This is a genomic window from Armatimonadota bacterium (assembly GCA_031460175.1).
Lineage (GTDB): Bacteria > Sysuimicrobiota > Sysuimicrobiia > Sysuimicrobiales > Sysuimicrobiaceae > Sysuimicrobium > Sysuimicrobium tengchongense.
Genome location: JAVKGW010000001.1, coordinates 170487 through 282846, shown reverse-complemented (window position 1 = coordinate 282846; position 112360 = coordinate 170487). Strand labels below are relative to the sequence as shown.

The following is a 112360-nucleotide window of genomic DNA, read 5'->3' as shown; positions in this document are numbered from 1 at the left end:
CAGCCGCCCCTCCGGCCATCCCCACCCTGCCACCGCCTCCAGGTAGGTCCCGGAGGGATCCACCACCAGGAGGGCGAGGCGATCGGGTTCGAGCCGCTCCCGCAGCGTCTCGAACACCACCCGGGCGGCCTCCTCGAGGGTACTCGCGTCCACGAGGGCCTGGGCCAGGCGGGAGACCTGCTCTTCCTCATGCTCCCGCATCCCCTTCACGCGGGCGAAGAGCCGAGCCCGGTCCACGGCCACCCCGAGCTGCTCCCCGATCACCCGCAGGAGGTCCAGCTCGGTCCGATCCAGGGGCTCCGGGTCCGCCTTCGCCAAGTTGAGGATGCCGAGGGTCCGGTCCCCGGTCCGGAGAGGCACCGAGACGTGCAGGCGCAGCCCCTCTGCTCCCTCGGAGAGGCGAGAGAGCCGCTCGCACTCCAAGAGGTTTATGGGCTCCGGGAGCTTTCCCTCGAGGAGCCTCTGCTGGCACGAGCACGTGGCCCAGCGCAGGGCAGCCCGGTCCTCCGCCTCCAGCCCCGGAGGGAGGCCGGAGGCGGCCGCGAGCCAAAACCCCTCGTCTTCCCACAGGAAGATCCACCCAGCGGGCAATCCCACGAGCTGCAGGATCAGGGGGAGGGTGGAGTCCAGCATGGGTTGGAGCTCCGTGTGCCGGTTCAGGTGCTCCGCCACCGCAAGGAGGATTTCGAGACGGTTCTGGGGGTTGGACCCGCGATCCACCCTTGCCTCCGACGCCGTTTGGGCCTCGGGATTGCAAGATCCCTGCCACGGGCTCCCGCGTCTGCGTAGACTCTAGGCTCTCCGGCACCGATCTTGCAAGGCTCGGGGGCGGCTATGGGGTTGGATCCCACGGGACGGTACCTGCTGGCCTCCCTGCGGGCCTTGGGCCGCCGGTACGCGGTCCTTGCCGGTAACCTGGCCAACGCCCACACCCCGGGGTATGTGCGGGCGGACGTGGACTTCGGGGCGACCCTCCGGGCCCTGTGGGAGGAGGCGCCCGCGGACGGGGTGCCCTCGGAGGGCGTGGCCTTCGTTCGGTGGGACGGCACGGAGGTGGATCCGGAGCTGGAGAGCGTGGAGATCGCGCGCACGGGCCTCCAGATGATGGCCCTCACCACCCTCCTCTCGGCGAAGCTGGAGATGCTGCGGTCGGCCATCCTGGAGGGCCGGCGCTAGATGCGGAGGTGTACCGTGTCCCTCTTCCGCGCCATGGAAGCGAGTGCGAGCGCCCTCACCGCGGAGCGGGTGCGCCTGGAGGTGATTGCCAGCAACCTCGCCAACGCGAACACCACCCGTGGCTCCGGGGGCCCGTACCGGCGGAAGGTGGTGCTCTTCGCGCCCCTCGTGAGCCGGTTCCTGGCTTCCGCGGGTCCCGCGGCCGTGGGGGAAGCTCAGGGCGTGGTGGTGGCGGGGATCGTGGAGGATCCCACCCCGCCGCGCCGGGTGTACGATCCCGGGCATCCCGACGCGGACGCGGAGGGATTCGTAACCCTGCCCAACGTGAACCCCGCGGTGGAGATGGCCGACCTCATCGCCTCCGCCCGGGCCTACGAGGCCAACGTGATGGTGCTCAACACCACCAAGCAGGCCATCCTGAGGGCCCTGGAGATCGGCAGGAGGTAGGGATGGAGATCCGCGGGATTGGTCCCCTCGGCCCCGTTTCCGCCTCTCCGATCCGGGAAACCCTCTCCGCGTTCGCGGAGGCCCTGGAGCGGGCGGTGCGCAGCGCGGACGAGCTGCAGCGGCGCGCGGATGCCGCGGCCGCAGCCCTCGCGGACGGCCGGACGGACGACGTGCACGCGGTGATGGTGGCCGTGGAGGAGGCGAACCTGGCACTTCAGCTTGCCATCCAGGTGCGCAATCGCCTGCTGGAGGCCTACCAGGAGCTGATCCGGATGCAGGTGTAGGGGAGGCGCGCGCCGGATGGAGGCGTTGCGGCGGCTTTGGTCCACGGAGCTGCGGAACCGCCGGGTGACCCTGGTGGCGGTGGGTCTCGGCGTGGTGGCCCTGGTGGCCGCCTGGAGTTTTCTGCGCCGGCCGGAGTACGTGCCCCTGTACGGCCGGCTTGAGGTGGAGGAGGCTGCCCGGGTGGTGGAGGCCCTGCAGAAGCTGGGGATCCCCTACCGGCTGTCGGGTGCGGGCACCACGGTGGAGGTCCCCCGGGATCGCCTGTACGCCGCGCGGTTGCAGCTCGCGGCCCAAGGTCTGCCCCGGAGCGGGGGCGCGGGGTGGGAGCTGTTTGACCGGAGTTCCTTCGCGGCCACGGAGCTCGTGCAGCGGGTGAACCTGCAGCGGGCCCTCGCCGGGGAACTGGCGCGCAGCATCGAGACCCTGGAGGCCGTGGAGTCCGCCCGGGTGCACCTCACCCTGCCCGAGGACCGGCTGTTCCAGGAGGAGAACGTCCAGCCCAGCGCCTCCGTGGTTCTGCGGCTGCGCCCCGCCGCGCAGCTCGGGGGAGCCCAGGTGCGGGCCATCCGGCACCTGGTGGCCAGCGCGGTGGAGGGGCTTTCCCCCGAACGGGTGACGGTGGTGGATACGGAGGGCCGGCTGCTCTCCCCGGGGCAGGAGGATCCCGCGGCCGCCATCGCCACCCAGCTGGACGAGCGGGCCCAGGTGGAAGCCGCCCTGCAGGGGCGACTGCAGACCATGCTGGACCAGCTCCTCGGTCCTGGCCGCGCCATCGCCCGGGTGAGCGCGGAAGTGGACCTGAGCCGCCGGCAGGTGGAGCAGGAGAGCTTCAGCCCGGAGCAGCGGGCTCCGACCTCCGAGGTCTCCGTGGAGGAGTCCTACACGGGCCGGGGCGGCCCTCCGCCCGGCGGCCCTGCCACGAACTCGGTCCCCTCGTACGCCACGAACCCCGCCTCCCAGGGCGGGGCCGAGTACCGGAGGCGGGAGTCCCGCGCCACCTACCAGGTGACCCGCCGGGTGGAGCGGGCGGTGAGCGCGGGCGGGATCCGCCGGCTCTCGGTCGCGGTGCTGGTGGATCAACGGGTTCCCCTGGAGGCCGTGCGGGCCCTGGAGCCCTCCATCGCGGCTGCGGTTGGGCTGGACCGACGCCGGGGAGACGTGCTCGTGGTGCAGGCGGTGGAGTTCCCCACCGCCCGGGCCCCGGAGGAACCCCGGGCTCCCGCGGCCCAGGCCGCGGTGCGCCGGAAGCTCTCCCTGGCCCTCCTGCTGGCCGCCGCGGGCGGGGCCCTCCTCCTGCTCCTGATGCTGGCCCTGTTGCTCCTGCGGCGCAGGCGGTGGTCCGTCAGCGTGGAGCCGGTGCAGGCCATCCCGCCGGCCCTGCCCGAGCCCCCGGAGGACGAGGAGGAGCGGGTGCTCCAGGTGCTGCGGGAGCGGCAGGACGGGGAGAGCGTCGCGCGACGGGAGCTGCAGCGGCTGGCGCAGGAGCGTCCTGCGGAGGTGGCCGCGGTGATCAAGAGCTGGCTCGCGGAGAAGTAGGTCATGCCCGCCCGAAACGCCCTGTCCGGACGTCAGAAGGCGGCCATGCTCCTGGTCTCCCTGGGGCCGGAGGCGGCCGCGAACGTGCTGCGGCACCTGGGCGACGAGGAGATCGAGGCTCTCACCTTCGAGATCGCCAGCCTCCACCACGTCACCCCGGAGGAGCGGGAGGAAGTGATTCAGGAGTGCTATCAACTGACCCTCGCCCGGGAGTACGTCTCCTTGGGCGGGCTGCAGTACGCGCGGGATCTCTTGGAGCGCTCCCTGGGACCGCAGCGGGCCGCGGAGATCCTGGAGCGCCTCACCTCCTCCCTGCAGATCACGCCCTTCGACGCCTTCCGCCGCATGGATCCCGCGCAGCTCTCCAGCCTCCTCCAACAGGAGCACCCGCAGACCATCGCCCTCGTGGTGGCCTACCTCAAGCCCGCCCAGGCGGCCGCGGTCCTCGCCTCCCTCCCCCGGGAGCTGCAGGTGGAGGTGGCGCAGCGGGTGGCGGTGATGGACCGCACCACCCCGGAGACCATCCGGGAGGTGGAGATGGCCCTGGAGAGCAAGCTGGTGAACCTGCCCACCCAGGAGTTCACCGCGGTGGGCGGGGTGCAGGCCCTGGTCTCCATCATCAACCAGTCTGACCGGGCCACGGAGCGGGCCATATTGGAGGCCCTGGAGGAGCGGGATCCGGAGCTGGCGGCCCAGGTGAAGAAGCTCATGTTCGTCTTCGAGGACCTCCTGAACCTGGACGACCGCTCCATCCAGATCGTCCTGCGCAGCGTGGACAGCAAGGACCTGGCCCTCGCCCTCAAGGGCGCCAGCGAGGAGCTGCGGGAGAAGATCTTCCGCAACATGAGCCAGCGGGCCGCGGAGGCGCTCCGGGAAGACCTCCAGCTCATGGGCCCCGTCCGCCGGCGGGACGTGGAGGAAGCCCAGGGCCGCATCGTTACCGTGGTGCGGCAGTTGGAGGAGAGCGGGCAGATCGTGCTGGTGCGGGGCGGATCGGAGGAGGTCCTGGTCTAGGAGGGATGTGGTGCGGGAGCCGGTGCGCGCGGTGATCAAGCAGGCACCCCGGGAGGAGGTCCTGGTGCGCATCACCACCTCCGTCGGCCGCCCGGAGTCCACGGTGGAGGGCTCGGACGCCCGGGCCGTGGAGGTCCTACGGAGCGCCTACGAGGCCGCCCGCCGCATCCGGGAGGAGGCCCGGGTGGAGATCGCCCGGGCCGTGGTGCAGGCCCGGGAGGAAGCCCGCGCGGAAGGGGAGGCCGCCTGGCAGGAGCGGCTCAGACGGCTGGATCGGGTGGTGGACGAACTGGCCGCCCAGGGGCCCGCGGCCCTGGCCTCCTTTGCCGCGCCCGCGGTAGTGCGGTTGAGCCTGGAGGTGGCCCGGCGGGTGGTGCGCCGGGCGGTGGAGATGGATCCGGATCTCCTCCTGCAGTGGGTCCAGGAGGCCGCTGGGCGCCTCCACGGGTTCGTGGAGCTCGTGGTGCGGGTGAACCCCCGGGATCTGGAACTGCTGGGCGACCGCTCTAGAGGCCTGGAGCGACCCGGGCTACGGGTGGTGTGGGTACCGGACCCGCAGGTGGAAGGAGGGTGCGTGGTGGAGTCCGAGGCGGGGAAGGTGGACGCGAGCCTCCAGACCCAGCTCGGGAGCCTGCGGGAGCGGCTGGAGGAGGTGCTCGGTGCCTAGCCGCATCCCCGAGCTCCCCCTGGAGGCGTGGATCCGCGCGGTGCGGGAGACGGACCCCGTGCGGGTCATCGGCCGGGTGGTGCAGGTGGTGGGCCTGGTGGCCGAGGCGAGAGGACCTCGGGTGCACGTGGGCGAGTGGTGCACGGTGCAGACCCCCCAGGGAGAACTGCCCGCGGAGGTGGTGGGGTTCCGGGACGACCGGTTCCTCATGATGGTCCTGGGACCCCTGAGCGGTCTCAGCCCCGGCAGCCCGGTGGTCCCTTCCGGCCGGGCCATGCGGGTGCCCGTGGGACGGTCGCTGCTGGGCCGGGTGACGGACGGGCTGGGAAGGCCCTTGGATGGCCGGCCCCTTGTCCCGGAGGGCTGGCGGCCGCTGCACGCGGACCCTCCCAATCCCCTCCACCGTCCCCGCATCACCGCCCCGCTCCCCACGGGCGTGCGGGCCATCGACGGGCTATTGACGCTGGGCCGGGGTCAGCGGATCGGGATCTTCGCGGGAAGCGGGGTGGGGAAGAGCACGCTGCTCGGCATGATCGCCCGGCACAGCAGCGCGGACGTGAACGTCATCGCCCTGGTGGGTGAACGGGGCCGAGAGGTCCTGGACTTCATCGAGAACGACCTGGGGGAGGGACTCGAGCGCTCCGTGGTGGTGGTGGCCACCTCGGATCAACCTCCCCTCGTGCGGGCAAGGGCGCCGTTCGTGGCCACCGCCATGGCGGAAACCTTCCGGGATCAGGGGATGGACGTGATGCTCATGATGGACTCCGTCACCCGGTTCTGCATGGCCCAGCGGGAGATCGGGCTCGCGGTCGGAGAACCCCCCACCAGCCGTGGATACACGCCCAGCGTCTTCGCCCTCCTCCCCCAGCTCATGGAGCGGGCGGGGACCTCCGAGCGGGGCTCCATCACCGCCCTCTACACGGTGCTGGTGGAAGGCGACGACCTCATGGACCCCGTGGCGGACCACGCCCGCAGCATCCTCGACGGCCACATCGTGCTCTCCCGCTCCCTCGCGGCCCAGGGCCACTACCCGCCCATCGACGTCCTGGAGTCCACGAGCCGCGTGATGCCCTCCGTCGTGAGCCCCGAGCACCTGCGGTGGGCCCAGGCGGTGCGCGCCCACCTCGCCACCTACCGGGAGGTGGAGGACCTGGTGAACCTGGGCGCCTATACCCGGGGTGCGAATCCGAGGGTGGACGCGGCCCTGGACCGCATCGAGGCCATCCGGGCCTTTCTGCGCCAGCTCCCCCACGAGCGCACACCCTTCGAGGAAACCCTCCGGCAACTGGCGGAGCTCGGGGAGTAGGGATGCGGCGGTTCCGGTTCCGGCTGGAGGGCCTGCGTCGGCTGCGCGCCGTCCGGGAGCGGCAGGCCCGCCGGGAGCTTGCACGCCTCCTCCGGTTCCTGCGGGAGGCGGAGGTCCGGCTGGAGCAGGCCCGGGGCGAGGTGCGGGAGGAGGAGGTCCGCTTGCGGGAGGCCCGGGACGCTAGGGCGCTGCGATCGGCCGCTGCCTTTCTCGAGCAGGCCCGGCTGGAGGCCGTGGCGGCAGAGCGGAGGGTGGGGGAGTTGAAGGCCCGGGTGGAGGCGGCTTGGGCACAGTTTTTGCAGGCCAGGACGGAACGGCAGGTGGTGGAGCGGCTGCGGGAGCGGCGGCTCCAGGAGCACCGCCGGGAGGAGGAACGACGCGAGCAGGCGCAGGCGGACGAGGCCGCCCTGTTGCGGTCGGCGCGTAGACCATGAGCCCGAACCTCTTGCTCGTCCTGAGCCGCGTCCGCGCCATCGAACGGTGGGTGGGCGGGCCCCAGGCGGCCCCTGGAGGCTCCCCCCTGCTCCGTCCGGAAAGGCAGAAGGATCTCAGTCCTTTCCGGGACCTCGTGGAGGAGGCGGCCCGCCGGTACGGGCTGCCGCCCGCCCTGGTGCACGCGGTGATCCAAGCGGAGTCGGGTTACAACCCCTACGCCACCTCTCCCGCGGGAGCCCAGGGGCTCATGCAGCTCATGCCCGCTACCGCCCGGGCCCTGGGGGTCCGGGATCCCTATGACCCCGCCCAGAACGTGGAGGCGGGGGCGCGGTACCTTCGGGGGCTCCTGGAGCGGTTCGGGGACGTGCGGCTTGCCCTTGCCGCGTACAACGCGGGTCCAGGAGCCGTGCAGCGGTACGGCGGGGTTCCGCCGTACGCGGAGACCCGGGCCTACGTGGAGCGGGTGCTCGCCACCTGGCAGCGGCTGCGCGTCATGGAGTCCGGAGGGAACCCGTGAGGTTGCTGCCCAAAGACGCCCCCCAGGAGCCGGGTTTTCCGGAACTCTTCCTGGGGATCTACGCCCCGGCCTTTGCCTCGGTGCTTGCCCAGGTGTTCCCCCAGGGGGAGATGTGGACGCATCCTGATCACGAACCTCCCCCGACCATCCCCCTCACGCGGGAGGAGCCGCCCGCCCAGGCGATTCCTGATCCGTGCAGGGAGAATCGGCCGGAAGCGCTCCCGATAGCCCAGGATGCCGGGAAAGCCCTGGTGCCGCTGAGCTCAGGCCCAAACCCGGGAAGCGGGAGGGTGTACCCCGTGCAGGATCCGGACAGACCCGGACTCCGGCAGGCGCAACCCGGGATCCCTTCCAGGGAGCCGTCGGGTGTAAAGCCCGGTGCTCAGGGATCCGAGCCGCTTCCAGAGGGCTCCGCAGGTCCGGGTACCACACCGAGCAGGGCCCACCTTCCCTCCCCGGAGGCCGTGGTGCCGGTGGAGGAAAGCGGAAAGATGTTGCCTCCCCAAAAGGTCCAGGAGTCTGACAGGCACCCTCGGCATCCCATCTCACCGGGGGCGGAGAAGGATCCGGACGGGTTCACCGATAAGCCCCAGGTTCACCCCCGGATCCCCGTCTCGGCATCCCCTCCTCTCTCCCTCCGGGGATTCGAGGCGGACGATCTCCGCCGGCTTCGGGCGGACCCGTTGCCATCCGGAGATCAGAATCCGGCCGTCTCCGTGGTGCCGGTCTCCGAAGCGGATGAGCTGGCCGTCCCGATCCTCCCAGCCTGGGAGCCCCCGGCGGCTCGGAGAGAGGGAAGCGGGGATCCTCCGATCCCCGCATCTCCCCCTGCGGAAGTGTCCGGGGGTGAAGAAGCCATGCTCCGGCAGACGACCTCGCCCCCGCGGGTGGAAGGGACCGCTCCCCCCGGGAAGATCGACCTCCGACCGGCTGGGGAGGCGCCGGCTTCCCCGGAAGGGCAGGGACGGGGAGGCGAAGAGGGTTTCGCGGGCATAGGCGGTACCCGTGATGGATCGCGGTCCGAACTCCCTCGGGACGAAACCGGGCCCCGGAAGGGCGAGCCGCGAGAGCCCCAAAGAACCCCTCCGGCCGTCGGCCCCAACGGGCAGGTCGGGAGAGGCGAGCAGGTGGATTCCCATGGCCGGCCGGAAGGGGTCCGGCTTCCCCAGGAACGGTCGGAGTACGCGCCGCTTCCGAACCGCCTCCGCCTGGAGCTCTCGGACCGGTGGGGGGAGCCGGTGCGCATGGAGGTACGGGGGCGGTCGGAAGCGGTGTGGGCAAGGGTGGAAGGAGGCCCGGAGGTCGCCCGGGTGGTGCGGTCGCATGAGCCCGCCCTCCACCACGCCTTGAGCGAGCGGGGCGTGGCCCTCCTGGGCCTAGAGGTGGGCGTGCTGGCCCAGGGAGACGGCCGGGCACCGGGTACGCCGGAACCCCCACAGGCCCTTTGGATCCGCCCGGCCCGAGCTCGGAGCCCAACCGACGGGGCGCGGAGGAAGGTGGGAACCGTGGACTACGTGGTGTAGGAGGTGCGGGAATGGAGGTCCGGGCCGTGCAGCAGGAGTCCGGGGTGCGGATCGGGGGGAGCGTCCTCGGGAAGGACGACTTTTTGCGGCTGCTGGTCACGCAGCTGCGCAACCAGAACCCCCTGAAGCCCATGGACGACCGGGAGTTCATCGCGCAGCTCGCCCAGTTCAGCGCCCTGGAGCAGATGCACAACGTGAGCCAGGCGGTGCAGGAGCTCCGGTGGCGGCAGGAGGCCGCCACCGCGGTGCAGCTGGTGGGCCGACGGGTGACGGTGCAGAAACCGGACGGTACCGCGGAGGAGGGGGTGGTGGCGGGGGTCCGCCGCCGGGAGGACCGGTTCGTGCTGCTGGTGGGAGGGGAGGAGTACACCCTGGACCAGCTCGTGGAGGTCGCCGGGTAAGGGAGAACCGAAAGGAGGGAGAGCGCATGCTGCGGAGTTTGTTTGCGGGTGTGTCGGGGTTGCGGAGCCATCAGGTCCGCATGGACGTGATCGGCAACAACATCGCGAACGTGAACACCGTGGGGTTTAAGGCCAGCCGGGTGAACTTCGCGGAGATGCTGAGCCAGACCATCCGGGGTGCCCAGGCGCCCTCGGAGGCCCGAGGCGGCATGAATCCCTTGCAGGTGGGGCTGGGGGTTCAGGTGGGCAGTGTGGACACCCTCTTCACCCAAGGAAACCTCCAGTACACGGGGGTGCTCACGGACCTCGCCATCCAGGGCGACGGGTTCCTCGTGGTGGGAGACGGCCTGCGGCGGTTCTACACCCGGGACGGGGCCCTCGTGCTCGACAGCCGCGGTGGGCTCGTACATGCCAGCACCGGCCTGCGGCTGATGGGCTGGCAGGCGGACGAGGCGGGGGAGGTGGACACGAGCGGGGAGCTGGTGCCCATCAGGATCCCCGTGGGGGCCGAGATTCCGCCCAAGGCCACGGAGAACGTGGTCTTCGGCGGGAACCTGGATGCCGCCACAGAGGTGGACGGTACCTGGACCACCACCATCACCGTGTACGACTCCCTGGGAAACCCCATCGAACTCCGGCTGGTGTTCACCAAGACGGATGCGAACCAGTGGGACTGGCAGCTCTTTTACGGGGACGAGGAGGTGGCGAGCGGCAGCCTGGAGTTCGACGAGACCGGGAAGCTTACCTCGCCCACGGACCCCGAGGAGGTCACCGTGGACCTCCCAGACGAGCTGGGCTCCGCGGACCTGGAGTTAAAGCTGGACTTCTCCCAGCTCACCCAGTACGCCGCCCCGTCTACTGCCACCCTCCGCAACCAGGACGGGTACCCCAGCGGCAGCCTGGAGTCCTTTGCCATCGACGGCAACGGGGTGATCACGGGCCTGTACTCCAACGGTCGCACCCAGGTCATCGGGCAGGTGGCCCTGGCCCTCTTCACCAACCCCGGGGGACTGATGAAGGCGGGCAACAACCTGTACGCGGAGTCCGCGAACTCCGGACCCCCGTCCATCGGAGCCGCGGGCACGGGCGGCCGAGGGACCCTCGTGGCGGGAGCCCTGGAGATGTCCAACGTGGACCTGGCCCAGGAGTTCACGAACATGATCACGGCCCAGCGGGGCTTCCAGGCCAACGCCCGGGTGATCACCACCTCGGACGAGCTCCTTCAAGAGTTGATCTCCCTGCGCCGATAACCGGGGTGAGGAACGCGGGACCCGCCCTCGGGCGGGTCCCGCGTGGCGGAGGCCATGATCAAGGTCACACGGCTTAACGGAACGGAGACCGTCATCAACGCGGAACTCATCGAGTCCGTGGAGGGGACCCCGGACACCGTCATCTCCCTCACCACGGGCCACCGGTATGTGGTCCAGGAGTCCGTGGACGAGGTGGTGGCCCGGGTCCTGGCGTACCGGAAGGCGTGCTGTCGCTCCCTCGATCCGGCGCAACGGGCGCCGGAAGCGGATCCCATGGGGTGAACGGCCGTGGATCTCGCGACGCTGCTGGGCCTGGTGGTGGGGTGGGCCAGCGTGGGCGCTGGAGCCATCCTGAAGGGGGGCAAACCCGAGTACTACATCAGCATCCCCGCCTTCATCCTCGTGTTCGGCGGTACCCTGGGCGCCACCATGGTCTCCTACTCCCTCAAGCAGATCCTGGACCTGCCGAGAGTCACCCTGCGGGCCTTCTTTCACCGGCCTCCGGATGTGCTCGGAACCATGAACCGCCTCATCCGCTTCGCGGACCGGGCCCGCCGGGAAGGGTTGCTGAGCTTGGAGGGCGAGCTGCGGGAGGGGGATGACCCGTTTCTCGCCAAGGGGGTGCGGCTGGTGGTGGACGGGACGGATTCCGCGGTGGTGCGGGAGATCCTCCAGACGGAGATCGAGCTCATGGAGGAGCGGCACCGGGTGGGGGAAGGGATCTACAGCACCATGGCGGGGTTCTCCCCGACCCTGGGCATCATCGGCACCGTCATCAGCCTCATCAACATGATGCAGCAGCTGGATGACCCCTCGAAGTTGGGCCACATGCTGGCCGCCGCCTTCATCGCCACCCTGTACGGCGTGGCCCTCGCGAACCTCGTCTTCCTCCCCCTCTCCAACAAGCTGCGGGCCCGCTCCCAAGAGGAGGCGCTGCTGCGGCAGATCGTCACGGAAGGGGTCCTCGCCATCCAGGCCGGGGAGAACCCGCGCCTCGTGGAGGAGAAGCTGCGGGCCTTCCTGCCGCCCGCCCTGCGGGCCAAGGTGGGTCGGGAGGCGGCGGTCCAGGAGGGGGCGGCCCGGGCTCCGGGCACAGCCACGGTGGGCGCGCGGTGAGGCGCAGGCGGAACGGCGCGCAAACAGGAGGCGGCCACGGCGGCGGGGGCCTCGAGCGATGGCTGGTGACCTACGCGGACCTCATCACCCTGCTGATGGCCTACTTCATCATGGTGTACTCCCTCTCCCAGCTGGACTTGGCAAAGTTCAGAAAGGTGCTCGCGGGGTTCCGGGCGTCCACCGCCTCCCTGGGACTGCTGGAAGGAGGTCAGGGGGTGCTCCCGGGCGGGAGCGGGGTGCTGGAGCTGGAGGCCCCCAGCCCCACGCCCGCCGCGGACCCGCTCTCCGAGAGTTTCCAGTCCCTCGCACGCGGGATCCTGCAGGAGGTCGCCGCCGCAGGGCTGGGCGCTCAGGTGGAGGTGCGGGTGACCCCGGAGGGGGTGCGGGTCTCCATGGCGGGGCCGCTGTTGTTTGACACCGCGAGCGCGGACCTGCGGCCGGAATCGGAGCCCGTGCTCCGGGCGGTGGCCCAGGCCATCCGCGGGAGGTCCGAGCTCCTGGTGCGGGTGGAGGGGCACGCGGACGCCCGTCCCATCCGCACCTTCCGCTATCCCTCGAATTGGGAGCTCAGCAGCGCCCGGGCCGCGGCGGTGGTGCGGCGCCTGATGCAGCTTTCGGGGGCGGACGGGACCCGGTTCACCATCGTGGGCTACGGGGACAGCCGCCCGGTCCGGCACGGTACCGCACCGGAAGACCTGGCCCGCAACCGGCGGGTGGAGATCCTCCTGCTCCGACCCTGATCCGGCACGGAAGTTGCATGGCCTCGGGCCGGAGGCAGGGGATGCGGTCCGAGCGCGGTGCGGCGAAACTGGGTCTCGTGATGGGCGTGGTGGTGCTCCTGGCGGGTGCCCTGGCCGCGGGGGCCCTGCTTGCGCGCCCTCGCGGGGAGACCAAGCCTCGACTGAACCACGCCACGGTCCCCCTGGGGGGATTCGTGGTGAACCTGGATCCCGGGGACGGCTTCCGTTACCTCAAGGTGACCCTCGCCCTCGAGGTGGAGACCCCGCTCGGCGGGGAAGCCCTCAAGGAGGCTGCGGCGGAGGCGCGGTACCGGTGGTCGGACGTGGTGGTCCGGACCCTCACTGGGCAGCGGTACTCCTCCCTCCGCACCCCGGAGGGCCGGGAGCGGATCGGGCGGGAACTCGTGCGCCGGCTCAACGAGGAGGCCAAGGACAGTCGGTTCCACGTGAAGGCCGTGTACTTCTCGGAGTTCGTGGCCCAATGACGGATGAGCTCCTCTCGCAGGCGGAGATCGACCAGCTCATCTCGGCCCTTCGATCGGGCCAGGTGACCCCGGAATCCACGCCTCCCCCTGAGGAGCGCCGGGTCCGGCCGTACGACTTCCGCCGTCCGGATCGGTTCTCCAAGGACCAGCTGCGCACGGTCTCCATCCTCCACGGCGCCTTCGCGCGGATGGCGGGCATGGCCCTCTCCGTGCACCTCCGGAGCCCCATCGCGGTCAGCGTGCGATCCGTGGAGCAGCTCAGCTACGAGGAGTTCGTCCGCTCCATCCCCTCTCCCACGGTCATCGTGCTGTTCCGGCTGGAACCCTTGGAAGGGCGGGCCCTCCTGGAGTTCAGCAACAGCCTGGCCCTGGCCATGGTGGATCGGTTGCTGGGTGGACCCGGTCGAGCGGATCAACCTCTGCGTCCCCTTACGGAGCTGGAGCGGGGCCTGGTGGAGCGTCTGATGCAGCGGCTGCTCCCGCTGTTGCACGACGCCTGGCAGTCCGTGGCGGATGTGCGGCCGGTCCTGGTGGGGATGGAGACAAACCCTCAGTTCGCCCACATCGCGGGACCCACGGACGTGGTGCTGCTCGTGTACTTCCAGGTGGACACCCCGCAACACTCCTACCGGATGAACCTCTGTCTCCCGTACCTGTTGCTGCAGCCGATCCTGAGCCTACTGAGCGCCACCACCCTGTTCCGGGCGCCTTCCCGCACCGTGCAGACCGAGCTGCTCCAGCGGGCGGTGGAGGACACCCACGTCCCCGTGCAGGTGGAGCTGGGCCGGGCCTGGGTCCCCCTGGGAGACCTCATGAGCCTGGGGCCCAACGACGTGATCCGTCTGGATCGCCGGGCCCACGAGGCCCTCCAGGTGCTGGTGGAGGGAGTCCCGGTGTTCTCCGGTCGGCCGGGCCGGGTGGGGCGCCGGCTCGCGGTGCAGATCCTGGGTCAGGAGGCGAACGCCCGCCATGGCTGAGCCGTACCCGGTGGACCCCCTGGATTTGCTTGCGGAGCTCTCCAACATCGGCATGGGCTCCGCGGCCACCACCCTCTCGCAACTGGTGCGGCGGCGGGTGCACATCACCGCACCGAAGGCGGAGCTCCTCCGGTGGTCCGAGGTGGACCGGAGTTCTCTCGTGGGGCACGTGGGGGTCGGCGTGCACACGTCCGGAGCCGTCACGAGTCACAGCTACCTCCTCCTGCGGGACGAGGACGTCCGGGTGCTCGTGGACCTCATGATGGGCGGGGACGGTTCCGCAGCCCGGCCCCTGGATCGGGAGCTCCTGCTCAGCGGAATCGGGGAGGCCATGAACCAGATGATGGGCTCCGCGAGCACCGCCCTCGCGGAGTTCCTGGGTTCTCCCGTCACCATCTCACCTCCCAAGGTGGCGGTGCTGGAGACCGAGGAGGCGGTGGAGCGGCTTCTCCAACCGAGCGATGAGGTGGTCCGGGTGACCTTCCACCTCAAGGTGGAAGGGCTGCCGGAGACCACCTTCTACCAGATCTACGAGGCCTCCGTGCTCCCGCAGCTGGTGGAGCGGAGCACCCAGGCGGCTCGACGGGTGGCAGGTTCTCCGCCCCCTCCCCCTCAACCCTCCCTCGCATCGCCCGCGCCCACGGTGCGGCCCGTGGAGTTCGAGCCCCTGGAACCACGACGTGCCAGCAGCCCCGACCGAAACCTGGACCTGCTGCTGGATGTGCCCCTGCAGGTCACCGTGGAGCTGGGCCGCACCCGGATGCGGATCCGGGACGTGCTCTCCCTGGGGATCGGGGCCGTGATCGAGCTCGAGCGGGCCGCGGGAGAGCCCGTGGACCTGTACGTGAACGACCGGCTGTTCGCCCGGGGCGAGGTGGTGGTCATCGAGGAGAACTTCGGGGTCCGGGTCACGGAGATCCTGAGCCCCGAGCAGCGCCTGCGCACCCTGGGCCGCGGCGCGGAGGACCGCACGTGAGCCCCCTGCTGTTTGCGGCTGCCCCGCCCCCTGCCCCGGAGGTCCACCCGGCTTCCCTGCTCCTCCGGGCCCTGGCCGGTCTCGTGCTGGTGGTGGGGCTCGTCCTCCTCACCCGCTCCCTCCTGCTGCGGATGGGGCCCGGTGGGAGTTCCTCCACGGTGCGGCTGCGGGAGGTGGCCCGGCTGGGTCCTCAGCACGCGCTGTACGTGGTGGAGGTGGAGGGGAAAAGGCTGCTGCTCGGAAGCCAGCTCTCCGTGCTCGCGGAGCTGGGCCCCGCACCTGTGGAAGAGGAGGAGACCTTCGGGGAGAAGATCCGGGCCGCGGCCCGGCGCCTGAGACGGCCGGGGGAGGAGCGACGGTGAGGCGGTGGGCTCTCGCGTTCCTTGGGGTGCTGGTGCTCGCGGCACCCGCCTTCGCCGCGCCGCTCCCCGTGGTGGAGCTGCGGGTGGGGACCTCGGACTCTCCCCAGCAGCTCTCCAGTACCCTGCAGGTCCTCCTGCTGCTGACCGTGCTGGCCACGGCCCCGGCCCTGCTGATCCTCATGACCTCCTTTACCCGCATCGTGATCGTGCTCTCCCTGGTCCGCAGCGCCATCGGGGTGCCCACCATCCCTCCCAACCAGGTGGTGGTGGGACTGGCGCTGTTTTTGACCCTCTTCACCATGGCGCCCACCCTGGACCGTGCGAACCGGGAGGGCCTGCAGCCCTATCTCCGGGGGGAGCTGGGACAGCAGGCGGCCCTGGACCGAACCCTCCGGCCCTTCCGGGAGTTCATGCTGCGGCAGACCCGGGAGGCGGACTTGGCCCTCTTCCTCTCCATGGGACGTTTCCCGCGTCCCCGCCGGCCGGACGACGTGCCCACCTACGTGCTCATCCCCGCCTTCGTGGTGAGCGAGCTCCGTACCGCCTTCCTCCTGGGCTCGTTGCTGTTCATCCCTTTCCTCGTGGTGGACATGGTCGTCAGTAGCGTCCTGCTCTCCCTGGGCATGCTGATGCTGCCGCCCGTCCTGATCTCCCTGCCCTTCAAGCTGCTGCTGTTCGTCTTCGTGGACGGGTGGCACCTGGTGGCCCGGGCCCTCCTGGCAGGCTTCCGATGAACCTGGACGCCCTGATTGCCCTCGCCCAGCAGGCCGCCACCGTGGCGGCCCTGGTGGCCCTGCCCGTGCTCACCACCGCCCTCCTCGTGGGCGTGGTGGTGAGCCTGCTGCAGGTACTCACTCAGGTGCAGGAGGCCACCCTATCCTTCGTCCCCAAGATGGTGGCAGTCGGCGTGGTGGCGGCCCTCCTGGGGCCATGGATGGCCCAGCGACTCCTGGGGTTCACCGCCGCGCTCCTGCGGGCGCTTCCGGACCTGGTGCGGTGATGCCGGAGTGGGGGTTCCTGTTGCCGTTCCTGCTGGGTGCCGCCCGGGTATCCGGCTTCCTCCTGGTCCTCCCGGCCCTGGGTGGTCCCCGGGTTCCTGTCCCCGCCCGGGTAGGGCTGGGCCTGTGCCTGGCCGCCACCGTCCCCGCGGCGCGGATGCCGGTCCCAGAGAGCGCGTCGGTGTTCGGGGCCCTGCTGGTGAAGGAGCTGAGCGTGGGCCTCTTCCTGGGATGGGGAGTGGCCCTCGCGTTCGCCACGGTGCAGGTGGCGGCCCAGATGGCCGAGGTGAGCCTGGGACTCGGCACGGGACACCTCGTGGATCCGGTGCACGGCACGGAGTCTACGATCCTCGCGCAGCTTTGGACCATCCTCGCCACCGTCCTGTACCTCGCCACGGACGCCCACCACCACGCTCTGCGCCTGGTAGGAGCGAGCTTTTCCCGGTTGCCCCTGACCGCCTTCCCGCCCGCGGGCCCCGTGAGCGGGTGGGCGGTGGAGTTGGCCGCCGCGAGCTTTCTGAGCGGGGTGCAGCTCGCAGCCCCCTTCCTCGTGGCATCCCTCGCGGTGGAGGTAGGAATTGCCCTGGCGGCGAGGGCCGCGCCGCAGGTGAACGTCTTCCTCGTGAGCCTCCCCCTCAAGGTGGGGGTGGGACTGGTGCTGGTGGGGCTGTTTATGCCGTACCTGCTCGGGGGCGTGGAGGCGGAGTTTGCCCGGGCCCTGCGGGCCGTGGCGCAGCTCCTGCGGAGGGGGCCGTGAGCCGCATCCCGGACCGGATCCTGATGGCCTTCGAGACGCTGAAGCCGTTTCCCGCCCACGTGGTGGAGGCCATGCAGCTCCTCGATGACCTCAACACCTCCGCGGAGGAGGTGGCCTCGGCGCTCGGAAGGGATCCGGTGCTGGCGGCCCGGGTCCTCCGGCTCGCGAACTCCGCCCTCTACCTCCGGGCCCGGCGCGTGGCGACCCTGCGGGAGGCGGTGGTGCTGGTGGGATTCGCCGCGGTGCGCAGTCTGTTGGTCAGCGCGGTGGCCTACGACGCCTTCCGTCCCGGGGCGCCCGGATACGGCCTGGATCGGGTGCAGCTGTGGCAGCACTCCCTGGCCGTGGCCACCGTCGCGCGCCGGCTCGCGGGCAGCCGGGAACGGGATGCGGAGGCGGCCTTCGTGGCGGGGCTGCTGCACGACATCGGCAAACTGGCCCTCAGCAGCGCCCTCCAGGAGCAGTACCCGGCGGTGCTGGAAGCCGTGGCAGGCGGGATGGACTTCGTGGAGGCGGAACGAGCCGTTCTGGGCTGTGACCACGCGCAGGTGGGCGCGGAGGCCGCCCGGCGGTGGAACCTGCCGGACCCCCTCATCACCGCCATCGCGTACCACCACCGGCCCGACGAGCCCGAGGACCCCGGGCTCGCGGACGCGGTGCACGTGGCGGACGCCCTCTGCCTCATGCTGGGGGTCGGCGTGGGAACGGATCAGCTGCTTCACCGGTGCAGCGAAGGAGCCCTCCGGCGTCTGGGGCTGAGCGCGGACGAGATTCCCCTCCTGCTGGTGGGACTCGCGGACCTGCTCGCGGAGGTGGCAAGCCTCGCCTCCGTGGACCTCGCCTAGTTCCCGGCACGGCCTTTGCATACCCCTCCAGGACGCCATGGCAAGCCAACGCACGGAGCCCGCAACCCCCAGGCGCCGGCAGGAGGCCCGGCGCAGGGGGCAGGTGGCCCGCAGTCAGGACCTCACGCAAAGCGCGGCCCTCCTGGCCGCGGTCGTGGTGGGTGCCCTCGTCCTCCCCAGCGGGTTTTCCGCATACGCGGAGTACACCCGGCGCGTGCTGAGCGCCCCGGATCCCGGCCGGCTCGGGGCCCTCGTGGCGGAAGGGGTGGTGGCCGCCGCCTGGCTTGTGGGACCCGTGGTGGGCGCGGCCCTGGTGGCCGGGCTCGCCACGGGCACGGCCCAGACCGGAGGTCTGTTCAGCGGGAAGCTCCTGGAGCCGAGCCTGGACCGCCTCAACCCCCTGCGGGCCCTGGAGCGGCTCTTCTCCCTGCGCTCCGTGGTGGAGGGCTTGAAGGCCCTCCTGAAGGTGGCCGCGGTGGCTGTGGCGGTGTGGGGGCCGTTGCGGGAGGTGGTGTCACAGATTCCTCCCGCCATCTCCTCCCCCGCGGTCCTCGCGGGCTGGATGGGGACAACCGTCCACGCGGTGGTCCTGCGGGGTGCCCTGGCCCTGGCCCTCCTCGGGGGATTGGACTACCTGTACCAGCGGTTCGAGTACGAGCGTGCCCTGCGCATGACCAAGCAGGAGGTGCGGGAGGAGCTCCGGGAGACGGAGGGTGATCCCCTCGTGCGATCCCGGCAGCGGGCTCGGGCTCGGGAGCTCGCCCGGCGGCGGATGCTGCGGGACGTGGCCAGGGCCACGGTGGTGGTCACCAACCCCGTGCACGTGGCCGTGGCCCTCCGGTACGCTCCCCGGGAAGCGCCCGCGCCCGTGGTGGTGGCGAAGGGCGCCCGGAAGGTGGCGGAGCGCATCCGGGAGGAGGCGGCCCGCCATCGGGTTCCCGTGGTCACAAACCCGCCCCTCGCGTGGGCCCTGTACCGCGGGGTTCCTCTCGGCCGCATGATCCCGCCCGCCCTGTACCACGCGGTGGCGGAGCTGCTGGCCATGCTGTACCGCTCGGGCCATCTGCGGGAGGTGCCGTGGTGACCTTCGGCCGGCGACTCGTGCAGGGCAGTGACCTGGGACTGGTGGCGTGTCTTCTGCTCATCACCGCCGCCTTGGTCGTCCCCCTCCCCCCTCCGCTCGTGGATGTCTTGCTCATCGCGAACCTGGCCCTCTCCGTGGTGGTGCTGCTGGCGACCGCCTACATCACGGATCCCCTCCAGCTCTCGGTGTTCCCGTCCCTCCTGCTGGCCGCGGCCCTCGGGCGGCTGGGACTCAACGTGGCCATGGCCCGTCTCATCCTCACCCAAGGGTCCGCGGGGAGCGTGGTGGCCGCGTTTGGGGGACTCGTGGTGGGCGGGAACCTCGTGGTGGGCTTGGTGATCTTCGCCATCCTGCTCATCGTGCAGTTCCTCGTGGTCACCAACGGCACCAGCCGCATGGCAGAGGTGGCGGCCCGGTTCGCCCTAGACGCCATGCCCGGCAAGCAGATGAGCATCGACGCGGAGCTCAACGCGGGCACCCTCACGGAGGAGGCAGCTCGGGAGCGACGGCGGCGGGTGGAGCAGCAGTCCGACTTCTTTGGAGCCATGGACGGCGCCAGCAAGTTCGTGCGGGGGGACGCCATCGCGGGCCTCCTCATCACCGCCATCAACCTCCTGGGAGGCTTTGGGGTGGGGTTGAGCCGCGGCCTCTCCCCCTCAGAGGCGGCCCAGGCCTTCGCCCTCCAGGCGGTGGGGGCGGGACTCGCGCTCCAGATCCCTTCCCTGCTCCTCTCCGCGGCGAGCGGCCTCATCCTCACCCGCACCGCGGGGGGAGACCACCTGGGCGCAGACGTGGTGGCCCAACTCACCGCCCGGTGGCGGCCGCTTCTGGCCGCGGGCGGCATCGTGGCCGCGGTGGGCCTCTTCCCGGGTCTCCCGAAGGTGGCGTTTCTCCTCGTGGGCGGGATGCTGGCCGCGGTGGGCTGGGCGCTGCGGGCTCCCCAACCCCTGCCCGAGCCCCAGGCGCCTCCCGCGCCCGCTCAGGAAGCGGTGCATGGCCTTGCGGAGGTAGATCCCCTGTGCGTGGAGATCGGTTACGGCCTCATCGAACTCGTGGAGCCCAGCCGGGGCGGGGATCTGCTGCAGCGCATCGTGGCCCTCCGCAAGCAGGTGGCCGCCCAGATGGGGCTAGTGATCCCGCCCGTCCGGGTGCGGGACGAGCCCACCCTGGGCTCCCGGGAGTACCGCATCCTCCTCCGGGGCGTGGAGGTGGCCCGGGCGGAGGTGATGCCCACGGGATTGCTCGCCGTCCGGACCTCCCCGGACGCCCCGGAGCTACCGGGCGTGCAGACCGTGGATCCCGCCTTCGGCAGCCCTGCCGTGTGGATCTCAGAGCACGAGCGGGCGGTGGCGGAGGCGAGCGGTTACACGGTGGTGGAGCCGTCCGTGGTGATGGTCACGCACCTGGGGGAGGTGGTGCGACGTCACGGGTGGCGGCTGCTGAGCCGGCAGGACGTGCAGGAGATGCTGGACCGGCTGCGGGAACGGCAGAAGACCCTGGTGGAGGAGCTGGTGCCCCAGGTGCTGAGCGTGGGCGAGGTCCAGCGGGTGCTGCAGCTCCTTCTGCAGGAGGGCGTCCCCATCCGGGACCTCGTGACCATCCTGGAGACCCTGGCGGACCATGGGCGGGCGGTGAAGGAGCCGGAGCGGCTGGTGGAGCTGGTCCGGCGGGCGCTGGGCCGCGGACTCTACCAGCACCTGCTCGATGAAGCGCGCCGGCTGCACGTGCTGGTACTGGATCCCGCCGCGGAGGCCGTACTGCTGGAAGGCGCGCAGGGCCGGAAAGTGGACGTGGAGGCCCTGCACCGGCTGCAACAGGCCATCCGGGCCGCGTGGGAGGTCGCCGTCCAGACAAGCCCGCATCCCGTGCTGTTGTGCTCGGGTGCCGTGCGCAGCGCGGTGCGACGGCTCGTGGAGCATGGGGTCCCGCAGATCCCCGTGATCGCCTTTGAGGAGCTGGAACCCGACCTCGACCTCCACAGGCTGGGGACGGTGCGGGTGGACGGTTGAGCCATGGAGCTGCGGGAGAACCAGCGGGTGGAGCTCTGGGTGGGTGGAAGAGCTTATCCCGTGCGGGTGGAGGAGGTGGGGCCGGGGCGGGTGCTCCTCAGCGCGCCCATGGAGCGGGGACGGCCTTTCTTCCCGCCCACCGGGACCCGGGTACGAGGCCGGCTGTACGGGGAGGGCGGGGCCTGGGAGTTCGAGGGAAGCGTCACGGAGTGCGTGCGGCTGCCCGTGGAAGCGGTGTGCGTACGGCTGGCCGGCCCGCTGCGGCCCGTGGATCGGCGGGCTCTCCCCCGCCGGCGGATGTCCGCCCGCGTGTATGTGGCCCGACTGGACCAGCACCCCACCCGCCTCGTGGAGGCGTGGCTCGTGGATCTCTCCGCGGGCGGCTGCCGGCTGGAGCTGGTGAACCCCTGGCCGGAGCCCAGGCCCACGGAGCAGGTGCTCGTCACGGTTCCGGGACGCGCGGGGGCGTCCCTGGTGGGCCGCGTGGTGTGGAGCCGGCCTCAGTTCGATCGGGGCCGTCACTTCTCGGTGGGTGTCCAGTGGGATCCCGCGAGCGCGGCCGCGGCCCGGAGGGTTCTGGAGACACGGGAGGGGATGGGGTGGCCCAGGGGCTGAGGCGCATCCGGGTGGTGGTGGCGGACGACTCCCCCACCTTCCGAAGGTTGCTCTGCTCCGTCCTGGAGCAGGACCCGGAGGTGGAGGTGGTGGGGGTAGCCGCGGACGGTGCCCAGGCCGTGGAGCTGGCCCGGAGGCTCAGACCGGACGTGGTGACCCTGGACCTGGAGATGCCGGTGATGGACGGGCTCGTGGCCCTGCGAACGCTTGCCCAGGAGCTCTCCACCCCCGTGGTGGTACTGAGCGCCCACACGGTTCCGGGGGCGGACCTCGCCCTCAAGGCCCTGGAGGTGGGCGCGGTGGAGGTGGAAGCGAAGCCTCCAGGCCTTCCGGCCACGGGGGACCTCGAACCGCTGGTGCAGAAGGTGAAGGCCGCGGCCCGGGCCCGGTTCCCCCGACGGCGTCCCTCGATCCGGGTGCGGGTCGTGGCCGTGGCCGCGTCCACGGGCGGCCCCGCGGCCCTCACCATGCTGTTCTCCCGTCTCCCACCCCTCCGGCTTCCCCTGGTGGTGGTGCAGCACATGCCCCCGGGATTCACCGCGGGGCTGGCACGGCGCCTCCACGAGGTGAGTCGGATCCGGGTGGAGGAAGCGGAGGACGGAGTCATTCCGCAACCCGGGGTGGCCTACGTGGCACCCGGCGGGCGGCAATTGGTCGTACGGGACGGGCGGTGGGCCGTGGTAGAGCCTGCGCCCTCGGAGATCCTCAGGCCGTCCGCGGACGTCACCTTCTCCTCCCTCGCGGAGGCTTACTCCCCGGTCCTGGGGGTGGTCCTCACGGGCATGGGGCGGGACGGCCTGGAGGGCTGCCGGCACATCAAGCGGGCGGGCGGGCTGGTCATCGCCCAGAACCAGGAGACCAGCGTGGTGTACGGCATGCCGCGGGCCGTGGTGGAAGCGGGGCTCGCGGACTTCGTGCTGCCTCTGGAGCGCATCGGGGAGGAGGTGGCGAGGATCGCGGGAGAGGGGGGATGAGGGAGAACGCCATCCGTGCGTGCCGGGAAGTCCTGCGGCGTCTGCGCTTCGAGGTGCCCTTCGATCTCGGCACCGTCTGGCTGCGCACGCACGAGGGGACGGTGCCCGCGGCCACCGTGGGCCCTCCTCTGGACCTGCTGGAGCAGATCCCTTTCCGGACGGGCATGGGACTGCGGACGTGGGTCCTGGAGACCGGGCGGGCCGTCCGCGTGCCGTCCCGGACCCGAGGTCTCCGCGCCGGTTCCCTGCGGGGATTCCTCGCGGTCCCCGCGGAGCACGCGGGCCAGCGGGTGGCGGTGGTGGTGCTGGGCCGCACGGGATCGGCTTTCACGGACGCGGAGGAACAGGCGGTGCAACGCGCGGCGGAGGAGCTCGCCCGCGCGTTGGGAGGCTCCCATGCGTGAATACGCGGCCCTCGTGGACCTCCTCCGGCAGTGCACGGGCCTGGACCTGGGCCAGTACCGGCCCGACCAGGTGGAGCGGCGGCTATTGGGTGCCCTGCACCGCATGGGCGTGCGCTCCCCAGAGGAATTCGTGTCCCGCGCGCGCCGGGATCCGTCCCTGCTCGCGGACCTGGTGGACCGCCTCACCGTCCACGTCTCCGAGTTCTTCCGCAACCCGGAGCTGTTCGAGATCCTCCAACAGCGGGTGCTCCCGGAGCTGTTGACGCGGTTCCGGGATCTGCGGGTGTGGAGCGCGGGTTGCTCCCACGGCGCGGAGGCCTACAGCGCGGGGATCCTCCTCCTGGAGCTGGATCCCTCGGGAGGGTGGTCCGTGCTGGGGACGGACATCGATCGCCGCGTGCTGCGACAGGCCGAGGAGGGCGTCTACGGCGAGCAAGACGTCCGGAACGTTTCCCCGCCGCGGCGGGCACGGTTCTTTGTGCGGGTGCAGGACCGATGGCAGGTCGGCCCGGAGCTGCGGCGGAGGGTGCGGTTCCAGCGACATGACCTCCTCTCCGACCCCTTCGGCGGCCCCTGGCACCTCATCCTCTGCCGGAACGTGGTCATCTACTTCACGGAGGAGGCCAAGCGGGAACTCTACCGCCGGTTTCACCAGGTCCTGGCGCCCGGCGGATACCTTTTCGTGGGCGCCGCGGAGCAGATCTTCGGCGCGCGGGAGATGGGATTCGAGCCCGTCTACCCCTTCTTCTACCGGAAGACCCCGGGGAGGAAGCGCGGTGCATAGGGCGCGGGTGATCCGGGTCGGTATGGGCGAGGGAGTCGTGGAACGGGATTCCCGGACGGTGCTGGTGGCGGGGGGATTGGGCTCGTGTGTGGTCGTGGTCCTCCACAGTCCGTGCCCCCCCGTGGGCGCCATGGCCCACGTGATGCTTCCCCAGGCCTTTGGGTCGGACCCGGTGCCCTTCAAGTTCGCGGACACCGCGGTCCCCGCCCTGCTGGAGTCCTTCCGGCGGGCCGGCGGGGACCCAACCTCCGCGGTGGTCTGGATCGCGGGGGGCGCGGGCATGTTCGGAATCGCGCCCGGGAGCGCCCTGAACCTGGGCGCCCGCAACGTGGAGGCGGTCCGGGAAGCCCTGCGCAGGCAGGGACTGCGACCCCACGCGGAGGACGTGGGCGGAAGCGTCAGTCGGACGGCGATGCTGCACGTGGGTACGGGCCGGTTCGTGGTGCGCACCGCGGACGGGAGGGAGAAGGAGCTGTAGGCATGCCCCGGCCGGCCTCCCCGGAGCGAGAAGCCCAGGTTCTGCGGTACGCGGGACTCGTGCGCGCGGTGGTGCAGCAGCTCGCGCCGGGGCTCCCCTCGCACGTGCCCCGGGAGGATCTGGAGAGTTGCGGGATGCTGGGGTTGCTGGAGGCCCTGGACCGCTACGACCCCTCCCAGGGGGTTCGGTTTGAGACCTTCGCCTGGTACCGCATCCGCGGCGCCATCCTCGACTACCTTCGAAGCCTGGATCCCGCGAGCCGGTCGGACCGCCAGCGGGCCCGGGAACTGGAGCGGGTCCACGAGCGGCTCGCGGCCTCCCTGGGCCGGGAGCCCACCCGGGAGGAGCTTGCGGCGGAGGTGGGATGCTCCCCGCAGGAACTCCTGGCGGAACTGGGACGGCTGCACGGGTACGTGCTGGCCTCCTTCGAGGACCTGGTACGGCGGGCCGCGGAGTCAGGAGAGCCCGCCTCGCGGGACGCGGGACCGGAGGAGGCGGTGGAGCGACAGGAGCTCGTGGAGGTCCTGCGCCACGGCCTGGAACGCCTCTCCGAGCGCGAGCGGCTGGTGGTGGGCCTGTACTACTACGAAGGCCTGACCCTCGCCGAGATCGGGGAGATCCTGGGCCTCACGGAGTCCCGGGTCTGCCAGATCCACGCGCAGGCCCTGCTCCGGCTGCGAACCCACCTCGTGCAGCGGGGATTCGGCGGGGGAGGATAGCGCCAAGGGCCTACCACCGGAGCCAGCGGGCCAGCTCCCCGAGCCCGGACCACAAGAGCCCCAGGGCACCCCGCACGGTCTGGTAGAGCCAGCCCAGCAGCCGATCCAGAAACGCGGGAGGCTGCGCCGTGGGAGGGGGGGATTGAAGCTCTGAGGACGGCTCGGAACGCAGGCCGCGGGGAGACGAGACGGGCGCGACGGCGCCCGTGGCCCGCACCCGCTCCAGGGCGTGGAGGAATCCGGGCCCGGAAGCGGGGCCGGGTGGTTGCGGCTCGGAGTGCACGGGACGGACCTGCATGGGATCACCTCCGTCCGTGGTCCTGCAAACTCCGTGCCGCTCCCTATCCCGCACCCTTGCCCGGATTCAGAATCCCCTCTGGGTCGAGGAGGGCTTTGATCCGCTGCATCCACCCGAGCGCCGTCCCGTGCTCCGCCTCCAGGTACTTCCGCTTGCGCAACCCCACCCCATGTTCCCCGCTGGCCGTCCCGCCCAGTTCCAGGGCCCTGCGCACGAGCCGTTCGCTGTACGTTTCCGCCCGACCGTATTCCTCCGGCCGCACCGCCACCAGCACGTGGAAGTTGCCGTCTCCCACGTGCCCCACGATCCGGCCCGGTAGCCCGAGCTCCTCGAGCAGGGCCCGGGCAAAGGCCACGGCCTCGGGCAGGCGGGAAAGCGGCACCGCCACGTCCGTGGTGAGGAACCGGTGGCCGGGGAACTGGTGGGTGAAGGCCCAGTACGCCTTGTGCCGGGCCTCCCACTGGGCCGACCGCTCCTCCGGGGTGCGGGCCACATCCAGGGACGTGGCCCCGCTGTGGCGCGCGAGCTCCAGCGCCACCTCCGCTTCCTGCCGCATGGCCGCTTCGCTGCTGGCGTGGAACTCCAGGAACAGGGTCGGCTGCTCGGGGTAGCCGCGGTGCAGGAACGCGTTGATGGCCGCCATGGCCGCCGCGTCCAGGAGCTCCAGCCGGGCCACGGGCAGGCCAGAGGCCATGATGGCGTACGCGGCCTGGGCGGCCGCCTCCACAGAAGGGAAGAACGCCCGCACGGTGTGCACGTGGACGGGGAGGGGGTGAAGCCGCACCGTCAGGCGCGTGATCACCCCCAGGGTTCCCTCCGAGCCGATGAACAGGTCCTTCAGGTCATACCCGGAGCTGGTCTTGCGCACGCTCCGGCCCAGCTCCAGCACCTCCCCGGAAGCCAGCACCACCTGGAGGGCCAGGACGTTCTGGCGCATCCCGCCGTACCGGACCGCCATGGTGCCGCTGGCGTTGGTCGCCGCCATCCCACCCAGGGTCGCCTCGGCCCCGGGATCCACGGGGAAGAAGAGCCCGTGGCGCCGCATCGCCCGGTTGAGGGCCACGTAGGTGACACCGGGTTCTACCACCGCGAGGAAGTCCTCGGGTCGTACCTCCAGGATCCGGTTCATCCGGGAGAGATCGAGGCTGATGGCCGGACCGAGGGGGACCAAGGCCCCCTCCAGGCTCGTTCCGGCCCCGAAGGGGATCACGGGCGTCCGGAACTCCCGAGCCACCCGCAACACCGCCTGCACATCCGCCACCCCCTCCGCAAACGCCACGGCCACGGGCCGCCGCGCCTCCGGGTACCCCTCGTCCCGGCCGTGGGCGTCCAGTACGGACTCCGTCGTGCTGACCTTCTCGGATCCCAGGGCTCCTCGCAGGGCCCGGACCACCTCGGATCCCTCCATCCCGTCCTCCTCCCATCGTCCTAGGGACAAGTTCCGCTCCGGACCTCCGCCTCCTCCGTTTGACACGGTCCGTGGATCGTCCTACGATGGTTCTACCGAACGTTTGGTAGGCATCGTGGCCCAGAGCCTGGTCCGTCCCCGCCACGAGGAGCTTGTGGCCGCGGCGGTGCGGCTGTTCCGGGAACGCGGATACCACGCCACCTCCATGCAGGACCTCGCGGAAGCCCTCGGGATCCAGCGGGGAAGCCTTTACCACTACATCGCGGCCAAGGAGGATCTGCTTTGGGAGATCATGGACCGGGCCATGACGCGCCTCTGGGCGGCCGTGGCGCCCGTGGCCCGCGCCTCCTCCTCCGCCGTCCGTCGCCTGCAGGAGGCCATCGCGGCCCACCTGGCGGTGGCCGCCTCCCTCCGGGACGAACTCACCATCCTCCACGTGGAGCTGAAATCCCTCTCCCCCGGGCGGCGCCGGGAGATGGTGGCGCGGCGGGATCGGTACGAGGCCCTGTTCCGGGAGATCCTGGAAGAGGGCATCGCCCGCGGGGAGTTCCGGGAGGTGGACGTGAGGGCCACCGCCTTCGCGCTCCTCGGGGCCTGCAACTGGTTCACCCAGTGGTTCCGGCCGGATGGTCCGCAGGGCCATGACCACTTCGCCCGGTGGTTTTCGGAGCTCTTCCTGCGGGGGCTGCAGAGGAGGGAAGCATGAGGGGCACCATCCGCCGCGCCGCGGTTCTGGGAGCCGGTACGATGGGGTCGCAGCTCGCGGCCCTCTTCGCGAACGCGGGGGTACCCGTGCTGTTGCTGGACATCCTTCCCCCGGAGCTCTCCGAGGAGGAAGGCACCCATCCGGAGGTCCGCAACCGCCTGGCCCGGGAAGGACTGGAACGCGCCCTTCGCATGCGGCCCGCGGCCTTCACGGTCCCGGAGCGGGCGCAGCTGGTGGAGGTGGGCAACCTGGAGGACGACCTCCCCCGCATCCGGGAGTGCAGCTGGGTGGTGGAAGCGGTGGTGGAGGACCTGGCGGTGAAGCGGGCGGTGCTGGAACGCGTGGAGCGGTACTGGAAACCCGGGATCGTGGTGAGCACCAACACCAGCGGGCTCCCCGTGCGGGAGATGGTGCAGGGGCGCTCACCCGCCTTCCGGGCCCACTTCCTCGGCACCCACTTCTTCAACCCGCCCCGCTATCTGAAGCTCCTTGAGCTCATCCCCACGGAGGAGACGGATCCGGAGGTGGTGCGGTGGGTGGAGGAGGTGGCCCACCGCAGACTCGGGAAGGGCGTGGTGCGGGCGAAGGACACCCCCAACTTCATCGCGAACCGCATCGGCGTCTTCGCGTTTCTCCACACGGTGCGGGTGATGATGCAGGAAGGGCTCTCCGTGGAGGAGGTGGACGAGCTCACCGGCCCCCTCCTGGGGCGGCCCCGCAGCGCCACCTTCCGCACCGCGGACCTCGTGGGCCTGGACGTCCTCGCGTATGTGGCCCGCCACGCCTACGAGCGGTTGGTGGATGATGAGGCCCGGGAGGTGTTCCGTCTGCCGGAGTTCCTCGAGGAGATGATCCGGCGGGGATGGCTTGGGGAGAAGACCGGGAAGGGATTTTACCGTCGGGAGGACGGGGAGCGGTTTGTCCTCGACTACGTGACCCTGACCTACCGACCCCGGAAGCGACCGCAGCTCGGAAGCGCGGAGATGGTGCGGGGGTTGGACGATCCCGCCCGCCGCCTCCGCGCCCTGCTCGCCTCCGGGGATCGCGCGGCGCGGTTTGTGGAACAGGTGCTCCTGGGAGTGCTGGCATACGCGGCCCGCCGGATCCCGGAGATCGCGGATCAGGTGGTGGACGTGGACCGGGCCCTGAAGTGGGGGTTCGGTTGGGAGCTGGGACCGTTCGAGACGTGGGACGCGTTGGGCGTGCGGGACCTTACCCACCGCCTGGAGCGCCACGGGATTCCCATCCCTCCTCTGGTGCGGGACGTGCTGGCGCACGGGGAGGGCACCTTCTACCGGCGGCGGGAGGGGGTGTTGGAGGTCTTCGACCCCGCGCAGAAGGCTTACCGTCCGGTTCTCTGGCCTCCGGGGGTGATCGTGCTCTCGGAGCGGAAGGCGCAAGGTGCGGTGGTGGCCCGCAACGCGGGTGCGAGCTTGGTGGACCTGGGGGACGGGGTGGGGTGTGTGGAGTTCCACAGCAAACTCAACGTCATCGGGGAAGACACCCTCGCCATGCTGCACCGGGGCCTGCGGGAGCTCGGGACCCGCTTTGAGGCCCTGGTGATCGGCAACCAGGGCCCGGACTTCTCCGCGGGCGCCAACCTAGCCCTGCTGCTGCTGGAGGCCCAGGAGGGGAACTGGGAGGAGCTGGAGCGGGCGGTGCGCACCTTTCAGCAGCTCAACCTGGCCATCAAGTACGCCCCCGGTCCCGTGGTGGCCGCTCCCCACGGGCGCGTGCTGGGCGGAGGATGCGAGCTCGTGTTGCATGCCCCCCTGGTGCAGGCCGCGCAGGAGACGTACATCGGACTGGTGGAGGTCGGGGTGGGCCTCATCCCCGCGGGCGGTGGGACGAAGGAGATGGCCGTGCGGGCCTCCGAGCGCCTCCCCGAGGGGGTGGAGGCGGACCCGCTGCCCGGTGTGCGATATGCCTTTGAGACCATCCTCCGTGCCCGGGTGGCCACCTCCGCGGAGGAGGCGCAGAAGCTGTGGTACCTGCGGGAGGGTTGCGGGATCACCCCGAACCCCGACCGGCTCCTGGGGGATGCGAAGCGGATGGCCCTGAGCTGGGTGGAAGCGGGGTACCGGCCGGGCGTGCGGCGGAAGATCCGGGTGGGCGGGGAGCGGGTGCGGGCCGCCCTCTATGCGGGCTTGTACAACCTGCGGATGGGCGGGCACCTCACGGACTACGAGGAGCACATCGGCCGCAAGCTGGCGTACGTGATCACGGGCGGGGACGTGCCGGAGGGCGCCTGGGTGGAGGAGGAGCACCTGCTGGATCTGGAGCGGGAGGCGTTTCTGAGCCTGCTGGGGGAGCGCCGGACCCAGGAGCGGATCCGGCACCTGCTGAACACCGGCAGGCCGCTGCGGAACTAGGAGGGGGCCATGCGGGAGGCGGTGATCGTGACCGCGGTGCGGTCCGCGTTGGGGAAGGCCCACCGGGGCACGCTCAAGGACGCGCGGCCGGACGAGCTTGCGGCTCAGGTGATCCGATCGGCCCTGGACCGTACCCCAGGGCTGGATCCGCGGGAGGTGGACGACGTCATCCTGGGGTGCGCGTTCCCGGAGGGAGAACAGGGGCTCAACGTGGCCCGGGTTGCGGCGCTGCGGGCAGGGCTTGCGGACTCCGTACCCGGGGTCACCGTGAACCGGTTCTGCGCCTCCGGCCTGCAGGCCATCGCGGAGGCCGCCGCCCGGATTCGCCTGGGGTGGGCCGAGGTGGTGGTGGCCGGTGGGGTGGAGAGCATGAGCCTCATCCCCATGACCGGCTGGCGGTTCGCCCCGCACCCGGGACTCGTGGAGACCTGGCCCGAGGTGTACCTCTCCATGGGCAACACCGCGGAGGTTCTGGCCCGGAGGTTCGGGGTCTCCCGGGAGGAGCAGGACCGCTACAGCCTCGAGAGCCACCGGCGGGCCGCCCGGGCCCAGCGGGAGGGCTGGTTCCGGGAGGAGATCGTCCCCGTGCGGGTGCGGCGGTGGACGGAAGGGAACGCCAAGCCGCGGGCGGAAGAGGTGGTCTTCGAGGTGGACGAGGGCGTGCGCCCCGATACCTCCCTGGAAGCCCTGGCGAAACTCCCTCCGGCCTTCGCGAAGGACGGGACCGTGACCGCGGGCAACGCCTCCCAGATGAGCGATGGGGCTGCGGTGTGCGTGTTGATGAGCGATCGGAAGGCGGAATCCCTGGGCCTGCAGCCGCTCGGGGTCTTCCGGTCCTTCGCGGTGACGGGCGTGGCCCCCGAGCTGATGGGGATCGGCCCCGTGGAGGCGGTCCGGAAGGCATGCCGGCTCGTAGGGGTGGAACCATCGGACGTGGACCTGTTCGAGCTCAACGAAGCGTTCGCGGCGCAGACCCTGGTCGTGATGCGCCTGCTGGAGCTGGACCCCGAGCGCACCAACCCCAACGGCGGAGCCATCGCCCTGGGACATCCCCTCGGCGCCACGGGCGCCCGGTTGACCGCCACCCTGCTGCATGAGATGCGCCGCCGCGGTGCCCGGTACGGGATCGTCACCATGTGCGTGGGCGGGGGCATGGGGGCCGCGGGCGTGTTCATGCGACCTTAGGAGGTGAGGGAGATGGAGGCGAGGGCGGCGCTCCCCGGAGGCGGGTTCCTCATCGCGCGCACCTCCCCGGAGGCGGTGTTCACCCCGGAGGACCTGGGAGAGGAGCACCGCATGGTCCGGCGGACGGCGGCGGAGTTCTTCCAGCGGGAGGTCCTGCCCCGTATGGAGGAGATCGAGCGGCAGAACTGGGAGGTCACCCGGGCGTTGCTGCGCCGGCTGGGCGAGCTAGGATTCCTGGGCGTGGGGATCCCGGAGGCCTACGGCGGGAGCGGCCTCGATCAGATCGCCTCCCTGGTGATCGCGGAGGAGATCTGCGTGGGGTCCTTCCCCGTGACCTTCGGGGGGCACGTGGGCATCGGGATGCTGCCCATCGCCTTCTTCGGTACCGAAGACCAGAAGCGCCGCTACCTCCCGCCCATGGTCCGGGGAGAGAAGATCGGGGCTTACGCCCTCACGGAACCCACTGCGGGTTCGGATGCCATGGCCATCCAGACCCGAGCGGTGCTCAGTCCCGATGGCCGCTATTACCTCCTCACGGGCCAAAAGCAGTTCATCACCAACGCGGCCCTGGCGGACGTCTTCATCACCTACGCGAAGGTAAACGGCGAGCACTTCACCGCCTTCATCGTGGACCGGGACACGGAGGGCCTGACCCTGGGGGAGGAGGAGCACAAGATGGGGATGAAGGGCTCCAGCACCCGCAGCGTGTTCCTCGAGAACGCCCGGGTGCCCGCGGAGAACCTCCTGGGCGAGGTGGGCAAGGGGCATCGGGTGGCCTTCAACATCCTGAACCTGGGCCGGTTCAAGATCGGAGCCTCGTGCACGGGCGCGGCCAAGTACGCCCTGCAGCTGGCCACCCGGTACGCCCTGGACCGCCGGCAGTTCGGGCGGCCCATCGCGGAGTTCGGGCTCATCCGCCAGAAGCTCGCCCGCATGGCGGTGGAGATCTACGCCACAGAGAGCATGGTGTACCGCACGGGAGGGCTCGTGGAAGGCGCCATCGGCGGGATCCAGGTCGAGGGGGAAGTGGTCCGGGCCCTGGAGGAGTACGCCATCGAATCCTCCATCAACAAGGTCTTCGCCTCGGAGATGCTGGGCCGGGCGGTGGACGAGCTGGTGCAGATCTACGGCGGCTACGGGTACATCGAGGACTACCCCGCGGCCCGGGCCTACCGGGATGCCCGCATCAACCGCATCTGGGAGGGCACCAACGAGATCAACCGGCTCCTCATCGTGGACATGCTCAGCAAGCGCGCCCAGCGGGGACGCCTCGATCTCCTGCCCGCCATCCAGCGGGTGGGGGACGGCCTCACTTCTCCGGAGGGATTCGAAGCCCCGGAAGAGGGGCCGCTCGCGGAGGAGGCAGCCCTCGTGGAGGGGATCAAGCGGGCGGCCCTGCTGAGCACGGGAGTGGCGGTGCGCAGGTACCTGCTGGAACTGGAGGAGCAGCAGGAGATCGTGGGGTGGCTGGCGGACCTTGCCATGGAGGCCTTCGCCGCGGAAAGCGCGGTTTTGCGGGCCCAGAAGGCCTTCCTCCGGCAAGACCCCCGGGCGCCCCTCCACACCACACTGGCCCGCGCATATCTCCACATGAGCCTGCCCCGGGTGGAGACCACCGCGCGGAGCATCCTCGCCGCGAGCGAGGAAGGGGACGACCTGCGCACCGCGCTTGCGGGGCTGCGCCGGCTCCTGCGGTACACGCCCGCGAATCTCGTGCAACTGCAGCGGGAGGTGGCGCAGGCGGTGGTGGCGGCGGAGGGATATCCGCTGTGAGGGGGTGAGGGGAATGTCGGTTCGGGCGGAAGCGGGATTTGAGCGGCCGTGGATCCGCTTCTACGATCCCGGGGTCCCGGCCACGCTGGAGTACCCGGAGGTCCCGCTCGGGGAGCTCGTGCGGGAGGCGGCGCGGAAGTACGGGGATCGGCCGGCTCTGGTGTTCTTCGGCCGGCGGGTCTCCTTCCGGGAACTCGATGCCCTCACGGACCGGTTCGCCGCGGGCCTCCAGCGGATCGGGGTCCAGAAGGGAACCCCCGTTTCCCTGCATCTTCCCAACTGCCCCCAGTTCGTGATCGCCTACTACGGGATCCTCAAGGCGGGCGGGGTGGTGGTCCCCCACAACCCCCTCTACACGGAGCGGGAGATCGCCTACCAGCTGCGGGACAGCGGGACGGAGGTGGCCATCACCCTCTCCCTGATGTACCCGAGGGTGGCGGCCGCGGTGTCCGGGAGCCGTGTCCGGGAGGTCGTGTACACAGGGATTCACGAGTACATGCCTCCCCTCTTGCGCCTGCTGTATCCCCTCAAGGCGAGGCGCGAGGGACAGTGGGTGGAGGTGCGGAAGGGGCCGGGCGTGCGGCCGTTCGGGGAGTTGCTGCAGGGCAGGGCGCCACGACCCGTGGCGGTGGGACCGGACGATCCCGCGGTGTACCTGTACACGGGCGGGACCACGGGAGTGCCGAAGGCCGCCGTCCTCACCCATCGCAACCTCGTCTGCAACTGCCTCCAGACCGCGGCGTGGAACAGCGACTTCCGCCCCGGCGCGGAGCGGGCCCTGGCGGTGATCCCCTTCTTCCACAGCTACGGGATGACCGCGGTGATGAACTACGGGATCTGGAGCGGGATCACCGTGATCCTGATCCCCCGGTGGGATCCGGGGATGGTGTTGGAGGCCATCCGCAGGTACCAGCCCACCATGTTCCACGGCGTCCCCACCATGTACATGGCCCTGCTCGGTCACCCTGGGCTCTCCGGGGATGACCTGCGCAGCATCCGCGTGTGCATCAGCGGAGCCATGGCCCTGCCCCAGGAGGTGCAGCGGCGGTGGGAAGAGGCGACGGGCGGCAAGTTGGTGGAAGGCTACGGGCTCACGGAGGCCTCTCCCGTCACCCATTGCAACCCCATCCTCGGCCACCGCAAGCCCGGCAGCATCGGGGTGCCACTCCCGGACACGGATGCCCGGGTGGTGGACCCGGAGAGCGGTGCGGAGCTCCCGCCCGGGGAGGTGGGGGAGCTCGTGGTTCGGGGACCGCAGGTGATGCGGGGGTATCTCAATCGGCCAGAGGAGACCGCGGCGGCGCTGCGGGAGGGATGGCTGTTCACGGGCGACATGGCGTGGCGGGATCCGGACGGCTTCTTCTACGTCGTGGACCGCAAGAAGGAGATGATCAACGTGGGCGGACTCAAGGTCTACCCGCGGGAGGTGGAGGAGGTCTTGTACCGCCACCCCGCGGTGCAGGAGGCCGCCGCGGTCCCCGCCCCGGACCCGGAGCGGGGGGAGGTGGTGAAGGCCTTCGTGGTCCTGAGGCCGGGGATGCAGGTGAGTCCGGAGGAGCTCATCGCCCACTGCCGTCGGGAACTCGCGCCCCACAAGGTCCCCCGGAGGGTGGAGTTCCGGGACCAGCTCCCGAAGAGCCTCATCGGGAAGGTCCTGCGCCGGGTCCTCGCGGAGGAGGAGCGGGCTCGGGCCGCGGGAGCCTGAGGCGCCTTCGGGGATGTCCCGGTTTTGGGCTGCCCTGCACCGCCACCGCCGCCGCTACCTCCTCGGATACGCGGCCGCCCTGGGATCCATCGGCATGGCGCAGCTGGCCCCGTGGATCCTCAAATCCGGGGTGGACGGGATCCAGAAAGGGGAGGGCCGCCTTGAGGCGTACGCGGCGGCCCTGGCCACGGTTGCCCTCCTGGAAGCGGTCCTCAGCTACCTCATGCGCATGCAGATCCTCGGGGCGGCGCTTCGCATCGAGACCGAGCTTCGGCGGGAGCTGTTCCAGCACCTGGAGCGCCTGGATCCGGCCTTCTTCCACCGGTGGCAGACGGGAGACCTCATGGCCCGGGCGGTGAACGACCTCCGGGCGGTGCAGCGGTTCTTGGGAATGGGCCTCATGCGGGCGGTGCACACCGCGGTGACGGTGGGCCTCTCCGTGGCCTTCATGCTGCGCATCAGCAGCTCCCTCACCCTCTCCACCCTCCCCGTCCTCCTCCTCATCCCCGGGCTGTTCGCGGTCCTGGGCCGGGAGATCCGCCGGCGGTTCGAGGAGGTCCAGATGCGGTTCAGCCGTCTCTCTACCCGGGCCCAGGAGAACTTCAGCGGGATCCGGGTGGTGAAGGCCTTCGCCCGGGAGGAGGCGGAGGTGCAGCGGTTCCGGGAGGAGAGTGAGGCGTTCGCCCACGCGAACGTACGTCTGAGCCGCATCCAGGGCCTCCTGTGGCCCGCGGTGGGGTTCCTCCTGGGCGGGGCCGCGGTCCTCCTGCTGTGGATCGGAGGAGGGGAGGTGATCCGGGGACACATCACCCTGGGCCAACTGGTGCAGTTCTCCTACTACCTGGTCCGCCTCAGCTTCCCCGTGATCGCCACGGGGTGGGTGCTCAGCCTGTGGCAGCAGGGCCGGGCATCCATGGAGCGCCTGGAGGAGGTCTTCCGGGTCCGGCCCGCCATCGCGGACCCGGAGGATCCCGTGCACCTCGAGGCCGTACGGGGAGAGGTCGAGTTCCGGGATGTGTGGGTCTCGTACGATGGAAGGCCCGTGCTCCGGGGGATCAGCCTGAGGATCCCGGCGGGGAGCGTCGTGGCCATCGTGGGGCCCACGGGTTCGGGCAAGTCCACGCTCCTGCACCTGATTCCGCGCCTGCTGGATGCCACCTCCGGACAGGTCCTGCTCGACGGGGTGGATGTGCGACGGCTGCCGCTCCGGACCGTGCGGGAGGCCGTGGGGCTCGTGCCCCAGGACCCCTTCCTCTTCAGCGACACCCTGCGGGAGAACATCGGGTTCGGCACAGGGGGGGACGGCGCGCGGGTGGTGGAGGCCGCGGAGATCGCCCGTCTGACCCGGGACGTGGCCGCGTTCCCCCACGGATTCGAGACGGTGGTGGGGGAACGAGGGGTTACCCTTTCCGGGGGCCAGAGGCAGCGGGCGGCCCTCGCCCGGGCCCTGGCCCGAAATCCCAGGATCCTGATCCTGGACGATGCCCTGAGCAGCGTGGACGCCCAGACGGAGGAGGAGATCCTGCAGGCCCTCCGGCCCGTGCTGCGGTCCCGGACGGTCCTGCTCGTCTCCCACCGGCTCTCCGCCCTGCGGGACGCGGACCGGATCGTGGTCCTGGACGGTGGCCGGATCGTGGAGGAGGGCACCCACGAGGAGCTGCTCCGACGCGGGGGGCTATTCGCGGAGCTGTATGAGAAGCAGCGGTTGCGGCAGGCCCTGGAGGAGGAGCCGTGAGCGGAGGGATGGTCGAGGAGGAACGGCTGGATCGGCCCTACGACCACCGGCTCCTGCGGCGGCTGCTGGCCTACGTACGTCCCTATCGGGTCCCCGTGGCCGCGGCGCTGGTCCTCCTGGTCCTCGCCTCCCTTCTGGAGCTGGTGGGCCCGCAGCTGTATCGGATCGCCATCGACCGGGCCATCGTCCCGTCCCTGCAGCGCGGCACCGTGGATCCGGAGCACCTCTCCGCCCTGGCCCTCCTCTACCTTCTCGCCCTCGCCGCGGGCTTCGGCGCCCGGTGGCTGCAGCACTACCTGATGCAGACGGTGGCCCAACGGGCCATGGCGGACCTGCGCTTGGAGATCTTCTCCCACCTCCAGCGGCTGCCCCTGCGCTTCTACGACGGGAACCCCGTGGGCCGGCTCGTGACCCGGGTGACGAACGACGTGGAGACCCTCAACGAGCTCCTCACCTCCGGCCTCGTGTCCGCCTTCGGAGACGTGCTGACCCTGGTGGGCATCATGGGCGCTATGCTCTGGCTGGACGCGCGGCTCGCCGTGGTGACCTTCTGCGTGCTTCCCCTCGTGTACGGGATTACGGATCGGTTCCGCGGACAGGCCCGGGAGGCGTACCGGGCGGTGCGGACGCAGCTCAGCCGGATCAATTCCTTCCTCAACGAGCACATCAGCGGGATGTCCGTGGTCCAGCTGTTCACCCAGGAGGCCCGGGCGCTCGGGCGCTTCGACGCCTTGAACCGGGACTACCTGGACGCGAGCCTGCGCTCCCTGACCGCCCTGGCCCGGTTCTACCCCGCGATGCACTTCCTGGGAGCCCTGGCCGTGGCCCTGTTGCTCTGGTACGGAGGCGGGCAGGTGATCCGGGGCGTGACCACCCTGGGGGTGCTGGTGGCCATGATCCAGTACGCGGAGCGGTTCTTCGAGCCCGTGCGGGAGCTCGCGGACAAGTTCAACCTGCTCCAACAGGCCATGGCCAGCAGCGAGCGCATCTTCCGGCTGCTGGATGAGCCCGTCACGGTGCAGGACCCGCCTGATCCTGTGGTGCTCTCGAGGGTGCGGGGGGAGATCGAGTTCCGGGATGTGTGGTTCGCATACGGGGCGGCGCCGGCCGCCCGGGACGGTGGGGGGTGGGTGCTCCGGGGAATTTCCTTCCGCATCGCGCCGGGAGAGCACGTGGCCCTGGTGGGCTATACGGGGGCGGGCAAGACCTCCCTGGTGAACCTCCTCCTGCGGTTCGACGACCCGCAGCGGGGACAGGTCCTGCTCGACGGGGTGGACGTCCGGCGGATGCGCCAGCAGGATCTGCGGCGACACGTGGGGCTGGTCCTCCAGGACACCTTCCTCTTCAGTGGCACCATCGCGGACAACATCCGGCTGTTTAACCCGGACATCTCGGACGCCCAGGTGGAGGCCGCGGCGCGGCTTGTGGGTGCGGACCGGTTCATCGCCCAGCTCCCGCATGGCCTTCAGACGGAGGTGGGGGAGCGGGGCGTCCGGCTCAGCGCGGGACAGCGGCAGCTGGTGGCCCTGGCCCGGGCCATCGCCTACAACCCGGAGGTGCTGGTGATCCTGGACGAGGCCACGAGCAGCGTGGACGCGGAGGCGGAGAGCCTCCTGCAGGAGGCCCTGCGGGGCGTCCTGCGGGACCGTACCGCGCTCATCATCGCGCACCGGTTGAGCACCATCCAGCACGTGGATCGGATCCTGGTGCTGCACCGGGGCCGCATCGTGGAGGAGGGGACGCACGCGGCTCTCCTCCGCCAGGACGGAATCTATGCGAAGCTCTACCGGCTGCAGGCCTACTCCACGGCGGAGGGAGGTCTGCGGGGGAGGGGAGGAGAATGGGTGGGGAGGAGGAAATCCTGACCCGGATTCGGGCCATCGTCCGCGAGGCAGCCGCGGAGCGGCGGGGCCTGGTGGCCTACACCCAGCTCCAGGCTCGGGAGCTGGACCGGTTGGCCCGCTCAACGGAGCGGGAGGCCCTGGATCGGGTGGCGGCGCTCGTTCCGGAGGCAGCCTTTCGCCCGGAGCTGGTGCAGATCCGGGAGGCCCTGGTGAGGATGCAAAGCGCCCTGGCGGAGATCGAGGCACGGACGGACATCCACGAGAGCTCCCGCCGCCTCGCCCGCGACGAGGTGGTCTGGGAGACCTTCGAGCGCGTCCTGGCCCTGCTGGGATACGAGGAAGCCTAGCGACGGCGCCGGCCGCCCCGCTTCGCTTCCGTGTTCCGTTTGAGGTCCGTCAGGCGCTCCTGGCTCTCCCGCAGAAACGCCCGCAGCTTCTCCTCGAAGGTGGTGCGGTGGCGCTGGGATCTCGTCCGTTCCTCCGGGGAGAGGGCCTGCCGGAGGGACAGGTCCAGCCGGCCCCGGGCATCGGTCCCCAGGACCTTCACCCGCACGCGCTGGCCCTCCCGCAGGTACTCCCGGACGTCCCGGACGAAGGCATCCGCGATCTCGGAGATGTGCACAAGACCCACGCGGCCGTCCGGCAGGGTGACGAACGCTCCGTAGGTCACAATCCGGGCGACGGTGCCCTCCAGGATCTGTCCGGGCTCCCACGCCCCACTCGGATCAGGGTTCATGGCCCCGCGCCCCCAGTGGAAGGGCTTTGCGCCACCAGTGTAGAGGGGGAGATCCGGCCCGTCAACGCGGCTACGGACCCGTGGAAAAGTCCAACACCTGGGGCTGCACCAGGCGGTCGTAGTCCTCGTAGCGGATGCGGATGGTCTCCCGGTGGGTGCCCGCGTTGAACACGATCTCCGGGTCCCGGGTGAGGGAGCGGTCCACGTACACGGGGATCCCGTACAGGTGCCCGAAGGGCGGCATGGCCCCCACCTCGCAGTCGGGAAACACGTCCGCGAACTCCTCCTCGTGGGCGAGCCGGGCGGAGGTGGCGCCCAGCTCCTTGCGGAGCCGTTCCAGATCCACCCGGTGCGGGGCAGGCAGGACCAGCATCACGAGCCGATCGTCCACCTTCGCCATGACCACCTTGGCCACCTGGTAACCGCTCACGTGCAGGTGCGCCGCCACTTCCTGCGCGGTGTACGCCACGGGGTGCGTCATCACCTGATAGGGGACCCCTGCCTCCTCCAGCATCCGCTCGAGCCGTTCCCGACACAGCATCCTCACCCCCTCCTTCCGGCCCGCCTGTGGGCACCCTCAGCTTGGCACGAAAGGGGCCGCGCTGCCACCCGTCCGTTTGCATCAGGAGCCCTTCCGCGGATCCCCGCCGCACAACCGCTCCAGGGCGTCCAGTTGGTCGGGTTCCCCGATGGCCAGGAGCCGATCGCCCTCCCGGAGGATCTCCTCCGGGCCCGGGTTGCGGATCTCCCGACCATCCGGATGGGTGAGGGAGGCCAGAAGGGCGCCCGTGCGCTCCGCGAGCCGCGTCTGGCGCAGGGAGCGGTGGACGAGGTCCGGGTTGTGCACCACCACCTCCCGGACCTGTAACCCCTCGGGGACCCCCTCCGCCCGGAGGGCATCCGGCCAGTGGGCCCGGGCCCGTTTGAGGTACGCTCTCCCCGCGTCATGGTCTATGCCGAGCCAGTCCAGGCTGTGCCGGACGATGGTGAGGGCTGCCTCCACCTCCGGTTGGATCACCTCCGTCGCGCCGGCCTCGAGGAGGAGCGCCCGGTAGGACGACCGGTGCACCCGGACGAGGATGGGGAGGTGTGGGTTAAGCTCCCGCAGGGCCCGCACGCACCGGTACGCGGCCCCGAAGTCGGGCACGGCCACCACCGCCAGCCGCGCCCGCTCCGCCCCCGCCTGCCGGAGGGCCAGGGGATTCGCCACGTCTCCGAACACCGCCCGTGCACCGCGGGTTTTCGCCACCTGGAGGGCCTCCGGGTCCAGATCCACCGCCGCATACGGGATCCCGAAAGCGTCCAGGGCATCCGCCACCTCCTGCCCCACCCGCCCGAATCCGCACAGCACCACGTGGCCTGTCAGGCGGCCCGTCCCCCGGCTCGCCACCCTCGGGGTCACGCGGTTCATCCCCACGAGCCCCTCCAGCCAGGCGGGGCGGTGGCGGAACGTCAGGGCGTTGAGGAGGATGGTAAGCAGGGAGGCGGCGAGGATGGTCTCGTACAGCGACTCCGGGAGGAGCCCGTGGGATCGCGCGGCCCCGGCCACCAGGTACGAGAACTCTCCCATCTGCGCAAGACCCGTCCCGCACAGGACTGCGATCCCCCGGGAATGGCCCGCGGCCCGCACCACCGCGGCCCACACCAGGGCGTTCCCCACGGCCACGAGCAACCCCATCCCGAGGATGGCCCCGGCCTGCTCCAGCAGAGTCCTGGGCTCCAGGAGCATCCCCACGGAGACGAAGAACACGGCCACGAACACGTCCCGAAGCGGCAGCACCCGACTCAGGGTCTCATGGGCGAACTCCGACTCGCTCACCACCAGGCCCGCCAGAAACGCCCCCAGGGCCAGGGAAAGTCCCACGTGGGCGGTGAAGGCCGCGGTCCCCACCGCGAGTGCCACCACGGCCAGGAGGAAGAGCTCGGTGCTGCGGGCGCGGGCGATCCGCGCAAGGAGGTGAGGCACCCCGCGCCGGGCGAGCCAGAGGAGCGGCAGCAGGACCACCGCGGCCTGCAGGAATCCCCGCAGGAGGAGATCCGTCCGGGCTTGGCCCGCGGGGGCCAGGGCGGGGAGTACCGCGAGCACGAGCACCGCCACGAGATCCTGGGTGAGGCTGATGCCCAGCAGGATCCGGCCGTGCAGGGAACCGAGCTCGTGGCGGTCCTGCAGGAACTTGAGGAGGACCGTGGAGCTCGCGACGCTGAGGGCCACGCCCGCCGCGAGCCGGTGAGGGAGAAGCCAGCCCAAAAGCCCTCCGAATCCCGTGACCAGGAGGACGATGGCGGCCATGCCCAGAGGTGTGCCGTAGAGGGCTACCCGCCGGACCCGCCACAGGTCCTGCAGGGAGAACTCCAGCCCCGCGGAGAAGAGCAGCAGCACGAGGCCGATCTGCGCGAACAGCTCGAAGGTCCGGAGATCGCGGACGGTGGGGCCGGGGGTGGCGGGCCCCACAAGGATGCCCGCGAGGATGTAGCCCACCACGGGCGGGGCGTGCAGGAGGTGCGCGGCGAGTCCTCCGGCCACCGCCGCTCCCAGGAGCAGTCCCAGATCCACGAAGGGCCCGCTCACAGCTCTATCTTGGCATGCGGTTTGACGCCCGGAGGTCTCTCGGGTAGCCTGGGAGCGGTTTCGAACGGGTGGTTGTCCCGGATTCCCGTATGGAGAGCGTGCTGGCTTGGATTCCGCTGATCCCCATCCTGGGGGGTCTGGTGGCTTCCGCCGCGACCCGGAAGGGCGCAGGCTGGGTGAGCCTGCTGGTCTCCGCCATGACCGTGGCCTTCCTGGGCACCCTCGTGCCTCCGGTGGCGGAAGGCGGTGCGGTCCGGATCTCCCTGGCATGGTTCCCGGGGATCGGCGTGCGATATGCCCTGCGGGCGGACGGGCTGGGCCTCCTCTTCGCCTTGCTCGTGGCGGGGGTGGGCCTGCTCATCGTCCTGTACGCCATGGCGTACATGGCGCACGAGCCGCGCACGCCTGCCTTCTTTTGCTTTCTCCTCCTCTTCATGGGGGCCATGCTGGGCGTGGTCCTGGCGGACGATCTCGTGGTCCTGTACGTCTTCTGGGAGCTCACCTCCCTGGCGAGTTTCCTCCTCATCGGGTTCCACCACGAGGACCCAAGGGCCCGGCAGGCGGCCCTCCGGGCCCTGCTGGTGACGGTGGTGGGTGGCCTTGCCCTTTTGGGCGGGATCGTGCTCCTCGCGACCGCGGGAGGGAGTCTGCAGCTCCCGGAGCTCGAGCGGCGGGCGGACCGTATCCGCACAAGCCCCCTCTATCCCTGGATGCTCGCCCTGGTGTTCGGCGGGGCCTTTACCAAATCCGCCCAGGTTCCCTTCCACTTCTGGCTTGTGGGCGCCATGGTGGCCCCCACGCCCGTGAGCGCCTACCTCCACTCCGCCACCATGGTGAAAGCAGGGGTATTCCTGCTCATGCGCCTGTCTCCGGTACTGGGCGGCACGGGGGTCTGGGAGGCGTGGCTTGGGCCCGTGGGGATCGCCACCTACCTCTTCGGGAGCCTTTTGGCCCTCTTCCAGGACGATCTCAAGGCCCTCCTGGCCTACGGAACCGTGGCCTCTCTGGGCCTCGCCACCGCCCTCGTGGGGACCGGCCCCGAGGGGGTGCTTGCGGGCATGGCCTACCTCCTGGCGCACGCGGGGTATAAGGGGACCCTCTTCCTCGTGGCGGGCGCCGTCGAGCACGAGGCGGGGACGCGACGCCTCTCGGAACTGCATGGCCTGGGGCGGACCATGCCCCTCACCGCCGCCGCGGCGGTGGCCGCGGTCCTCTCCATGCTGGGGATTCCCGGGTTTGCGGGGTTTGTGGCGAAGGGAACGGTGGAGAAGGCCCTGCACGGGTGGGCCCACGAGGCGGTGCTTGCAGGCGGGGTGCTCACCGCGGGCTACGGAATCCGGTTTCTCGGGGTGTTTCGGGGATCCGGTCGGAGGCGGGGCGGCCACGAGGCTCCGGGGTTCCTCTTCCCGGCTCTGGCGCTGGCCCTGGTGGGCCCCGTGCTCGGCCTGCACCCGGTGGTCTTCGAGCAAGCCCTGCGGTTCCTGCAGCCCGGGGTCAACCTCTCTTCTGCGCCGGTCCTGGGCAAAGTTGCCATCCCCGTGGGAAGCGCCCTGCTGGGCGCGGTGCTGGCCCGGGGGGTGGCGGGCTTTTCCGTCCCTCCGGCGCTTCCCGGCGGGGAGGTGGTCTTCGATCGGGTGTACGGAGGGGTGCTGGGCTTTGCCGGGTCCCTCACCCGCCTCACGGTCACGGGCCGGCTCCGGGACTACCTGGGGGTAAGCCTCCTGGTCCCCGTGGCGGGCGTGGGGGCCGTGATCCTCTCCCAGGGCCGCCTCCCCTCGGTTCCGGTCCGGATGGCGCCTTATGAAGGGGTGGTACTCCTGCTGGGGCTTGGGGCGGTGGGCTTCACGGTCCTGGCGAGGAGCCTCGTGGCCCAGGTGGTGGCGGTAGGCGCCGTGGGCTACACCGTGGCCCTCCTGTACATCGGCCTGCGGGCGCCGGACCTGGCGCTGACCCAGATCCTGGTGGAGACGGTGACCTTGGTGCTGTTTTTGGCCGTGGTCCTGCATCTGCGCCATCCCGAGGAGCCCGACCGGCATCCCGCTTGGGCCCTGGATCTCCTCATCGCTCTCGGGGTGGGCGCGCTGGCCGCGGCGCTCGCGGCTCTGATCCTTCCGGGCCCGCCTACCCGCCACCTCTTCTCGTACTTCGTGCAGAGGGCGCCGGAAGCGGGCGGCCGCAACCTCGTGAACCTCATCGTGGTGGACTTCCGGGGCCTGGATACCCTGGGGGAGATCACGGTGCTGGGGATCGCGGCTTTGGGGGTCCTTGCCCTCGCGAGTCGGCCAGGCACCCGGGTCGCCCACCACCTGGTGGCCCCCGTACGGTCCTTGATCCTCGAGACCGCGGTGCGGGTCGCTTCCCCCACGGTGGCCGCGTACGCCCTGGTCCTGCTGGCGACGGGCCACTACGGCCCGGGAGGCGGGTTCGTGGCGGGGCTCATGACCGCCATGGCCCTGTTGATTTGGGCCGTGGCCTTCGGGTTCGATGCGATCCCGCAGGATTGGCTGCGGCCGCTTGCCGTGGGCCTGGGGATCGCGTACGGCACCGGGTTTCTCGGAGTCGCCCTGGGCCGCTCGTTCCTCACCCACAGCCCGATCCTCCTCGGGCCCGTCAAGACCACCACGTCGCTCCTGTTCGACTTCGGGGTGTACGTGCTGGTGGTGGGGGCTTCGCTCAGCGCGGCCCGTACCCTGGTTCTGGTGCGGCCGAGATGACGGTCCTGCTGCCGCTGTTCGTGGGTTCCCTCTTCGGCGCGGGCACGTGGCTGCTGCTCGGCCGCTCCATCGTCCGGCAGATCATCGGGATCGCCCTCATCAGCCACGGGGCCAACCTCATGATCCTCCTGGCGGGCGGGGTGGGAGGCAACAGCGCCCCCATCCTGGGCAATCCCCCGCCCCTTGCGGATCCCCTCCCGCAGGCCCTCATCCTCACCGCCATCGTGATCGGGTTCGGGGTGCTGGCGTTCCTGCTGGCCCTGGGGTACCGCATGCACGCCTACGAGGAGGAGGAACCGTGAACTTGGCCATCGTGCCCGTGATCCTCCCGCTTTCTACCGGGGCGGCGTGCGCGGCCGTGGAGTCCGAACGGGCGCGGCGCTGGATCAGCCTCACCGGGGCCCTGGGCACGCTGGGGGCCGCGGCCTGGCTGGTGTGGGCGGTGCGGGGGGGGAACGTGGTGGTCCTGCGGGCGGGCGGGTGGCCGGCGCCGTACGGCATCACCTTCGCGGTGGACGGCCTGGGTGCCCTCATGTGCGGGATCAGCAGTTACGTGGCCACGGTGACCCTGTGGTTCGGGATGCGGGAGGCCGCTTCCCGGTACCACCGGTACTGGCACGCGGGGTGGCACCTCCTGCTGGGCGGGATGAACGGTGCTTTCCTCACGGGAGATCTCTTCAACCTGTACGTGTTCTTCGAGATCCTCCTCATCGCCTCGTACTTCCTCCTGACCCTGGGCACCTCCCGGGAGCAGGCCCGGGAGGCCTTCACATACGTGGCCCTCAACCTCGTGGCCTCCACCCTCTTTCTGGTGGCGGTGGGGTTGCTCTATGCGGCCACGGGGACCGTGAACATGGCGGACCTGGCCCGCCGGCTCCCCAGTGCACCCTCTGCCCTCGTGCGGGGTGGGGTGGTGCTGCTCGCCACCGCCTTCGGCCTCAAGGCCGCCATCTTCCCCCTGTACTTCTGGCTCCCCCATGCCTACGCGATCCCCCCGGGGTCCGTGGCCGCGTACTTCGGGGGCATGCTCACCAAGGTGGGGGTGTACGCCCTGTACCGGCTCTTCACCACCCTCGCGCCCTTGGGAAGGCCCGATCCCCTGTGGCTTTTCGTGGCGAGCGGCACCATGGTGTTCGGGGTCCTCGGAGCTCTGGCCCAGGAGGAGATCCGCCGCATCCTCTCCTTCCACATCATCAGCCAGATCGGGTACATGATCCTGGGACTGGCCCTGGGGACCCGGGAAGGGCTCGCCGCGGGCCTTTTCTACGTGCTCCACCACATCGGCGTGAAGACGGCGCTGCTGCTGGCGAGCGGTACCGTGGAGCGGACCTGGGGCACCGGACGTCTCTCCCTGCTCTCGGGCCTCGGCTCGGCCCAGCCCGCCCTGGGGGTTCTGTTTTTCATTCCCGCCCTCTCCCTGGCGGGGATCCCGCCCCTCTCGGGGTTCTGGGGGAAGGTGGCATTGCTCGTGGCGGGCGCGGACGCGTATGCGGAGAGGCCGGGCCTCTGGATCCCCCTCGCCCTGGGGACGAGTGTCCTGGTGAGCCTGCTGACCCTGGCGTCCATGGTGAAGATCTTCACGCAGGCCTTCTGGGGCCCCGCGCCCCGACGCAGGCGGGCGGCACCGGAGCTGCTCCTTCCCGTGGCGGCCATGGCGGCGCTCACGGTGGTCTGGGGATTGGGCGGCCGGTGGCTGTGGGAACTCACCTGGTCTGCGGCGGGGCAGCTGCTGGATCGGGGCTCCTACCTCGACGCGGTGCTGGGGGGATCCCGGTGAGGAGGCTTGTGGGGTTGGTCTGCCTCGCGGCGGTGTTCGCGTACGAGGTGATGGCCGCGAACCTCGCCATGGCCGCCCTCATCCTCAACCCCAGGCGTCGGAACCGGCCCGGGTTCGTCCGGTTCCCCCTGCGGGTGCGGAGCCCCGCGGCCATCACGGCCCTCGCGAACGCGATTACCATGACCCCGGGGACCATGACCGTAGATGTGGCCCCGGACCGCAGCGCGCTCGTGGTGCACGTCTTCGATTTAGAGGATCCCCAGGCCGTGGTGCAGCGGATCCGCGGGCGGCTGGAGCGCTGGGTGGCGGAGGTGTTCGAGTGATCGTGGCCGCGGCCACCCTGGCCATCGCGCTCCTAGTAGGAGCCCTGGGCTGCTGCGTGGCGCGGCTGGTGCTGGGGCCGACTTTTCCCGACCGCATCGTGGCCTCGGATACCCTGGTCCTGGTGGTGATGAACCTGGTGCTGACCCTGGGGGTGCTGTGGCGGACCCGGGACTATGCGGACGTGCCCGTGCTGCTGGCGGCCTTGGGGTTCGTGGGAACCGTGGCCGCGGCCCAGTTCATCCGGCGGGGAGGTCCCCTTGCGTGAACTCCTGGTCTCCGTCCTCCTCGTGGGCGGGGCCGCCTTTACCCTCATCGCGGGGCTCGGGCTCCTGCGGGCTCCGGACACCCACAGCCGCCAGCAGGTCTCCACCAAGGCCGCCACCTTCGGGGCCGGGGGAGCGCTACTGGGTTCCCTGATCTTCTTCGGGGGCGGCTTCCAGGAGCTCCTGGTGATGGGCTTCCTCCTTCTCACCGTGCCCGTGGGGACCCACGTGCTCGCGAAGGCCATCTACGAGCATCATCCTCCCCGGAGGGCGGGTCCCAGATGGCCAGACTCCGAAGGATCCTGATCGCGGGGTTGCTGGTCATCCTGCCGCACAGATCGCGGAGGCCCTGCTGGGCGACCGCACCGCCTCATTCCGCCGGGTGGTGCGGGTGGAGTGGCCGCGCCGGGGCGCGTACGTCCCCGCCTTCGTTAGGGGCGAGCTGCGGCTCCCTTCCGGGCAGCGCCTCCGCAAGGTGTTCGTGGGGAGCACGTCGAATCCCACCACGGGGTTCCTCATGATCGTCCCGGAGTCGGAGGCCCTCCCCGTTCCTCTCATGGTGGACGAGGGCATGACCCTGGTGATCTCGGGCGGGCTCGCGGGACCCGCGGAGGCGGTGGCAGAGGCCGCGAAAAACCGCGGACGGGAGAGGACGGATGACGGGATTTGAGGAAGAGGTGCTGGTGGTCCCCCGGGCGCGGTTGTTCCAGGGGGACTGCTTCGAGGGCCTGAGACGGCAAGGGATCCCGGAGTTCCTGGCGCGGATCCGACGGTACGGATCCTTTCGCCGCCGCGGAGAGGTGGAGGACGACCCCTCGTGGAAGCAGATCATCCCGTACGCGGTGGTGCGCCGCGGCAGAGAGGTGTTCCTCTTCCGGCGCACGGACCGGGGTGGGGATCCACGGCTGCACCACCGGTACGCCATCGGGGTGGGCGGCCACGTCAACGCGCAGGACGCGGACGATCCCATCGAATCCGGGTTGCGGCGGGAGCTGGCGGAGGAGCTGGAGTTCACCGCCCCCTGGGAGGCCCAGCTGGTGGCCGTGCTCAACGACGAGAGCACGCCCGTGAGCCGGGTCCACTTCGGGCTGGTGTACGAGGTGCGGACGGAAGGGGACGTCCGGGTCCGGGAGGTCCAGAGGCTGGTGGGCGGGTTCGTCCCCGTGAAGCGCCTGCGGGACTACTACCCCGGGATGGAGAGCTGGTCCCAGCGGGTGGTGGAGGGGTTCGGGTGGTGAGCTCCTTCGAGCTCCCGGCGCCCGGGCTGCACCTGAAGCGCACCCTGAGCTGCGGCCAGGCCTTCCGGTGGACCTGGGCAGGGCGGTGGGCGCGCGGGGTGGTGGGCCGCACGGTGCTTTGGCTGGAGCCCATGCCGGGTCACCTACGGGTCCACCCGGAAGGGGAGCCGCTTGGCCCGGAAGCCGTGCGGGCATACCTGTTCGGCGGCGGACCCGTGCGGGCGGCGGAGCGGCGGCTGTGCTCCGACCCCGTGCTCCGTCAGATCCTCCCCCTCACCCGCGGCATCTCCCTCCTGGCCCAGCACCCCTGGGAGGCGCTCTGCAGCTTCCTCATCTCCCAGAACAACAACATCCCCAAGATCCGGCTCAGCATCGAGCGGCTGTGCCGGGCGCTGGGGGAAAGGATCCCGGCCCGGGGAGAAGCGTTCACGTTCCCGTCTCCCGAACGGATCGCGGAGGCCCCGCCCCGGATCCTCAGGGACGCAGCCCTCGGGTACCGCGCCCCGTACCTCCGGGCCACCGCCCGCCTGGTGGCAGACCGCCTCGTGGACCTCGAGGCCCTGCGCCGGGCCTCCCTCGAGGAGGCGCGGACAGCGCTTCTGGCGCTTCCCGGGGTGGGCGAGAAGGTGGCGGAGTGCGTGCTCCTCTTCGGCCTGGGACACCGGGAGGCGTTCCCCGTGGACGTGTGGGTGCGGCGGGCGGTCCTCGAGCTGTACTTCCGCGGACGCGCCCGCACCCCACGCGAGATCCGGACCTGGGCGCGGGAGCGGTTCGGCCCCCTTGCAGGCTTGGCCCAGCAGCACCTCTACCATTTCGCCCGCACCTCCTGGGGATTTGGACGCGACCGGCGCGGGGAAGCCGTCTAGCGCACGGCCGGATGAGCCTACTGGCCCTACTGCTCCTCCTGGCGGCCGCCCTGGTGCACGCCACCTGGAACCTGCTCGCGAAACGCGCGGGGGGTGGGGTGGCCCTCACGTGGTTGTTCGAAGCCCTTGCCGTCCTCCTGTACCTGCCCGTGGCGGTCGCCTCCGCGGTGCTTCAGAGGCCCCGAATGGGAGGGTGGGAGGTGGGGTTCGTACTGGGATCCGCGGCTCTGCACCTGGGCTACTTCCTCGCCCTGCAGCGAGGGTACCGCGCGGGAGACCTCTCCCTGGTGTATCCGGTGGCGCGGGGCACGGGGCCGCTCCTGGCCACCCTGGCGGCCATCGCCCTCTTGGGGGAGCGGCCCCGGGCCGCGGCCCTCATCGGAGCCCTGCTGATCCTCGCCAGCCTGTTCAGCCTCGCGGACGTGCAGGCCTTCTGGCAATCCCCGGCCCGGGACCGGTCCGCCCTGGGCTACGGAATCCTCACGGGGGTCTTCATCGCGGGCTACACCCTGTGGGACAAGCACGCGGTGAGCGCTCTTGGGATCCCTCCGGTCCTCCTGGACTGGGGGAGCCATCTCGGGCGGTGGCTCCTGCTCACCCCGCTCATCCGGACCCGGTGGCCGGAGGTCAGGAGGCACTGGCGGGTTCACCGCCTGGAGGTCTTCGGGCTCGCGGTGCTGGTTCCCCTCTCGTACATCCTCGTGCTCACCGCCCTGCGCAGTAGCCCCGTGAGCGCCATCGCACCCGCCCGGGAGGTGAGCATCCTCATCGGAACCTGGCTGGGAACCCGGGTGTTGGGGGAGCAGGAAGCGTGGCGACGGCTGCTGGTGGCCTGCGGGATGACCGCGGGGGTGATCCTGTTGGTGGCCTGACATTGACAATGTTATTGTCAAGCCTATTGACAATGGCTGGTAAACCCAGCTACCATGGAGCCGGATCGGGAGGTGTTCTCGGTTGGGGCAGCGGAGGTTCAAGACGGACACCACGCCGGTCTACGCCATCGGCATCGCTGCGGAACTGCTGGGCGTCCATCCGAGAACCCTCCGGATCTACGAGGAGAAAGGGCTGATCCGGCCCGCCCGGCGGAACCGGATCCGCCTGTTCAGCGACCGCGACCTCCAGCGGGTCCGGCTCATCCAGTACTTGACCCGGGAGGTCGGGCTCAACCTGGCCGGGGTGAAGCTCTTTCTGGAGATCCAGGACCGGTACGAGTTCGTGGCAGAGGTCATCCTGCAGTCCGCCGGAAAGCGAACCATTCGGGAAAGGGGGGATTGAGCATGGGCATCCTGCGGTGGGATCCGATTCGGGAGCTCCGAACCATGCGGCGCACCCTCGAGCGCCTGCTGGACGAGTTCGTGGAGGGCTTCGGGACGGAGCTGGAGGTCCCGGAGCGCCCGCGGGAGGCGGAGGTGTGGCGGCCCGCGGTGGAGCTCTATGAGACGGATACGGACGTGGTGGTCCGGGCGGCGCTGCCGGGGGTGGATCCAAAGAGCATCGACGTGCAGGTGGACGACCGCACCGTGACCCTGGTGGCGGAGCGCCGGGAGGAGAAGGAGGAGCGCGGCCGCAGCTACCACCGCCGGGAGCTGCGCTACGGCCGGTTTGAGCGGACCCTGCCGCTTCCCACGGAGGTGAAGCCGGACCAGGCGAAGGCCACGTACCGGGACGGGGTGCTGGAGGTCCGCGTTCCCAAGGCCGAGGCCGCACAGGCCCGGAAGGTGAAGGTGGAAGTTCGGTGAGCGGTGCGAGGAGGGAGGCCGTATGGGCAAGGTGGTGGGGATTGATCTCGGCACCACGAACTCTGTCATCGCCGCCATCATCGGCGGGGAACCCGTGGTGATCCCCAACCGCGAGGGCAGCCGCCTCACGCCGTCCGTGGTGGCCTTCACGAAGACGGGCGAACGCCTGGTGGGCCAGATGGCCAAGCGCCAGGCCATCCTGAACCCCGAGAACACCATCTACTCCATCAAGCGGTTCATGGGCCGCCGGTACAGCGAGGTGGAGACGGAGCGGAAGATGGTGCCCTACAAGGTGGTGGAGGGACAGCACGGGATGGCCTGTGTGTACGTACCCGCCGTGGACCGCACCTTCACCCCGGAGGAGATCTCCGCCATGATCCTCCAGAAGCTCAAGGAGGACGCGGAGGCGTACCTGGGGGAGAAGATCGACGGGGCGGTGATCACGGTCCCCGCGTACTTCAACGATGCCCAGCGCACCGCCACCAAGAACGCGGGGGAGATCGCAGGCCTGAAGGTCCTGCGCATCATCAACGAGCCCACCGCGGCCTGCCTGGCCTATGGCCTCGACAAGAAGGGATCGGAGACGGTGCTGGTGTGGGACCTCGGAGGGGGCACCTTCGACGTCTCCATCCTGGAGATCGGGGAAGGCGTGTTCCAGGTCCGGGCCACGGCCGGCGACACGCACCTGGGCGGGGACGACTGGGACGAGCGGATCGTGAACTGGCTTGCGGAGGAGTTCCGCAAGGAGCACGGCATTGACCTCCGGCAGGACCGGCAGGCGCTGCAACGCCTCCGGGAGGCCGCGGAGCGGGCGAAGATCGAGCTCAGCGCCATGGTCCAGACCACCATCAACCTCCCCTTCATCACCGCGGATGCCACGGGTCCCAAGCACCTGGACATGGTCCTCACCCGGGCCAAGTTCGAGGAGCTCACCGCGGACCTGGTGGAACGGTGCATCCCGCCCTATCGCCAGGCCATGGGTGACGCCAAGCTCAGCGAGCGGGACCTCCACGAGGTCATCCTGGTGGGCGGCAGCACCCGCATGCCCATGATCCAGGAGCTGGTGCGGCGGCTCACCGGGAAGGAACCCAGCAAGGAGGTCCACCCGGACGAGGTGGTGGCGGTGGGCGCCGCCATCCAGGCAGGCGTGCTGGCGGGTCAGGTGCGGGAGGTGGTTCTGCTGGACGTGACCCCGCTGTCGTTGGGCATCGAGACCCTGGGCGGGGTCATGACCGTCCTCATCCCCCGCAACACCACCATCCCCACCCGCAAGAGCGAGATCTTCACCACCGCGGAGGACGGGCAGACGCAGGTGGAGATCCACGTGCTGCAGGGAGAGCGGCCCATGGCCCGGGACAACCGGACCCTGGGCCGGTTCATCCTGGACGGGATCCCGCCCGCTCCGCGCGGGGTGCCCAAGATCGAGGTCACCTTCGACATCGACGCGAACGGCATCCTCGCCGTCTCCGCGAAGGACCTGGCCACGGGCCGGGAGCAGTCCATCCGGATCACGGGCACCAGCACCCTCACCCGGGAGGAGATCGAGCGCATGGTCCGGGAGGCGGAGCAGCACGCGGAGGAGGACCGCCGCAAGCGGGAGGAGGCGGAGATCCTGAACCGCGGGGACAGCATGGCCTATCAGGCGGAGCGGCTCCTGCGGGACCAGCTGAGCGCGGCTCCGGAGAGCGACCGCAAACCCCTGGAGGAGAAGGCGAAGGAGCTGCGACACGCGGTCCAGGCCCGGGACGTGGCAAAGGTCAAGCAGCTCACGGAAGAGCTGCAGCAGATGATCTTCCGCATCTCCGAGCGGCTGTACCGCGCCGCCGCGAGCGGCACCCCCTCGGGCGGAGGAGGTGGGGAGCGACGGGGGCCGGACGACGTGATCGACGCGGAGTACAAGCCCAGCGACCAGTAGGGCGGTGATCGGGGAGATGTCGGAGCGGGAGGATCGTCTGAACGGGCAAAGCGAGCCCCGGGAGGACTTCGCGGAAGCCCCGGCCTCCGACGGGGGAGACCTCCCGGAGCCCGCGGAGCCGGCGGAGGTGCGCCCCGAGGAGGTGGCGCGCCTGCGGGAGGAGGTGGAGCGCTACCGCCAGGAGGCGGAGCGCAACTGGCAGCAGTTCCTGCACGCGGCCGCGGACCTGGAGAACTACAAGAAGCTGGCGGCCCGGCGGCAGGAGGAGGCCGTGGCCCGCGTCCGACGGGCCATGCTGCACCTGGTGCTGGGGGTGCTCGACAACCTGGAGCGGGCCATCCAGTACGGAGAGCAGGCCCAGGACAACCAGGCGGTGGAGGGCATCCTCGAGGGCCTCCGCATGACGCACCGCTCCGTCCTGGAACAGCTGAGCCTCCTGGGGGTGCGGCCCATGGAGGCCGCGGGCGCCCGGTTCGACCCTGCCCGTCACGAGGCCGTGGATCAGGTGCCCGCGGAGGAGGCCGGGGTGGAGCCGGGCACGGTGGTGGACGTGGTTCAGCAAGGATACCTGGTGGGCGAGGAGGTGCTGCGGCCCGCGCGGGTCCGCGTGGCCCAGTAGGAGATGGAGTTCAAGGACTACTACCGGATCCTGGGGGTGCCCCGCAACGCGGACGGCAAGCAGATCAACGAAGCGTTTCGCCGCTTGGCCCGCCAGTACCACCCGGACGTGAACAAGGACCCCCAGGCCGCGGAGAAGTTCAAGGAGATCAACGAGGCCTACCAGGTCCTGAGCGACCCCGAGAAGCGCAGGCGCTACGACCAGTTGCTGGAGCTCCGGGAGCGCGGGGTGCCCTGGGACCAGTTCGCGGGTCCCCAGGCCGAAGGCCCCGGGGAGTGGACCGTGATCTTCGGCGAGCCCGGGGAGGTGTTCGGCCGGTTCGAGGACTTCGGGTTCTCGGAGTTCTTCCGCCGGTTCTTCGGCGATCTGGGGATCTTCGATCCCTTCACCCGGCCGGGCCGCCGCTCCCCCTTCCGCGGTGCCCGCACCGTTCCCCGGGAGGACCTCACCACCTCCGTGGAGATCTCCCTGGAGGAGGCCTTCCACGGCACGGAGCGGGAGCTGAGCCTCAGCCTGAACGGGCGTTCCCGCCGGATCCGGGTGCAGATCCCGCCCGGCATCCGGGACGGCCAGAAAGTGCGGGTGCGGGGGGCCGCAGACGGCGCAGACCTCTACGTGGAGGTGCGGGTACGGCCGCACCCCTTCTTCACCCGCGAGGGGGACGATCTGGTGTGTGAGATCCCGATCTCCCTCGTGGAAGCCCTGCTGGGCGCGGAGATCGAGGTCCCGACGCTGTCCGGGAAGGTGAGGATGCGGATCCCGCCGGAGACCCAGAACGGCCAGGTCTTCCGCCTGCGGGGACAGGGAATGCCCCGGCTGATGGGGTCCGGAAGGGGAGACCTGCTGGTGCGGGTGAAAGTAGTGCTGCCCCAGCGGCTCTCGCCCGAGGAACGGCGCCTCGTGGAACAGCTGGGCCGGCTGCGCCAGGAAAACCCGCGGGCGGCCATGGGGCTGAGGTAGGAGGAGACCATGCGGTGGGACAAACTCACGGAGAAGTCGCAGGAGGCCCTGGCACGGGCCCAGGAGCTCGCGCGGGAAGCGGGCCACCCCTACGTGGAGACGGAACACCTCCTCCTCGCGCTGCTGGAGCAGGCGGATGGGGTAGTCCCCCAGGTCCTGCAGCGGGCCGGAGCAAACCTGAGCCGCATCCGGGAGCAGGTGGACCGGGCCCTCCGCACCCTGCCCCGGGTTCAGGGGCCCGCGGAGCTGTACGTGGGCCCGGGCCTGCGGCGGGTGTGGGACGGGGCGGAGCGCGAGGCCCAGCGGATGCAGGACGAGTACACCAGCACCGAGCACTTCCTCCTGGCCATGAGCGAGGCCGTGGAGACCGGGGCCGGCCGCATCCTCCAGCAGAACGGCATCACGAAGGAGGCCCTGCTCCGCGCCCTGGCCGAGGTCCGGGGACGCCAGCGGGTGACGGATGCGCGGCCGGAGACCAAGTACCAGGTGCTGGAGCGCTACGGCCGGGACCTCACGGAGCTCGCGCGACAGGGCAAGCTCGACCCCGTGATCGGCCGGGACGAGGAGATCCGCCGGGTGATCCACGTCCTGAGCCGCCGCACGAAGAACAACCCCGTGCTCATCGGTGAGCCTGGGGTGGGCAAGACCGCCATCGTGGAAGGATTGGCCCAGCGGATCGTGCGGGGAGACGTCCCTGAGCAGCTCAAGAACAGGCGCATCTTCCAGCTGGACATGGGAGCGCTGCTCGCGGGCACCAAGTACCGGGGGGAGTTCGAGGAGCGGCTGAAGGCGGTCCTCAAGGAGATCGCGGACAGCCACGGCGAGATCATTCTCTTCATCGATGAGATCCACACGGTGGTGGGCGCGGGCGCTGCGGAGGGGGCCGCCATGGACGCCAGTAACCTCCTCAAGCCCATGCTGGCCCGGGGGGAACTCCACTGCATCGGGGCCACCACCCTGGACGAGTACCGCAAGCACATCGAGAAGGACCCGGCCCTGGAGCGCCGGTTCCAGCCCGTGTACGTGGACGAACCCACTTTGGAGGAGACCATCAGCATCCTGCGGGGGCTTAAGGAGAAGTACGAGGTCCACCACGGCGTCCGGATTACGGACGCCGCGGTGATCGCGGCCGCCCAGCTCTCGACCCGGTACATCACGGGCCGGTTCCTGCCGGACAAGGCCGTGGACCTCATCGACGAGGCCGCGGCCCGGCTGCGCATGGAGATCGACAGCAAGCCCGCGGAGCTCGATGAGATCGACCGCCGGATTATGCAGCTGGAGATCGAGCGGGAGGCCCTGCGCCGGGAGACGGATCCGGAGGCGCAGGAGCGCCTGCAGAAGCTGGAGCAGGAGCTCGCGCGCCTGCGCGAGCAGAGCCAGCTGCTCCGGGAGCGGTGGGAACGCGAGAAGCGGATCGTGCAGAGGATCCGGCACATCAAGGCGGAGATGGACCGCACGAAGGTGGAACTGGAGCAGGCAGAACGGGTGGCGGACCTAGAGCGGGCCGCGCGGCTGCGCTACGGGGTACTCCCCGAGCTCACCAAGCAGCTGGCGGCCGCGGAGGAGGAGCTGCGGCAGCTGGGCCCGCAGCGGCTGCTGAAGGAGGAGGTGGACGCAGAGGACATCGCGGAGGTGGTGAGCCAGTGGACGGGCATCCCGGTCACGCGCCTGCTGGAGACGGAGAAGGAGAAGCTCCTGAAGCTGGAGGAGCGGCTGCACCAGCGGGTGGTGGACCAGGAGGAGGCGGTTCAGGCGGTGGCGGATGCCATCCGCCGGGCCCGGGCCGGCCTCAAGGACCCCCGCCGGCCCATCGGCTCCTTCCTGTTCCTGGGGCCCACGGGGGTCGGGAAGACCGAGCTCGCCCGGGCCCTCGCGGAGGTCCTGTTCGACTCCGAGGAGGCCATGGTGCGGATCGACATGTCCGAGTACCAGGAGAAGCACACCGTCTCGCGGCTCGTCGGAGCGCCCCCCGGATACGTGGGCTACGAGGAAGGCGGACAGCTCACGGAGGCGGTGCGCCGGCGCCCGTACCGGGTGGTCCTCTTCGATGAGGTGGAGAAGGCCCATCCGGACGTCCTGAACATCCTCCTCCAGGTGATGGAGGACGGCCGGCTCACGGACGGCCAGGGCCGCACCGTGGACTTCAAGAACACCGTGCTGATCCTCACCAGCAACGTAGGCTCCCCCTACCTGCGGGACCTGGACCCGGAAGACACCCCTTCCTTTGAGCTGGCGAAGGTCCAGGTGCAAGCGGAGCTGCGCCGCACCTTCCGTCCGGAGTTCCTGAACCGCATCGACGAGGTGATCGTGTTCCGGCCGCTCAGCCGCGCACACCTGGAGCAGATCGTGGAGCTGCAGATCCGCTCCCTCCAGCAGCGCCTGCAGGACCTCAGGATCGCCATCGAGGTCACCCCCCAGGCGAAGGCGTATCTCGCCCGGGAAGGCTACAACCCGGACTTCGGGGCCCGGCCGCTGCGCCGGCTCATCCAGCGCCTGGTGGAAAACCCCCTCTCCCGGAAGGTGCTGGCGGGGGAACTGCGGGAGGGCGACGTGGCCGTGGTGGATGCCCGGGCCGGGGAGATCGTGATCACGCGACGGGAGCGGGTGGTGGCGTAGGCGCTCCTCCGGGGTTGCTACAATGGCAGACGATACCCGCGACGCGGAGGGGGAAGATGGTCGGGCAGGTTCGGGCGGATCAGGTGGGGAGTCTCCTGCGCCCGCAGGAATTGTTGGAGGCCCGGGCCCGGGGGGCCCCACAGGAGGAGCTCCGGGAGATCGAGGACCGACACATCCTGCGGCTGCTCCGAAAGCAACAGGAGATCGGGGTGGACATCTACACGGACGGGGAGCTGCGCCGCCGCCACTTCATGAGCGATCTCCTGGAGGCGGTGGAGGGGTTTGAAGCTCTCGAGGACGGGCCTCGTCCGGACAGCACACAGGGCACTCCCTCCTCGCGGCCTTCCCGCACGTGGAAGGGGGAGGGAACCACGCCGCCGCCCGCCCGGGTAAGGGGGGTGGTCACGGCCCGGTTGCGGCCGCTCCGTCGGCTCACGGCGCACGAGGTGGCCTTCCTCCGGAAGCACAGCCCGGGACCCTTCAAGATCACCCTCCCCAGCGCCAACCAGTTCCCCGCCCTCGCCTTCAAGCGCGGGGTAACGGACCGGATCTACCGGAACCACTCGGAGCTGCTGTGGGACATCGTCCCCATCATCCGAGACGAGATCCGGGCCCTGATCGCGGAAGGGGTGACGTACATCCAGCTGGACGCGCCCCGCTACAGCGTGTACATCGACCCGCAGTGGAGGGAGCACGTGCGGGCGGAGATGGGGATGGAGCCGGAGGCCGCCCTGGACGAGGCCATCCACGCGGACAACGCGTGCCTGGAAGGCGCCCGACGGCCGGGCGTGGTCCTCGCCTTCCACCTGTGCCGGGGCAACAACCGCAGCCAGTGGTTCGCGGAGGGCGGATATGACCCCATCGCGGAGAAGGTCTTCAACGAGCTCCAGGTGGACCGGTTCCTCCTGGAGTACGACGACGAGCGCTCCGGTACCTTCGAACCCCTGCGGTTCGTCCCACCGGACAAGACCGTGGTGCTGGGCCTGGTGAGCACCAAGCGGCCGCAGCTGGAGTCCAAGGAGGTTCTCCTGCGCCGCATCGAGGAAGCCAGCCGCTACGTGCCCCTAGAACGTCTCGCCCTCAGTCCCCAGTGCGGGTTCGCCTCCGTCATGGAAGGAAACCTTCTCACGGAGGAGGACCAGTGGGCCAAGCTGCAGCGGGTGGTGGAGGTGGCCCGGGAGGTCTGGGGGTAGTCCGCTTCACGGTTCCGATGCCTCGCGCACGGTGAGGACGGGCACCGGGCTTCGCCGCACCACCTGTTCCGCCACGCTGCCGAGTACGAGGTGGGCGAGCCCCGTGCGCCCGTGGGTCCCCATGCACACCAGGTCTGCGTGCAACTCCTGGACGGCCTCCACGATGTGATGTCCGACCCCGCCCATGCGGACCGCCACTCCTTCCTCAGGGCGCGCCACCGCCTCTAGCCGCTGATGAGCCTGACCCAGGAGGTATTCCCGGATCCGTCCGCCCACCGCGGGAGCCAGGATCTCCTCGGGGATCGCGGCGAGAACCTCCGGGGTGAGTTCCACCACGTGCAGGAGGACCACCTCTGCCCCGGTGGTGCGGCTCAACAGGCGGGCCCATGCCAGGGCTCCCTGGGCCGGGGGCGAGAAGTCCGTGGCCACCAGGATGCGCCGTAGGTGCGGAGGGGTTTGGGGCCGCACGGTGAGCACGGGGACGGGGCTTGTACGCACCACCTGTTCCGCGACGCTTCCGAAGAAGACGCGGTGGATCCCGCTTCGCCCATGGGTCCCCATGCACACCAGATCCACCCCGAGCGCCCGGGAGACCTCCGGGATCACCTCGTGAGGAAGGCCCGGACGGAGCTCGGCCCGATGGGCCCCGAAGCGTTCCCGCCAGCGTTCCAGCTCTGTCCGGATGAAGCGCCCTCGAGCCTGAAGGGGATCTTCCCCCTGCGTTCGCTCCGTGTCGGAGAGGGCCCTGAGCATCCACCCGTCCTCCTCCAGGACGTGGAGGAGAATCAGCTCGGCCCGGAACTGCCCTGCAATCCACGTAGCCCACTGTGCCGCGGATTCCGTGGCTTCTGAGAAGTCCGTGGGGAGCAGAACCCTTCGTACCCTGGGCACCATAACCCCCTCCAAGGGGTCTTTGCATGCATGTTCGTCTCTCCACGCCGGATCCCCTGCCGTTTCCCGCAGCCCCAGGGGGTGGGACGATCCTCCCCGACGGGTGGGCGTGGCCGTGCAGCGTATGCCCGGCGCCGGAGCCGTTTCTCCCGTGGCATAATGGTGCAGTGAGTCGTCCGCTGGTGGTCATCTTCCTCACCATCCTCACGAACCTGATCGGATTCGGGATCGTGATCCCGCTGCTCCCCTTCTATGCCCGGGCGCTGGGCGCCTCGCCCTTCGGGATCGGGCTGCTGTTCGCCTCGTACTCCGCCGCGCAGCTCCTGGCGGCTCCCGTGCTGGGCGCGTGGTCGGATCGATGGGGCCGGCGCCCCGTTCTCCTGCTCAGCCTCCTGGGCACCGCCCTGAGCTTCGTGCTCCTGGCGTTGGCCCGATCCGTGGGCATGCTGTTCTTGGCCCGGATCATCGATGGCCTCTCGGGCGGGAACATCTCCACGGCCCGTGCCTACATCGCGGACGTGACGTCGGAGGAGGACCGGGCTCGGGCCTTCGGCCTCATCGGGGCCGCCTTCGGCCTGGGATTCATCGTCGGTCCGGCCCTGGGGGGCGTCCTCGCGCACCTCAGTTACGCGGCCCCCGCATGGGTCGCGGCGGGCATTACCCTGGGAGCCGTGGCCCTGGCCTGGTTCTGGCTCCCGGAGACCGTGCATCGGGTCTCCGCCTCCCGCGGCCCGATCTGGCCGGAACTCCCCCGCCTCCTCCGGCACCCGCACCTTGGACCGCTGTTGGGCGTGGACTTCCTGTACTGGGCCACGGCCGCGGTGTACCAGACCACCTTCGCCCTCTTCGTGAGCCACCGGTTCGGCTTCGGACCGGGACAGACCGGTGTCCTGTTGGCCTTCTGGGGCCTGCTGGGGGCTCTGGTCCAGGTGGGGATGGTGGGGCCCGTGGTGCGGCGGGTGGGGGAAAGCCGGGCCCTGGCGATGGGGCTCGTGATGGCGGGACTGGGGCTCGGGGCCGCCGCGGCGAGCCGTACTGCGACCCTCTTCGTGCTGAGCACCCTCCCCGCGGCCCTCGGTGCCGGTGTCGCCAACCCTGCCCTGGTGGCGCTCTTGAGCCGATCCGCCCGTCCGGGAGAGCAGGGAGTGGTGCAGGGGGTGGCGAGCACCATGGAGAGCCTGGGGCGCATGCTGGGGCCCATCTGGGGCAACGGGGTGCTGGGAGCCTTCGGGGAGGGCCCGGCGTTCGGGTCCGCGGCCGCGGTGATGGCCCTCACGGGGTTGCTGGCCCTGCGGCTACGGCCCCTTCCCTCTCCCCGGGAGGCCCCCGTGCGCATGCCTTCCTTGCGGAGGTGAGACCGTGCGGGCCCGTGTGGACTGGCGGGAAAAGTTCCACCAGGCGCTTCCGTATCACGCGTTCCTGGACCGCTACGGGACCGAGGTCCACCGGGAGCGGTGGCGACGGGTCTACGAGGCGGTGACGCTCACGGAGGAACAGCAGGCGCTGCTGGCGGGCTTCCAGCGGGAGATGAAGCTGCTGGTGCTGGCGGGAACCTGGTGCGGGGATTGCGTGAACCAGTGCCCCATCCTCCAGCGGTTCGCGGAGGTCACCCCCCGCATCGAGCTCCGGTTCCTGGAGCGGGATGAGCACCCGGACGTGCGGGAGGAGCTCGCCATCAACCTCGGCTACCGCATCCCCGTGGTGGTGTTTTTGAGCGAGGACTTCGCGGAGGTGGCCCGGTACGGCGAACGCACCCTGTCCCTGTACCGCCAGATGGCCGTGGAACGCCTGGGGCCCGCCTGTCCCGTGGGAATCCGACCCCCGGGGGAGGATCTTCTCCGAAACGTGACACAGGAGTGGCTGAACGAGGTGGAGCGGGTGCAGCTCCTGCTGCGGCTCTCCCCACGCCTGCGACAGCGGCACGAAGACTAGGGGGTGAAACCATTCTCGAACTCATCGTGTTCACAAGCGGCGGGGTCCTGCTGGCCCTGGAGATCGTGGCGAGCCGCGTGCTCGCGCCCACCTTCGGCAACTCCATCTTCGTGTGGGGAAGCCTCATCGGGGTGTTCCTGACGGCCCTGAGCGTGGGGTACTGGGTGGGCGGGCACGTGGCGGATCGTTACCCCCACCACGGCGTGTTCTGCGGCCTGGTGTTCCTGGCAGGGCTGCTGGTGGTGCCGATCCCCGCGGTGAGCCCGTGGCTGCTCGACCGGATCGCTCAGGCGGACGTGGGACCCCGCACGGGCCCTCTCCTCGCGGCCACCTTCCTGTTCTTCCCCGCGAGCCTGGTGATGGGCACCGTCTCGCCCTTCGCGGTGCGGCTCGCGGCCCGCACGGTCCAGACCGTGGGGAACACCGCGGGACGGCTGTATGCCCTCTCCACCCTGGGGAGCATCGTGGGCTGCCTCGCCGCGGCCTTCTGGCTTCTCTCCATCCTCGGGGTCCGGGAGATCATCCTGGTCCTGGGACTCGTGGAGATGGGCATGGCGATCCTAGGGTTTGCGGTGGCCCGTCGGATGGCCGCCGCGGTGGTCGCCACGACCGCGCTGCTGGCCGCGGCCCTTCTCGTTCCCCGCGCGGCGTCCGGGGATCCGCCCGGGCTCGTGTACGCTCGGGACACCGTCTACCACCGCATCACCGTGAGCGACGAGGGCGGGGTGCGCTATCTTAAGCTGGACAACTACTGGCAGAGCGCCATGGACCTCCAGGAGCCCCGTCGCACCGTGTTCCGATACGCGGACTACATGCACGCGGGCATGCTGTTCGTGCCCGAGCCCAGGCAGGTGCTCCTCATCGGCGTGGGGGGCGGTACTCTCCCCAAGCAGTACCTCCGGGACTACCCCGGAGTCCGCATGGACATGGTGGACATCGATCCGCACGTGATCGAGGTGGCCCGCCGCTACTTCCACGTCCCGGTGGGCGGCCGTCTGCGGGCCTTCGCGGAGGACGGGCGCCAGTTCGTCCGCCGCACCTCCGCCCGCTACGACCAGGTGCTCCTGGACGCCTACCTGCGCGACACCCTCCCCTTCCACCTCGCCACCCGGGAGTTCTTCCAGGAGGTCCGGGGGGTCCTCACGCCCCGCGGGGTGTTCGTGATGAACGTCATCGGGGCCCTGGCGGGTCCCGACAGCCGTCTGTTCCGGTCCGTGTACCGGACTCTCCGGGAAGTTTTCCCCGCGGTGTACGTTTTTCCGGTGGAGTTCGGTCCATGGGGAGGGGAGGAGGCCATGCGGAACATCATCGTGGTGTCCACCCAGGAGCCCCCGGAACCGCCCGCGGCGGTCCGCGCGCGGTACGGGCGGATGCGGAGCCGGATCCGGATCCCGGGGTTCGAGGCGGTGGTGCGGGACCTTTACACCCGGCCCGTCCCCGTCCAGGACGTGCCCGTGCTTTCCGACAACTTCGCGCCCGTGGACGATCTGATCCACGCCCGATAGGGGGTTGCCCATGTCGGGGGTCGTGAAGCTGTACGTGGGAGATGTGATCCGCACCCGGAAAAAGCACCCCTGCGGCGGGGACGTCTGGGTGATCGAGCGGGTGGGCGCGGACGTGGGCATGACCTGCCGGACGTGCGGCCGGTACGTGCTCATGGACCGCGTCAAGCTGGAGCGGCGGATCCGGGAATTCCTGGAGCGGGGGAGCGAGGAGGCTCCCCTCCTTCCCCCCTTGCTCCCCCCCCGACCCATCCGCTACCCGGAGCCGGCCCGGCGCGGCCGCAAGACCGTCTCCCCAGAGGCTCCGCCTCGCCCCCGGCGCCGGATCGTGAGGCGGGCTCTGCAACCGGAATGGGCCTCGCGGTCGGAATCGTAGGGCTTCCCAACGCGGGGAAGTCCACCCTCTACCGCGCGCTCACCCGCGCGTCGGTGGCCATCGCGCCCTATCCCTTCACCACCCTGGAGCCGAACGTGGGGGTGGTGGCGGTCCCGGATTCACGTCTGGAGGCCATCGCTCGGGTGGTGGGGGCGCAACGCGTGGTCCCCGCCACCATCCGGGTGGTGGACATCGCGGGGCTGGTTCGCGGCGCGCACCGGGGAGAAGGGCTCGGCAACCAGTTCCTGGCCCACATCCGGGAGACCTCCGCCCTCCTGCACGTGGTGCGGGGATTCGAAGACCCTGAAGCGCCCCACGTAGAAGGGGCCCTGGATCCGATGCGGGACATCGGGATCGTGGAGACGGAGCTGGCCCTGGCGGACCTCGCCACCGTGGAGCGGAGGCGAGAGCGCCTCGCACCCCGGGCCCGCACCGGAGACCGGTCGGCCCGGGCGGAGATGGAGGCCCTGCAGCAGGTGGAGGCCCATCTCAACCGGGGAGAACCGGCCCGATCGCTCCCCCCGGCGGTGCGGGAGGTCGTGCGCCCCCTCCGGCTGCTCACGGACAAACCCGTGGCCTACGTGTTGAACGTGGGAGAGGGCGGGCCGGTCGAGGGATGGGAGGCCGTCCAGGCGCACGCGGCGCGCACCGGAAGCCGACTGGTGGTGGTGAACCTGAAGCTCGAGGCGGAGCTCCTCGAGCTCCCCCCGGAGGAGGCGGCCGCCTACCGGCAGGCCCTGGGGCTCGGGGAGGACGCCCTGCACCAGGTGATCCGGGCCGCGTACGAGCTCTTAGGGCTCGTGACCTTCTTCTCCATCGAGAGCGGGGAGGTGCGGGCGTGGCCGGTGCCACGGGGGACCGCCGCGCCGGAGGCGGCGGGCGAGATCCATACGGACATGATGCGGGGGTTCGTGGCCGCGGAGGTGATCTCCTGGGAGGACCTGGTGCGGGCGGGCTCCGTGGCCGCGGCCCGGGAACGGGGGAAACTCCGGACGGAGGGCCGGGGGTACGTGGTCCAGGACGGGGACGTGATCACCTTCCGGTTCTCCCCCCGGTGAATCCCTGGCACGGGAATTGCTAGCAGATCCGGTGGGGCTGCGATGCCCAAGACCGAGGGGATCCGCGTTCCACCGATGGAAGACGAGCATGGAGGAGGTCCGATGGCGCTCTCAGACCACGACCTGGATCCCTTCGCGCCCTCCTTGGAGGAGATCGAGCGGAGGATCCGGGAGCTCAACGACCAACGCCGCCGCATCTGGCGGTCCAGTGCCCCGGCCACGGGGACCGGGGAGGTCGGCCGTCGGCAGCTGGCGGCCATCGAGCAGGAACTGGAGGAGCTGTACCACCTGAAGCGGGAGCTGTTGGCCCGGAAGGCCCGGGGCATCCGGTCCCTTCCCCGCAAACCCTCCCGCCCGGGAAAGCCCACCCCGCCCCCTGGCCTGTTCCGGGACGAGGACTCTCTGGTAGAATAAGCCAGTTGGGAAATTGCCCTCCTGTCCTGCGCTCGCAGGACCGGGAAGAGTTCCTGTCCGGAGGGGGGACATGCAGCAGGCACCGACGGCGGCTGCGCCAGGCGCTCGGCGGGCCCCGAGGGAATACGAACTCGTCTTCGTGCTCCGTCCGGACCTTCCGGACGCGGAGGTCCGGGCTGCCATGGACCGGATCGTGGCCCGGATCACGGAACGAGGGGGCGAGGTCCGGGAGATGCAGCCCTGGGGGAAGCGGCGGCTCGCTTACCCGATCCAGCGGTATCGGGAAGGGCTGTACGGGCTTGTCCGCTTTGTGCTCCCCGGGCAGCGCGTGCAGGACCTGAAGCAGGCCCTCGGGATCTCCGAAGAGATCCTGCGGTTCCTCATCGTCTCCGCACTCCCCACGGCCCAAGCGGAGCAGGCTCGGCAGGCGCAGGAAGCGCGGGAGGTGTCCGCGGAGGGCGGTGGAGGTGCGTAGATGTACAACCGGATCATCCTGATCGGGCGCCTGGTCCGGGATCCGGAACTGCGGTACGTGCCCAGCGGGCAGCCCGTGGCGCGGTTCCGGTTGGCGGTGGACCGCCCCTTTACGAACCAGGCGGGCGAGCGCAAGACGGACTTCTTCACCGTGGTGGCCTGGCGGAAGCTCGCGGAGCAGGCCTCCCAGCACCTCACCAAGGGACGACTCGTGGCCGTGGAAGGGAGGCTGGAGATCCGCGACTACGAGACCACCGCGGGCGAACGGCGGCGGGCGGTGGAGGTGGTGGCGGACAACATCCGTTTCCTGGATCGCAAGCCCGTCCTGGAGGCGGCGGAGGAGGAGATCCCGGACTTCGAGCCGCCCCTGGAGGAGGACGAGGAGGTCCCGTTCTGAGGAGGGAGGTCCATGGCGGAGGCCACGGCGGACAAGGAGAAGAGGAAGCAGGAGTACCGGGCTCGGCAGAAGCGACGCAAGGTTTGCGCCTTCTGCGTGCAGAAGGCTGCGTTCATTGACTACAAGGATCCGGGTCCCCTGCGCCGGTTCATCTCGGAACGGGGCAAGATCCTCCCGCGGCGGATGACGGGGACGTGCGCGAAACACCAGCGCATGCTGGCCCAGGCCATCAAGCGGGCGCGGGAGCTGGCGCTGCTGCCGTACACCGCAGACTAGTCGCGGCCTCGAGGAGCCATGTCCAGACCTGCCCCGGCCCTCACCCTCCGGGAGCGCACCGCGGGCCTCACGGAGGGCGCGCTGCTTGCGGCCCTCACGGCCCTGGTCGCGGTGCTGGTGGTGTTCTTCGGGCAGCTGGGGCTCATGGCGGCCCCCCTGCCGCTGTTCGTGCTCACCTACCGGCGCGGGGTGCGGGCCGCGATCCTCTCCGCGGTGGTGGCGGGGTTCGTGCTCTCGCCCTTCTTCGGCTTTCCGCAGGGGTTGCTCTTCGTGGCCGCCTTCGCGCCCATGGGGATCGTGCAAGGGCTCGTGGCCCGGCGGGGGGGAGCTGGGGTGGCCGGCTGGGCCGTGGCCCTGGGCGTTGGGGTAGGACTCGGGGTTACCCTCCTCAGCCTCCTGGCGAGCCGGTTCGTCTTCGGGCTGGACCCCTTCTCGACCCTCATCGAGGCCCAGGTGAAGGGGGTCCAGGCGGCCCAGGACCTCATGCGGCGGGTCGGCGCTCCTCCTCAGCAGATTGAGCAGATGGGCCGTCTCGCGGAGCAACTTCCCGCCTTCCTGCGGATCGTCCTGCCTGCCGCCGTCTTGCTGGGGGTCCTCCTGTGGTCCTATGGCTCGTATACCCTGGCCCGCCACACCCTCCGCAGGCTCGGGGTGGCCCTGCCGGGGTTCTCGCCCATCCTCACCTGGCGGCTTCCGCCCGGGGTAGGGGCGCTCCTGGTGCTCCCGGTGCTGGTGGGGGCGGCCCTGCAGCCCCGGGCGCCCGGGGTGGGGGCAGCCCTCTTGGCCAACGGCTTCATGGTCTCCCTCTTCGTGTTCGCGTTCCTCGGCGTGCTTACCGTGCTGCGGTACCTGGAAAGCCGGGAGGTTCCGAGGGCTGGCCGGGTCCTCGCGGTGGTGGCGTTGTTGTTCCTGGGGGATCCCGGAATCTTCGCCATGGCCATCTTGGGGTTGGTGGACCTGTGGTTCGATCTGCGGCGGGTGGGCCCCCGGGCCCCGCGGGAGGAGGAAGAGGCGTGAAGGTGATCCTGGCGCGGGACGTCCCTTCCCTCGGGAAGGCCGGGACCGTGGTGGAGGTGAAGGAGGGGTACGCCCGCAACTACCTCATTCCCCGGGGACTGGCTGTGGAGGCCACGGAGGGAGCCCTGCGGAGCTTTCAGGAGCAGCAGGAGGCCATGAAGCGGCGGGCGGAGCGGGAGCGGGCGCGGGCGCAGGATCTGGCCCGGATGCTCTCCGAGACCCCGGTGGTCATCCGGGTCCGGGCTGGCGAAGGGGGGAGGCTGTTTGGGTCTGTGACCGCGGAGACCATCGCCCAGACCCTGAGGGAGCGGGGGGTGGAGGTGTCCCGCAAGCAGATCGAGCTCCCCGAACCCATCAAGGCCTTGGGCACCTACGAGGTGACGGTTCATCTGGGGCACGGCCTACGTGCCCCCATCCGGGTACGGGTGGAGGGAGCGTGATCCGTGGCGGTGCGGAAGGTCTCCACGCGGCCCAGCCGGGCAGACCTCCGCCGGCAGGTGGAGACGCTGCTGAGCGTGTTAAGCGAGGTGTACGGGCCGGACCGGCTCATCGTGAAGGCCGGCAAGCTGGAGGCCCTTTCCCTCATGCGCTCCCCGCGCCTGGAGGATCGGGTGCTGGCCCTGCAGCGCCTGGTCTACGAGGATCCCACCATCCGGGAAACGCCGCAACCCGCGGAGATTCCCCGGATCCTCTCCGATCTCAAGGAGGAGATCGCGGACCTCATCGCCCAGCGCCGGGTGGAGGAGGAGCTGGAGCGCAGGGTGCAGGAGCGGATGAACCAGCGGCAGGACGAATACCTCCAGGAGATCCGGCTGCAGGTCCTGCGGGAGCGCACGGGCCCGGAAACCGCGGCCACCCGGAAGAAGCTGCAGGAGCTGGAGGCCCTCGATCGCATCCGCCTCTCCCAGTCCGCCCTGGAGGTGCTGCGCCCCCGCAGGCTGCGGGAGGTGGTGGGACAGGACCGGGCCATCCGGGCCCTTCTGGCGAAGCTCGCCACCCCGTACCCGCAGCACGTCATCCTCTACGGACCGCCGGGAGTGGGCAAGACCACGGTGGCACGCCTCGTGCTGGAGGAGGCCCGCAAGCTCCCCTATACCCCCTTCGGCCCCCATGCGCCCTTCGTCGAGGTGGACGGATCCACCCTGCGGTGGGACCACCGGGAAGTCACGAACCCGCTTCTGGGCTCCGTGCATGACCCCATCTACCAGGGCTCCCGCCGGGACTTCGCGGAGGGCGGGATTCCGGAGCCGAAGCTGGGACTCGTGACCAAGGCCCACGGGGGCGTGCTGTTCATCGATGAGATCGGGGAGATGGACCCCGTGCTCCAGACCAAGCTCCTGAAGGTGCTGGAGGACAAGCGGGTGTACTTCGAGTCCTCCTACTACGACCCCGACGACCCCGCGGTTCCCGCCTACGTCCGGTATCTGTTCGAGCACGGGGCGCCCGCGGACTTCGTGCTCATCGGCGCCACCACCCGGGAACCGGAGGAGATCAGCCCCACCCTACGCTCCCGGTGCGCGGAGGTGTTCTTCGACCCCCTCACCCAGCACGACATCGAGCGCATCGTACGCCAGGCGGCCCGCCGGCTGGGCGTGGGCCTGGATCCCAGGGCCCCCTCCCTCATCGCCGGATACACCGTGGAGGGCCGCAAGGCCGTGCAGATCCTCGCGGACGCCTACGGCATCGCCCTCTACCGGCGTCGGCGCCGCGGCGGCCGGATCCGCATCACGGAGGCGGATGTGCTCGAGGTGATCCGCACATCCCGTCTGAGCCCCTACGTCCCCACCCGGGCCTCGGAGACCCCGGAGGTGGGCAAGGCCTTCGGGCTCGGCGTCTACCACTATCTCGGTTCCATCATCGAGGTGGAGGCCGCGGTCTTCCCCACCACCCGCAGGAGCGGAGGCGTGGTGCGGTTTAACGAGACCGCGGGCTCCATGGCGAAGGACTCCGTGTTCAACGCCCTCTCCGTCCTCCGGAAGCTGTTGGGGGTGGATCTCAGTCAGTACGACGTGCACGTGAACGTGGTGGGCGGGGGACTCATCGACGGCCCCAGCCTGGGGCTCGCCATCACCGCGGCCCTGGCGAGCGCGGTGCAGAACCGGCCCGCGCTCCAGAACGTGGCCCTCACGGGCGAGGTGAGCATCCAGGGCCGGGTCAAGGGGGTAGGCGGGATCCCGGAAAAGCTCTACGGAGCCCGCCAGGCCGGGATGCGCAAGGTGATCCTTCCGCAGGAGAACCGCCACGACATCCCCCCCGACCTCCAGGGGATCCAGGTGGTGTTCGTGCAGACCGTGGAGGAAGCCCTGCCCCACGTCCTAGTGGCGGGCAAGCGGAAGGCCTCCTAGCGGTTTTCCCCAGCACGTCCACGAAAAAAGCCGCACAATTCACACCTTTCCCCAGCTTTTCCACAAGGAAATTCGCAGGCCCGCGGTTCAAAAACTCTCTGGGAATCCGTTGAACTGGCGAACCTGTGTTCGCCATAATACGAGGAGAGGACGGAGGCTACCATGGGCGTCGTCTCGGTCGAGCGGGTCCCCCCCCAGAACCTGGAGGCGGAGATGGGGGTCTTGGGCTCCATGCTGCTGGACCGGGACGCCATCGCGCAGGTGGTGGAGATCCTCCGGCCGGAGGACTTCTACCGGGAGGCCCATCGGCTCATCTACAGCACCATCCTCGAACTCTTCGATCGGGGGGAGCCCGCGGACCTCATCACGGTCACGGATCGGCTGCGGGACCAGGGCAAGCTGGAGGAGGTGGGGGGTGCCGCCTACATCGCGGCCCTTCTCAACAGCGTCCCCACCGCGGCCAACGCGGAGTACTACGCCCGCATCGTCCTGCAGAAGTCCATCCTCCGATCCCTCATCCGGGTAGGGACCCAGATCGCGCACCTGGGGTTCGAGGGAGAGGAGGATGTGGAGGTGCTGGTGGACCGGGCCGAGCGGCTCGTGTTCGAGCTCAGCCGCCGGCGACTCGTGCGGGACTTCGCGCCCATCCGGGACATCCTGAAGGAGACCATGGAGCGCCTGGACGCGGGCTACGATCGGGGCATGATCACCGGGGTCCCCACGGGCTTCGTGGACCTGGACGAGCTCACGGGCGGGCTGCAGCCTGGGGATCTCATCATCGTGGCCGCGCGCCCTTCCATGGGAAAGTGCCTGAAGTACGACGCGCGCATTGTGGACGCGCGCACGGGAGAGGTGCGCACCATCGAGGAGATCGTGCACAGCGAGGACGTGGTCCTCCTCACCCTGGATGGGGGAAGGCTGCGGGAGGCCCGACCCAGCGCCTTCGTGGACGACGGCCGCAAGCCCGTCTACCGGGTGCGCACGGGCCTCGGCCGCGTGGTGGAGGTTACCGCCACGCATCCCTTCCTCACCCCCCAGGGCTGGAAGCCCCTTGCGGACCTCCGGGTTGGCGACTACGTGGCCGTGCCCGCCCGGATCCCCGTCTTCGGCTCCCTGGACCTCCCCAGCTACGAGGTGAAGCTCCTTGCCTACCTCGCCGCGGGTCATCTGCCTGTGGATCCGAGGCTCAATCAGGACTTCCTGGACGCGGTGCGGGCCGCCGCGGCGATTCGCGCTTCTGCCCGGGCCCCCGCCCTGGCCGGGGTCCGGGGGGTCCCCGGCCCGGATCTCGAAGTTCCCCTGGAGGTCGGCGGAGCGCTCAGTAGGTATGCGGAACTGCACAGTACCCCGCCGGAGACCCGACGGCTCCCCTCCGTGGTCTACCGGTTGAACCGCGCGAAGCTGTGCCTACTGCTCTCGCGCCTGCTGGCCTGCACCGCCCGCTGGGAGGAGGAGACCCGTACCATCCGGGTTCGGTTGCCCAACGCCCTCATGGCGGAGCAGGTCCAGCATCTCCTCCTGCGCCTGGGCGTGGTGGCGGCCCGGGAGGAGGATGGAGCCCTGGAGATACGGGGGGACGCGGCGGTGCGCCTGCTGCGGAGCTGCGGGGTGTTCGGGTGGGAGAAGCTGCGGGAGTGGGCCCGCTACGAGCATCGTCCCCTGCTCGAGGAGCCGGACGTTCTGTGGGACACCATCGCGTGCATCGAGTACGCGGGGGAACACCAGGTCTACGACCTCACGGTCCCCGAAACCCACAACTTCGTGGCCAACGACATCTGCGTTCACAACACCACCTTCTGCCTCAACATCGCCCAGCACGCCGCGGTCCGCCACCGGGTCCCCGTGGCCATCTTCTCCTTGGAGACGAGTGCGGAGCAGCTGGTGCAGCGGATGCTGTGCGCGGAAGCGGGGGTCGATGGCCAGCGCCTGCGGCGGGGCTACCTCTCGGAGGCGGACTGGCGGAAGCTCACCCGAGCCATGGGCGGGCTTGTGGAAGCCCCCATCTTCATCGACGATTCCAGCAACCTCTCCGTGATCGAGATGCGGGCCAAGGCCCGGAAGCTCAAGGCAGAGCACGGCCTGGGCCTCATCATCGTGGACTACATCCAGCTCATCCAGTCCTACAAGCGCAGCGAGAACCGCACCCAGGAGCTCAGCGAGATCGCCCGGGCCATCAAATCCCTGGCCAAGGAGCTGCACCTCCCCGTGATCGCCATCTCGCAGCTCTCACGGGCCGCGGAGCTCACGGGCTCCAAGATCCCCATGCTCTCCCACCTGCGGGAGAGCGGGGAGCTGGAGCAGGTGGCGGACCTCGTGATCTTCCTCTACCGGGAGGAGTACTACGATCCGGAGAAGGCGCGGCGGGAGGGGAAGGAGAACATCGCGCTCGTGCGGGTCGCCAAGCACCGCAACGGCCCCACGGACGACATCGAGCTCTTCTTCCACAAGGAGTACGGACGGTTCGCAAACCTCGCCAAGGATCCCCCGGGACCCTAGGCGTCCCCCCGCTCCCTTTGCGAAGATGGTGGTGCCGTGGGTCTTGTGGGTCTGCTGGTTGACCTGTTCCTGAACTTCCTCCGCGCCCTGTGGAACCTGATCCTGGGCCGGCTTCCGGTCCCTGCGTATGTGGTGGTGGAGGTCCGCGGCCCCCTCCCGGAGCGTCGGCTCCTCCTGCCCCCCTTCGTTCGGTGGCTGCGCCGCCCTCCGCCCAGCCTGGAGGAGATCCGGGAACAGCTGGACCGGATTGCGTCACATCCCCGCATTCGGGGAATCGTGCTGACCTTCCGAGACCTAAGCGCGGGCTGGGCCTCCCTGGAGGGCCTGCGCCGGGCGCTCGTGCGGTTCCGAACCCGGGGCAAGCGGGTCTGCGCGTACCTTCCCACCGCCACCCTCGCGGAGTACTACGTGGCCAGCGCCTCGGATCGGATCCTGGCCCCTGCGGGGGCGGAACTCTGGCTGGTGGGCCTGCGGCAGGAGGTCCCCTTCCTGCGTGCGGCCCTGGATCGCCTGGGGATCCTGCCTCAGTTTCACCACGTGGGGGAGTACAAGACCGCCCTGCACCCGCTTCTCCACGAGCGCATGCCGCCTGAGCAGCGAGAGGCCCTCGCCGCGATCCTGGAGGACGTGCTGGAGCACGTGATCCAGGCCGTCTCGGAAAGCCGGGGCCTCGCGCCCGAACGGGTGGCGGAGGCCATCGAGCGAGGGTTGCTCTCCGCGCCGGAAGCTCAGGCCCGGAACTTGGTGGACGCCTTGGCCTACGAGGAGGATCTCCCGGATGCGGTTGAGCCCGGTCGGCGGGTACGCATAGAGCCCTGGAGCCGGGTACGACGCCGGCTCCCGAGGCCGTACCGCTGGCGGATCCTGGACCGGTGGGCCGTGGGGGTGGTGGAGGTGGTGGGGGCCCTCGTGTTGGGCGAAAGCCAGGAGCTCCCCTTCCCGGTCCCCGGCATCGGCCGGCGGCTCGCAGGCCACGAGACCATCGCCCGGGCCCTCCGCCGGGCGGAGCGGGATCGACGCGTGCGGGCGGTGGTGCTGCACGTGGACTCGCCCGGCGGGTTCGTGGTCGCCTCGGACCTCCTGGCCCGGGAGGTGCACCGGCTGGCGAAGCGCAAGCCCGTGGTGGTGCACATGGGCAACGTGGCCGCAAGCGGGGCGTACTACCTGGCGTGCAGCGCCCGGCATCTGGTGGCCGCGGCCACCTCCCTCACGGGCTCCATCGGCGTGGTGGGCGGGAAGCTGGTGGTCGAGGAGTTCCTGGAGCGGCACGGGGTGCGGCCGGAGGTCGTGGCTCATCCCGGCACCGCCACCCTGCTCTCCCCCTACGTCCCGTACACGGATCGGGACTGGGCGCTGCTCGTGGGATGGATGCGGCAAAGTTATGAGCGATTTAAAGCGCACGTGGCGGCCTCGCGGGGCAAGTCCATGGAGGAGGTAGAAGCGGTGGCCCGGGGGCGGGTGTGGACGGGCATCCGGGCGAAGTCCCTCGGACTCGTGGACGCCATTGGCGATTTCGAGGACGCGGTACAACGGGCCCGGCAGCTGGCCCGGCTTCCCCGGGGAGCTCCGGTGCGCACCATCTCCCCGCCTCCCGTCCCGCTCCTCCCGGCCCCGCCCCTTCAGAGCCTGCCTGCGGCCGCGGCCCTGCTGAAGGAGCCCGTGCTTTGGATGATGCCCGCCTTCCCCGGAAATTTTTGTTGACAAACCCCGGGCGGTGCGGGATCATGGGACAGGCCCAAAAACCAATCGCAAGGGCCTGGAACGGCAAGGGAACGGAGGTCATGCAATGCCAGTCGGAACGGTGAAGTGGTTCAGCCCGGAGAAGGGGTACGGATTCATCACTCCGGAGGACGGCGGCAAGGACGTGTTCGTGCACTACACCGCCATCGTGGGGACCGGGTACCGGAACCTTCAGGAAGGGCAGAAGGTCGAGTACGAGGTCACGCAGGGCCAGAAAGGGCCGCAAGCCGCAAACGTCCGCGTCATCGGTTAACCCCACCGTACGCCTCTCCTCCCGCCCGGGAGGATTCGGGGAAGGGGCGGGCCGGGCCTTCCAGAGAGGCTGTTACGTCCGGCGCGCGATCACCTGGAGCCAGGTACGGGGAACCGCGGTCAAGCTGAGCTCCCGGAAGGCCTGACGCACGCCCTCCTGGAGGGCCCGTGAGGCGATCTCCAGGGGAACGCCCGGTAGGGCACCCTCGATGAACAGGTCGAATTCGCTGATGTCCAGCAGGCTCTGTTCGGAGAGGGCGTGGGTCTGCAGCTCCATCTGGATCTCTCCGAATCCTGTCTGGGCCAGCATCTCCGCGTACTGCTCGGGCGTCAACCACCGCATGGCGGTGGCCTTCACCCCTCGAGCGAGCTCGATGCCCTGTCGTCGGAGGAAGCGGATGGCGCGCAGGACCCACATGGTGTAGAAGCGGAGAGTCTCGGGGGGGTAGGCGCCCTCAAAGAAGGTGGTGTTGAAGGCGAACACCCCTCCCTTGCGGAGGACGGAGAGAACTTCCCGGCACACCAGGGCCTTTTCCTGGACCAGATGGATGGCGTTGCAGAACAGGACCGCGTCCGCCTGGGGAACGAGCTGGCTGAGCCGCTCCGCGGTGCCCCGCAGGAAGTGCACGATGGAGGAGCGGATGCGGGACTGGGCGATCTCCAGGGCGGAGGGGGAGGGGTCGATGGCGTACACCACCGCACCCGCCTGCGGATCCAGGCGCTCCAGGATCATCTCCGTGACGGTTCCGACGCCGCATCCCAGGTCCACCACGGTGGCGTTTCGGGAGAGGCGGGCGTGGTCCACGAGCCAGGCGTTCACCGCCCGGAAGAACGGGTGGGTGCTGAACTTCTCGAAGGAGAACCGGTGCTCCGGGTTGTCCATCGCACCGGGGAAAGTTCTACGCTTCCCCTACGGCTCCTGCTTCAGATCCGCGACCCGGGCCCCCGTGATCCGACGGAGGTCGGCGGGGGAGATGGCGAACAGGGCGTCCGGAGCCCCCGCTCCCGCGTACACCTCCTCGTGCCGGAGCAGGGTCTCGTCCATGTAAACCGGGATTTCCGAGGCGAGCCCGAGGGGAGAGACCGCTCCCACCGGGAATCCCGTGATGCGCTGCACCGTCTCTGGATCCGCGGACCGTACCACCCGGGCGTTCGTCTCCCTCCGGAGCTTCTCCCGGCTCACCCGGTGCGCGCCGGAGGCAAGCACCAGCAGCGGCTCTCCGTCCGCCAGGAACACCAGGGACTTCACGATCTGCCCCGGGGTGGTCCTCAAGGCCGCGGCGGCCTCCTGTGCGGTGCGGGTGCCCTGGGGGAATCTCAGGATGCGGACGGGAAGGCCGTGGTGGGCGAGCGCCATGGCGACCCGCTGGACGCCCCGGTCGGCCTCCAGGATCGCCCGGGCCCGCGCCACGTCCTCCGCCATCTGCCGGGCGAGGGTCTGGGGGGAATCAAAGGCCTGTACAGGTCGCAAGAACCGCACCACCTCCACGGTGACCTCGCTGGGAGGGTCCCCGAAACCCACGTCGAGCAGGTGGACCTCCAGGGAGGGGTCCTCCTCCCCGAAGACGGGGATGGGACCGAAGTGGAGGGCCCCCGGGTAAACCGCCTGTCCCGTCCGCACCCAGCAGGCATAGATCCCGGGTGCGAGCCGGAGGTCCGGGGGGATGTGGAGGTTCAGGGTGGGGAACCCGAGGTGTCGACCCCGTCCCTTCCCCGGGATGGGGTGCGTGGTAAAGCGGAGCCGCTCCTCGCTCATCGGATCAGGGAGAGGAGCCATCCGAGCACCCCCCGCAGCGCCTGCGCGCTCACGCCCACCAGGGAGAGGACGAAAAGGGAGATCCCGATGCCGACGGCCAAGAGGATGCCGTCCCGGTTCAGGAGCCCCACGCCCATGGCGAGGGTCGCGAGCCCGGGAAGGGTATTGAGGAACGGCAGGGGCAGGAAGAGCACGACACCCATGGCCAGGACGAACGCCGCGCACAGCCGCAGCAGGGCCGCGTCCCCCATGGGCGTCCAGCGGGGCCGGGAGAAGCGCTCTAGGTAGCGCACCATCCGGACCCCGCGGTTGCGCAGCCCTTCCGCCGCGCGGTGGGAAAGCCGGTAATCCAGAACCCTACGGGGAAGCCAGGGGCGCTCCCGGCCGAGGGCCATCTGGATGGCGAGGAGGACGTAGAGACCGCCAACCACGCCGGAGGTGCCCGGCGGGAGGACGGGGATCATGGTGGGCAGCGCGAGCAGGATGAGGGCAAATCCGAACCCCCGCTCGTTCATACGATCCGCGATCTCCCGCACGGTGACCACCCGCTCGTCCTTCGTGGCAAAGACCTCCTCCAGCAGCTCCGACAGCGGCCGCTCTCCCGGTGGGACGTGACCGAGGCGATGCATGGCGAGAGCTACGGCTCTCCGCCCAGTGGCTCGCAGGTGCCCACTCCACGCGTCGTCCCGCATTCTACCGGAAGCGGGGAGAAACCGGAAGCGCATGCTCACGGACCCCCCTCCCGCAGCCAGGTGCGGATCCGGGCAGCTAGGTCGTCCAGCACCGCCTCCTGTCTGGATCTTGGCAGCTCGGAGAAGGCAGGGATCTCCAGCCATGCCCCATCCTGGGGATCCTTGCCGGCACCGACCCGGACCACCGGGTGGTCCCGGTGTCGGAATCCCTCCACCAGCACGAGGTCCAGGCCTCCCGAGGCGTCCGCCAGCTCCTCCACGAGTCGTTCCACAGACGGAGCTCCGGGATCTGCCCGAAGCCGGAGGAAACGCTCCTCGGGTCCCGCCACGAGGACCGCACGAGCCCCCGCGCAGGCCATGCGGTGGCTGTCGCTCCCGGGCCGGTCGGGGTCAAACCCGTGGGCCGCGTGCTTAATGGCCGCCACCGCCCTCCCGTCGGACCGCAACCGGCGCAGGAGTCCTTCGATCACCGTGGTCTTCCCGCTTCCGGAGGCGCCCACTACCCCCACCACGAGGGGTGCGGGTTGAGCCGGGGGGATGCGCAGCTCTGTCGCCTCCTCCCGCCGGTCCAGGCAGAGAACCGGCACCCGGGAGCCCGGACGGAGCCTGGGGGTCCCCGGTCGCAGGAGGACGAGCCCGTTCGCCCGGCTCATCCCCACCAGGGTTCCTCCCTCTTCAAGGGTCTCCACCTCCGGCGGCTCCCCGAAAACCCGACCCCACAACGCCCGGGTCCGGTCCGCTTCCCGCGTGGGGCCGGATCGCAGGCGGGCCAGGACCACGGGCCGCACGATCCGTGCGTGACCCCCAAGACGCAGGAGGAAGGGGCGCACGAGCAGGTGATAGGCGGCGAGGCACGCCGCGGGATTCCCGGAGAGTCCGATCCCCCAGCACTCCCCCACCCGGCCCGCGAAGAAGGGTCCTCCCGGTTTGAGATCTACCCGTCCCAGGATCCGGCGGGCCCCGAGATCCAGCCAGGTGCGTGGGACGCGATCCGTGGCACCCACGGAAACCGCGCCCGTGGTGAGGACCACGTGGTGGCCCTCCTCCAGGGCCGCCCGGAAAGCCTCCGCGAGGCTCTCCGGCGCATCCGGGACGATGCCCCCGAGGCGCACCTCGCACCCGAGGGCCACAAGCTCCGCGGCGAGGGTGGGGGCGTTGGAGTTCACTACCCTCCCCGGAGGGGGAAGAGCGGGGGGGTCAACGAGCTCGTCTCCCGTGGCCAGGAGCACCACCCGCGGTCTCCGGTACACCTCGATCTCCCCGAACCCGCACGCGGCCAGGGCCCCCACCGCGGCCGGCCGGATCACCTCCCCCCGCTGCACCAGCACCGCGCCGGGGCGGGCCTCCTCTCCGGGTTCCGCTACATGAGGCTTCCGGGGCATGGGGCCGGAGAAGACCAGCACGTCCTGCTCCCGCCGTACCTGCTCGATGGGGATCACCCGGTCTCCGCGGCGCGGCAGGGCACCTCCCGTGGGGATGGCCCAGGCTTCCCCGCGACCTGGCCCTTCCGCGGGCTCCTCTCCCATGCGGACCTCCCCCGTGATCCTCAGCCGGACAGGCCGGTTCGGGGAGGCATCCCGCACGTCCGCCTCCCAAACCACGTACCCATCCATGGCCGCCCGCCGGAAAGACGGGACGGGCCGGGGGCAGACGTAGGACTCCGCCGCCACCCGCCCCGCGGCCGCGGCGACGGGAACGCGCTCCGTCCCAACCGGCTCCGCTTCCCGCAGGAGCTGCTGGAAGGCCAGTTCCAGGTCCAGGGCCACCGCTTCCTCCGCCACGCACCTCTATGGTACGATCCCCCGCGACGTGCCGCACGCTACGGGGATCGTGCTTGCGGGAGGCCACAGCCGGCGCATGGGCCGGGACAAGGCGACCTTGCCCTTCGGCCCGGACACCCTCCTCGGTTGGGTGGTGCGGCGGGTTCGATCCGTGTGCCCCAGGGTCCTGGTGGTGGTGCGGGAACCGGGCCGGTATCCGGGATTCGAGGTGGTTTCGGATCGGTTTCCGGGGCTCGGGCCGCTCGCGGGGCTGCACGCGGGGCTATCGGCCGCGGAGACGGAGCTGGGGGTCTGCGTGGCCTGTGACCTGCCGTTCGTGGAGCCCGCCCTCTTGCGCCACCTTCTCCGCCGCGCGGGGGGGGCGGATGCCGCGGTACCGGTGGTGCGGGGACGGCCGGAACCCCTCTGCGCGGTCTATCGCAGGACCGTCCTCCCCCATGCGGAAGCGCTCCTGCGGGCAGGTGGGGGATCCCTGCGGGATCTGTTTGCACGGTTGCGCGTGCACTTCGTGCCGGAGCCGGAGGTGCGGCAAGTGGACCCGGAGCTCGTGAGCTTCTTTAACCTGAACACCCCGGAGGACTACGAGCGAGCCCTCTACCGGCTATCGGGCAAGAGCTAGTAGGCCCGGGCGAAGTACACCACGGCCCGGGAGGGCTGGCCGCAGACCACGCAGGTGCCCTCCGGAGGCTCCTCCGGGATCACCCGGGGGGATCCCCCCGTGTCCTCCCGCAACCGATCCTCACAGCCCTGATCCAGGCACCACTGCACCCGCACGAACCCCCGGCGCTGCCGGATGAGCTCCGTGGCCTCCTCGTAAGAGGTGGCGGCCAGGGTGTGGGTCTGGAGGAATTCCCGGGCCCGCTCGAACATCCTTCGCTGCACGGCCTCCAGCTCCGCCTCCACCGCCTCCTCGATCCCCGCCAGCGGCACCGATCGCTTGCCCCCCTCCCCGTCCCGGGCCACCAGTACCGCCTGCTCCCCCCGGAGCTCCCGGGGGCCCAGCTCGATGCGCAGCGGCACGCCGCGGAGCTCCCACTCGTTGAACTTCCACCCGGGCGTGTACTCCTCTCGGTCGTCCAGGTGCACCCGGAAACGTTCTCCCAGCCGCGCGGCGAGGACCCGCGCCCGCTCCAGGACCCCGGGCTCCTCCTCGAACCGGATGGGGACGATCACCACCTGGATGGGAGCGATGCGGGGCGGCAAGAACAGCCCCCGGTCATCCCCGTGGGCCAGCACGAGGGCGCCGATCAGGCGTGTGGTCACCGCCCAGGAGGTGGTCCACACATACTTCTCCGTGTTGTCCCGGTCCAGGAACTTCACCTGAAAGGCCCGGGCGAAGTGCTGTCCGAGGAAGTGGGAGGTCCCCGCCTGGATCGCTTGCCCGTCGGGCATGAGGGCCTCCAGGGTGTAGGTCCAGTCCGCGCCCGCGAACTTCTCGCTCGGGGGTTTTTTCCCGACGAGAACGGGGATGGCCAGCTCTCCTTCCAGCAGGCGCCGGTAGATGTCGAGGATCAGGCGGCACTCCTCGTCCGCCTCCTCCGCGGTGCGATGGGCGGTGTGCCCCTCGTGCCAGAAGAACTCCAGGGTGCGCAGGAACAGGCGCGTGGACTTTTCCCACCGCACCACGCTCCCCCATTGGAGGATGCGCACGGGCAAGTCCCGGTAGGACTGGATCCACTTCGCGTACATGGGCATGATGATGGCCTCGGAGGTGGGACGCACCGCAAGCCGCTCGCTGAGCGCCTCCTCCCCCCCGTGGGTCACCCACGCCACCTGCGGGGCGAACCCCGCCACGTGCTCCGCCTCCTTCTTGAGGAAGGACTCGGGGATGAAAAGCGGGAAGGCCGCGGTCTGGTGCCCCGTACGCCGGAACTCCGCATCGAGCCAGCGTTGGATGTTCTCCCAGAGGGCCCATCCGTACGGCCGGATCACCATGCACCCGCGCACGGGCGCGTAGTCCGCGAGCTCCGCCCGGAGGCAAACCGCGGTGTACCACTCCGAGAGGCTCTCGTGCTTGCGGGGGATTTCCTTGACGACCTCCTTCGCTTCCATGGATCTCCCTGCCTCCCCGCGCGTGACGGATTGTACCACCCCCTTTGGGTCCCGTCACGCGCGGGTGAGTTCCCGGAGGGGCGGATGTGTCTGGGCCAGCTGGTGGAGGAGACGGTGCTCGTCCGCCACCCCGTGGTTGAGGGCGACGATGCGACCGGAGGCGTCCACCACCGCGGTGGCGGGGACGGTCCAGATCCCGTACCGCCGGGCGCGTTCCGGATGCTGTAGCACGTCCACCACCTCGATGCGGACCTCCGGGTGCGAGATCCGCAGGCGCTCCAGGGCCGGCACCTGCTGGGTGCGGCACGGGACGCACAGGGGGTGGGTGAAGGCCACCACCGCGGGCCCGGGCACGTCCGCCGGCGCCCGCAGAAACCGCCGGTCGCGGAAGCGGAGGAAGGCCGACCACCCCACCGTGACGAGGAGGAGGATCCCGAGGGCGATCAGCACCCGTTCCGACATCCCTTCACCGCCGGAGGACGCCCAGGCGGGCGAGCTGGAGGTAGAGGAAGCAGCCCGCGCAGAACCCGAAGAGGAGGTTCACCAAGGCCAGGGCCGCCACGAGCCAGGCGAGCGTCCAACCCACCCCGTAGGCTCCCCCGAACAAGGCCACCGCGGCCGCGAGGAGGAAGGTTCCGCCCAGGGCCTGGGCGAACCGGTGGGGAGTCGGGTCTTCCGGACGCGCGTCCGGCCGTACCAGACGGCCCTTCAGCACCCGGTGGTACAGGAGCTGGAAGGGGGCGACCCGGGGATCCAGGGCTCCCAGGGTGAGGGCAAGGCCTGTGAGGAGCAATAGCCACGGGAGGTCCAGCAGGAACGCCGCCACCACCAGCACGAGGATACCCACCTGGTTGGTCCGCAGGGCATTGCGGTCCACCATCATCTCCCGACCTCCCCGGAAGCCGTGCGCTCAATCGGGGCGCCCACGAGGCTCCCCCACTCCGTCCAGGACCCGTCGTAGTTCTTCACCTTCGGGTAGCCCAGCAGGTACTTCAGCACGAACCAGGTGAGGCTCGAGCGCTCCCCGATCCGGCAGTAGGCGATCACCTCCTTATCGGGGGCGATCCCCTGCGGCTCATAGAGGGCCCGCAGCTCCTCCGCGGACCTGAAGGTCCCATCCTCCCGCACGTTCTGGGTCCAGGGGACGTTCACAGCGCCCGGGATGTGTCCGGGCCGCTGGGCTCCCTCCTGCGGATACCCGGGCGGCGCGATGAGCTCCCCATGGTACTCCTGGGGGGAACGGACATCCACGAGGGCGAGCGCGGGATCCCGCAGCCGCTGGAGGATCTCGTCCCGAAAGGCCCGCAGCGCAGGATCCGGGTCCCTGGCCCGGAAGGTGGTGGGCGGGTACTGCGGCACCTCCGTGGTAAGGGGGCGGCCCTCCGCGATCCACTTCTGCCGGCCGCCGTTCAGGATCTTCAGGTTCTCCACCCCGTAGTACCGCAGCAGCCAGAAGGTGTAGGTGGCGAACCAGTTGTTCTTATCCCCGTAGAGGACGATGGTATGCTCGTTGCCGATCCCTCGTCCGCCCAGCAGCCTCTCCAGCTGCTCCCGGCTGATCCAGTCCCGGCGTACGGGGTCCTGTAGATCCGTCTTCCACCGGATGTGGATGGCCCCGGGGATGTGGCCCTGCGCGTAGAGATCGGGATCCTCGTTGGACTCCACGATCCGAAGCGTGGGATCCCCCAGGTGCTCGTGCAACCATCCGGTCTCCACCAGAACTTCGGGATGTGCGTACTGAGCCATCCGGACTCCCTCCTTCGGAAAGAAAGATGTGAACCGTGCAGGACACCGCGTGATCCGCGGCCACGGGAAGCGGAGACAGGGAGTGCTCGGGGGAAAACTAGACGGACTGCGGCGAAGGCACACCCTGCCTCCGCCGGAGACAGATACAGCTGCGGGGGGCGTACCGGGTGAATACCCGCCTCATGACATCTCTCAATATGCCTCCGGTAGGGCTGCCCGTCAAGGGGCGGTCCCGGCGTACTACGCCACCTTCACGCTCAAGGAGACACCGTCCTCCAACTGGATGATGGCGGACCGGAGGCTCGGGTGCCTCGTGATGGCCTCCCGGAACTCCCGGAGCTCTGGCCAGAGGAGGTTATCCGCCACGAGGATCCCTCCCCTGTGCAACCTCGCGATGCAGTCCTCCAGGAGGGGGAGGTACCGTGACTTGTCCACGTCCAGGAAGATCATGTCGTACAGGGAGGTGCTCCGGCGGAGGAAGGCGCCGGCCTCCTCCACCACGATCTCCACCATCCCCTCCAGTCCCGCCTTCTTCACGTTCTGGAGGGCTTCCCGGGCGTTTCGGGGATCCCAGTCCACGGAGACCAGCTTCGCCCCCGAGGGCAAGGCCCGGGCCATGTGGAGGGAAGAGTAGCCGACCCCGGTCCCGAGCTCGAGCACCGCAGCGGGTCGGGCCACGAGGGTGAGGGCGTAGAGGAGCTCTCCCTTTGCGGGCCCCAGGATGGGGAAGCGCCGACCATAACCCGTGGTCCGCTCCAGCTCCCGGATCACCCCGAGGATCCTGTCCTCCCCCACCGGCACCCCCGGGACCGCACCTTCGCTGGTGGGCCGTGAGGGACTCGAACCCCCGACGCCCGGGTTAAAAGCCCGGCGCTCTACCCACTGAGCTAACGGCCCTCCCCGGAGGCATTGTACGGCAAAGGGAAGGTACGTACCAAGCGGTGCGCGGCTGGTAAGATCGGGGTAGTTGCTCTGAGGGAGGGAAGCATGTTCGTGGAGGTTCGAGGCTGCCGGCTGTACTGCGAGGACACGGGGAAAGGTCTCCCCGTGCTCCTCCTTCACGGATTTCCCCTCTCCTCCGGGATCTGGGCTCCCCTCCGGGACCTCCTTGCCCCCCACTGCCGGCTGATTACCCCGGACCTGCGGGGGTTTGGCCGTTCGGAAAAGCCGGAAGGTCCCTACACCATGGAGACCTTCGCGGAGGACGTCCTGGGGCTCGCGGACGCACTCGGATTGGACCGGTTCGTGCTGGGGGGACACTCCATGGGAGGATACGTCGTCTTCCGCGTCGCCGGCCGCGCGCCCGAGCGTCTGATGGGACTTGTGCTGGTGTGCACCCGGGCGGAACCGGACACGGAGGAGGGGAAGGCCCGGCGGCGTCAGGCCATCGAGGCCATCCGCGCGGAAGGGCCCAGCGCCTTCCTAGAGGCCTTCCTGCCCAACCTCCTGGGCGCCACCACGAGAGCCTCCCATCCGGAGATCCTGGAACATCTCCGGGAACTTGCGGCCTCGGTCCCGGCCCACGTCCTGGTGGGGTGCCTGCAGGGGATGATGGAACGGCCCGACAGCCGCGCGCTGCTCCCCGGCCTCGGGATGCCGGCCCTGGTGGTGGGGGGAGAGGAAGATCCCGTCACGCCCCCGGAGAGCGCCCGGACCATGGCGGAGAGGCTCCCCCGGGCACAGCTGGTCCTCCTCCCCCGCTGCGGGCACACCCCGAGCCTGGAGGCTCCGGAAGCCCTCGCGCGGGCGCTTGCGGACTTTCTCCGCCCCCTGGCGGTGTAGCCCTGCGGGGCGGAGGCATCCAGACGCTGCGGGGGAGCAGGAGGAGTTGCTGGGGGGCCCGGGGCGAAGGGCGGTTTCGGAAGCCGAAGCGTTCCCGGTACCGCTCCACGATGCGGTCCACCGCCCTTACATACGCCCGGGGCGCGTACTTCCGCGGGTACAGGCGCTCGTAGAGCGTTATGAGCTCGGGATGGCGATCCTGGAGGAACCGGAAGAACGTCTCCCGGGTGACCTCCCCCAGGTTCAGGACGCCGTGGCCGATGAACCGGGCCCCGTGGTCCCAGGCGGCGCGGATCACGGCTTCCAGGGTTTTGGGGGCGTCCGTAAGGCCCGGCAGGATGGGGGCTACCAGGACCCCCACCGCCAGGCCCGCGGCGCTGAGCCGCGCCACGGTTCGGAGGCGCTGGTGGGGAGGCGCGACCGTGGGCTCGAGGGTGCGGGCCACGTGGGGATCCAGGGTGGCGATGCTCACCCAAACCGCAACCCCTGCTCGTCGGTGGAGGGCCAGGAGGACGTCCACGTCCCGCAGGATGAGCGGGGAGCGGGTGACAAGGCTCGCTGGCGTGCGGGAGTCGCACAGCGCCTCGAGGATCCTCCGGGTGAGGCGGTACCGGCCCTCGATGGGCTGATACGGGTCCGTGGCAGTCCCGATGGCCACCTCCTCCCGCTTCCACGAGGGGTGCGCCAGCTCCGCCCGCAGGACTTCCGGGGCATTCACCTTCACGAAAATCCGGTTGCCCCATCCCCGAATGCCGTCCTCCTCCAGGAACGCGTGCGTCCGCCGGGCGTAGCAGAAAACGCAGGCATGCGCGCAGCCCCGGTATGGGTTGATGGACCACCGGAAGGGCATCCCCTCCACCCGGTTGAGCACGCTCCGGACCCGGATCTCCACGTACTCCCGCGGCATGCCTCGAGGATAATGCGAACCTTTGTTCGCGTCAAGTGCGGGCGTCGGTCCTCCCGGGTAGGTGGGCAACCTCGGGAGGGGTGCAGGGCGCACCGGTTGCGGTGCGGTTCGCTCGAGCGCCTCACACTTCGGAACCGGAGAGTACGGCGTGGTTTGCGCACGTGCGCAAACCACGCATAGAATGAGCTAGAAGCGAAGCATAAAGGAGGGTTGTTGCGATGACGGGATACGAACGAGAAGGATTTCTTTCCGGAGATGCAGAAGAACAGGTGCAACAGGCGCTCCCATCCATGACGGAGGAGGAAGAGGGCATGTACACGGAAACGGAAGCCATGGCTCCCGCGGAACCCACCCCGGCGCCCGAACAACCTGCGCCCCGTCGGCCCGCGAGACGCCCCGCGGCCCGCAGGCCCGCAGCCCGCAAGCCCGCGGCCCGCAAGCCCGCGGCAAGGAAGGCGGCTCCGGCGAAGCGGAGGGCTGCTGCCAAGCCGAAGAAGGCGGCGGCTCCCGCGCGCCGCAGGACCACGGCTCGGGCCAAGGCCAGGACCACGGCCCGGAAGGCGAGAGCTACGGGTCGCACCGCGGCCCGTCGGACCGCGGCCCGACGGAGTTCGGGCAGCCGCTCCACGCAGCGGAGCCGGCGCCGCCGCTAGGCGGTGGACCACCCAGAGCCGGTGAAGTCCCCGAGCTGACTTCGGGGGCAGGGGAGAGGTCGCCAAGTGGGCGGCCTTCTGTTTTATGAACTACTACGCGTGTGTCGGCTTTGCGGTCCGCGATGCCCCGGATCTTGCCCGCCTCGCGGAGGAGGCGGTCCGGGTAGGGGTGCCCGTGGGACGGGATCCGGTTCTGGGATTGCGGATGTGGTGCGTGGGGCGGGGCGTGGAGCTGTGGGCGGAGGTAGGGCCGAAGGGGGAGGCCTTGGGGGTCTTGCCGTTCTACGACTCCGGCCGCGACCACCTCCTGAGCGTGGTGGGATGCGGGGCGGATCCGGACCATCCGGAGGAAGGGTGGGCAGAAGCGTGGATCAACCCTACGGAAGCGGGAGAGCCCTACTCCGGCGCGTTCCCCCTCGTGTGCGACCTCGTGGATTACCTGGCCGTCGCTCCGCTTCTGGATTCCCTCCCGCGCCTCGTGCAGGCCCGGTTGGCGGTTTTCCTGCACGAGGCCCGGATCTTTCCGGATGCCCTGGCGGTGGCGGAGGAAGCACTCCAGGCGGGGTTCCGGCTCCCGCCCTATACCTTTGCCAGCACTCCCTACTTCAGCCTGGACGAGCCCGTGATCCCGGAGCGCCCGGAGGCTACGGCCATGCTGAGCGGGCGCGTCCTCCGGGTGGTCCAGGAGACCAACCCGCACACGGGCCTTCCCTTCCTCGTCCTCTCCGTGGACACGGGGAAGGTGATCGTGGACGCGGTGGCGCCCCCGGATCTCCTCCCGGGGATCCGGGAGGAGATGTTCCTGCAAGCGGGAGGCTGGGTCCTGGCGAAGATCCCCGCCCTGAACTGACTTACCTCCCGAACAGGGCCCCCTCGTCCGCCCGGCGGTAGGGGTGGATTTCCTCCTCCGCAAACCAAAGCCCGATCTCGTACGCGGCCTCCTCCAGGGTCCCTGAAGCGTGCACGAGGTTGCGGACGGGCCGGAGCTCCAAATTCGCGAGGGTGGGGGAGTCCGTGCTGAAGTCCCCCCGGATGGTGCCCGGCTCCGCGAAGATGGGGAGGGTCTTGCCGACCAGCTTGCGGACCGCGCTCACCGCGTGTACCCCCTCGATCACCGCGGCCACCACGGGTCCGGATGCCATGAACTCGATGAGCCAGCCGCGCACCCGGGCACCGATCTCCACGAGGTCCTCGGTCCCCATCCGCTCCCGTACATCGAGCCCGTATGCCTCGAAAGCCTCCTTGGTTTTCGTACCGATGGTGCGGAGGAAGTCCTCCCGGTCGGGGTAGTGCCGCTCCAGCAGACTCCGGGGAGCCCGCAGCATCTTGAGGCCCACGATCTTGAGACCCGCCCGCTCGAGCCGCCTCAGGATCTCGCCCACCAGTCCCCGCTGAACTCCATCGGGCTTGACGATGAGCAGCGTCCGCTCCTCTCGGGGGGTTTGCACGGTCCACCTCCGGAGCCACCTAAAGGAGTTACCCGGACGATTTTACCGGGCGCTTCTGCCCATCCACGGTGGGTTCCCCGCGTACGGGGCCGAGGGGCACACCTCCCGTAGAGGGCAGGTGGAGCACTTGGGAGCCCGGGCGGTGCATACTTGCCGGCCGAAATAGATCAGGCGGAGGGCGAACCGCCCCCACTCCTCCTGCGGCACCAAGCTCATTAGTTCCCGCTCGATCTTCTCGGGGTCCACCTGGAAGCTCAGGCCCAGGCGCTGGCTCAGGCGGGTCACGTGCGTGTCCACCACGATGCCGGATCCGTCCGCCTGCGGGATCTCCGGCCAGCCGGGCCAGCGCTCGATCTCCGCGGCGGAGAAGAGGACATTCGCGGTCTTGCGGCCAACCCCCGGGAGCTTCACGAGGTCCTCCATCCGGGGCGGTACCTCCCCCCCGTGCCGGTCCACCAAGACCTGGCTCACCGCCTGGACGGTCCGGGCCTTCTGTCGGTAGAACCCCGTCGGTCGGATGAGCCGCTCCACCTCCCGGAGGTCCGCCCGGGCGAGGGCCTGCGGCGTGGGGAAACGGGCGAACAGCTCCGGGGTCACCCGGTTCACCATCTCGTCCGTGCACCGGGCGGAGAGGATGGTGGCGATCAGCAGTTCAAAGGGCGAGCGGTGGCGGAGGGGGATCCGGGGATCCGGGTAGAGACCCCGGAGGATTTCCAGAATCTTCCGGATGCGATTGGCTTTTTGCTCCGGGGTCTCCCGGGGGGTGGCTTTCCGCACGGACATGGCGAGCCCAGGATAGCGCCTGAGGGTTGGGATGCCAAGGGCCACGCATTGGGGCCGAAATCCCCCAAATCGGGCGAAATCGGCCCAGAAGGTGGCAAAATCTACCTTAGGGAAGGAATTGGGCGCCTACCAGCGCGTATTCTTAACCCGTACCTTCGTTCGGCCCTCGGTAGGAGGTGATGGGGTGCGATTCGGGCTGGCTCAGATCCGATACCGGTGGGGCGAGAGCCGGTCCTGGGAGGAAGGGACGACGGACAACCTGGAGAAAGCGGTGGAGTTCATCCGGAGGGGCGGCCGGGAGGGGGCCCGGGTGGTGTGCTTCTCGGAGTACTTCCTCGGGAACGTGAAGCCCATGCCCATTCCCTGCCCCATCACCGAGCGGTTGAGCCGGGCCGCGCGGGAGGCAAACGTGTATGTGATCTGCGGGACCACCCGGGAGCTTGTGCCGAAGCCCAAGGGCGCCCGCAGGCCCCCCAAACCGCGCCTGTGCTCCTTCGTGATTTCTCCCCAGGGCAAGATCGTAAGCAAGCACTACAAACGGGTGTTCCACCCCTTCGAGCGGGGACAATTCGATCCGGGTCCAAACCGCCCCGCGGTGATCGACGGCATCAAGGTGGGGATCCTGGCCGGGTACGAGCTCCTGGTCCCGGAGGTGGCCCATCGGTTGGCCCGGGCCGGGGCGGAGATGCTGGTGGTGCAGATGACCGCCAGCAGCGAGCTCCCGTATCAACTCGAGACCATGCAGTCCGCGGTGCGCACCCGGTGCATGGAGCTCTTGGTGCCCGTCCTGGCGGTGGGCCAGTACGGGGAGTTCTACGGAGGCGTGCTGTACCAGGGGGGGAGCCTGGCCTACGTCCCGGAGTTGGGGAAGTCCATGGGGAAGTGGGCGCCGAACGGCGCCCGCCTAGTGACCCGCATGGGCGAGTACGAGAACCTCCTCCCCGTGGACATCAACCCGGAGGTTGCCCGGGAGGTCCGCAAGAGGTTCAGCTGGACGGAAACCTGATGCGGACGGATCGCCTGGGTCGCCTCCGCGGTCGGATGGCGGAGCAGGGCACCGACCTCGTGGTCCTGCCCCCGGGAGAGGACTTCCTTTACCTCACGGGCCGTCTGCCCCTCCGGGACGAGCGGGCCTGTTTTCTGATGATTTCCATAGACCGGGCCCTTCTGCTCGTCCCCCAGCTTCAGGTTGGGGAGCTGGCCCAACTGGGGCTGCCCCTGTTCCCATATGCGGATGGAGAGGGGCCGACCTGGGCCATCCGGGAGGCGACCCGGACCCTCGGACGGGTTCGGACCGTGGCGGTTGGGGACGACCTGCGGGCGGATCACCTCCTCCTGCTTCAGGACCTCTTGCCGGACGCCCGTTTCACCCTTGCTTCCCCCCTGCTTGCCCCCCTGCGGATGCGCAAGGACCCAGAGGAGGTGGAGGCCCTGCGCCGTTCCGCGGCGGCCGCGGATGCGGGGGTGCTGGCCGCGGCCCGGGCCTGCAGGCCGGGGGTTTCCGAGCGGGAGGTGGCGGAGGCCGCGGGAGAGGCCATGAGGCGGGCGGGCGCGGAGGAGGTGCTGTTTACCCTGGTGGCCTCCGGACCGAACTCCGCCTTTCCCCACCACCGCACCTCGGACCGGACCCTCCGGCCCGGAGAGCCGGTCCTACTGGACCTGGGCGGCCGGATGGGCGGCTACTGCTCGGACATCACCCGCATGGCCTTTCTCGGTCCGCCTCCGACCAACTACCGGCAACTGCAGGGGATCGTCGAGGAAGCAGTCCAAGCCGCCCTGGAGGCGATCCGGCCGGGAGTCCCTGCCGCGGAGGTAGACCGGGCTGCCCGTCGGGTGATCACCGAGGCCGGATACGGGGAGCGGTTCGTGCACCGCACGGGCCACGGCCTGGGACTATCGCCTCACGAACCGCCCTCCGTCACGGAGACGAACCCGACGCCGCTCGAGGAAGGGATGGTCTTCACCGTGGAACCCGGGATCTACCTTCCCGGAGATTTCGGGGTACGGCTGGAGGAGACGGTGGTCGTGCACCCCACAGGTCCCGAGATCCTCAGCCGCCTCTCCCGGGAGGGGTTCGAGATCCCCGCCTGATCCCGGGAACCTCGCTCAGGCCGCTCCCTCCTACTTGGGCTCCTTGGGCCACGGACCCACGATCCCCGGCGCGGCCCACTCCATGGTGATGAGCTCCTGCACGGTCATGCGCCGGCCCGCGGGTACCCGCAGCTTCCCGTTGCGGTCGTGGATGGGACCCGTGAAGGGGTCGAAGGCGGGTGGGGATTGGGACATCTCCCGAAGCCGCCGGAACACGAGGTCGTACACGGAGACCGTCCCGATCCCGGGAACCCGTACCTTCACGGCCTCCAGCCGCGGCCGGAACACGGGATTAATGGGCATGCCGGGCTGAGCTCCGAGTTCCACCGCGCCTTCGGCCAGCAGCCACCAGTAGTCCACGTTCTGGAGGTTGCGGGGCGTATACGTGCCGTTGTAGACCTTCCGGAGGAAGTCGATGTAGATCTTCTCCCAGTGCACCAGCTGCCCGCTCACGATGTGCCGGGGCGCGAACCGGTACATGGGGGAGTAGTGGCCGAAGCTGGGGAGTCCCTTCTGCGCCGCCACCTGGACCACGGTGGGGGAGTCCTCCGTGAAGGCGAAGATGTCTGCTCCTTCCGCGATCAGGGCCTCCGTGGCCTCCTTCGCCGCGGCCGGGTTGAACCACTCGTAGATCCACCGCACGTGTACCGTGGCCCGGGGGTTCACGGCCCGCACGCCCAGGGCGAAGGCGGAGATGTGCCGCTTCACCTCCGGGATGGGGAAGGCGCCCACGTACCCGATCTTCCCGGTCCGGGTGAGGGCCCCCGCCATGAGGCCGTTGAGGTAGTACACCTGGTAGAAGTCCGCCATGTACGTGGCCACGTTCGGCGCCCGCTTGAACCCGGAACAGTGCGCGAAGATGATGTCCGGGTGCCGCCTGGCCGCAGCCAGGGTGCCGTCCATGTAGCCGAAGCTCGTGGTGAAGATCACCTTGGCCCCGCCCTTGACGAGCTGGTCGATGAACGCCTCCACCTGCCCTTCGGGGACCTTCTCCACGTAGGTGGTCTCCAGCCACGGCAAGGTCTTCTCCGCGATCCGGCGGCCCACATCGTGGGCGTGGGTCCACCCGTAGTCCCCGATGGGCCCCACGTAGATCCATCCCGCCCGCAGTTTCCGCGGCTGGGCCGCGCCACCCGCGGCAACCCCGGCCACAAGCAGGGCCACCAGCAACCAAAGGAGCCTGCGCATGCTCTCCCTCCTTCCGTGGTCAGCGTTCTCCCCGCACGTAGGGCAGTCCCAGGGCCTCCGGGACCTCTTGAACCCGAGACCCCCTGCGGGCCGTGGTCAGGGTGAGGACGAGGATGGTCCCGAGGTACGGGGCCATCTTCAACAGCTCCGGGACCACCACGCCCTGCAGCCGGAAGCTAAGGTGGAAGAGGGCGCCGAAGAGCAGGGAGCCCGCCACGGCCCGCAAGGGATCCCACCCCGAAAACACCGTGATGGCGATGGCGATCCATCCCATGCCCGCGGTCATCCCCTCGGTCCAGCTGGGCCGGTACGCCACCGACAGAAACCCGCCCGCGATTCCCGCCGTGAATCCCCCGAACCCCACCGCGAGGGACCGCACGAGGGGCACCGAGACACCCTGCGCATCCGCCGCGGCCGGGGATTCCCCCACGGACCGCAGCGCGATCCCCCACCGGGTATGGTAGAGGAAGCTCCACACGAGGCCGCTCAGCACCAGCCCCGAGAGGGTGATCCCGGAGAGCTCCGGAAGCGGATTCCGGAGCGGCATCCCCTCCCATCCCCGGCCCAGGAGTCCCGCGGTCCCGGCTCCCACCATGCCGAGGGCGAGGCCGGAGACGTACTGGTTCGCCCGCAGCCGGACGCAGACGAAGGCGTGCACCAGAGCCGCGAGCGTCCCCACGAGGCCGGCGGCGCCTAGGCCGAGGGTGGGAGATCCGGTGAGTTGGGCGGTGGCGAAGGCAAAGAACGCACCGAGCAGCATCATCCCCTCCACCCCCAGGTTCACCACCCCGCTCCGCTCCGCCACGATCTCGCCAAGGGCGGCCCACAGGAGCGGGGTGCCGAAGGCCAGGGCCCGCAGAAAGGTCACGAGGACGGCGTCCATCCCTCTCCTTGGGTCAGCGCGGGCTTTGACCGCGCCGGTGCCCAGCGGATGCGCATCTGCAGCAGCGGCGTGCTTCCGACGAGGAAGAGCAGGATGAGCCCGTTGAAGACGTCCGTGACCCGGAAGGGCATCCGCAACGCCACCTGCATCACGTCCCCGCTGGTGAACACCAGCCCCAGCAGAAGCGCGCTCGGAATCGCGCCCAGGGGACTCCCTCGAGCCAGCCACGCCACCACGATTCCCGCGTATCCGTAGCCCATGGAGACCTGACCTGGGCTCAGCAGCCGGTGGTGGATCCCCGCCACCTCTCCCACCCCCGCGAGCCCCGCGGCCCCCCCGGACAGGAGGGCCGCGGCCAGGACCGTGCGGGCCGGGGAAATCCCCGCGTACCGAGCCGCTTCCGGGTTCTCGCCCTGCACCCGGATCTCGAACCCCAGGACCGTCCGGTGCAGCAGCACGTGCCCGAAGACCGCCCCTCCGAGACCGAGGGCAAGGGTGGGCCAGTGCACCCGTGTACCTGCCAGCACGGGAAGCCAGGCGGTCTCCGGGAAGAGGTCCGTGTACGCGAAGCCCATCATGCTGGGCCCCTTCCACGGGCCGTGCACCAGCCACTCCACCCCGTAGGCGGCCACGTAGTTCAGCAGGAGCGTGGTGAGCACCTCGTGGGCCCCCCACCGCAGGCGCAAAACCGCCGGGAATGCTGCCCACAGGGCTCCGAGCGCAAACCCCGCGGCGAGCATGGCCGGGATCAGGAGGGCGGGAGGAAGGGGAGAGAACAGAGCCACCCCCGTGGCGGCCACGGCCCCGCTCAACAGCTGCCCTTCTGCTCCGATGTTCCAGAACTGGGCGCGGAAGGCCAGCACGAGCCCCGTCCCCACCAGCAGCAGGGGGATCGCCCGCCGGACCACTTCCGGGAGGGCCCGGGGGTCCAGGAACGTCCCCTCCGCGATCACGCGGTAGGCCACCAGCGGCGATACCCCGTACGCCCAGAACACCCCGCCCGCGGCCGCCAGGGCCCCCACGAGGGCGAGGAGCGACACGCCGACGGCCCACGGCCAGGAAGGATTTGGATTCGGAACCAGCAGGAGGGGGCCGATGCGCCTCATGGGCCATGTCCCATCATCCACAGCCCGATCCGCTCGGGGTCCGCCTCCTCCGCGGGCAGCACGCCCACCACCCTTCCTCGAAACATCACCCCGATGCGGTCGGAGAGCTCCAGGATCTCTTCCAGATCTTCGGACACGAGGAGCACCCCGGCCCCGGCATCCCGCCGCTCCAGGAGGATGCGCCGGACCTGTTGGGTGGCGGCCACGTCCAGCCCGCTCGTGGGGTGGGCGGCGACGATGAGCCGGGGTTCTCCGTGGAGCTCCCGGGCCAGGATGAGCCGCTGGAGATTCCCGCCGGAGAGGATCCGGGCCGGGACCCACGGCCCTGGGGAGTCGATGGCATACCGCGCGATCAGGTGGCGGGCGAAGGCCTCGATCGCTCGGCGGTCCAGGAACGGTCCCCGGGCAAAGGGGGGACGCCGGTAGCCCCGGAGCACCAGGTTCTCCGCCACGGAAAGACCGCCCACGACCCCGCGGCGTAGCCGGTCCTCCGGTACGTGCGCCACTCCCACCTCGTGGATCCCCCGTGGGCTGCGTCCCGTAACCTCCTGCCCGAAAATCCGAACCCTGCCGCGGGTTACTCCCCGCAGCCCCGTGCACACCTCCACACACTCCCGCTGGCCGTTCCCCGCGACCCCGGCGAGTCCGAATACCTCACCCGATCGCACCTGAAGGGAAACCCCCCGCAGGGCGGGAATGTCTCCGTCGCCCGTGGCCCAGACGTCCTCCAGGGCGAGCACCTCCTCCCCCGGAGGACGCGGAGTGCGGGGGGTCCCGAACTGGATCTCCCGGCCGACCATCAACCGGGCCAGATGGCGCGCTTCCGCCTCCCGGGTGCGGAGGGTCCCCACCACCCGACCCCGGCGCAGCACCGTCACCCGGTCGCTCACCTCCAGGACCTCGTCCAGCTTGTGGGTGATGAGGATCACCGCACACCCTTCCTCCCGCATACGGCGCAGCACCTGGAATAGGGCCCTCGCCTCCTGCGGGGTGAGGGCGGAGGTGGGCTCGTCCAGCACGAGGATCCTCACGCCCCGCAGCAGGACCCGCAGGATCTCCACCCGCTGCTGCTCCCCCGCGGAGAGGTCTGCCACCCGGGCCCGGGGATCCACCGCAAGCCCGTACCGATCCGCCAGCTCCCGGATGCGCTCCTCCAGCGCCCGTAGGGGCCGGAGGAAGGGAAGGCCCGGTAGCCCCAGCGCTACGTTCTCCGCCACCGTGTGCCGGCGCACCAGCTGCGGGTGCTGGGGCACCATCCCGATGCCGAGGGCGATGGCGTCCCGCGGGGACCGGATGCGCACGGGTCTCCCCCGCAAGAGGATCTCGCCCCCATCGGGCTGGTAGATCCCGTACAGGATGTTCACCAGGGTTGTCTTCCCGGCGCCGTTCTCGCCCAGGAGCGCGTGTATCTCGCCCGCTCGCACCTCCAGGGTCACCCGGTCGTTGGCCACCACCCCGGGAAAGACCTTCACGATGTCGCGCAGCACCAGAAGCGGAGCTTCCGCGGCCTCAGGAGGCGCAGGCCGATCCGCGACCGCCGCGGGAGAGAAAAACCGCACGCCGCAAGCCTCCACCACCAACCTATCCACTTCCTCGGGTCTCCTCCAGGCTCGAGGGCGGAGATCGTTTCCAAAACAGTGAACAATGTACCCAGATCCTGCCCCGTTGGGTACGGGTATACGAATCCTCCCGCGCCTTGGGCCTCCACCCTGCCGCGTCCGGTCCAGGACCCGGTTCGCCCCTACTCCCCCAGGTAAACGCCCTGGGTTTTGAGGAGGCGCTGGACCTCCTGCAGGAGCTCCGGCCGACGGGCGACCTCCGCCGGGGTGCATCCGCGTCGGGCGCAGAAGGCGGCCACCACGCCTGCTGCCTGTCCCATGGACATGGTGGTGGGGATGACCCGGGCGGATCCCGCGGCCTCCGAGGTGGCAGAGAAGGATCGGGAGGCCACGAGGAGGTTGCTGATCCCCCGAGGGATGAGGGAGCGCAGCGGGATTCCGTAGACGATGCGCACGGGCGGGTACGGGTTCGTCCACCCCGGCACGTACGGGTGGATGTCGATGGGATAGGAAGCGAGGGCGATGCGGTCCTGGAACGTGCGGCCCGTGAGGATGTCCTCCGCGGTGAGGGTATACAGCCCCACGATGTGGCGGGTTTCCCGGATGTAGAGCTGAGGCGCCCATCCCACGAGTTCCGCGGCCTCAAAGCCCGGAACCCCTTCCCGCAGGTGGCGCACCACGTGTGGCAGCTCCCGCCGGGCCCGTTCCATGCCCAGGGCCACCGACTCCGGCTCGAGCCCGTTCACGAAGTACACCTGCAGGGCGTTGATGAGCACGCTCCCGTCGTTCTGCAGGGCCAGGTTGGGGGCCAGGAGCCCCACCTCGGGCTGGGTGGGCCGGTAGCGCTGGGCCACCTCGTGGTAGCCCCAGGCGGCCTTGCCGTTTACGCCCCAGCGGGCGGGATCCGCGCCCGCGGCCTTGCGGCGCATGAGGTCCGCCACGAGCCGGCTCCAATCGACCCCCCGCACCCGGAAGATGAGGGTGGCGGGCTGCATCCAGGGCTTCCCGTCGGGGCGTGGCTTTCCCAGCACGTAGGGCACGCCCGCGGCCGCGGCGACGTCCGCATCATCCGTGGCGTCCACCACCTGCTTGGCCCGCACCGCTAAGGTGCGCTGCCAGTCCCGGTCCTCGAACTCCGCCCCCGCGATCCGGTCTCCTTCCCGGAGGATCCGCAGCAGCGGCGCGTTGGTGGTGGAGCCCACGAGCGGCTCCCGCCACACGGCCCAGGTGAGCTTCTCCACCGCCTCCTCCAGGTCAAAGCTCAGACCCAACTGCTTGTAGTACTCGAGGAAGATGCCCCGGGTGAGGTGGGCCCCCTCCGGGGTGAGGTTCATGTCGAAGGTGGTGAGCCAGGCCCAGGTGATGACCCCACCCAACTTGGGCAGAGCCTCCACCAGGTGCACCCGGCGGCCCATGCGGGCCGCGGCCGCCGCGGCCGCGATCCCCGCGGGGGTTCCCCCGATGACGAGGACGTCCACGGACAGGGTGCGGGCTGGGGCAGCCTCCAGCCGGGCAGCAAGGAGCAGCCCCACCAGGAGGGGGATCGCCCTCCGGATCCAGGTCGCGCGCCCGTTGTTTTCAGTCTTCCGCGCCTTCATGCACTTCCTATAATGGGGTGCACCGGCCGGGGAGGGAACCGTGAGCACGTCCGCGGAGGAAAGAAAGCGCGGCCGGCGGGAGAAGGACGAGCTCGTCCCCTCCCGCCGTCAGTATCTGGAGCTCAAGCGGCAGTACCCGCACGCCATCCTCCTCTACCGGCTAGGCGATTTCTACGAAGCCTTCGACGAGGATGCCCGCCTCGTGGCCCGGGACGCCCGGGTGGTGCTCACCTCCCGCAGCTTCGGCCGCAGCGGTCGGGTCCCCATGGCGGGCATCCCGCACCACGCCCTCCACCACTACCTCGCGCGCCTGCTCGCGGCAGGCCACACCGTGGCCATCGCGGAGCAGCTCAGCCCGCCCGGCAGGGGGCTCATCGAGCGGGCGGTCACCCGGGTGCTCACCCCGGGGACCGTGGCGGAGCCGGCGCTTCTGCCCGCCTCCGAGAACCGCTACCTGGCTGCCATCCTCCCCCTGGACGGGCGGTGGGGGCTTTCGTGGGTGGACGTGAGCACCGGGGAGTTCGCCACCATGGAGCTCGAATCCGCCCCGCAACTGCTCGAGGAGCTCGCGCGCCTTGCACCCGCGGAGTGCCTGGTTCCTGGAGAGCTTCCGGAGATCCGGCTCCCCGGGCGCGTCACGCGGCTCGATCGGTGGCTATTTGATCCCGAGCGGGCCCGCAACGCCCTGTGCGCCCACTTCGGGGTTCGATCCCTCGAGCCCTACGGCTGCGGTGCGCTACCGGCCGCCACGGGAGCTGCGGGCGCCATCCTCGCCTACCTGGAGCGCACCAACCCCGCCTTCTTGCCGCTGCTCGTGCGGCTGCGCACCGAGACCCTGCGCCATCGGGTAGGTCTGGATCCCGCCACCCGCCGGAACCTGGAGATCACCCGCAGCCTGCGCACGGGAAGCGTGCGAGGGAGTCTGCTGGGGGTGCTGGACCGGACCCGCACCGCGCAGGGAGCCCGGTGGCTGCGCCGGATGGTTTCCCAGCCCATCCGGGATCTTCCGGAGCTGCGGCGGCGGCAGGAGGTGATCGAGGCCCTGGTGGCGGATCCCGTAGGGCGGGCCGCCCTCGGGGCGGAACTCGCGGCCGTGGGAGACCTGGAACGACTGGTGGGCCGGGTGGTCCACCGGCAGGCCTCGGGTCGGGAGTTCCTCGTCCTGCAGACGGCCCTGGAAGCCGTGGGCCGCATCGTGGAGCGGTTGCGGTCCAGCCGCAGTCCCGCCCTGGAGGCCCTCGCGGGAGGGCTGGATCCGTGCGCGGATGTCGCGGAGCTGGTGAGGCGCGCGGTGGTGGAGGACGAGGAGGGGGTGCGTATCCGCCCGGGGTACTGCCCGGAGCTCGATGCGGCCCGCGAAGAGATCCAGGAGACCCGGCGGTGGCTGTTAACCCTCGAGGCCCGGGAGCGGGAGCGGACGGGGATCCGGTCCCTGAAGGTGGGCTACAACAAGGTGTTCGGGTACTACATCGAGGTCACCCGCCCGAACCTGCACCTCGTGCCCCCGGACTACATCCGCAAGCAGACCGTGGCCACGGGCGAGCGCTTCTACACCCTGGCCCTCAAGGAGGCGGAGGCCAGGATCCTCAGCGCGGAGGAGCGCCTGGGCGAGCTGGAGCGGGAGGCCCTGGAACGCCTCACCGCCGAGGTGGTGGCCCACGTGCCGCGGCTCCTGGACCTTGCCGCCCGGATGGCGGAGCTCGATGCGTTCCTCTCCTTGGCGGAGGTGGCGGCGCGGTGGAACTGGACCCGGCCGGTCCTGGAAGAGGGGGAGGACCTGGAGATCGTCGAGGGCCGGCATCCCGTGGTGGAGGCGAACCTCGAAGGGGAGGCCTTCATCCCCAACGACTGTCGGCTTGGCGGGGATGGCCCCCGCATCCTGCTCGTCACCGGCCCCAACATGGGCGGGAAGTCCACCTATCTGCGGCAGGTGGCCCTCATCGTGCTGCTGGCGCAGATCGGATCCTTCGTGCCCGCCCGCGGGGCCCGCATCGGGCTCGTGGACCGCATCTTCACCCGGGTGGGTGCCCAGGACGACCTCGCGGGCGGGGCCAGCACCTTCCTGGTGGAGATGATGGAGACCGCGACCATCCTACACCAGGCCACCCATCGCAGCCTCGTCATCCTGGACGAGGTGGGCCGGGGCACCGGAACCCAGGACGGGCTCGCCATCGCCCGCGCGGTGCTGGAGGACCTCCACGACCGCATCGGGGCCCGCACCCTCTTCGCCACCCACTACCTGGAGCTCACCTCCCTCGCGGGGAAGCTGCCGAAGGTGGCCAACGTGCACCTCGCAGCCACGGAGCACGACGGCCGCGTGATCTTCCTCTACCGGGTGCGTCCCGGGCCCGCGAGCCGCTCCTACGGGATCCAGGTGGCGCGGCTTGCGGGGATCCCGAAGTGGGTGGCGGACCGCGCAGAGGCCTTGCTGATGGAAGCCACCGCCCCGCCGGGCCCCGTCCAGGCACCCTCCGATCCGCGGAAGCCCCCGGGGAAGGCAGAGCAACTTCCCCTCGACGGGTTTGGACCCGGGCCGGACCCCGCGGAGCAGCTCGTGCGGGCCCTCCGGGAGCTGGACCTCGAGCACCTCTCCCCGCTGGAGGCCCTGAGCTGGCTTGTCCGCCAGAAGAGCCGGCTCGCGGGCGGCCCCTGATGCGCTCTCCCATCCGGATCCTGCCCGAGCACGTGGTGGCGCGGATCGCCGCGGGCGAGGTGATCGAGCGGCCCGCCTCCGTGGTGAAGGAGCTGGTGGAGAACGCCCTGGATGCCCAGGCACGGAACGTGCACGTGGAGGTCTACGATGCGGGGTTTGGCCTTATCCGGGTGAGCGACGACGGCATCGGGATCCCCGCGGAGGAGCTGTGGCTCGCCTGCCAGCGGCACGCCACCAGCAAGCTCCCAGAGGACGACCTGCTCCACATCCGCACCCTGGGCTTCCGGGGAGAGGCCCTTCCCAGCATCGCCGCGGTGTCGGAGCTGGAGCTGGTGAGCGCCACGGGGGCGGACGGGGTGGGGGCCCGGGTGGTGGTGCGGCACGGCCGATGCGTGCTCCAGGAGCCCGCACCCCGGCTCCGGGGGACCACCGCCACCGTCCGGCACCTCTTCGACCGCGTCCCCGCGCGCCGGGCCGCCCTGCGGAATCCCCGGACCGAGACCGCCCAGATCGTCCAGACCGTGCGCCGGCTCGCCCTCGCGGCTCCGCACGTGGCCTTCTCCCTCTCCGTGGACCGGCGGGCCGTTCTGCGCACCAGCGGCTCCGGGGATCTGGAGACGGCCCTGGTAGAGGTGTACGGCGCGGGGATCGCGGGTCGGCTCGTGCGCCTGGAACCGGTGGAGGTGGGCAGGGCCCGGGTCGAGGGGTTCGTGAGCGCCGTGGAGGTGACCCGGCCCCACCGGGCCGACCTGCACTTCATCACGAACGGCCGGTGGGCGCAGCCGAGGGGACTCGTGCGCGCGCTGGAGGCCGCGTACCGGTGGATCCTCCCCCGTGGCCGGCACCCCATCCTCGCGGTGACCATCGAGACCGCTCCGGAGCTCGTGGACGTGAACCTTCATCCCGCAAAGCTAGAAGTGCGGCTCGTGGAGGAAGCGGCCATCGCCACGGGCCTGAGCGAGCGGGTCCGATCCGCCCTCGGCCGCCGGCCGAAGACCCTGGTCCTCCTTGGGCCTCCCCCATCCCCAAGTCCCGCGGACCGGGTGGAGGAGAGGCCGGAGGGCTGGGAGGTGGACCGCATCGTTACGCCGAACCTCCCTCCCCTGCGATTGGTGGATCAGGTGCAGGACCGGCTCCTCCTCCTCGAGGGCCCGGATGGCCTGTACCTCGTGGACCAGCACCGGGCCCACGAACGGGTCCTGTACGAGCACCTGAGGTCCGCGCACGCGGCTTCTGCTCCGCCCTCCGTGGAGCTCCCGGATCCCCTGGTGATCGATCTCCGCCCCAGTCAGGTGGACCGGTTTGCCCGTCGGCTCGGGGAGTTCGAGTCCCTGGGGTTCCGGCTGGAGGTGTTCGGGGCGCGGGCGTTTCTGGTGCGTGCGGCTCCGCCCCTTCCCGGGGTACTGGAAGTGGGCGAGGCGGAGGAGGTGGCGCGGGTGCTGGTGGACCTGGCGGAGGAGGAGCCAGAGGAGATGGAGGGGTGGAGGGAGCGGTTGCTGGTGGAGCTCGCCTGTCGCACCGCGGTGCGCAGGGGCCGGAGGCTGGAACGTCAGGCCATGCGGGAGCTGGTGGAGGCGTTGGGTCGGGTGAGTGCTCCGGCCGTTTGCCCGCACGGCTCACCCGTGATCCTGCAGGTCACGGAGGAAATTCTCGGGCGGCAGTTCCGATGGCGGTGAAGCGCGTGGGAGCCGCGACCGCAGGGCTTTCCGGAGCGGCCCCCCGCTCACGCCCCCCGAACCAGATGCAGCATGGCTTCGTGCAGGAGGCCGTTGGTGGCCAGGAGGTCCCGGGTGTACACCGTGTAGGGCGAGCCGTCCATCCCCGTGACCACGCCGCCCGCCTCCAGCACCAGGAGTGCCCCTGCGGCCACATCCCACGGGTTCAGATCCGGCTCCCAGAAGGCGTCCAGACGACCCGCGGCCACGGACGCCAGCTCCAGGGCCGCGCTTCCCAGCACCCGTAGGTCCTCCGCGGCCCTGGCCAAGGCACCCATCTGGGGCAGGTTGCGGCCTGTGACGCCGATGTCCGGAGGGGTGCCCGTGGCCACCAGGGCCTGCGCGAGCCGTCCGACCCGGGAGACCCGCAGTCGCTCCCGGCGGCTTCCCCGCAGGAGCCACGCGCCCCTTCCCCGCTCCGCCACGAAGAGCTCGTCCAGGATGGGGTGGTAGACCACCCCGACCCGGACCTCCTCCCCCGCCGCGAGGGCGATGGAGACCGCAAACCACGGGAGCCGGTGCGCGAAGTTCGTCGTACCGTCCAGAGGATCCACGTACCAGCACGGTGCTCCCGGCTTCGGCGATCCACCGCTTTCCTCCGCCACCACCCCGTATTCCGGGAAGGCCTCCCGCAACCGCGAGACGATACACGCCTCGCTGGCGTAGTCCGCCTCCGTCACGGGGCTCGTGGGCCCCTTGTACCGCACCTCTTCGGGCCGGCTGGGGCGGAGGAAGTGCTCCACGAGCACGTGCCCGGCCTCCCGGGCCGCCCGCACCGCCACGTCCACCGCGGGGGAGAAGGCGGTCATATCCCTAGGGGCCGGCTCACGGTCGCGAGCCGCAAGGGGCTTGTGACCCCCTCCTCCGTCACGTAGGCGGTCACCAGGCGGTCCGGGATTTGCTCGAACAGGAGGGGAGAGAGGTTGAGGGACTCCGGAGGCGTCCATTCCTGCACGAGATCCGCGGGCGAGCCCAGGACCGTGGGGAAGCCCTCGCGCAGCAGGGGAGGGAGGATCTTGATGGTCTGGGTGGCCACGTAGCACGGAACGCCCTGGGCCTGGGCTACGAGCAGGAGGGGTCGGGTGCCGATGGTGTTCACGAAGAACCCGGAGAGGGATACGGCCTCCGCCCCTGTGACCACCGCGGATGCCACGTCCATGTAGTAGGCCATGGCGCCGTCCACGGTGAGGGTGGTGTTGATGCCCTGCTCTGCCAAGGCCTGCGCGAGCCGCCGGCCGTCCAGCAATGGCCGGCTCTCGAACACCACCACGCTGAGCTCGGGGTTGTGCTGCCAGAGTTCCTCGATCACCGCCCGGACCGTCTGGCTGTTGGAGATGGTGAGGATCACGTGGGCATCCGCCAGGACCTCCGCGGCGAAGTGGGCGATCCGGGCCCGGGAGGTGGCGATGTGGGCCCGGTACCCGCCTAGCCAGTCCCGGAGTTCCTCCCGGATCTGCGGGAGGGGAGTCCCCTCCCGCACCATCTCCTCCGCGAACTGGATCGCGCGGTGGTGGAGGTTCATGAGGGGGGCGGAGGTGGGCTTTCGTTGCAGGAGCTCCCGGATGGCCCCGTCCAGGGCGGCCACGAAGGTCCGGGGATCCGTCTCCATGGAGGTGGCGATCCACGCCTCCAGGGCCTCCGCCGCGGCGAGGGCGATCTCCGAGGCGGTGACCCGCACCATGCTCTCCAGGGCGCGCAACCGCTCCTCCCAGCTCACACCTCCATTATCCGATGGGTCCCCGGGGAATTCCTGCAGCAGGAATTTGCGGGGCCGTTGCCCAACTAGCCTGGTATGCGCCAGCTGGAGCGGGTGCAGGTGCGCCCTGCCACCCTCCGCGATCTCCCTTACCTCGTGGAGGCGTGGGGGGAGCTGGCGCGCTACCACGAGCGGTTCGATCCCGGTTTCGCCCTCAGCCGCGGATGGCGTCAGTCGTATGCGGCGTATGTGTCCTCCCTGCTGGGCCGGGAGGACGTGTGCGTGGTGGTGGCCTGGGGTCCAGGGGAACTCGCGGGGATGGCGGTGGGCCGCACCATGCTGGCTCCCCCTTTCTTCCGGTACCGTCGGAGGGGCTACATCCAGGACGTGTACACCCGGGAACCCTACCGCCGCCAGGGAATCGCCCGTCGCATGGTGGAGCGGCTGGAGGCGTGGCTGCGCGCCCAGGGGGTCCGGCGCGTGGAGCTCACCGTGGCGCCCCAAAACCCCACGGCCCTTGCCTTCTGGGAGAGGATGGGCTACCGCCCCTACCTGCAGGTCTTCAGCAAGGCGCTCTAACGCTCCTCGATCGGGACGTAGGCAAGATCCATGGGTCCCGTGTACTCCGAGAGCGGGCGGTACAGCCGGTTGTCCGCCTGCTGCTCGAGCACGTGCGCGGTCCAGCCCGCCACCCGGCTTGCCGCGAAGGCACACGTCATAAGGTCTGGCGGAATGCCGAGGTTGTAGAGCAGCGAGGCGGAGTAGAAGTCCACGTTGGGGTAGATCTCCCGGTCTCCCCGCAGTTGCGCCACCAGGGCGTCCACCCGTTCGGACATCTCGTACCAGAGGAGGCCGCCGGTCTCCTCCCCCACCCGGCGGGAGAGTTCCCGCAGCACCCGGGCCCGGGGATCCTCCGTCCGGTAGACCCGGTGTCCGAACCCGGGAACCCGCTTGTGCTCCGCGAACAGCCGCCGGATGTACGGCTCCACGTTCTCCAGGGAGCCGATCTCCAGCAGCATCTCCATGGTCCACTGGGCCGCCCCGCCGTGGAGAGGCCCCTTGAGGGCGCCGATGGCCCCGCAGACGGCGGAGACCATGTCCGAGAGGGTGCTGGCGATGACCCGGGCGGTGAAGGTGGACGCGTTGTAGCCGTGGTCCGCGAGCAGCACGAAATAGGCGTCCATGGCCCGCTGGGCGAGCGGCGTGGGTCTCTCGCCCAAAAGCATGTACAGGAAGTTCGCGGCGTGCGGGAGCTCCGGGTCCGGCGGCACAGGTTTCTGGCCCGTGCGCAGCCGGTGGAAGGCGGCGATGACGGTGCTCGTGAGGGCGGTGAGCCACTTGGCCCGGCGAAGATTCGCCTCCCGGGACGTCTCTCGGGCGCCCTCGTCGAAGGCCAGAAGCGGCGAGAGGGCCGTGCGCAGGGCATCGAGAGGATCCAGAGTACTCGGGAGCGCCCGCAGGAGTTCCTCCACGGGCCGGGGGAGCGGCCGCATGGTGGCCAACTCCCTTCGCAGGGCGTCGAGCTCCGTTCGGTTCGGCAGCCGGCCATACCACAGGAGGAAACAGACTTCCTCGAAGGTAGACTTCCGGGCGAGCTCGTGGATGTCGTACCCGCAGTACACGAGCCGCCCCGCCCGTCCGTCGATGAAGCTCAGGGCCGTGGTTCCCGCAACAACGCCTTCCAGGCCTTTCGCGATCTGGGGCATGACGTCACCCGTTCCGGGGATTCTTCCGCTTCGACGATACGATCCCTCAAGGAGAGGTGTCAACGCGTGGACCGGGGTACAACACGAGAAGGGCGCGCGCGTCTCCCCGGCGGACCTCCACGTAAACGCGCCGCTCCCGGGGCCGGATTTCACTCCGCTCCAGCCCTCGGAGTTCCCCCGAGGGTCCCGTGCCCTCCGTGCGCCCGTATCCCTCATAGATCACCGCGTTCAGGAACTCCTCATCGTCCCGGAACGCGTACCCCATCTCGCGCTTGATCTCCTCGACCCCCTTCTCCCGCTCCTCGGCCTCCCGCTGCAACGCCTGCTCGATCTCCTTCGCCCGCTGGCGCCCCAGGATGCGGTCCCGGACATCCGGGTCCATCTGGTCCGCGCCCGACTCCTTGCCGAACCACCCCAGGGCGAACCGGATGACGTCGTCCGGCACCACCTCGTAGCGCCGTCCCGTGGCGATGTTGAACGCCGCCTGGGTGACCACCATCTGGGCGTACGGGGTGATCATCATGGGGTACCCCAGCTCCCGCCGGACCCGTACCACCTCCTGCAGGACGTCCTCCAGGCGGTTCTCCAGCCCCAGTTCCCGGAGCTGGTGCCGGAGGTTGGAGAGCACCCCACCGGGAACCCGGTGCTCGAAGTACCCGAGGTCGAACTCCGAGGGCCTTCCCTCGGGGAACCCGTGCGCTGCGGCAATACCCTGCAACGCCTTCGATGCGGCCTCCACCTCCCCGAGATCCAGCGGGCAGCGCCCTCCCAGGACTTGGAGATTCCGCAGGGTGCGGAGGAGGCTCGGTTGCGCGGTCCCGCTCGCCAGGGGAGGAATCCCCGTGTGAAGGATCCGGACCCCCGCCCGGACTGCCTCGACGTATGTCATGTCCGCGAGGCCGATGGTGCAATGGCTGTGCAGCTCGAAGGGGACAGATCCGCACGCGCTCTTCATGGCGGGGAGGATCTCCCGCGCCCGCTCTGGAGTCAGGATCCCCCCGAAGTCTTTCAGGTAGATGGCGTCCACGGAGAACCGCAACGCCCGGTGAACCTGCTCCACGTAGTAACCGACCGTGTGCCGGGGGGTGTCGTCGTACGCGACGGCGACCACCACCTGATACCCCAGCTCCCGGAGGAGGGGGACCATGTAGGGGAAGTCGATCTCCGCCTCGTCCATCCGGTTCGGGGTCATCTGCGCCCGGGTGAGGGCCTTCGTCTCCGCGATCTTCTGGAGATACAGGCGGAGGAGGCTTTGGGGAGCCCGGTACTCGAAGCCCCGCAACAGGGTCCCCACCATGCAGGCACGGGGGGTTCGCCGGACCATCTGACCCACGAGCCGACAGACGTCCCAGGGGTTCAGCTTCAGATCCCGGAGCATCTTGCGGAAGAAGATGGGATTAAGCGGCACCTCCATGGCTTGGAACCCGGCCCGGTCGATGGCCGGTGCCACCTCCCGGAACAGCTCCGGGCCGATCCAGCTGGCCCATAGGCTCTGAACCCCATCGCGGAGCGTGGTGTCCACGAACCCCACGGGGTCCTGGGAGGCGAGAGGTCCCGTCCCGGGCATCCGGTCCTCCCTACCGGGCGATCCAGGCATCGCCGGGCCTCCACCGCGGCCAGGTCCCGCCCTGCAGGTGCCCGGTGTTCCGCACATAGGGCTGGGCGATGTAGACCTTCCGGGGTCCGATCATCACTGGGACGACCGTGAGGTCCTGCAGGAGAACCCGGTGCAGCAGCTGCAGCTTGTGGCGCTGGGGAGTCAGCGTGGTCCGGGATTCCTGCCACACCTTCTCCAGGTCGGGCGGGCGCCTCATGCTGGCGTACACGGCGGGAGGGTTCGTGAAGAAGAACTCGACCCAGCTGTTGAAGTTGACGACGTAGCTCATGGTCTCGATCAGGAACCCGCGCCAACCCTTCTGCTGGTATTCCGAAAAGCGGGGCCGATCGACCATCTCCAGTTCCGCGCGAATGCCGACCCGTTCCAGGTACCCCTGGACGGCGGTGGCCATCTCCCGGGAGAGCACGGTGGGATCGAAGATGAGGCGCGTGCGGAAGCCATCTGGGTACCCGGCTTCCGCGAGCAGACGGCGGGCGCGCGCGGGATCGTAGGGGGGCAACGGGAAGTCCCGGAGGGCGGCGTCGTGGCCGGGATGGGCGATCTGGTTCGAGGCCTCGAATACGCCGTAGCCCAGGGCCCTGGCGATGGATTCCCGGTCTATGGCGGAGTACACCGCTTCCCGCACCCTCCGGTCGGCCAGGGGGGAGTCCGTGTTCATGGAATCGGGGACCAGGACGATGTTCACGGTGTGCAGGCCGCTGATCAGTTGGAACCGCCCCGTCGCCTTCAACTCGCTGATGATGACGGGGTCGCTGAAGCCCGCCACGTCCAGCTGCCCCGCCAGGAGGGCCGCTTTCAGCGTCTGCTGGTCCCGGAAAAACCGCAGCTCCAAGCGGTCCAGGTAGGGCTTCCCCCGGTCCCAGTACTGGTTGAACCGGACGAACTCCGCGAACGCGTTGGGGTCGTACCGGACCAGCCGAAAGGGGCCGGTGCCCACGGGCTCCCACTGGGCCCGCTCCTCCCCCACCCGCTGGATGTGCTGAGGGGAGACGATCTCCGTGGACCCGAGCCCGTCCAACCACAGGGGGAGTCCGTTGTGCCACTCCGTCAGGTTCACCCGCACGGTGGAGGGATCTACCACGTCCGCGGACCTCACCATGCGGGGAAGGCGGCGTGCCTCAATCTGCCTTTGCAGGTTGAACCGCATGGCTTCCGCGGTGAGCTCCGTGCCGTCGTGGAACCGGACCCCCCGGCGGATCCGCAACAGGATGGCCTTCCGATCCGGGGAGACCTCCCACCGCTCCGCGAGATAGGGGAAGATGCGGCCCCGCGCGTCCCCCCACAGGGGCGCCTCAAAGGCGACGCTTGCGGGAATGGACGCGTAAATCCCGCGCTTCCAGGGGATGCCGAACGGCCCTCCGGGCGGATCGTCTGCGACCCGCAGGGTCCCCCCGCGCAGGGGAGCTGGGCTGGCCGCGAGGACGGTCCCGACCAGCAGAGCGAAGAGCCCCAGGGCAGAAACCCCCAGCACCACGTACATCCATCTCTGTCTCATGATTCCCCTCCCATTCCGTCAGACTATCGCGTTGACAGGATCGTCCAACTCGATCAAGGTGCCTCCCGCGCACCCCTCACGGGGACTCCGGGAGCCCGCTCCCGGTGTGCGCTCGCCGGGTGCCGATTCGGGTGAGCACGCCCCGAAGCCCGACCACCCCGACCAGCGTGAGGACGGCCGCGGCGCACACCTCCTCGATCCTTCCCTGGTTCACCAGCACCACGAGCGCCACGGCCAGGACCTGGTTCCCGGGGGCCGCCAGCATGATGGACGCGCTCACCTCCCGGAGGATGATCAAAAAGCTGAGCAGCCACGCGGCCACCACGGAGGGCCACAGGAGCGGGAACACCACCTCCCACACCGCCCGCGCCGAGCCCACCCCACACACCCGGGCGCTCTCCTCCAGATCGGGGTTGAGCTGGGCGAGGGCGCCCTGCAGGATGCGCACCGCCACGGGAAGGCACAGGGTGATGTCCGCGATGACCAGGGCCCAGATGGTGCCGTAGAGCTGGAACGGGCCCGGCAGGAACGCGAAGGTCCACAGGAACCCCAACCCCAAAAGGACGCCGGGGATCCCCACGGGGACCCAGGTGGCGAGGTTCACCGCGGTCCGCAGCCGTGCCCACCGGCGGCCCCGTACCAGGAGGTACGCGACCCCCATCCCCAGCCCCACCACCGCGGAGGCGCCCGCAAGGCCCACCACCAGGGTGTTCTGGACCGCCTGGACCAGGTAACGGTCCCGGAGGAGGTTGCGGTAGTGTTCCCAGGTGAACCAGTTCTCTCCGAAGACGCCGAGCAACCGGGAGAACGATCCCAGGAGCAGGACCAGGGCTGGGAAGAGGATCGAGACGGCGCTGTAGAGCCCGCACAGACCTGCCGCCGCCCACCGCCACGGGCCGAGGGAGAGGCGGGCTACCCGGTAGCCGCGCCCTCCGATGGCGTGGAAGGTCTGGCCCTGCACGACCCTCCACTGGAGGGCCATGAGGGGGAGAAGGAAGAGCAGGGCCGCGATCCCGAGGGCGGAGGTCACCTGGTACTCGGGTCGCGCGCGGTGGTGGATCCGCTCGTAGACGTACACGGCGAAGGTCTTGATCCCACCGGGAAGACCGATCAGCAGCGGCCCCTCGAAGGTCTCCACGCCCCGGGCGAAGGCATAGAGGGCGGAGTTGGAGATCACGGGGAACATCAGGGGAAGCAGGATCCGCCGCAACACGACCCCCTGCCCCGCCCCGCTCACCCGGCCGGCCTCCTCCAGGCTCGCATCCAGGGCCCGCAGGGGTCCGGTGAGCACGCTCACCTGGAAGGCGACCCCGTACTGGGCGAGGAACCAGATGAGGCCTTCCCGGGTGTAGATGTTCACGAGCGGCCCAGGTAGCCCCAGGACCTGCAGGAGACGGTTCACCAGTCCCGCGCGGGGGGAAGCCGCGATGCTCCACGCCACCGCCAGGAGGATGGGAGGGATGAAGAGGGGCAAGGTCAGCAGGCTCTCCCACAGGCCCGCGAGGGGGACGTCCGTCCGGGCGATGAGCCAGGAGAGGGGAGCCGCGATCAGGAGGCTCAACGCCGTCGCGCCGGAGGCCACCGCCAGGGTCTCCAGGAAGACGGAGCGGACTTCGGGATCGCCGAGGGCCGCGAAGCCCGCTCCGCTCAAGGCACCCACGTCCCCGGGAGGGGAGGTGCTCAGGCTCCCGTACAGCAGCATTCCTACGGGCGAGAGCACGAGCAGGAGGACGGTGCTGCCGAGGAGGATCGGGAAAACGCCCCTCCCGCTCCACCCCCTCGCGTGCTTTCGGAGGGCGGCTCCCGCGGGCTGGAGCGGGGAGGACTTCACCTCCAGGGGTGTCCCTTCCACACAAGCCCCCTCAGGACGGCGACGCGTGTGCTCCTACCGGTAGATCTCCGCGGCGCGCCGAAGCCACTCCGGATCCCGCCGGGGATCGTCGATGGTGTCCCACAGCCGGGCCCGGAGGTACGGCCGGATCTCTTGAGGGGCCTGCGCGCCGAGCCCCGCCACCGCGGGGAGGATGTAGTCCTGGGTGAGACGCAGCTGGATCTCCCGGGACAGGAAGAACTCCGCAAAGAGCCGCGCCGCATTGGGGTGCGGGCTGCGGGCCGGGAAGGAGAGGCCGAGGTGGACGTACGGGGCTCCCTCCTTCGGGATGAGGAGTTTCACGGGACCGCCCCGGACCCGGGGATAGAGCCCGAGGGCGAAGGGAACCATGGCCGCGAACTCTCCCCGGGCGACCCGGGTGGCCGCGTCCGCGATGGCCCGGGTGAGGAACGGCCGCTGCTCGGCGAGGGCCTCCTGGTAGCGCCGGCCCAGCTGCTTGTAGGCCGCGGCGAAGAACACGTACCCTCCCCCGGGGGCCCGCGGGTCATCCATGATCATCTGTCCCCGCCACCGGGGATCCAGTAGATCCATCCAGCTCCGCGGTTCCGCATCGGGTCGGACGAGGTTCGTGTTGATCAGGATCCCGTACAGCTGCACCAGGGTGGTCAGCATGTGCTGCCCCAGCCCCCACTCCTCCATCTTCGCCCGCAACTGCGGGGAGACTCGGATGGCGCTGGGGAGGAAGTCGATGGGGCGGAGCACCCCTTCCTCCATCATCGGACGCACCGTGGAGGGCCCCACCGTCACGAGGTCCGCGATGGGACGCCCAGCCCGCTGCTCGACCCGGACGCGCTCGATGGACTCGCTGGCCCGCATGACGGCCACCTCTACCTTGATCCCGTAGGTGGCCTCAAACCGCTCCGCGGCGTACTGCACCGTGGGGACCGCGCCGCCGAAGGCGTCGTACACCACCAGGCGGCCCTCGCGCTTGGCCGCCTCCACCACCCGCCCCCACTCCCCGGCCCGGTCCGTGGGGGCAGCGAAGCCGGGCAATCCAGGGGCCCCGTACACCACCACCGCCCCGATCAGCACGAGCCCCACCAGACGGATCCCAAACCCTCCTCGCCCGCGCATGGTTCACCCCCCTAAGGGATGGTCTTTCAAACCGGGCTCCGCAAATCGCTTTGACTATACAACTCATGGCATCGGCCATCAACGGGGAGGAGTGGCCCCGTGCGGGGTCCAATACTTGGCATGGGCCATGCATCACCGGGAGCGGGTGCTCGCCGCGCTCCACGGGTCACGGGCGGATTTCCCTCCCGTGGCCCTTTGGCGGCACTTTCCGGGCGAGGACCAACGGGCGGAGGCCCTCGCCCGGGCCCACGTGGCGTTCTGGGAGCGGTTCCGGTTCGATCTCCTGAAGGTGACGCCTGCAAGCGGCTATTACGGGGAGGACTGGGGGCTGCGGGCGGCCTACCGACCCAACCGGGAGGGCGTGCGCACCTACCTTGACCGGCCCATCAAGAAGGCCGCGGACTGGCGGCACCTGCGTCCCCTGGACGTGACAGAGGGCACCTACGGGCGGGAGCTGCGCACGTTGAGGCTCGTCCGGGAGGCGGTGGGACCTGAGGTCCCCGTCCTCGCCACGGTCTTCAGCCCCCTCACCGTGGCCCGCACCCTCTCGGGGAACGAGGCGGTGGTCCGCTACCTCCGCGAGGATCCGGACGACCTGCACGCGGGCCTGGAGATCATCGCGGATGCAACCGCCCGCTTCGCCGCGGCCTGCCTTGCCGCGGGGGCGGATGGCCTCTTCTTCGCGACCCAGATGGCCTGTGCGGGAGCGGTCACGGAGGAGGAGTACGAGATCTTCGGACGGCCCTACGATCTTCGGGTGCTGGAGGCAGCTCAGGGAGCGGAGATCCTGATCCTGCACCTGCACGGGGAGGGCGTGTACTTCGACCTCCTCGCGGATTACCCCGTGCACGCGGTCAACTGGCACGACCGCGGCACGTCTCCTTCCCTCCGGGATGCCCGGAGCCGCACCACGCTGGGTCTCGTGGGCGGGATCGACGAGCGGACCTTCGCGGACCGCTCCCCGGAGGAGATCGCGGCGGAGGTCCAGGAAGCCCTCGCGCAGACGGGCGGGCTCGGCCACGTGGTGGCCCCCGGATGCGTGCTCCCCGTGGACGCTCCGGAGGCCAATCTGGAGGCTGCGGTCCGGGCTACCCGGGCCGGCCGGGGCTAGCGTCGCAGGTACGGGATCGGATCCACGGGGAAGCCCCGGTAGCGCACCTCGAAGTGCAGGTGGGGACCGGTGCTGCGGCCCGTGGAGCCCACCTCTCCGATGGCCGCCCCCGCCCGCACGCGATCGCCGACCCGCACGTGGAGGGTGCGGAGGTGGGCGTAGAGGGTGTGCCAGTCCCGGCCGTGCTCCAGCACCACCACGAGCCCGTAGCCCCCCGCCCACCCCGCGAACACCACACCTCCCTCTGCCCGCGCGGCCACGGGAGCCCCTTCGGGAGCCGCGATGTCCAGCCCCCAATGGATCTTCCACCCTTCCCCGAAGGGGTCCGCGCGCCAGCCGTATCCGGAGGCGATGGAGCCCGCCACCGGAAGCCAGAGGGACTGCCCGAGTGCCTGGGGGGCGAGGAGTGCCAGGAGCGCGCATCCCAACCCCACAAGACGCGTCAGGATCCGCACGACCCTTCCCCGCACAGGACGGCGTCCTCGCGGGGCTCAAGCAATTTCCATGCCAGGGGAACCCGCAGGGCCTAGAAGCGCTGCCCCGGTACCGGGAGCCTGGGTGTGAAGGGATTGGGCCGTGGCGCGGGGAGTCCGGGGGCAGGCTGGAGGGGATAGAACTCCTGGGGCCCGGAAGGGAAACCGTTGCGGTCCGGTCCGGGGCCCGGCCGCATCTCGTAGAACCTGCCGTTGTAGAAGAGATAGATCTTCGCCTCGCACTCCTGGGAGCCCTGACCCGGCTGGGGCTGCTGGCCGGGGAACTGGCGGCCCGGGCCGGGGAGCGGGACGAGCTCCTGGATCATGGGGGCTTGCACGAGGGATCCGTGCGCGATCGCCGCCGGCGGCGCCTTCATCCGGGCCCATGCGTATCCCAGGAGAATCCCGGTTGCGAACACGACCCCCCCTCCTGCTGCCACCCACGCCTTCGCCCAGGTCCGCACATTCCCCCTCCGTGCGAGTCTGCAGGCTCAGTGTACCACCGTTGTCCATCACGGGGATGTGAACGCCCGGAAGAAGGGAGAGATGCGCCCGGCGCGAATGGGTTCCAAAAACCGCCCGGGGGACACCGTGTGGGTGGCCGCGACCTTGCTCCTCATCCTGTGGACCCCGATGTCCGGCGAGCGCGCGGTGCGGTATTACCGGATCCAGTTCGGCCCCACCCCCGACCTCTTCCGGGTAGAGGCCTTCGCGAGCCTGTTGAGCCGCGCCTACGGCGTCGTGGGGCGGGTGGGGGTTCAGACCCGGGTGACGGGATACCGCGTCTTCAGCAGCCCTCTTCCTTCCCGGTCCGCGGCGGAGCGACGCGCGGAGCTGGTCCGTTCCTTCGGGATCCCGTCCGAGGTGGTGCGGGTGGGGGCCGTCTACCGGGTTCGGTTCGGCACCTTCCGCACCCTTCCCGAAGCGGAGACGAGGGTCCGGCAGGTGCGGAGGTACGGGTTCACCGCGGTGGTGGACCCTCTCACGGAGCGGGTCTACACCTTGGTCGTGCGCCATGTGCCGGAACGGGTGGCCGGGGAGGTGGTGCGGCGGGTGCGGGCGGACGGGTTCGAGGTACGGCTCCTTCCGGAGCCGTAGGCGAGGAGGGAGCATGACGGACCGCTGGACGAAAAAGCTGGGCGACCTCCTGCGTCCCCACCGGTCGCCCGCCTCTCCTCTGGCCGTCCCGCCCGTGGGAGAGAGGCGGCCGGCTCTGGTGGTCGGCGGTGCCCTCCCCCAGGGGTGGGAGGGACCGCTGGGCGCCCGATGGGCGCTGCGGGCCACGGCGGATCCGGAGGAGGCCCTGGAGCTTGTACGCTTTGAGGAGTACGAGCTCATCCTGGTCACCGTGGAGGGGCTTCCCGTCCGGCCGCCGGATCTCGTGGCCACCCTCCGCGCCTACCGGAGCACCCCCATCCTCGTGGTCGGGGGAGAGACCCACCGGGACCTCCTCGCGGAAGCCCTGCGGGCCGGGGCAGACGACTACCTGCCCGCGGGTCGGCCCGTGCCGGAGATCCTGCTTCTCCTGGACCACGCCCTCACCCGGTGCTCTCTTTTGCGGGAGACCGGAGTCTCTGCGCCCACCCAACGGGATTTCCTCACGGGCCTGCTGACCGCCGAGGCATTCCATCAGGTGTACCGCCCTGCCTTGGCCCGCAGCCGGAGGTTCGGGGAGCGGCTGGGGTTGGTCCGGGTGAACCTCCTGAACCTGGAGGGGATCTACGCAGCCTACGGGGTTCGTGCGGGCGATCGGCTGGTGCAGGAGGTGGCCCGGCTCTTACGGGCGCACGTCCGCGGTACGGATAGCGTGGCCCGCCTCGAGCGGGATCGGTTCGTCCTGCTGCTGGTGGGCGCCACCAGGGAGCGGACCAGACAGGTCGCGGACCAGATCCTGAGTGCCGCCGTGCGCCTGCAGCTCCCCGAGCACCCGGATCTCCGGGTCTCGCTCCGGGTGGGGTGGTCGACGGCGGAGGGCGAGGAGGATCCGTTGGTGGTGGCGGAGCGCGTCCTCCAAGAGGCCGGGTGAGGGTCCCTACCGGGCCCGCCGGATCTCCTCCACCGCCTGCGGGTTCTCCAGGCTGGAGAGGTCTCCAGGGTCCTGACCCAGGTAGGCGGCCCGGATCACCCGCCGCATGATCTTGGCGTTGCGGGTCTTGGGGAGGTCCGCGACGAACCGGATCTCCTCGGGCAGGAGCGCCTTCCCGAGCCGCTCCGCCACCGCCTTCCGCAACTCCTCCCGCAGGGCGTCCGTGGGCTCATGGCCGGGCCGGAGGACCACGAAGCAGACCACGGCCTCCC

The 112360-nt window shown here is 70.2% G+C and carries 117 protein-coding genes, 1 tRNA gene and 1 pseudogene (2 of these 119 only partly in view); 83 read left to right on the top strand and 36 right to left on the bottom strand.

Features of this window, described 5'->3' with window-relative positions; translation table 11 throughout:
* Nucleotides 1-720: the 5' portion of a diguanylate cyclase gene (locus QN206_01425; GenBank protein MDR7613467.1), read on the bottom strand. It extends 1239 nt beyond the left edge of the window; 720 of the gene's 1959 nt are visible here — the first part of the coding sequence; its start codon is at nt 718-720; its stop codon lies beyond the left edge, outside the window.
* A gap of 114 nt (nt 721-834) precedes the next feature.
* Here QN206_01425 and QN206_01420 point away from each other — a divergent pair, with 114 nt between their 5' ends.
* From QN206_01420 to QN206_01380, 9 genes are read left to right on the top strand one after another with little or no spacing between them, the layout of a single operon-like run.
* Entirely contained in the window at nt 835-1176 is a 342-nt protein-coding gene (locus tag QN206_01420; GenBank protein ID MDR7613466.1) for a hypothetical protein, read from the top strand.
* A gap of 15 nt (nt 1177-1191) precedes the next feature.
* Nucleotides 1192-1623 carry a flagellar basal body rod protein FlgC gene (gene flgC, locus QN206_01415; GenBank protein MDR7613465.1) on the top strand — a complete coding sequence of 144 codons (432 nt, stop codon included), beginning with the start codon at nt 1192-1194 and terminating at the stop codon, nt 1621-1623.
* Nucleotides 1624-1625: 2 nt separating this feature from the next.
* On the top strand, nt 1626-1907 hold the full coding sequence (fliE, locus tag QN206_01410) for a flagellar hook-basal body complex protein FliE (protein MDR7613464.1): 282 nt from the start codon (nt 1626-1628) through the stop codon (nt 1905-1907).
* A 16-nt stretch (nt 1908-1923) separates the two neighbouring features.
* The gene (fliF, locus tag QN206_01405; protein ID MDR7613463.1) at nt 1924-3444 is read left to right on the top strand and encodes a flagellar basal-body MS-ring/collar protein FliF; all 1521 of its coding nucleotides are present in this window, start codon (nt 1924-1926) and stop codon (nt 3442-3444) included.
* Nucleotides 3445-3447: 3 nt separating this feature from the next.
* Nucleotides 3448-4458, top strand: coding sequence for a flagellar motor switch protein FliG (gene fliG / locus QN206_01400; protein MDR7613462.1), 1011 nt, complete (start codon nt 3448-3450; stop codon nt 4456-4458).
* A gap of 10 nt (nt 4459-4468) precedes the next feature.
* On the top strand, nt 4469-5125 hold the full coding sequence (locus tag QN206_01395; GenBank protein MDR7613461.1) for a FliH/SctL family protein: 657 nt from the start codon (nt 4469-4471) through the stop codon (nt 5123-5125).
* A 19-nt stretch (nt 5126-5144) separates the two neighbouring features.
* Entirely contained in the window at nt 5145-6431 is a 1287-nt protein-coding gene (locus QN206_01390) for a FliI/YscN family ATPase (GenBank protein MDR7613460.1), read from the top strand.
* Nucleotides 6432-6433: 2 nt separating this feature from the next.
* Nucleotides 6434-6865: a flagellar export protein FliJ gene (gene fliJ / locus QN206_01385; protein MDR7613459.1), complete on the top strand. Its 432-nt coding sequence runs from the start codon at nt 6434-6436 to the stop codon at nt 6863-6865.
* Nucleotides 6862-7383 (top strand): lytic transglycosylase domain-containing protein, encoded by a 522-nt coding sequence (locus tag QN206_01380; protein ID MDR7613458.1) that lies wholly within the window; start codon nt 6862-6864, stop codon nt 7381-7383. The genes fliJ and QN206_01380 overlap by 4 nt, the downstream gene beginning before the upstream one ends.
* 545 nt (nt 7384-7928) lie before the next feature.
* On the opposite strand, the gene QN206_01375 is transcribed toward QN206_01380, so the two are convergent.
* Nucleotides 7929-8459, bottom strand: coding sequence for a hypothetical protein (locus tag QN206_01375; protein ID MDR7613457.1), 531 nt, complete (start codon nt 8457-8459; stop codon nt 7929-7931).
* A 51-nt stretch (nt 8460-8510) separates the two neighbouring features.
* Between QN206_01375 and QN206_01370 the strand changes: the two genes are divergently transcribed.
* From QN206_01370 to QN206_01265, 22 genes are read left to right on the top strand one after another with little or no spacing between them, the layout of a single operon-like run.
* The gene (locus QN206_01370) at nt 8511-8906 is read left to right on the top strand and encodes a hypothetical protein (protein MDR7613456.1); all 396 of its coding nucleotides are present in this window, start codon (nt 8511-8513) and stop codon (nt 8904-8906) included.
* 11 nt (nt 8907-8917) lie between these two features.
* Nucleotides 8918-9307, top strand: a complete 390-nt coding sequence (flgD, locus tag QN206_01365) for a flagellar hook assembly protein FlgD (GenBank protein ID MDR7613455.1) — start codon at nt 8918-8920, stop codon at nt 9305-9307.
* Between the two features lie 26 nt (nt 9308-9333).
* On the top strand, nt 9334-10557 hold the full coding sequence (locus tag QN206_01360) for a flagellar hook protein FlgE (GenBank protein ID MDR7613454.1): 1224 nt from the start codon (nt 9334-9336) through the stop codon (nt 10555-10557).
* Nucleotides 10558-10611: 54 nt separating this feature from the next.
* Nucleotides 10612-10839: a flagellar FlbD family protein gene (locus QN206_01355; GenBank protein ID MDR7613453.1), complete on the top strand. Its 228-nt coding sequence runs from the start codon at nt 10612-10614 to the stop codon at nt 10837-10839.
* Between the two features lie 6 nt (nt 10840-10845).
* Nucleotides 10846-11673 carry a flagellar motor protein gene (locus QN206_01350; protein ID MDR7613452.1) on the top strand — a complete coding sequence of 276 codons (828 nt, stop codon included), beginning with the start codon at nt 10846-10848 and terminating at the stop codon, nt 11671-11673.
* A complete protein-coding gene (locus tag QN206_01345) occupies nt 11670-12413 on the top strand; it encodes a flagellar motor protein MotB (protein ID MDR7613451.1) in 744 nt (247 codons plus the stop codon). Before QN206_01350 ends, QN206_01345 begins: the two co-directional genes overlap by 4 nt.
* 41 nt (nt 12414-12454) lie before the next feature.
* On the top strand, nt 12455-12898 hold the full coding sequence (locus QN206_01340; protein ID MDR7613450.1) for a flagellar basal body-associated FliL family protein: 444 nt from the start codon (nt 12455-12457) through the stop codon (nt 12896-12898).
* Entirely contained in the window at nt 12895-13875 is a 981-nt protein-coding gene (gene fliM, locus QN206_01335) for a flagellar motor switch protein FliM (GenBank protein ID MDR7613449.1), read from the top strand. Before QN206_01340 ends, fliM begins: the two co-directional genes overlap by 4 nt.
* Complete coding sequence (gene fliN, locus QN206_01330) at nt 13868-14851, top strand: flagellar motor switch protein FliN (GenBank protein MDR7613448.1); 984 nt, start codon at nt 13868-13870, stop codon at nt 14849-14851. Before fliM ends, fliN begins: the two co-directional genes overlap by 8 nt.
* Nucleotides 14848-15213, top strand: a complete 366-nt coding sequence (locus tag QN206_01325; GenBank protein MDR7613447.1) for a flagellar biosynthetic protein FliO — start codon at nt 14848-14850, stop codon at nt 15211-15213. The genes fliN and QN206_01325 overlap by 4 nt, the downstream gene beginning before the upstream one ends.
* Nucleotides 15210-15947 (top strand): flagellar type III secretion system pore protein FliP, encoded by a 738-nt coding sequence (gene fliP / locus QN206_01320; protein ID MDR7613446.1) that lies wholly within the window; start codon nt 15210-15212, stop codon nt 15945-15947. The genes QN206_01325 and fliP overlap by 4 nt, the downstream gene beginning before the upstream one ends.
* Nucleotides 15944-16213, top strand: coding sequence for a flagellar biosynthetic protein FliQ (locus tag QN206_01315; GenBank protein MDR7613445.1), 270 nt, complete (start codon nt 15944-15946; stop codon nt 16211-16213). The genes fliP and QN206_01315 overlap by 4 nt, the downstream gene beginning before the upstream one ends.
* Nucleotides 16213-16968: a flagellar biosynthetic protein FliR gene (locus tag QN206_01310; protein MDR7613444.1), complete on the top strand. Its 756-nt coding sequence runs from the start codon at nt 16213-16215 to the stop codon at nt 16966-16968. The genes QN206_01315 and QN206_01310 overlap by 1 nt, the downstream gene beginning before the upstream one ends.
* A complete protein-coding gene (locus tag QN206_01305) occupies nt 16965-17813 on the top strand; it encodes an HDOD domain-containing protein (protein ID MDR7613443.1) in 849 nt (282 codons plus the stop codon). Before QN206_01310 ends, QN206_01305 begins: the two co-directional genes overlap by 4 nt.
* 37 nt (nt 17814-17850) lie before the next feature.
* The gene (locus QN206_01300) at nt 17851-18897 is read left to right on the top strand and encodes an EscU/YscU/HrcU family type III secretion system export apparatus switch protein (GenBank protein MDR7613442.1); all 1047 of its coding nucleotides are present in this window, start codon (nt 17851-17853) and stop codon (nt 18895-18897) included.
* On the top strand, nt 18894-20906 hold the full coding sequence (locus QN206_01295) for a flagellar biosynthesis protein FlhA (protein ID MDR7613441.1): 2013 nt from the start codon (nt 18894-18896) through the stop codon (nt 20904-20906). The genes QN206_01300 and QN206_01295 overlap by 4 nt, the downstream gene beginning before the upstream one ends.
* 3 nt (nt 20907-20909) lie before the next feature.
* Nucleotides 20910-21521, top strand: coding sequence for a flagellar brake protein (locus QN206_01290; protein MDR7613440.1), 612 nt, complete (start codon nt 20910-20912; stop codon nt 21519-21521).
* Nucleotides 21506-22495, top strand: a complete 990-nt coding sequence (cheB, locus tag QN206_01285; protein MDR7613439.1) for a chemotaxis-specific protein-glutamate methyltransferase CheB — start codon at nt 21506-21508, stop codon at nt 22493-22495. The genes QN206_01290 and cheB overlap by 16 nt, the downstream gene beginning before the upstream one ends.
* Nucleotides 22492-22899, top strand: coding sequence for a GAF domain-containing protein (locus QN206_01280; protein ID MDR7613438.1), 408 nt, complete (start codon nt 22492-22494; stop codon nt 22897-22899). The genes cheB and QN206_01280 overlap by 4 nt, the downstream gene beginning before the upstream one ends.
* Nucleotides 22892-23683 carry a protein-glutamate O-methyltransferase CheR gene (locus QN206_01275; GenBank protein ID MDR7613437.1) on the top strand — a complete coding sequence of 264 codons (792 nt, stop codon included), beginning with the start codon at nt 22892-22894 and terminating at the stop codon, nt 23681-23683. The genes QN206_01280 and QN206_01275 overlap by 8 nt, the downstream gene beginning before the upstream one ends.
* Nucleotides 23676-24161, top strand: coding sequence for a chemotaxis protein CheD (locus QN206_01270; GenBank protein MDR7613436.1), 486 nt, complete (start codon nt 23676-23678; stop codon nt 24159-24161). The genes QN206_01275 and QN206_01270 overlap by 8 nt, the downstream gene beginning before the upstream one ends.
* Nucleotides 24162-24163: 2 nt before the next feature.
* Nucleotides 24164-24880, top strand: coding sequence for a FliA/WhiG family RNA polymerase sigma factor (locus tag QN206_01265; GenBank protein ID MDR7613435.1), 717 nt, complete (start codon nt 24164-24166; stop codon nt 24878-24880).
* Nucleotides 24881-24890: 10 nt separating this feature from the next.
* Here QN206_01265 and QN206_01260 read toward each other — a convergent pair whose 3' ends face one another.
* Nucleotides 24891-25178, bottom strand: a complete 288-nt coding sequence (locus QN206_01260) for a hypothetical protein (GenBank protein ID MDR7613434.1) — start codon at nt 25176-25178, stop codon at nt 24891-24893.
* A 43-nt stretch (nt 25179-25221) separates the two neighbouring features.
* A complete protein-coding gene (locus tag QN206_01255) occupies nt 25222-26586 on the bottom strand; it encodes an FAD-binding oxidoreductase (protein ID MDR7613433.1) in 1365 nt (454 codons plus the stop codon).
* A gap of 115 nt (nt 26587-26701) precedes the next feature.
* Between QN206_01255 and QN206_01250 the strand changes: the two genes are divergently transcribed.
* The 8 genes from QN206_01250 to QN206_01215 are packed head-to-tail and all read left to right on the top strand — an operon-like array spanning nt 26702 to nt 38253.
* Nucleotides 26702-27292 carry a TetR/AcrR family transcriptional regulator gene (locus QN206_01250; protein ID MDR7613432.1) on the top strand — a complete coding sequence of 197 codons (591 nt, stop codon included), beginning with the start codon at nt 26702-26704 and terminating at the stop codon, nt 27290-27292.
* Nucleotides 27289-29664: a 3-hydroxyacyl-CoA dehydrogenase/enoyl-CoA hydratase family protein gene (locus QN206_01245; GenBank protein ID MDR7613431.1), complete on the top strand. Its 2376-nt coding sequence runs from the start codon at nt 27289-27291 to the stop codon at nt 29662-29664. Before QN206_01250 ends, QN206_01245 begins: the two co-directional genes overlap by 4 nt.
* Before the next feature lie 9 nt (nt 29665-29673).
* Nucleotides 29674-30849, top strand: coding sequence for a thiolase family protein (locus QN206_01240; protein MDR7613430.1), 1176 nt, complete (start codon nt 29674-29676; stop codon nt 30847-30849).
* A 12-nt stretch (nt 30850-30861) separates the two neighbouring features.
* Nucleotides 30862-32622, top strand: a complete 1761-nt coding sequence (locus QN206_01235; protein ID MDR7613429.1) for an acyl-CoA dehydrogenase family protein — start codon at nt 30862-30864, stop codon at nt 32620-32622.
* Between the two features lie 13 nt (nt 32623-32635).
* Nucleotides 32636-34327 carry a long-chain fatty acid--CoA ligase gene (locus tag QN206_01230; protein MDR7613428.1) on the top strand — a complete coding sequence of 564 codons (1692 nt, stop codon included), beginning with the start codon at nt 32636-32638 and terminating at the stop codon, nt 34325-34327.
* A gap of 13 nt (nt 34328-34340) precedes the next feature.
* The gene (locus QN206_01225) at nt 34341-36062 is read left to right on the top strand and encodes an ABC transporter ATP-binding protein (GenBank protein MDR7613427.1); all 1722 of its coding nucleotides are present in this window, start codon (nt 34341-34343) and stop codon (nt 36060-36062) included.
* Nucleotides 36059-37927 (top strand): ABC transporter ATP-binding protein, encoded by a 1869-nt coding sequence (locus tag QN206_01220; protein ID MDR7613426.1) that lies wholly within the window; start codon nt 36059-36061, stop codon nt 37925-37927. Before QN206_01225 ends, QN206_01220 begins: the two co-directional genes overlap by 4 nt.
* The gene (locus QN206_01215) at nt 37903-38253 is read left to right on the top strand and encodes a hypothetical protein (GenBank protein MDR7613425.1); all 351 of its coding nucleotides are present in this window, start codon (nt 37903-37905) and stop codon (nt 38251-38253) included. Before QN206_01220 ends, QN206_01215 begins: the two co-directional genes overlap by 25 nt.
* Here the strand turns inward: QN206_01215 and QN206_01210 are convergent.
* From QN206_01210 to QN206_01200, 3 genes are all read right to left on the bottom strand, one after another.
* Nucleotides 38250-38642 (bottom strand): S1 RNA-binding domain-containing protein, encoded by a 393-nt coding sequence (locus QN206_01210; protein MDR7613424.1) that lies wholly within the window; start codon nt 38640-38642, stop codon nt 38250-38252. The genes QN206_01215 and QN206_01210 overlap by 4 nt on opposite strands.
* 70 nt (nt 38643-38712) lie before the next feature.
* The gene (locus tag QN206_01205; protein MDR7613423.1) at nt 38713-39183 is read right to left on the bottom strand and encodes a YbaK/EbsC family protein; all 471 of its coding nucleotides are present in this window, start codon (nt 39181-39183) and stop codon (nt 38713-38715) included.
* A gap of 81 nt (nt 39184-39264) precedes the next feature.
* A complete protein-coding gene (locus QN206_01200; GenBank protein MDR7613422.1) occupies nt 39265-41211 on the bottom strand; it encodes a cation:proton antiporter in 1947 nt (648 codons plus the stop codon).
* Nucleotides 41212-41309: 98 nt separating this feature from the next.
* Between QN206_01200 and QN206_01195 the strand changes: the two genes are divergently transcribed.
* From QN206_01195 to QN206_01115, 17 genes are all read left to right on the top strand, one after another.
* The gene (locus QN206_01195; protein ID MDR7613421.1) at nt 41310-43925 is read left to right on the top strand and encodes a proton-conducting transporter membrane subunit; all 2616 of its coding nucleotides are present in this window, start codon (nt 41310-41312) and stop codon (nt 43923-43925) included.
* On the top strand, nt 43922-44227 hold the full coding sequence (locus tag QN206_01190; protein ID MDR7613420.1) for an NADH-quinone oxidoreductase subunit K: 306 nt from the start codon (nt 43922-43924) through the stop codon (nt 44225-44227). Before QN206_01195 ends, QN206_01190 begins: the two co-directional genes overlap by 4 nt.
* Nucleotides 44224-45702 (top strand): proton-conducting transporter membrane subunit, encoded by a 1479-nt coding sequence (locus QN206_01185; protein MDR7613419.1) that lies wholly within the window; start codon nt 44224-44226, stop codon nt 45700-45702. Before QN206_01190 ends, QN206_01185 begins: the two co-directional genes overlap by 4 nt.
* Entirely contained in the window at nt 45699-46025 is a 327-nt protein-coding gene (locus tag QN206_01180; protein ID MDR7613418.1) for a Na+/H+ antiporter subunit E, read from the top strand. The genes QN206_01185 and QN206_01180 overlap by 4 nt, the downstream gene beginning before the upstream one ends.
* On the top strand, nt 46022-46291 hold the full coding sequence (locus QN206_01175) for a monovalent cation/H+ antiporter complex subunit F (protein MDR7613417.1): 270 nt from the start codon (nt 46022-46024) through the stop codon (nt 46289-46291). Before QN206_01180 ends, QN206_01175 begins: the two co-directional genes overlap by 4 nt.
* A complete protein-coding gene (locus tag QN206_01170) occupies nt 46284-46595 on the top strand; it encodes a monovalent cation/H(+) antiporter subunit G (GenBank protein MDR7613416.1) in 312 nt (103 codons plus the stop codon). Before QN206_01175 ends, QN206_01170 begins: the two co-directional genes overlap by 8 nt.
* Entirely contained in the window at nt 46543-46959 is a 417-nt protein-coding gene (locus QN206_01165) for a DUF502 domain-containing protein (GenBank protein MDR7613415.1), read from the top strand. Before QN206_01170 ends, QN206_01165 begins: the two co-directional genes overlap by 53 nt.
* Nucleotides 46946-47527, top strand: a complete 582-nt coding sequence (locus QN206_01160) for an NUDIX domain-containing protein (GenBank protein ID MDR7613414.1) — start codon at nt 46946-46948, stop codon at nt 47525-47527. The genes QN206_01165 and QN206_01160 overlap by 14 nt, the downstream gene beginning before the upstream one ends.
* On the top strand, nt 47524-48393 hold the full coding sequence (locus QN206_01155) for a DNA-3-methyladenine glycosylase 2 family protein (GenBank protein MDR7613413.1): 870 nt from the start codon (nt 47524-47526) through the stop codon (nt 48391-48393). The genes QN206_01160 and QN206_01155 overlap by 4 nt, the downstream gene beginning before the upstream one ends.
* Nucleotides 48394-48404: 11 nt before the next feature.
* Nucleotides 48405-49265 carry an EamA family transporter gene (locus tag QN206_01150; protein MDR7613412.1) on the top strand — a complete coding sequence of 287 codons (861 nt, stop codon included), beginning with the start codon at nt 48405-48407 and terminating at the stop codon, nt 49263-49265.
* Between the two features lie 82 nt (nt 49266-49347).
* On the top strand, nt 49348-49668 hold the full coding sequence (locus tag QN206_01145; protein MDR7613411.1) for a MerR family transcriptional regulator: 321 nt from the start codon (nt 49348-49350) through the stop codon (nt 49666-49668).
* Between the two features lie 2 nt (nt 49669-49670).
* Nucleotides 49671-50132 carry an Hsp20/alpha crystallin family protein gene (locus QN206_01140; GenBank protein MDR7613410.1) on the top strand — a complete coding sequence of 154 codons (462 nt, stop codon included), beginning with the start codon at nt 49671-49673 and terminating at the stop codon, nt 50130-50132.
* 22 nt (nt 50133-50154) lie between these two features.
* Complete coding sequence (dnaK, locus tag QN206_01135; GenBank protein MDR7613409.1) at nt 50155-52047, top strand: molecular chaperone DnaK; 1893 nt, start codon at nt 50155-50157, stop codon at nt 52045-52047.
* 16 nt (nt 52048-52063) lie between these two features.
* Nucleotides 52064-52666 (top strand): nucleotide exchange factor GrpE, encoded by a 603-nt coding sequence (locus QN206_01130; GenBank protein MDR7613408.1) that lies wholly within the window; start codon nt 52064-52066, stop codon nt 52664-52666.
* A 3-nt stretch (nt 52667-52669) separates the two neighbouring features.
* Nucleotides 52670-53626 (top strand): J domain-containing protein, encoded by a 957-nt coding sequence (locus QN206_01125; GenBank protein ID MDR7613407.1) that lies wholly within the window; start codon nt 52670-52672, stop codon nt 53624-53626.
* Between the two features lie 9 nt (nt 53627-53635).
* Entirely contained in the window at nt 53636-56242 is a 2607-nt protein-coding gene (gene clpB, locus QN206_01120; protein ID MDR7613406.1) for an ATP-dependent chaperone ClpB, read from the top strand.
* Nucleotides 56243-56298: 56 nt separating this feature from the next.
* Complete coding sequence (locus QN206_01115) at nt 56299-57435, top strand: cobalamin-independent methionine synthase II family protein (protein ID MDR7613405.1); 1137 nt, start codon at nt 56299-56301, stop codon at nt 57433-57435.
* Nucleotides 57436-57441: 6 nt separating this feature from the next.
* Here QN206_01115 and QN206_01110 read toward each other — a convergent pair whose 3' ends face one another.
* Nucleotides 57442-58326: a universal stress protein gene (locus tag QN206_01110; GenBank protein MDR7613404.1), complete on the bottom strand. Its 885-nt coding sequence runs from the start codon at nt 58324-58326 to the stop codon at nt 57442-57444.
* A gap of 167 nt (nt 58327-58493) precedes the next feature.
* Between QN206_01110 and QN206_01105 the strand changes: the two genes are divergently transcribed.
* The 15 genes from QN206_01105 to QN206_01035 all read left to right on the top strand — a co-directional run bounded on the left by QN206_01105 (nt 58494) and on the right by QN206_01035 (nt 72606).
* A complete protein-coding gene (locus QN206_01105) occupies nt 58494-59681 on the top strand; it encodes an MFS transporter (protein ID MDR7613403.1) in 1188 nt (395 codons plus the stop codon).
* Nucleotides 59682-59685: 4 nt separating this feature from the next.
* A complete protein-coding gene (locus QN206_01100) occupies nt 59686-60258 on the top strand; it encodes a thioredoxin family protein (protein ID MDR7613402.1) in 573 nt (190 codons plus the stop codon).
* 26 nt (nt 60259-60284) lie between these two features.
* Nucleotides 60285-61763 (top strand): fused MFS/spermidine synthase, encoded by a 1479-nt coding sequence (locus tag QN206_01095; GenBank protein ID MDR7613401.1) that lies wholly within the window; start codon nt 60285-60287, stop codon nt 61761-61763.
* Between the two features lie 10 nt (nt 61764-61773).
* Nucleotides 61774-62136: a DUF951 domain-containing protein gene (locus QN206_01090; protein ID MDR7613400.1), complete on the top strand. Its 363-nt coding sequence runs from the start codon at nt 61774-61776 to the stop codon at nt 62134-62136.
* Nucleotides 62112-63194 carry a redox-regulated ATPase YchF gene (ychF, locus tag QN206_01085; GenBank protein ID MDR7613399.1) on the top strand — a complete coding sequence of 361 codons (1083 nt, stop codon included), beginning with the start codon at nt 62112-62114 and terminating at the stop codon, nt 63192-63194. The genes QN206_01090 and ychF overlap by 25 nt, the downstream gene beginning before the upstream one ends.
* 102 nt (nt 63195-63296) lie before the next feature.
* Nucleotides 63297-63608, top strand: a complete 312-nt coding sequence (locus QN206_01080; GenBank protein MDR7613398.1) for a hypothetical protein — start codon at nt 63297-63299, stop codon at nt 63606-63608.
* A 70-nt stretch (nt 63609-63678) separates the two neighbouring features.
* Nucleotides 63679-64083 (top strand): 30S ribosomal protein S6, encoded by a 405-nt coding sequence (rpsF, locus tag QN206_01075; GenBank protein ID MDR7613397.1) that lies wholly within the window; start codon nt 63679-63681, stop codon nt 64081-64083.
* Nucleotides 64084-64479, top strand: coding sequence for a single-stranded DNA-binding protein (ssb, locus tag QN206_01070; protein ID MDR7613396.1), 396 nt, complete (start codon nt 64084-64086; stop codon nt 64477-64479).
* A 12-nt stretch (nt 64480-64491) separates the two neighbouring features.
* The gene (gene rpsR / locus QN206_01065) at nt 64492-64755 is read left to right on the top strand and encodes a 30S ribosomal protein S18 (GenBank protein MDR7613395.1); all 264 of its coding nucleotides are present in this window, start codon (nt 64492-64494) and stop codon (nt 64753-64755) included.
* Nucleotides 64756-64773: 18 nt separating this feature from the next.
* Nucleotides 64774-65772, top strand: a complete 999-nt coding sequence (locus QN206_01060) for a DUF2232 domain-containing protein (protein ID MDR7613394.1) — start codon at nt 64774-64776, stop codon at nt 65770-65772.
* Nucleotides 65769-66212 carry a 50S ribosomal protein L9 gene (gene rplI, locus QN206_01055; protein MDR7613393.1) on the top strand — a complete coding sequence of 148 codons (444 nt, stop codon included), beginning with the start codon at nt 65769-65771 and terminating at the stop codon, nt 66210-66212. The genes QN206_01060 and rplI overlap by 4 nt, the downstream gene beginning before the upstream one ends.
* 3 nt (nt 66213-66215) lie before the next feature.
* Complete coding sequence (gene lonC, locus QN206_01050; GenBank protein MDR7613392.1) at nt 66216-68117, top strand: Lon family ATP-dependent protease; 1902 nt, start codon at nt 66216-66218, stop codon at nt 68115-68117.
* 162 nt (nt 68118-68279) lie between these two features.
* A complete protein-coding gene (gene dnaB, locus QN206_01045) occupies nt 68280-70613 on the top strand; it encodes a replicative DNA helicase (GenBank protein MDR7613391.1) in 2334 nt (777 codons plus the stop codon).
* Nucleotides 70614-70649: 36 nt separating this feature from the next.
* Nucleotides 70650-72314 carry a S49 family peptidase gene (locus tag QN206_01040; protein ID MDR7613390.1) on the top strand — a complete coding sequence of 555 codons (1665 nt, stop codon included), beginning with the start codon at nt 70650-70652 and terminating at the stop codon, nt 72312-72314.
* An 85-nt stretch (nt 72315-72399) separates the two neighbouring features.
* The gene (locus QN206_01035) at nt 72400-72606 is read left to right on the top strand and encodes a cold-shock protein (protein ID MDR7613389.1); all 207 of its coding nucleotides are present in this window, start codon (nt 72400-72402) and stop codon (nt 72604-72606) included.
* Between the two features lie 72 nt (nt 72607-72678).
* On the opposite strand, the gene QN206_01030 is transcribed toward QN206_01035, so the two are convergent.
* Genes QN206_01030 through mobB form a run of 4 tightly spaced genes read right to left on the bottom strand, consistent with a single transcriptional unit; the run spans nt 72679 to nt 76834 of the window.
* The gene (locus QN206_01030) at nt 72679-73488 is read right to left on the bottom strand and encodes a class I SAM-dependent methyltransferase (GenBank protein ID MDR7613388.1); all 810 of its coding nucleotides are present in this window, start codon (nt 73486-73488) and stop codon (nt 72679-72681) included.
* 27 nt (nt 73489-73515) lie between these two features.
* Nucleotides 73516-74361, bottom strand: a complete 846-nt coding sequence (locus tag QN206_01025; protein ID MDR7613387.1) for a YbaK/EbsC family protein — start codon at nt 74359-74361, stop codon at nt 73516-73518.
* Nucleotides 74358-75086 carry an exopolysaccharide biosynthesis protein gene (locus QN206_01020; protein MDR7613386.1) on the bottom strand — a complete coding sequence of 243 codons (729 nt, stop codon included), beginning with the start codon at nt 75084-75086 and terminating at the stop codon, nt 74358-74360. Before QN206_01020 ends, QN206_01025 begins: the two co-directional genes overlap by 4 nt.
* Before the next feature lie 2 nt (nt 75087-75088).
* Nucleotides 75089-76834 (bottom strand): molybdopterin-guanine dinucleotide biosynthesis protein B, encoded by a 1746-nt coding sequence (gene mobB, locus QN206_01015; protein ID MDR7613385.1) that lies wholly within the window; start codon nt 76832-76834, stop codon nt 75089-75091.
* A 28-nt stretch (nt 76835-76862) separates the two neighbouring features.
* Here mobB and QN206_01010 point away from each other — a divergent pair, with 28 nt between their 5' ends.
* Entirely contained in the window at nt 76863-77453 is a 591-nt protein-coding gene (locus QN206_01010; GenBank protein ID MDR7613384.1) for a molybdenum cofactor guanylyltransferase, read from the top strand.
* Here QN206_01010 and proS read toward each other — a convergent pair.
* From proS to QN206_00980, 6 genes are all read right to left on the bottom strand, one after another.
* Nucleotides 77450-78886 carry a proline--tRNA ligase gene (gene proS / locus QN206_01005; protein ID MDR7613383.1) on the bottom strand — a complete coding sequence of 479 codons (1437 nt, stop codon included), beginning with the start codon at nt 78884-78886 and terminating at the stop codon, nt 77450-77452. The two genes, QN206_01010 and proS, sit on opposite strands and share 4 nt — an antisense overlap.
* Before the next feature lie 54 nt (nt 78887-78940).
* A complete protein-coding gene (locus QN206_01000; GenBank protein MDR7613382.1) occupies nt 78941-79348 on the bottom strand; it encodes a thioredoxin family protein in 408 nt (135 codons plus the stop codon).
* Between the two features lie 4 nt (nt 79349-79352).
* On the bottom strand, nt 79353-79769 hold the full coding sequence (locus QN206_00995; GenBank protein MDR7613381.1) for a DUF4395 domain-containing protein: 417 nt from the start codon (nt 79767-79769) through the stop codon (nt 79353-79355).
* Nucleotides 79766-80632, bottom strand: a complete 867-nt coding sequence (locus QN206_00990) for a sulfurtransferase (protein ID MDR7613380.1) — start codon at nt 80630-80632, stop codon at nt 79766-79768. Before QN206_00990 ends, QN206_00995 begins: the two co-directional genes overlap by 4 nt.
* Nucleotides 80633-80872: 240 nt before the next feature.
* Nucleotides 80873-81427, bottom strand: a complete 555-nt coding sequence (locus QN206_00985; protein MDR7613379.1) for an O-methyltransferase — start codon at nt 81425-81427, stop codon at nt 80873-80875.
* 26 nt (nt 81428-81453) lie between these two features.
* Nucleotides 81454-81529, bottom strand: a tRNA-Lys gene (locus tag QN206_00980).
* Nucleotides 81530-81619: 90 nt separating this feature from the next.
* Here QN206_00980 and QN206_00975 point away from each other — a divergent pair.
* On the top strand, nt 81620-82414 hold the full coding sequence (locus QN206_00975) for an alpha/beta fold hydrolase (GenBank protein ID MDR7613378.1): 795 nt from the start codon (nt 81620-81622) through the stop codon (nt 82412-82414).
* A gap of 328 nt (nt 82415-82742) precedes the next feature.
* Here QN206_00975 and QN206_00970 read toward each other — a convergent pair.
* Nucleotides 82743-83264 (bottom strand): annotated as a pseudogene (locus tag QN206_00970) (radical SAM protein).
* 368 nt (nt 83265-83632) lie between these two features.
* Between QN206_00970 and QN206_00965 the strand changes: the two are divergent.
* Together QN206_00965 and QN206_00960 are read left to right on the top strand one after the other, a co-directional pair.
* Nucleotides 83633-83974: a hypothetical protein gene (locus tag QN206_00965; GenBank protein ID MDR7613377.1), complete on the top strand. Its 342-nt coding sequence runs from the start codon at nt 83633-83635 to the stop codon at nt 83972-83974.
* 85 nt (nt 83975-84059) lie between these two features.
* Nucleotides 84060-84824: a hypothetical protein gene (locus QN206_00960; protein ID MDR7613376.1), complete on the top strand. Its 765-nt coding sequence runs from the start codon at nt 84060-84062 to the stop codon at nt 84822-84824.
* A gap of 1 nt (nt 84825) precedes the next feature.
* Here QN206_00960 and QN206_00955 read toward each other — a convergent pair whose 3' ends face one another.
* A complete protein-coding gene (locus tag QN206_00955; protein MDR7613375.1) occupies nt 84826-85422 on the bottom strand; it encodes a nucleoside-diphosphate kinase in 597 nt (198 codons plus the stop codon).
* A 42-nt stretch (nt 85423-85464) separates the two neighbouring features.
* A complete protein-coding gene (gene nth, locus QN206_00950; GenBank protein ID MDR7613374.1) occupies nt 85465-86205 on the bottom strand; it encodes an endonuclease III in 741 nt (246 codons plus the stop codon).
* A gap of 184 nt (nt 86206-86389) precedes the next feature.
* Between nth and QN206_00945 the strand changes: the two genes are divergently transcribed.
* Nucleotides 86390-87211 (top strand): carbon-nitrogen hydrolase family protein, encoded by an 822-nt coding sequence (locus QN206_00945; protein ID MDR7613373.1) that lies wholly within the window; start codon nt 86390-86392, stop codon nt 87209-87211.
* Nucleotides 87211-88296, top strand: a complete 1086-nt coding sequence (locus tag QN206_00940) for a Xaa-Pro peptidase family protein (GenBank protein ID MDR7613372.1) — start codon at nt 87211-87213, stop codon at nt 88294-88296. Before QN206_00945 ends, QN206_00940 begins: the two co-directional genes overlap by 1 nt.
* A gap of 30 nt (nt 88297-88326) precedes the next feature.
* Here QN206_00940 and QN206_00935 read toward each other — a convergent pair whose 3' ends face one another.
* The 5 genes from QN206_00935 to QN206_00915 all read right to left on the bottom strand — a co-directional run bounded on the left by QN206_00935 (nt 88327) and on the right by QN206_00915 (nt 94630).
* Nucleotides 88327-89484, bottom strand: a complete 1158-nt coding sequence (locus tag QN206_00935; protein ID MDR7613371.1) for a BMP family ABC transporter substrate-binding protein — start codon at nt 89482-89484, stop codon at nt 88327-88329.
* Nucleotides 89485-89503: 19 nt separating this feature from the next.
* Nucleotides 89504-90367 (bottom strand): ABC transporter permease, encoded by an 864-nt coding sequence (locus QN206_00930; GenBank protein ID MDR7613370.1) that lies wholly within the window; start codon nt 90365-90367, stop codon nt 89504-89506.
* Nucleotides 90349-91473 (bottom strand): ABC transporter permease, encoded by a 1125-nt coding sequence (locus QN206_00925; GenBank protein ID MDR7613369.1) that lies wholly within the window; start codon nt 91471-91473, stop codon nt 90349-90351. Before QN206_00925 ends, QN206_00930 begins: the two co-directional genes overlap by 19 nt.
* Complete coding sequence (locus QN206_00920; GenBank protein ID MDR7613368.1) at nt 91470-93062, bottom strand: ABC transporter ATP-binding protein; 1593 nt, start codon at nt 93060-93062, stop codon at nt 91470-91472. The genes QN206_00925 and QN206_00920 overlap by 4 nt, the downstream gene beginning before the upstream one ends.
* Nucleotides 93063-93214: 152 nt before the next feature.
* On the bottom strand, nt 93215-94630 hold the full coding sequence (locus QN206_00915; GenBank protein ID MDR7613367.1) for an FAD-dependent oxidoreductase: 1416 nt from the start codon (nt 94628-94630) through the stop codon (nt 93215-93217).
* A 40-nt stretch (nt 94631-94670) separates the two neighbouring features.
* On the opposite strand from QN206_00915, the gene mutS reads away from it, so the two are divergent.
* Both mutS and mutL read left to right on the top strand, forming a co-directional pair.
* Nucleotides 94671-97283 carry a DNA mismatch repair protein MutS gene (gene mutS, locus QN206_00910; protein MDR7613366.1) on the top strand — a complete coding sequence of 871 codons (2613 nt, stop codon included), beginning with the start codon at nt 94671-94673 and terminating at the stop codon, nt 97281-97283.
* Nucleotides 97283-98959, top strand: a complete 1677-nt coding sequence (gene mutL, locus QN206_00905) for a DNA mismatch repair endonuclease MutL (protein ID MDR7613365.1) — start codon at nt 97283-97285, stop codon at nt 98957-98959. Before mutS ends, mutL begins: the two co-directional genes overlap by 1 nt.
* Nucleotides 98960-99006: 47 nt before the next feature.
* Here mutL and QN206_00900 read toward each other — a convergent pair whose 3' ends face one another.
* Together QN206_00900 and QN206_00895 are read right to left on the bottom strand one after the other, a co-directional pair.
* Nucleotides 99007-99807 carry an inositol monophosphatase family protein gene (locus tag QN206_00900; GenBank protein MDR7613364.1) on the bottom strand — a complete coding sequence of 267 codons (801 nt, stop codon included), beginning with the start codon at nt 99805-99807 and terminating at the stop codon, nt 99007-99009.
* The gene (locus QN206_00895) at nt 99804-100715 is read right to left on the bottom strand and encodes a hypothetical protein (GenBank protein ID MDR7613363.1); all 912 of its coding nucleotides are present in this window, start codon (nt 100713-100715) and stop codon (nt 99804-99806) included. Before QN206_00895 ends, QN206_00900 begins: the two co-directional genes overlap by 4 nt.
* Before the next feature lie 75 nt (nt 100716-100790).
* Between QN206_00895 and QN206_00890 the strand changes: the two genes are divergently transcribed.
* The gene (locus QN206_00890; GenBank protein ID MDR7613362.1) at nt 100791-101273 is read left to right on the top strand and encodes a GNAT family N-acetyltransferase; all 483 of its coding nucleotides are present in this window, start codon (nt 100791-100793) and stop codon (nt 101271-101273) included.
* Here QN206_00890 and QN206_00885 read toward each other — a convergent pair.
* From QN206_00885 to QN206_00865, 5 genes are all read right to left on the bottom strand, one after another.
* Nucleotides 101270-102400, bottom strand: a complete 1131-nt coding sequence (locus tag QN206_00885; protein ID MDR7613361.1) for a citrate/2-methylcitrate synthase — start codon at nt 102398-102400, stop codon at nt 101270-101272. The genes QN206_00890 and QN206_00885 overlap by 4 nt on opposite strands.
* A 46-nt stretch (nt 102401-102446) precedes the next feature.
* On the bottom strand, nt 102447-103967 hold the full coding sequence (locus tag QN206_00880) for a hypothetical protein (GenBank protein MDR7613360.1): 1521 nt from the start codon (nt 103965-103967) through the stop codon (nt 102447-102449).
* Between the two features lie 10 nt (nt 103968-103977).
* A complete protein-coding gene (locus QN206_00875; protein ID MDR7613359.1) occupies nt 103978-105513 on the bottom strand; it encodes an ABC transporter substrate-binding protein in 1536 nt (511 codons plus the stop codon).
* 76 nt (nt 105514-105589) lie between these two features.
* Nucleotides 105590-107365, bottom strand: coding sequence for an iron ABC transporter permease (locus QN206_00870; protein MDR7613358.1), 1776 nt, complete (start codon nt 107363-107365; stop codon nt 105590-105592).
* 33 nt (nt 107366-107398) lie between these two features.
* Complete coding sequence (locus QN206_00865; protein ID MDR7613357.1) at nt 107399-108478, bottom strand: extracellular solute-binding protein; 1080 nt, start codon at nt 108476-108478, stop codon at nt 107399-107401.
* Nucleotides 108479-108569: 91 nt separating this feature from the next.
* On the opposite strand from QN206_00865, the gene QN206_00860 reads away from it, so the two are divergent.
* The gene (locus QN206_00860; protein ID MDR7613356.1) at nt 108570-109589 is read left to right on the top strand and encodes a uroporphyrinogen decarboxylase family protein; all 1020 of its coding nucleotides are present in this window, start codon (nt 108570-108572) and stop codon (nt 109587-109589) included.
* On the opposite strand, the gene QN206_00855 is transcribed toward QN206_00860, so the two are convergent.
* Together QN206_00855 and QN206_00850 are read right to left on the bottom strand one after the other, a co-directional pair.
* Nucleotides 109586-110044 carry a M23 family metallopeptidase gene (locus QN206_00855; protein ID MDR7613355.1) on the bottom strand — a complete coding sequence of 153 codons (459 nt, stop codon included), beginning with the start codon at nt 110042-110044 and terminating at the stop codon, nt 109586-109588. The two genes, QN206_00860 and QN206_00855, sit on opposite strands and share 4 nt — an antisense overlap.
* A gap of 71 nt (nt 110045-110115) precedes the next feature.
* Entirely contained in the window at nt 110116-110526 is a 411-nt protein-coding gene (locus tag QN206_00850) for a hypothetical protein (GenBank protein MDR7613354.1), read from the bottom strand.
* Nucleotides 110527-110608: 82 nt separating this feature from the next.
* Between QN206_00850 and QN206_00845 the strand changes: the two genes are divergently transcribed.
* Both QN206_00845 and QN206_00840 read left to right on the top strand, forming a co-directional pair.
* Nucleotides 110609-111160, top strand: a complete 552-nt coding sequence (locus tag QN206_00845) for an SPOR domain-containing protein (GenBank protein MDR7613353.1) — start codon at nt 110609-110611, stop codon at nt 111158-111160.
* A 13-nt stretch (nt 111161-111173) separates the two neighbouring features.
* The gene (locus QN206_00840; GenBank protein MDR7613352.1) at nt 111174-112088 is read left to right on the top strand and encodes a GGDEF domain-containing response regulator; all 915 of its coding nucleotides are present in this window, start codon (nt 111174-111176) and stop codon (nt 112086-112088) included.
* Between the two features lie 6 nt (nt 112089-112094).
* Here the strand turns inward: QN206_00840 and QN206_00835 are convergent, their stop codons facing one another.
* Nucleotides 112095-112360 carry the 3' end of an acetate--CoA ligase gene (locus QN206_00835; GenBank protein MDR7613351.1) on the bottom strand. The gene runs 1690 nt beyond the window's last position, so the window shows 266 of its 1956 coding nt (coding positions 1691-1956); the start codon falls outside the window, past its right edge — the gene reads right to left on this strand; the stop codon is at nt 112095-112097.

Coding starts and splice junctions, on each gene's coding strand:
- QN206_01420 (MDR7613466.1), top strand. CDS start 835: ATGGGGTTGGATCCCACGGGACGGTACCTGCTGGCCTCCCTGCGGGCC.
- fliE (MDR7613464.1), top strand. CDS start 1,626: ATGGAGATCCGCGGGATTGGTCCCCTCGGCCCCGTTTCCGCCTCTCCG.
- fliF (MDR7613463.1), top strand. CDS start 1,924: ATGGAGGCGTTGCGGCGGCTTTGGTCCACGGAGCTGCGGAACCGCCGG.
- fliG (MDR7613462.1), top strand. CDS start 3,448: ATGCCCGCCCGAAACGCCCTGTCCGGACGTCAGAAGGCGGCCATGCTC.
- fliJ (MDR7613459.1), top strand. CDS start 6,434: ATGCGGCGGTTCCGGTTCCGGCTGGAGGGCCTGCGTCGGCTGCGCGCC.
- QN206_01380 (MDR7613458.1), top strand. CDS start 6,862: ATGAGCCCGAACCTCTTGCTCGTCCTGAGCCGCGTCCGCGCCATCGAA.
- flgD (MDR7613455.1), top strand. CDS start 8,918: ATGGAGGTCCGGGCCGTGCAGCAGGAGTCCGGGGTGCGGATCGGGGGG.
- QN206_01360 (MDR7613454.1), top strand. CDS start 9,334: ATGCTGCGGAGTTTGTTTGCGGGTGTGTCGGGGTTGCGGAGCCATCAG.
- QN206_01355 (MDR7613453.1), top strand. CDS start 10,612: ATGATCAAGGTCACACGGCTTAACGGAACGGAGACCGTCATCAACGCG.
- QN206_01340 (MDR7613450.1), top strand. CDS start 12,455: ATGCGGTCCGAGCGCGGTGCGGCGAAACTGGGTCTCGTGATGGGCGTG.
- fliM (MDR7613449.1), top strand. CDS start 12,895: ATGACGGATGAGCTCCTCTCGCAGGCGGAGATCGACCAGCTCATCTCG.
- fliN (MDR7613448.1), top strand. CDS start 13,868: ATGGCTGAGCCGTACCCGGTGGACCCCCTGGATTTGCTTGCGGAGCTC.
- QN206_01315 (MDR7613445.1), top strand. CDS start 15,944: ATGAACCTGGACGCCCTGATTGCCCTCGCCCAGCAGGCCGCCACCGTG.
- QN206_01310 (MDR7613444.1), top strand. CDS start 16,213: ATGCCGGAGTGGGGGTTCCTGTTGCCGTTCCTGCTGGGTGCCGCCCGG.
- QN206_01300 (MDR7613442.1), top strand. CDS start 17,851: ATGGCAAGCCAACGCACGGAGCCCGCAACCCCCAGGCGCCGGCAGGAG.
- QN206_01290 (MDR7613440.1), top strand. CDS start 20,910: ATGGAGCTGCGGGAGAACCAGCGGGTGGAGCTCTGGGTGGGTGGAAGA.
- QN206_01280 (MDR7613438.1), top strand. CDS start 22,492: ATGAGGGAGAACGCCATCCGTGCGTGCCGGGAAGTCCTGCGGCGTCTG.
- QN206_01275 (MDR7613437.1), top strand. CDS start 22,892: ATGCGTGAATACGCGGCCCTCGTGGACCTCCTCCGGCAGTGCACGGGC.
- QN206_01265 (MDR7613435.1), top strand. CDS start 24,164: ATGCCCCGGCCGGCCTCCCCGGAGCGAGAAGCCCAGGTTCTGCGGTAC.
- QN206_01260 (MDR7613434.1), bottom strand. CDS start 25,178: ATGCAGGTCCGTCCCGTGCACTCCGAGCCGCAACCACCCGGCCCCGCT.
- QN206_01255 (MDR7613433.1), bottom strand. CDS start 26,586: ATGGAGGGATCCGAGGTGGTCCGGGCCCTGCGAGGAGCCCTGGGATCC.
- QN206_01245 (MDR7613431.1), top strand. CDS start 27,289: ATGAGGGGCACCATCCGCCGCGCCGCGGTTCTGGGAGCCGGTACGATG.
- QN206_01240 (MDR7613430.1), top strand. CDS start 29,674: ATGCGGGAGGCGGTGATCGTGACCGCGGTGCGGTCCGCGTTGGGGAAG.
- QN206_01235 (MDR7613429.1), top strand. CDS start 30,862: ATGGAGGCGAGGGCGGCGCTCCCCGGAGGCGGGTTCCTCATCGCGCGC.
- QN206_01230 (MDR7613428.1), top strand. CDS start 32,636: ATGTCGGTTCGGGCGGAAGCGGGATTTGAGCGGCCGTGGATCCGCTTC.
- QN206_01225 (MDR7613427.1), top strand. CDS start 34,341: ATGTCCCGGTTTTGGGCTGCCCTGCACCGCCACCGCCGCCGCTACCTC.
- QN206_01215 (MDR7613425.1), top strand. CDS start 37,903: ATGGGTGGGGAGGAGGAAATCCTGACCCGGATTCGGGCCATCGTCCGC.
- QN206_01210 (MDR7613424.1), bottom strand. CDS start 38,642: ATGAACCCTGATCCGAGTGGGGCGTGGGAGCCCGGACAGATCCTGGAG.
- QN206_01205 (MDR7613423.1), bottom strand. CDS start 39,183: ATGCTGTGTCGGGAACGGCTCGAGCGGATGCTGGAGGAGGCAGGGGTC.
- QN206_01190 (MDR7613420.1), top strand. CDS start 43,922: ATGACGGTCCTGCTGCCGCTGTTCGTGGGTTCCCTCTTCGGCGCGGGC.
- QN206_01160 (MDR7613414.1), top strand. CDS start 46,946: ATGACGGGATTTGAGGAAGAGGTGCTGGTGGTCCCCCGGGCGCGGTTG.
- QN206_01150 (MDR7613412.1), top strand. CDS start 48,405: ATGAGCCTACTGGCCCTACTGCTCCTCCTGGCGGCCGCCCTGGTGCAC.
- QN206_01140 (MDR7613410.1), top strand. CDS start 49,671: ATGGGCATCCTGCGGTGGGATCCGATTCGGGAGCTCCGAACCATGCGG.
- dnaK (MDR7613409.1), top strand. CDS start 50,155: ATGGGCAAGGTGGTGGGGATTGATCTCGGCACCACGAACTCTGTCATC.
- QN206_01130 (MDR7613408.1), top strand. CDS start 52,064: ATGTCGGAGCGGGAGGATCGTCTGAACGGGCAAAGCGAGCCCCGGGAG.
- QN206_01125 (MDR7613407.1), top strand. CDS start 52,670: ATGGAGTTCAAGGACTACTACCGGATCCTGGGGGTGCCCCGCAACGCG.
- clpB (MDR7613406.1), top strand. CDS start 53,636: ATGCGGTGGGACAAACTCACGGAGAAGTCGCAGGAGGCCCTGGCACGG.
- QN206_01115 (MDR7613405.1), top strand. CDS start 56,299: ATGGTCGGGCAGGTTCGGGCGGATCAGGTGGGGAGTCTCCTGCGCCCG.
- QN206_01090 (MDR7613400.1), top strand. CDS start 61,774: ATGTCGGGGGTCGTGAAGCTGTACGTGGGAGATGTGATCCGCACCCGG.
- ychF (MDR7613399.1), top strand. CDS start 62,112: ATGGGCCTCGCGGTCGGAATCGTAGGGCTTCCCAACGCGGGGAAGTCC.
- QN206_01080 (MDR7613398.1), top strand. CDS start 63,297: ATGGCGCTCTCAGACCACGACCTGGATCCCTTCGCGCCCTCCTTGGAG.
- rpsF (MDR7613397.1), top strand. CDS start 63,679: ATGCAGCAGGCACCGACGGCGGCTGCGCCAGGCGCTCGGCGGGCCCCG.
- ssb (MDR7613396.1), top strand. CDS start 64,084: ATGTACAACCGGATCATCCTGATCGGGCGCCTGGTCCGGGATCCGGAA.
- rpsR (MDR7613395.1), top strand. CDS start 64,492: ATGGCGGAGGCCACGGCGGACAAGGAGAAGAGGAAGCAGGAGTACCGG.
- QN206_01060 (MDR7613394.1), top strand. CDS start 64,774: ATGTCCAGACCTGCCCCGGCCCTCACCCTCCGGGAGCGCACCGCGGGC.
- dnaB (MDR7613391.1), top strand. CDS start 68,280: ATGGGCGTCGTCTCGGTCGAGCGGGTCCCCCCCCAGAACCTGGAGGCG.
- QN206_01035 (MDR7613389.1), top strand. CDS start 72,400: ATGCCAGTCGGAACGGTGAAGTGGTTCAGCCCGGAGAAGGGGTACGGA.
- QN206_01030 (MDR7613388.1), bottom strand. CDS start 73,488: ATGGACAACCCGGAGCACCGGTTCTCCTTCGAGAAGTTCAGCACCCAC.
- QN206_01025 (MDR7613387.1), bottom strand. CDS start 74,361: ATGAGCGAGGAGCGGCTCCGCTTTACCACGCACCCCATCCCGGGGAAG.
- QN206_01020 (MDR7613386.1), bottom strand. CDS start 75,086: ATGCGCTTCCGGTTTCTCCCCGCTTCCGGTAGAATGCGGGACGACGCG.
- proS (MDR7613383.1), bottom strand. CDS start 78,886: ATGGAAGCGAAGGAGGTCGTCAAGGAAATCCCCCGCAAGCACGAGAGC.
- QN206_01000 (MDR7613382.1), bottom strand. CDS start 79,348: ATGTCGGAACGGGTGCTGATCGCCCTCGGGATCCTCCTCCTCGTCACG.
- QN206_00995 (MDR7613381.1), bottom strand. CDS start 79,769: ATGATGGTGGACCGCAATGCCCTGCGGACCAACCAGGTGGGTATCCTC.
- QN206_00990 (MDR7613380.1), bottom strand. CDS start 80,632: ATGGCTCAGTACGCACATCCCGAAGTTCTGGTGGAGACCGGATGGTTG.
- QN206_00975 (MDR7613378.1), top strand. CDS start 81,620: ATGTTCGTGGAGGTTCGAGGCTGCCGGCTGTACTGCGAGGACACGGGG.
- QN206_00965 (MDR7613377.1), top strand. CDS start 83,633: ATGTACACGGAAACGGAAGCCATGGCTCCCGCGGAACCCACCCCGGCG.
- QN206_00960 (MDR7613376.1), top strand. CDS start 84,060: ATGAACTACTACGCGTGTGTCGGCTTTGCGGTCCGCGATGCCCCGGAT.
- nth (MDR7613374.1), bottom strand. CDS start 86,205: ATGTCCGTGCGGAAAGCCACCCCCCGGGAGACCCCGGAGCAAAAAGCC.
- QN206_00940 (MDR7613372.1), top strand. CDS start 87,211: ATGCGGACGGATCGCCTGGGTCGCCTCCGCGGTCGGATGGCGGAGCAG.
- QN206_00935 (MDR7613371.1), bottom strand. CDS start 89,484: ATGCGCAGGCTCCTTTGGTTGCTGGTGGCCCTGCTTGTGGCCGGGGTT.
- QN206_00930 (MDR7613370.1), bottom strand. CDS start 90,367: ATGGACGCCGTCCTCGTGACCTTTCTGCGGGCCCTGGCCTTCGGCACC.
- QN206_00925 (MDR7613369.1), bottom strand. CDS start 91,473: ATGAGGCGCATCGGCCCCCTCCTGCTGGTTCCGAATCCAAATCCTTCC.
- QN206_00915 (MDR7613367.1), bottom strand. CDS start 94,630: ATGAAGGCGCGGAAGACTGAAAACAACGGGCGCGCGACCTGGATCCGG.
- mutL (MDR7613365.1), top strand. CDS start 97,283: ATGCGCTCTCCCATCCGGATCCTGCCCGAGCACGTGGTGGCGCGGATC.
- QN206_00900 (MDR7613364.1), bottom strand. CDS start 99,807: ATGACCGCCTTCTCCCCCGCGGTGGACGTGGCGGTGCGGGCGGCCCGG.
- QN206_00890 (MDR7613362.1), top strand. CDS start 100,791: ATGCGCCAGCTGGAGCGGGTGCAGGTGCGCCCTGCCACCCTCCGCGAT.
- QN206_00885 (MDR7613361.1), bottom strand. CDS start 102,400: ATGCCCCAGATCGCGAAAGGCCTGGAAGGCGTTGTTGCGGGAACCACG.
- QN206_00880 (MDR7613360.1), bottom strand. CDS start 103,967: ATGCCCGGGACGGGACCTCTCGCCTCCCAGGACCCCGTGGGGTTCGTG.
- QN206_00875 (MDR7613359.1), bottom strand. CDS start 105,513: ATGAGACAGAGATGGATGTACGTGGTGCTGGGGGTTTCTGCCCTGGGG.
- QN206_00865 (MDR7613357.1), bottom strand. CDS start 108,478: ATGCGCGGGCGAGGAGGGTTTGGGATCCGTCTGGTGGGGCTCGTGCTG.
- QN206_00845 (MDR7613353.1), top strand. CDS start 110,609: ATGCGCCCGGCGCGAATGGGTTCCAAAAACCGCCCGGGGGACACCGTG.
- QN206_00840 (MDR7613352.1), top strand. CDS start 111,174: ATGACGGACCGCTGGACGAAAAAGCTGGGCGACCTCCTGCGTCCCCAC.